This is a genomic window from Variovorax sp. SRS16, assembly GCF_901827165.1.
Taxonomy (GTDB): Bacteria; Pseudomonadota; Gammaproteobacteria; order Burkholderiales; family Burkholderiaceae_C; genus Variovorax.
In genome coordinates, this window is sequence record NZ_LR594666.1 from 2574892 (window position 1) to 2684185 (window position 109294).

The 109294-nt window shown below is 65.3% G+C and carries 115 protein-coding genes, 2 tRNA genes and 2 pseudogenes (1 of these 119 cut by a window edge); 62 read left to right on the forward strand and 57 right to left on the reverse strand.

The window, feature by feature from the left end:
• Window positions 1-20, forward strand: the 3' portion of a protein-coding gene (locus E5P2_RS12445) for a tetratricopeptide repeat protein (protein WP_162567474.1). It extends 1891 nt beyond the left edge of the window; only the last 20 of its 1911 coding nucleotides appear in the window; its start codon lies off the left edge, out of view; the stop codon is at window positions 18-20.
• Here E5P2_RS12445 and E5P2_RS12450 read toward each other — a convergent pair.
• From E5P2_RS12450 to lexA, 4 genes are all read right to left on the reverse strand, one after another.
• On the reverse strand, window positions 10-1170 hold the full coding sequence (locus E5P2_RS12450; protein ID WP_443083515.1) for an MFS transporter: 1161 nt from the start codon (window positions 1168-1170) through the stop codon (window positions 10-12). The genes E5P2_RS12445 and E5P2_RS12450 overlap by 11 nt on opposite strands.
• 11 nt (window positions 1171-1181) lie before the next feature.
• On the reverse strand, window positions 1182-2189 hold the full coding sequence (locus tag E5P2_RS12455; RefSeq protein WP_162567476.1) for a D-2-hydroxyacid dehydrogenase family protein: 1008 nt from the start codon (window positions 2187-2189) through the stop codon (window positions 1182-1184).
• Between the two features lie 149 nt (window positions 2190-2338).
• Complete coding sequence (locus tag E5P2_RS12460; RefSeq protein ID WP_162567477.1) at window positions 2339-2683, reverse strand: hypothetical protein; 345 nt, start codon at window positions 2681-2683, stop codon at window positions 2339-2341.
• 141 nt (window positions 2684-2824) lie between these two features.
• Entirely contained in the window at window positions 2825-3499 is a 675-nt protein-coding gene (lexA, locus tag E5P2_RS12465; protein WP_093107767.1) for a transcriptional repressor LexA, read from the reverse strand.
• Between the two features lie 73 nt (window positions 3500-3572).
• On the opposite strand from lexA, the gene E5P2_RS12470 reads away from it, so the two are divergent.
• A complete protein-coding gene (locus E5P2_RS12470) occupies window positions 3573-4571 on the forward strand; it encodes an asparaginase (RefSeq protein WP_162567478.1) in 999 nt (332 codons plus the stop codon).
• A 31-nt stretch (window positions 4572-4602) separates the two neighbouring features.
• On the opposite strand, the gene adk is transcribed toward E5P2_RS12470, so the two are convergent.
• The 6 genes from adk to E5P2_RS12500 form a co-directional block, all read right to left on the reverse strand.
• Window positions 4603-5259, reverse strand: coding sequence for an adenylate kinase (adk, locus tag E5P2_RS12475; RefSeq protein ID WP_162567479.1), 657 nt, complete (start codon window positions 5257-5259; stop codon window positions 4603-4605).
• Window positions 5260-5386: 127 nt separating this feature from the next.
• Window positions 5387-6154 (reverse strand): 3-deoxy-manno-octulosonate cytidylyltransferase, encoded by a 768-nt coding sequence (gene kdsB / locus E5P2_RS12480; RefSeq protein ID WP_162567480.1) that lies wholly within the window; start codon window positions 6152-6154, stop codon window positions 5387-5389.
• An 18-nt stretch (window positions 6155-6172) separates the two neighbouring features.
• Window positions 6173-6355 carry a Trm112 family protein gene (locus E5P2_RS12485; RefSeq protein ID WP_093107755.1) on the reverse strand — a complete coding sequence of 61 codons (183 nt, stop codon included), beginning with the start codon at window positions 6353-6355 and terminating at the stop codon, window positions 6173-6175.
• A complete protein-coding gene (gene lpxK, locus E5P2_RS12490; protein WP_162567481.1) occupies window positions 6336-7322 on the reverse strand; it encodes a tetraacyldisaccharide 4'-kinase in 987 nt (328 codons plus the stop codon). The genes E5P2_RS12485 and lpxK overlap by 20 nt, the downstream gene beginning before the upstream one ends.
• Window positions 7323-7324: 2 nt before the next feature.
• Window positions 7325-7750, reverse strand: a complete 426-nt coding sequence (locus tag E5P2_RS12495) for an ExbD/TolR family protein (RefSeq protein ID WP_162570466.1) — start codon at window positions 7748-7750, stop codon at window positions 7325-7327.
• Window positions 7751-7752: 2 nt separating this feature from the next.
• Window positions 7753-8385, reverse strand: coding sequence for a MotA/TolQ/ExbB proton channel family protein (locus E5P2_RS12500; RefSeq protein ID WP_162567482.1), 633 nt, complete (start codon window positions 8383-8385; stop codon window positions 7753-7755).
• Window positions 8386-8697: 312 nt separating this feature from the next.
• Between E5P2_RS12500 and xseA the strand changes: the two genes are divergently transcribed.
• Window positions 8698-10011 (forward strand): exodeoxyribonuclease VII large subunit, encoded by a 1314-nt coding sequence (gene xseA, locus E5P2_RS12505; protein WP_162567483.1) that lies wholly within the window; start codon window positions 8698-8700, stop codon window positions 10009-10011.
• Between the two features lie 47 nt (window positions 10012-10058).
• Entirely contained in the window at window positions 10059-10640 is a 582-nt protein-coding gene (locus E5P2_RS12510) for a superoxide dismutase (protein ID WP_162567484.1), read from the forward strand.
• A gap of 60 nt (window positions 10641-10700) precedes the next feature.
• On the opposite strand, the gene E5P2_RS12515 is transcribed toward E5P2_RS12510, so the two are convergent.
• Window positions 10701-11153 carry a DUF192 domain-containing protein gene (locus E5P2_RS12515; protein ID WP_162567485.1) on the reverse strand — a complete coding sequence of 151 codons (453 nt, stop codon included), beginning with the start codon at window positions 11151-11153 and terminating at the stop codon, window positions 10701-10703.
• 172 nt (window positions 11154-11325) lie between these two features.
• Window positions 11326-11640, reverse strand: coding sequence for a cell envelope biogenesis protein TolA (locus tag E5P2_RS12520; protein ID WP_162567486.1), 315 nt, complete (start codon window positions 11638-11640; stop codon window positions 11326-11328).
• 192 nt (window positions 11641-11832) lie between these two features.
• Between E5P2_RS12520 and icd the strand changes: the two genes are divergently transcribed.
• From icd to E5P2_RS12590, 14 genes are all read left to right on the forward strand, one after another.
• Window positions 11833-13092, forward strand: a complete 1260-nt coding sequence (gene icd, locus E5P2_RS12525) for an NADP-dependent isocitrate dehydrogenase (RefSeq protein WP_162567487.1) — start codon at window positions 11833-11835, stop codon at window positions 13090-13092.
• A 252-nt stretch (window positions 13093-13344) separates the two neighbouring features.
• Complete coding sequence (gene clpS / locus E5P2_RS12530; RefSeq protein WP_162567488.1) at window positions 13345-13704, forward strand: ATP-dependent Clp protease adapter ClpS; 360 nt, start codon at window positions 13345-13347, stop codon at window positions 13702-13704.
• Window positions 13705-13758: 54 nt separating this feature from the next.
• Complete coding sequence (gene clpA, locus E5P2_RS12535; RefSeq protein WP_162567489.1) at window positions 13759-16080, forward strand: ATP-dependent Clp protease ATP-binding subunit ClpA; 2322 nt, start codon at window positions 13759-13761, stop codon at window positions 16078-16080.
• A gap of 164 nt (window positions 16081-16244) precedes the next feature.
• A complete protein-coding gene (gene cls, locus E5P2_RS12540) occupies window positions 16245-17702 on the forward strand; it encodes a cardiolipin synthase (protein WP_162567490.1) in 1458 nt (485 codons plus the stop codon).
• Window position 17703: 1 nt separating this feature from the next.
• Window positions 17704-19146 (forward strand): exodeoxyribonuclease I, encoded by a 1443-nt coding sequence (sbcB, locus tag E5P2_RS12545; protein ID WP_162567491.1) that lies wholly within the window; start codon window positions 17704-17706, stop codon window positions 19144-19146.
• 21 nt (window positions 19147-19167) lie between these two features.
• Window positions 19168-19572 carry a DUF3224 domain-containing protein gene (locus E5P2_RS12550; RefSeq protein ID WP_162567492.1) on the forward strand — a complete coding sequence of 135 codons (405 nt, stop codon included), beginning with the start codon at window positions 19168-19170 and terminating at the stop codon, window positions 19570-19572.
• A 36-nt stretch (window positions 19573-19608) separates the two neighbouring features.
• Window positions 19609-19905, forward strand: coding sequence for a putative quinol monooxygenase (locus E5P2_RS12555; RefSeq protein ID WP_162567493.1), 297 nt, complete (start codon window positions 19609-19611; stop codon window positions 19903-19905).
• A gap of 4 nt (window positions 19906-19909) precedes the next feature.
• Window positions 19910-20428, forward strand: coding sequence for a GNAT family N-acetyltransferase (locus E5P2_RS12560; RefSeq protein ID WP_162567494.1), 519 nt, complete (start codon window positions 19910-19912; stop codon window positions 20426-20428).
• A 96-nt stretch (window positions 20429-20524) separates the two neighbouring features.
• Complete coding sequence (locus E5P2_RS12565) at window positions 20525-22009, forward strand: efflux transporter outer membrane subunit (protein WP_162567495.1); 1485 nt, start codon at window positions 20525-20527, stop codon at window positions 22007-22009.
• 5 nt (window positions 22010-22014) lie between these two features.
• Complete coding sequence (locus E5P2_RS12570; RefSeq protein ID WP_162567496.1) at window positions 22015-23202, forward strand: efflux RND transporter periplasmic adaptor subunit; 1188 nt, start codon at window positions 22015-22017, stop codon at window positions 23200-23202.
• Window positions 23199-26378 carry an efflux RND transporter permease subunit gene (locus E5P2_RS12575; RefSeq protein WP_162567497.1) on the forward strand — a complete coding sequence of 1060 codons (3180 nt, stop codon included), beginning with the start codon at window positions 23199-23201 and terminating at the stop codon, window positions 26376-26378. The genes E5P2_RS12570 and E5P2_RS12575 overlap by 4 nt, the downstream gene beginning before the upstream one ends.
• Window positions 26375-27061, forward strand: coding sequence for a heavy metal response regulator transcription factor (locus tag E5P2_RS12580; RefSeq protein WP_162567498.1), 687 nt, complete (start codon window positions 26375-26377; stop codon window positions 27059-27061). Before E5P2_RS12575 ends, E5P2_RS12580 begins: the two co-directional genes overlap by 4 nt.
• Window positions 27058-28425 (forward strand): heavy metal sensor histidine kinase, encoded by a 1368-nt coding sequence (locus E5P2_RS12585; RefSeq protein WP_162567499.1) that lies wholly within the window; start codon window positions 27058-27060, stop codon window positions 28423-28425. Before E5P2_RS12580 ends, E5P2_RS12585 begins: the two co-directional genes overlap by 4 nt.
• A gap of 57 nt (window positions 28426-28482) precedes the next feature.
• A complete protein-coding gene (locus tag E5P2_RS12590) occupies window positions 28483-29343 on the forward strand; it encodes an NAD-dependent protein deacetylase (protein WP_232080675.1) in 861 nt (286 codons plus the stop codon).
• Between the two features lie 42 nt (window positions 29344-29385).
• Here the strand turns inward: E5P2_RS12590 and E5P2_RS12595 are convergent, their stop codons facing one another.
• Entirely contained in the window at window positions 29386-29652 is a 267-nt protein-coding gene (locus E5P2_RS12595; protein WP_162567501.1) for a hypothetical protein, read from the reverse strand.
• 295 nt (window positions 29653-29947) lie between these two features.
• Here E5P2_RS12595 and E5P2_RS12600 point away from each other — a divergent pair, with 295 nt between their 5' ends.
• From E5P2_RS12600 to E5P2_RS12620, 5 genes and pseudogenes are all read left to right on the forward strand, one after another.
• Window positions 29948-30535 (forward strand): cytochrome b, encoded by a 588-nt coding sequence (locus E5P2_RS12600; RefSeq protein ID WP_232080676.1) that lies wholly within the window; start codon window positions 29948-29950, stop codon window positions 30533-30535.
• On the forward strand, window positions 30532-31098 hold the full coding sequence (locus E5P2_RS12605; RefSeq protein WP_162567503.1) for a YceI family protein: 567 nt from the start codon (window positions 30532-30534) through the stop codon (window positions 31096-31098). The genes E5P2_RS12600 and E5P2_RS12605 overlap by 4 nt, the downstream gene beginning before the upstream one ends.
• Window positions 31095-31943, forward strand: coding sequence for a YceI family protein (locus tag E5P2_RS12610; protein ID WP_232080677.1), 849 nt, complete (start codon window positions 31095-31097; stop codon window positions 31941-31943). The genes E5P2_RS12605 and E5P2_RS12610 overlap by 4 nt, the downstream gene beginning before the upstream one ends.
• Complete coding sequence (locus E5P2_RS12615; protein WP_232080678.1) at window positions 31940-32518, forward strand: SRPBCC family protein; 579 nt, start codon at window positions 31940-31942, stop codon at window positions 32516-32518. Before E5P2_RS12610 ends, E5P2_RS12615 begins: the two co-directional genes overlap by 4 nt.
• Window positions 32519-32571: 53 nt before the next feature.
• Window positions 32572-33380: pseudogene (locus E5P2_RS12620) on the forward strand (IS5 family transposase); the annotation flags it as partial.
• Window positions 33381-33706: 326 nt separating this feature from the next.
• Here E5P2_RS12620 and E5P2_RS12625 read toward each other — a convergent pair.
• The gene (locus tag E5P2_RS12625; protein ID WP_162567504.1) at window positions 33707-34279 is read right to left on the reverse strand and encodes a hypothetical protein; all 573 of its coding nucleotides are present in this window, start codon (window positions 34277-34279) and stop codon (window positions 33707-33709) included.
• A gap of 326 nt (window positions 34280-34605) precedes the next feature.
• On the opposite strand from E5P2_RS12625, the gene E5P2_RS12630 reads away from it, so the two are divergent.
• From E5P2_RS12630 to E5P2_RS12650, 5 genes are all read left to right on the forward strand, one after another.
• Entirely contained in the window at window positions 34606-35244 is a 639-nt protein-coding gene (locus tag E5P2_RS12630; RefSeq protein ID WP_162567505.1) for a response regulator transcription factor, read from the forward strand.
• Between the two features lies 1 nt (window position 35245).
• Window positions 35246-36133 carry a CPBP family intramembrane glutamic endopeptidase gene (locus E5P2_RS12635; protein ID WP_162567506.1) on the forward strand — a complete coding sequence of 296 codons (888 nt, stop codon included), beginning with the start codon at window positions 35246-35248 and terminating at the stop codon, window positions 36131-36133.
• A complete protein-coding gene (locus E5P2_RS12640; RefSeq protein WP_162567507.1) occupies window positions 36130-38250 on the forward strand; it encodes a TonB-dependent receptor plug domain-containing protein in 2121 nt (706 codons plus the stop codon). The genes E5P2_RS12635 and E5P2_RS12640 overlap by 4 nt, the downstream gene beginning before the upstream one ends.
• 112 nt (window positions 38251-38362) lie before the next feature.
• Entirely contained in the window at window positions 38363-39166 is an 804-nt protein-coding gene (locus E5P2_RS12645) for a hypothetical protein (RefSeq protein WP_162567508.1), read from the forward strand.
• Window positions 39163-40692, forward strand: a complete 1530-nt coding sequence (locus tag E5P2_RS12650) for an ATP-binding protein (RefSeq protein ID WP_162567509.1) — start codon at window positions 39163-39165, stop codon at window positions 40690-40692. Before E5P2_RS12645 ends, E5P2_RS12650 begins: the two co-directional genes overlap by 4 nt.
• Here the strand turns inward: E5P2_RS12650 and E5P2_RS12655 are convergent.
• The 9 genes from E5P2_RS12655 to E5P2_RS12695 all read right to left on the reverse strand — a co-directional run bounded on the left by E5P2_RS12655 (window position 40661) and on the right by E5P2_RS12695 (window position 49513).
• Window positions 40661-41953, reverse strand: a complete 1293-nt coding sequence (locus E5P2_RS12655; protein ID WP_162567510.1) for an amidohydrolase family protein — start codon at window positions 41951-41953, stop codon at window positions 40661-40663. The genes E5P2_RS12650 and E5P2_RS12655 overlap by 32 nt on opposite strands.
• A 34-nt stretch (window positions 41954-41987) precedes the next feature.
• Complete coding sequence (locus E5P2_RS12660; protein WP_162567511.1) at window positions 41988-42902, reverse strand: LysR family transcriptional regulator; 915 nt, start codon at window positions 42900-42902, stop codon at window positions 41988-41990.
• Between the two features lie 33 nt (window positions 42903-42935).
• Window positions 42936-43274, reverse strand: coding sequence for a ferredoxin (fdxA, locus tag E5P2_RS12665; RefSeq protein WP_162567512.1), 339 nt, complete (start codon window positions 43272-43274; stop codon window positions 42936-42938).
• Between the two features lie 186 nt (window positions 43275-43460).
• Window positions 43461-44234 (reverse strand): enoyl-CoA hydratase-related protein, encoded by a 774-nt coding sequence (locus E5P2_RS12670; RefSeq protein WP_162567513.1) that lies wholly within the window; start codon window positions 44232-44234, stop codon window positions 43461-43463.
• A complete protein-coding gene (locus E5P2_RS12675; RefSeq protein WP_162567514.1) occupies window positions 44231-45403 on the reverse strand; it encodes a CaiB/BaiF CoA transferase family protein in 1173 nt (390 codons plus the stop codon). The genes E5P2_RS12670 and E5P2_RS12675 overlap by 4 nt, the downstream gene beginning before the upstream one ends.
• Window positions 45400-46785 carry an FAD-dependent oxidoreductase gene (locus E5P2_RS12680; RefSeq protein ID WP_162567515.1) on the reverse strand — a complete coding sequence of 462 codons (1386 nt, stop codon included), beginning with the start codon at window positions 46783-46785 and terminating at the stop codon, window positions 45400-45402. The genes E5P2_RS12675 and E5P2_RS12680 overlap by 4 nt, the downstream gene beginning before the upstream one ends.
• A 49-nt stretch (window positions 46786-46834) precedes the next feature.
• Window positions 46835-47677, reverse strand: coding sequence for an ABC transporter permease (locus E5P2_RS12685; RefSeq protein ID WP_162567516.1), 843 nt, complete (start codon window positions 47675-47677; stop codon window positions 46835-46837).
• A 12-nt stretch (window positions 47678-47689) separates the two neighbouring features.
• Window positions 47690-48475, reverse strand: coding sequence for an ABC transporter ATP-binding protein (locus tag E5P2_RS12690; protein ID WP_162567517.1), 786 nt, complete (start codon window positions 48473-48475; stop codon window positions 47690-47692).
• A 6-nt stretch (window positions 48476-48481) separates the two neighbouring features.
• Window positions 48482-49513 (reverse strand): ABC transporter substrate-binding protein, encoded by a 1032-nt coding sequence (locus tag E5P2_RS12695; RefSeq protein ID WP_162567518.1) that lies wholly within the window; start codon window positions 49511-49513, stop codon window positions 48482-48484.
• Between the two features lie 304 nt (window positions 49514-49817).
• On the opposite strand from E5P2_RS12695, the gene E5P2_RS12700 reads away from it, so the two are divergent.
• Window positions 49818-51644 carry an EAL domain-containing protein gene (locus E5P2_RS12700; RefSeq protein WP_162567519.1) on the forward strand — a complete coding sequence of 609 codons (1827 nt, stop codon included), beginning with the start codon at window positions 49818-49820 and terminating at the stop codon, window positions 51642-51644.
• Between the two features lie 3 nt (window positions 51645-51647).
• On the opposite strand, the gene upp is transcribed toward E5P2_RS12700, so the two are convergent.
• The 4 genes from upp to E5P2_RS12720 form a co-directional block, all read right to left on the reverse strand.
• Window positions 51648-52277, reverse strand: a complete 630-nt coding sequence (gene upp / locus E5P2_RS12705; RefSeq protein WP_162567520.1) for a uracil phosphoribosyltransferase — start codon at window positions 52275-52277, stop codon at window positions 51648-51650.
• A gap of 9 nt (window positions 52278-52286) precedes the next feature.
• Window positions 52287-53696: a DUF1688 family protein gene (locus tag E5P2_RS12710; RefSeq protein ID WP_162567521.1), complete on the reverse strand. Its 1410-nt coding sequence runs from the start codon at window positions 53694-53696 to the stop codon at window positions 52287-52289.
• Window positions 53693-54979, reverse strand: coding sequence for a GTP cyclohydrolase II (locus E5P2_RS12715; protein WP_162567522.1), 1287 nt, complete (start codon window positions 54977-54979; stop codon window positions 53693-53695). The genes E5P2_RS12710 and E5P2_RS12715 overlap by 4 nt, the downstream gene beginning before the upstream one ends.
• 113 nt (window positions 54980-55092) lie before the next feature.
• Complete coding sequence (locus E5P2_RS12720) at window positions 55093-56613, reverse strand: helicase HerA-like domain-containing protein (RefSeq protein WP_162567523.1); 1521 nt, start codon at window positions 56611-56613, stop codon at window positions 55093-55095.
• Between the two features lie 101 nt (window positions 56614-56714).
• Here E5P2_RS12720 and E5P2_RS12725 point away from each other — a divergent pair, with 101 nt between their 5' ends.
• From E5P2_RS12725 to fabG, 10 genes are read left to right on the forward strand one after another with little or no spacing between them, the layout of a single operon-like run.
• On the forward strand, window positions 56715-57026 hold the full coding sequence (locus E5P2_RS12725) for a phosphopantetheine-binding protein (protein ID WP_162567524.1): 312 nt from the start codon (window positions 56715-56717) through the stop codon (window positions 57024-57026).
• 18 nt (window positions 57027-57044) lie between these two features.
• Window positions 57045-57668 (forward strand): hypothetical protein, encoded by a 624-nt coding sequence (locus E5P2_RS12730; protein WP_232080679.1) that lies wholly within the window; start codon window positions 57045-57047, stop codon window positions 57666-57668.
• Window positions 57669-57685: 17 nt separating this feature from the next.
• Window positions 57686-59389, forward strand: a complete 1704-nt coding sequence (locus E5P2_RS12735; RefSeq protein ID WP_162567526.1) for an AMP-binding protein — start codon at window positions 57686-57688, stop codon at window positions 59387-59389.
• A complete protein-coding gene (locus tag E5P2_RS12740) occupies window positions 59386-60366 on the forward strand; it encodes an acyl-CoA synthetase (protein WP_162567527.1) in 981 nt (326 codons plus the stop codon). Before E5P2_RS12735 ends, E5P2_RS12740 begins: the two co-directional genes overlap by 4 nt.
• The gene (locus tag E5P2_RS12745) at window positions 60338-60967 is read left to right on the forward strand and encodes a LolA-related protein (RefSeq protein ID WP_162567528.1); all 630 of its coding nucleotides are present in this window, start codon (window positions 60338-60340) and stop codon (window positions 60965-60967) included. Before E5P2_RS12740 ends, E5P2_RS12745 begins: the two co-directional genes overlap by 29 nt.
• Window positions 60967-63345: an MMPL family transporter gene (locus E5P2_RS12750; RefSeq protein WP_162567529.1), complete on the forward strand. Its 2379-nt coding sequence runs from the start codon at window positions 60967-60969 to the stop codon at window positions 63343-63345. Before E5P2_RS12745 ends, E5P2_RS12750 begins: the two co-directional genes overlap by 1 nt.
• Window positions 63345-64184 carry a polysaccharide deacetylase family protein gene (locus E5P2_RS12755; RefSeq protein WP_162567530.1) on the forward strand — a complete coding sequence of 280 codons (840 nt, stop codon included), beginning with the start codon at window positions 63345-63347 and terminating at the stop codon, window positions 64182-64184. Before E5P2_RS12750 ends, E5P2_RS12755 begins: the two co-directional genes overlap by 1 nt.
• Entirely contained in the window at window positions 64181-64930 is a 750-nt protein-coding gene (locus E5P2_RS12760; RefSeq protein WP_162567531.1) for a class I SAM-dependent methyltransferase, read from the forward strand. Before E5P2_RS12755 ends, E5P2_RS12760 begins: the two co-directional genes overlap by 4 nt.
• Window positions 64927-65394 (forward strand): hydroxymyristoyl-ACP dehydratase, encoded by a 468-nt coding sequence (locus tag E5P2_RS12765; RefSeq protein ID WP_162567532.1) that lies wholly within the window; start codon window positions 64927-64929, stop codon window positions 65392-65394. The genes E5P2_RS12760 and E5P2_RS12765 overlap by 4 nt, the downstream gene beginning before the upstream one ends.
• Window positions 65395-65452: 58 nt before the next feature.
• Window positions 65453-66184, forward strand: a complete 732-nt coding sequence (gene fabG / locus E5P2_RS12770) for a 3-oxoacyl-ACP reductase FabG (RefSeq protein WP_162567533.1) — start codon at window positions 65453-65455, stop codon at window positions 66182-66184.
• Window positions 66185-66190: 6 nt separating this feature from the next.
• Here the strand turns inward: fabG and E5P2_RS12775 are convergent, their stop codons facing one another.
• From E5P2_RS12775 to E5P2_RS12790, 4 genes are read right to left on the reverse strand one after another with little or no spacing between them, the layout of a single operon-like run.
• Window positions 66191-66967, reverse strand: coding sequence for a glycosyltransferase family 2 protein (locus tag E5P2_RS12775; RefSeq protein WP_162567534.1), 777 nt, complete (start codon window positions 66965-66967; stop codon window positions 66191-66193).
• On the reverse strand, window positions 66934-67731 hold the full coding sequence (locus tag E5P2_RS12780; protein ID WP_162567535.1) for a lysophospholipid acyltransferase family protein: 798 nt from the start codon (window positions 67729-67731) through the stop codon (window positions 66934-66936). Before E5P2_RS12780 ends, E5P2_RS12775 begins: the two co-directional genes overlap by 34 nt.
• Before the next feature lie 15 nt (window positions 67732-67746).
• Window positions 67747-68778, reverse strand: a complete 1032-nt coding sequence (locus E5P2_RS12785; protein WP_162567536.1) for a chorismate transformation enzyme, FkbO/Hyg5 family — start codon at window positions 68776-68778, stop codon at window positions 67747-67749.
• The gene (locus E5P2_RS12790) at window positions 68775-70130 is read right to left on the reverse strand and encodes an NAD(P)/FAD-dependent oxidoreductase (RefSeq protein ID WP_162567537.1); all 1356 of its coding nucleotides are present in this window, start codon (window positions 70128-70130) and stop codon (window positions 68775-68777) included. The genes E5P2_RS12785 and E5P2_RS12790 overlap by 4 nt, the downstream gene beginning before the upstream one ends.
• Before the next feature lie 176 nt (window positions 70131-70306).
• Between E5P2_RS12790 and E5P2_RS12795 the strand changes: the two genes are divergently transcribed.
• The 8 genes from E5P2_RS12795 (at window position 70307) to rng (ending at window position 77301) form a co-directional block, all read left to right on the forward strand.
• Window positions 70307-71032, forward strand: a complete 726-nt coding sequence (locus tag E5P2_RS12795; RefSeq protein WP_162567538.1) for a YebC/PmpR family DNA-binding transcriptional regulator — start codon at window positions 70307-70309, stop codon at window positions 71030-71032.
• Window positions 71033-71054: 22 nt separating this feature from the next.
• A complete protein-coding gene (purD, locus tag E5P2_RS12800; protein WP_162567539.1) occupies window positions 71055-72365 on the forward strand; it encodes a phosphoribosylamine--glycine ligase in 1311 nt (436 codons plus the stop codon).
• Complete coding sequence (gene hemF, locus E5P2_RS12805; RefSeq protein WP_174262665.1) at window positions 72365-73279, forward strand: oxygen-dependent coproporphyrinogen oxidase; 915 nt, start codon at window positions 72365-72367, stop codon at window positions 73277-73279. Before purD ends, hemF begins: the two co-directional genes overlap by 1 nt.
• On the forward strand, window positions 73270-73917 hold the full coding sequence (gene nadD, locus E5P2_RS12810) for a nicotinate-nucleotide adenylyltransferase (protein WP_162567540.1): 648 nt from the start codon (window positions 73270-73272) through the stop codon (window positions 73915-73917). The genes hemF and nadD overlap by 10 nt, the downstream gene beginning before the upstream one ends.
• Window positions 73917-74570 carry a ribosome silencing factor gene (gene rsfS, locus E5P2_RS12815; protein ID WP_162567541.1) on the forward strand — a complete coding sequence of 218 codons (654 nt, stop codon included), beginning with the start codon at window positions 73917-73919 and terminating at the stop codon, window positions 74568-74570. Before nadD ends, rsfS begins: the two co-directional genes overlap by 1 nt.
• Window positions 74567-75034, forward strand: a complete 468-nt coding sequence (rlmH, locus tag E5P2_RS12820; RefSeq protein ID WP_162567542.1) for a 23S rRNA (pseudouridine(1915)-N(3))-methyltransferase RlmH — start codon at window positions 74567-74569, stop codon at window positions 75032-75034. The genes rsfS and rlmH overlap by 4 nt, the downstream gene beginning before the upstream one ends.
• A complete protein-coding gene (locus tag E5P2_RS12825) occupies window positions 75031-75636 on the forward strand; it encodes a Maf family protein (protein WP_162567543.1) in 606 nt (201 codons plus the stop codon). Before rlmH ends, E5P2_RS12825 begins: the two co-directional genes overlap by 4 nt.
• Window positions 75637-75771: 135 nt before the next feature.
• Complete coding sequence (gene rng / locus E5P2_RS12830; RefSeq protein WP_162567544.1) at window positions 75772-77301, forward strand: ribonuclease G; 1530 nt, start codon at window positions 75772-75774, stop codon at window positions 77299-77301.
• 120 nt (window positions 77302-77421) lie between these two features.
• On the opposite strand, the gene msbA is transcribed toward rng, so the two are convergent.
• Entirely contained in the window at window positions 77422-79206 is a 1785-nt protein-coding gene (msbA, locus tag E5P2_RS12835; RefSeq protein WP_162567545.1) for a lipid A export permease/ATP-binding protein MsbA, read from the reverse strand.
• Between the two features lie 138 nt (window positions 79207-79344).
• Between msbA and tolB the strand changes: the two genes are divergently transcribed.
• The 6 genes from tolB (at window position 79345) to E5P2_RS12865 (ending at window position 83330) form a co-directional block, all read left to right on the forward strand.
• Window positions 79345-80661: a Tol-Pal system beta propeller repeat protein TolB gene (tolB, locus tag E5P2_RS12840; protein ID WP_232080680.1), complete on the forward strand. Its 1317-nt coding sequence runs from the start codon at window positions 79345-79347 to the stop codon at window positions 80659-80661.
• A 19-nt stretch (window positions 80662-80680) separates the two neighbouring features.
• Window positions 80681-81199 (forward strand): peptidoglycan-associated lipoprotein Pal, encoded by a 519-nt coding sequence (pal, locus tag E5P2_RS12845; RefSeq protein ID WP_162567546.1) that lies wholly within the window; start codon window positions 80681-80683, stop codon window positions 81197-81199.
• Window positions 81196-81948 (forward strand): tol-pal system protein YbgF, encoded by a 753-nt coding sequence (gene ybgF / locus E5P2_RS12850; protein WP_162567547.1) that lies wholly within the window; start codon window positions 81196-81198, stop codon window positions 81946-81948. The genes pal and ybgF overlap by 4 nt, the downstream gene beginning before the upstream one ends.
• Window positions 81949-81963: 15 nt before the next feature.
• On the forward strand, window positions 81964-82776 hold the full coding sequence (locus tag E5P2_RS12855) for a tRNA threonylcarbamoyladenosine dehydratase (protein ID WP_162567548.1): 813 nt from the start codon (window positions 81964-81966) through the stop codon (window positions 82774-82776).
• Window positions 82777-82830: 54 nt separating this feature from the next.
• A tRNA-Lys gene (locus E5P2_RS12860) sits at window positions 82831-82906 on the forward strand.
• Between the two features lie 187 nt (window positions 82907-83093).
• Window positions 83094-83330, forward strand: coding sequence for a hypothetical protein (locus E5P2_RS12865; protein WP_162567549.1), 237 nt, complete (start codon window positions 83094-83096; stop codon window positions 83328-83330).
• Window positions 83331-83445: 115 nt separating this feature from the next.
• On the opposite strand, the gene E5P2_RS12870 is transcribed toward E5P2_RS12865, so the two are convergent.
• The 18 genes from E5P2_RS12870 to E5P2_RS12950 all read right to left on the reverse strand — a co-directional run bounded on the left by E5P2_RS12870 (window position 83446) and on the right by E5P2_RS12950 (window position 98118).
• Window positions 83446-83712, reverse strand: a complete 267-nt coding sequence (locus E5P2_RS12870; RefSeq protein ID WP_162570471.1) for a DUF4236 domain-containing protein — start codon at window positions 83710-83712, stop codon at window positions 83446-83448.
• Window positions 83713-84039: 327 nt separating this feature from the next.
• Window positions 84040-84294 carry a hypothetical protein gene (locus tag E5P2_RS12875; RefSeq protein ID WP_162567550.1) on the reverse strand — a complete coding sequence of 85 codons (255 nt, stop codon included), beginning with the start codon at window positions 84292-84294 and terminating at the stop codon, window positions 84040-84042.
• 349 nt (window positions 84295-84643) lie between these two features.
• Complete coding sequence (locus E5P2_RS12880) at window positions 84644-84874, reverse strand: hypothetical protein (protein ID WP_162567551.1); 231 nt, start codon at window positions 84872-84874, stop codon at window positions 84644-84646.
• Window positions 84875-84876: 2 nt separating this feature from the next.
• Window positions 84877-85002: a hypothetical protein gene (locus tag E5P2_RS38140; protein WP_269475675.1), complete on the reverse strand. Its 126-nt coding sequence runs from the start codon at window positions 85000-85002 to the stop codon at window positions 84877-84879.
• A gap of 139 nt (window positions 85003-85141) precedes the next feature.
• Window positions 85142-85795: a hypothetical protein gene (locus tag E5P2_RS12885; RefSeq protein WP_162567552.1), complete on the reverse strand. Its 654-nt coding sequence runs from the start codon at window positions 85793-85795 to the stop codon at window positions 85142-85144.
• 184 nt (window positions 85796-85979) lie between these two features.
• Complete coding sequence (locus tag E5P2_RS12890; RefSeq protein WP_162567553.1) at window positions 85980-89273, reverse strand: glycoside hydrolase family 73 protein; 3294 nt, start codon at window positions 89271-89273, stop codon at window positions 85980-85982.
• Window position 89274: 1 nt separating this feature from the next.
• Complete coding sequence (locus E5P2_RS12895) at window positions 89275-90816, reverse strand: hypothetical protein (protein WP_162567554.1); 1542 nt, start codon at window positions 90814-90816, stop codon at window positions 89275-89277.
• A 188-nt stretch (window positions 90817-91004) separates the two neighbouring features.
• On the reverse strand, window positions 91005-91295 hold the full coding sequence (locus E5P2_RS12900; RefSeq protein ID WP_162567555.1) for a hypothetical protein: 291 nt from the start codon (window positions 91293-91295) through the stop codon (window positions 91005-91007).
• Complete coding sequence (locus tag E5P2_RS12905; protein WP_162567556.1) at window positions 91292-91738, reverse strand: hypothetical protein; 447 nt, start codon at window positions 91736-91738, stop codon at window positions 91292-91294. The genes E5P2_RS12900 and E5P2_RS12905 overlap by 4 nt, the downstream gene beginning before the upstream one ends.
• Window positions 91735-93249 carry a YfjI family protein gene (locus tag E5P2_RS12910; protein WP_162567557.1) on the reverse strand — a complete coding sequence of 505 codons (1515 nt, stop codon included), beginning with the start codon at window positions 93247-93249 and terminating at the stop codon, window positions 91735-91737. Before E5P2_RS12910 ends, E5P2_RS12905 begins: the two co-directional genes overlap by 4 nt.
• Before the next feature lie 8 nt (window positions 93250-93257).
• A complete protein-coding gene (locus tag E5P2_RS12915; protein WP_162567558.1) occupies window positions 93258-94199 on the reverse strand; it encodes a toprim domain-containing protein in 942 nt (313 codons plus the stop codon).
• Window positions 94196-94384 (reverse strand): hypothetical protein, encoded by a 189-nt coding sequence (locus E5P2_RS12920; protein WP_162567559.1) that lies wholly within the window; start codon window positions 94382-94384, stop codon window positions 94196-94198. The genes E5P2_RS12915 and E5P2_RS12920 overlap by 4 nt, the downstream gene beginning before the upstream one ends.
• A gap of 289 nt (window positions 94385-94673) precedes the next feature.
• Window positions 94674-95189: a helix-turn-helix domain-containing protein gene (locus tag E5P2_RS12925; RefSeq protein ID WP_162567560.1), complete on the reverse strand. Its 516-nt coding sequence runs from the start codon at window positions 95187-95189 to the stop codon at window positions 94674-94676.
• Window positions 95186-95428, reverse strand: coding sequence for a hypothetical protein (locus E5P2_RS12930; RefSeq protein WP_162567561.1), 243 nt, complete (start codon window positions 95426-95428; stop codon window positions 95186-95188). Before E5P2_RS12930 ends, E5P2_RS12925 begins: the two co-directional genes overlap by 4 nt.
• A 313-nt stretch (window positions 95429-95741) precedes the next feature.
• On the reverse strand, window positions 95742-96305 hold the full coding sequence (locus E5P2_RS12935; protein WP_232080681.1) for a hypothetical protein: 564 nt from the start codon (window positions 96303-96305) through the stop codon (window positions 95742-95744).
• 335 nt (window positions 96306-96640) lie between these two features.
• On the reverse strand, window positions 96641-97015 hold the full coding sequence (locus E5P2_RS12940) for a hypothetical protein (protein ID WP_162567563.1): 375 nt from the start codon (window positions 97013-97015) through the stop codon (window positions 96641-96643).
• Window positions 97008-97802, reverse strand: a complete 795-nt coding sequence (locus E5P2_RS12945) for a hypothetical protein (RefSeq protein WP_162567564.1) — start codon at window positions 97800-97802, stop codon at window positions 97008-97010. Before E5P2_RS12945 ends, E5P2_RS12940 begins: the two co-directional genes overlap by 8 nt.
• A 127-nt stretch (window positions 97803-97929) precedes the next feature.
• The gene (locus E5P2_RS12950; protein ID WP_162567565.1) at window positions 97930-98118 is read right to left on the reverse strand and encodes a hypothetical protein; all 189 of its coding nucleotides are present in this window, start codon (window positions 98116-98118) and stop codon (window positions 97930-97932) included.
• Window positions 98119-98769: 651 nt separating this feature from the next.
• Between E5P2_RS12950 and E5P2_RS12955 the strand changes: the two genes are divergently transcribed.
• From E5P2_RS12955 to E5P2_RS12965, 3 genes are all read left to right on the forward strand, one after another.
• Complete coding sequence (locus E5P2_RS12955) at window positions 98770-99096, forward strand: hypothetical protein (protein ID WP_162567566.1); 327 nt, start codon at window positions 98770-98772, stop codon at window positions 99094-99096.
• Between the two features lie 478 nt (window positions 99097-99574).
• Window positions 99575-99805 carry a type II toxin-antitoxin system HicB family antitoxin gene (locus E5P2_RS12960; protein ID WP_162567567.1) on the forward strand — a complete coding sequence of 77 codons (231 nt, stop codon included), beginning with the start codon at window positions 99575-99577 and terminating at the stop codon, window positions 99803-99805.
• Entirely contained in the window at window positions 99802-99993 is a 192-nt protein-coding gene (locus E5P2_RS12965; protein WP_162567568.1) for a type II toxin-antitoxin system HicA family toxin, read from the forward strand. Before E5P2_RS12960 ends, E5P2_RS12965 begins: the two co-directional genes overlap by 4 nt.
• A gap of 34 nt (window positions 99994-100027) precedes the next feature.
• Here the strand turns inward: E5P2_RS12965 and E5P2_RS12970 are convergent, their stop codons facing one another.
• Entirely contained in the window at window positions 100028-100327 is a 300-nt protein-coding gene (locus E5P2_RS12970) for a hypothetical protein (RefSeq protein WP_162567569.1), read from the reverse strand.
• Window positions 100328-100472: 145 nt separating this feature from the next.
• Here E5P2_RS12970 and E5P2_RS12975 point away from each other — a divergent pair, with 145 nt between their 5' ends.
• Complete coding sequence (locus E5P2_RS12975) at window positions 100473-100730, forward strand: hypothetical protein (protein ID WP_162567570.1); 258 nt, start codon at window positions 100473-100475, stop codon at window positions 100728-100730.
• A gap of 16 nt (window positions 100731-100746) precedes the next feature.
• On the opposite strand, the gene E5P2_RS12980 is transcribed toward E5P2_RS12975, so the two are convergent.
• On the reverse strand, window positions 100747-100980 hold the full coding sequence (locus E5P2_RS12980) for a hypothetical protein (protein WP_162567571.1): 234 nt from the start codon (window positions 100978-100980) through the stop codon (window positions 100747-100749).
• Window positions 100981-101090: 110 nt separating this feature from the next.
• On the opposite strand from E5P2_RS12980, the gene E5P2_RS12985 reads away from it, so the two are divergent.
• Window positions 101091-101270, forward strand: a complete 180-nt coding sequence (locus E5P2_RS12985; protein ID WP_162570472.1) for a DUF3606 domain-containing protein — start codon at window positions 101091-101093, stop codon at window positions 101268-101270.
• A gap of 289 nt (window positions 101271-101559) precedes the next feature.
• Here E5P2_RS12985 and E5P2_RS12990 read toward each other — a convergent pair whose 3' ends face one another.
• Window positions 101560-101835: a hypothetical protein gene (locus tag E5P2_RS12990; protein ID WP_162567572.1), complete on the reverse strand. Its 276-nt coding sequence runs from the start codon at window positions 101833-101835 to the stop codon at window positions 101560-101562.
• 198 nt (window positions 101836-102033) lie between these two features.
• Here E5P2_RS12990 and E5P2_RS12995 point away from each other — a divergent pair, with 198 nt between their 5' ends.
• Window positions 102034-103584: a recombinase family protein gene (locus E5P2_RS12995; protein WP_232080682.1), complete on the forward strand. Its 1551-nt coding sequence runs from the start codon at window positions 102034-102036 to the stop codon at window positions 103582-103584.
• A gap of 227 nt (window positions 103585-103811) precedes the next feature.
• On the opposite strand, the gene E5P2_RS38145 is transcribed toward E5P2_RS12995, so the two are convergent.
• Window positions 103812-103946: a DUF3606 domain-containing protein gene (locus E5P2_RS38145; RefSeq protein ID WP_162570473.1), complete on the reverse strand. Its 135-nt coding sequence runs from the start codon at window positions 103944-103946 to the stop codon at window positions 103812-103814.
• A 551-nt stretch (window positions 103947-104497) separates the two neighbouring features.
• Here E5P2_RS38145 and E5P2_RS13005 point away from each other — a divergent pair.
• Both E5P2_RS13005 and E5P2_RS13010 read left to right on the forward strand, forming a co-directional pair.
• Window positions 104498-104935 (forward strand): Hsp20/alpha crystallin family protein, encoded by a 438-nt coding sequence (locus tag E5P2_RS13005; RefSeq protein ID WP_162567574.1) that lies wholly within the window; start codon window positions 104498-104500, stop codon window positions 104933-104935.
• Between the two features lie 18 nt (window positions 104936-104953).
• Window positions 104954-105358: an Hsp20/alpha crystallin family protein gene (locus E5P2_RS13010; RefSeq protein ID WP_162567575.1), complete on the forward strand. Its 405-nt coding sequence runs from the start codon at window positions 104954-104956 to the stop codon at window positions 105356-105358.
• A 1239-nt stretch (window positions 105359-106597) separates the two neighbouring features.
• Here the strand turns inward: E5P2_RS13010 and E5P2_RS13020 are convergent.
• Window positions 106598-107041 (reverse strand): hypothetical protein, encoded by a 444-nt coding sequence (locus E5P2_RS13020; RefSeq protein ID WP_162567577.1) that lies wholly within the window; start codon window positions 107039-107041, stop codon window positions 106598-106600.
• A gap of 67 nt (window positions 107042-107108) precedes the next feature.
• Entirely contained in the window at window positions 107109-108530 is a 1422-nt protein-coding gene (locus tag E5P2_RS13025) for a tyrosine-type recombinase/integrase (protein ID WP_162567578.1), read from the reverse strand.
• 98 nt (window positions 108531-108628) lie between these two features.
• Between E5P2_RS13025 and E5P2_RS13030 the strand changes: the two genes are divergently transcribed.
• Window positions 108629-108738 (forward strand) — tRNA-Lys (locus E5P2_RS13030).
• A gap of 149 nt (window positions 108739-108887) precedes the next feature.
• Here the strand turns inward: E5P2_RS13030 and E5P2_RS13035 are convergent.
• Window positions 108888-109160 (reverse strand): annotated as a pseudogene (locus E5P2_RS13035) (site-specific integrase); the annotation flags it as partial.
• Between the last annotated feature and the right edge of the window lie 134 nt (window positions 109161-109294).

The following is a 109294-nucleotide window of genomic DNA, read 5'->3' on the forward strand; positions in this document are numbered from 1 at the left end:
CGCGGCCCGTCAAACGCTGAGCGCTGCACCGCGCGCCAGCTGTGCGCGGTCCACCGCCACGCTGAGCGCCAGCGCCAACAGCATCGTCACGAGGCCGACCCAGCTCATCCAGCTGGCGGCCTCATGGGCCAGCAGCCAGCCGCCCGCGGCGGCGCCGACGGCCTGCCCCACGTAGATGCCGGAACTGTTCAGCGCGACCGAGCCCGGCGCCAGGACCGGCGCGAGCGAAACCAGTCGCGCCTGCTGCGCCGAATTGGCCGCGAAGCAGCCCAAGCCCCAGGGCACCAGGATCAACGCCAGCCATCCGAGCGTGATTCCGAGCGGCCACAGAAGCAGGCTCACGCCGATCAGCACCGTGGTGATCAACACCATGCGCGACGCGCCGATGCGGTCGATGTAACGGCTCACCAGCACGTTGCCCGCGAGACCGCAGATGCCGAACCAGCCCCAGACGAGGCCCAGTTCGCTTGCGTTCGCGCCCAGGGTCTGCCGGAGAACGGGCGCGAAATAGCTGAACAGGACAAATTGCCCTGCACCTTGCAGGGCAGTGACGGACACGACGCCCATCAGCAAGGGATTCCTGAGCACGCGTCCCCAGGCCTCGCGCGACAACGCGGCGGGGCGGATGCCGGCCGGAAGCCGGGACCAGATCCCGTATGCGCTCAGCACGGAAAGAAACGCGATCGCCGCGAAGGCCGTCCGCCACCCGAAGTGGCCGCCGATGACCGCGCCGATCGGCAAGCCCAGCACCGAGGCCACGGACCAACCCAGAAAGACGAAGGTGACGGCACGGCCTCGCTGTTCGGCGGGCACCAGCATGCCGATACACGCGGCCGCTTGCGCGGTGAAGATGGCAGGCGCGACGACCGTGAGCATGCGCACCGCCAGCAGGCCGCCGAAGTTGGGCATCAGCATGGCGAGTAAATGCCCTGCGGCATACCACAGCATCGTGCAGCTCAGCAGGATGCGGCGGTCCCACCCCGCGACCACGGCAGCCAGCAGGGGTGCGCCCAGGCACATCACGATCGCTGCTGCGGTGATCAGCTGGCCGGCGGTCGCGGGGCTGACCTCCAGCGAGGTGCTGAGTTCATTGAGCGTGCCGGGCACCACCATCACGCCCGTGCCGATCACGAAGTTACCCGCCAGCAGCGCCCACGATGCAGCCGGCAATGCGGGCTGCTTCAACGACGGACCTGCAGCGCGCCGGGATTGACGATGTTGGTGGGGTTGCCCTTGATGAAGCTGACGACGTTGTCGAAGGCCTGGCCGAAGTACATCTCGTAGCTGTCCTGCTCGACGTAGCCGATGTGCGGCGTGCAGATGCAGTTCTCCAGCCGCAGCAGCGCGTGGCCTTGCAGCGGCGGTTCGCTCTCGAACACATCGATCGCCGCCAGTCCGGGCCGGCCGCGATTGAGCGCGGCGAGCAGGGCATCCTGTTCGACCAGTTCCGCCCGCGAGGTGTTGACGAAGAGTGCGGTCGGCTTCATGCGCGACAGATCTTCCAGCGTCACCAGCCCGCGCGTGTCGTCCGTCAGGCGCAGATGGATCGACAGCACGTCGGCAGCCATGAAGAAGGCGTCCCGGTTGGGGGCCACCTGCAGGCCGTCGGACCTCGCCTTGGCGCAGCTTTCTTCGCGGCCCCAAATCACCACCTGCATCCCGAAGGCCTGTCCGTAGCGGGCGACCAATTGGCCGATGCGGCCGTAGCCCCAGATGCAGAGGGTCTTGCCCTTCAGCACCGAGCCGAGCCCGAAGTTGGGCGGCATCGAGGCCGACTTGAGGCCCGACTGCTGCCACGCGCCGTGCTTGAGGTTGCTGATGTACTGCGGCAGGCGGCGCATCGCGGCCATGATGAGCGCCCAGGTGAGCTCTGCAGGTGCCAACGGCGAACCCGTGCCTTCGGCCACCGCAATGCCTTGCTCGGTGCAGGCGTGCACATCGATGTGTGCGCCGACGCGCCCTGTCTGCGAGATCAGCTTGAGCTTGGGCAGCTTCTCGATCAGCTGACGGGACACCTGGGTGCGTTCGCGGTTCAGCACGATCACGTCGGCGTCCTTGAGCCGGATCGAGAGCTGTCCGATGCCCTTGACCGTATTGGTATAGACCTTGGCTGCGTACGCATCGAGCTTGGCGGCGCAGCGCAACTTGCGCACCGCGTCCTGATAGTCGTCGAGGATCACAATGTTCATGGCGTGCCATTGTGCCTCGCGTTGCCAACGCGCCGTGTCGGCGCGTGGCTGGACACGGTTCGGCCGGATGCGCGTGCGGCTAGGTCATCGCCTCGGCGAACGCCCGCGGCGCGGGTCTGGAACCTGCGCCGGCGACAGGCCGCTCCGTGTCAATGCAGTCCGGCTGCTCGTGGTGTTGCGTCCGCGGCCTCCAGGGCGGCCAGCCGATCGAGCTCGGCGCAGACGTCGACCATGCGGCCGGAAATCAACACGCGACTGGCACGCCGGCCGGATTGCTGGGCGTCGACCGTGCGCACGACGCGCAAGGGACGCATCGGCGCTGGCACTTCGGCCTGCGCGGCTGCGCCGGGGTGCACCGCGCAGCTGGGCCGAACACTCACGTACCGCAGGCCAGCCGAAGCGGTGCGGCGCGATCGACGAGCCGGCATCCAGCGGCTCGCCAGCGATTGCAGTGGCGTGAAAAAATCAGCAATGCTGAGAAGAGCGATTCCCATGTGAACTCCAGAAAATCAGAGGTTGAACACAGGCAGGATTGCTTTCATCGGCTTCGACAGGGTGATGGCCTTCGCCATACGCCCGCCACCTGTCGCGGCCGGGATCTTCATGCATGCGGCTGCATGCGATGACTGCCGCAGCTACATCAGCATCGTGTTGCGGATCAGGCCGACTGCAAGGCCTTCAATTTCGAAGGGCTCGCCGGGCTGAACCACGATGGTGGGGTAATCGGGATTTTCCGCATGCAGTTCGATGACCTGCTTATTGCGCTTGAGGCGCTTGACCGTCACCTCATCGCCCAGCCGTGCCACCACGATCTGCCCGTTGCGGGCTTCCTTGGTGGCCTGGACGGCAAGCAGATCGCCGTCCATGATGCCGGCGTCGCGCATGGACATGCCGCGCACCTTGAGGAGGTAGTCGGGCTGGCGCTGGAACAGCGTGTTTTCCACGTAATAGGTTTGATCGACGTGTTCTTGCGCAAGGATGGGCGAGCCTGCGGCCACACGGCCGATCAGCGGCAGCGCCAACTGGGCCATGCCGGGGAGGGACAGGGAGAACTGGTTGTTGCGGGATTCGTTGAGGGAGCGCAGCGCATCGCCCTTGAGGCGGATGCCGCGCGAAGTGCCACTCACGAGTTCGATGACACCCTTGCGGGCCAGCGCTTGAAGATGCTCTTCGGCTGCATTGGCCGACTTGAAGCCGAGCTCGGCGGCAATCTCGGCGCGAGTGGGCGGAGCGCCGGTGCGCGCGATGGCACTCTGGATGAGGTCGAGGATCTGCTGCTGACGGGCGGTAAGCTTGACGGCAAACTGCATGAATGACTCCTTGCGGCACTGGCTGAATATCCAGTACCTGTATTTTTAACCAGTTTCAGAAAGTTGGCAAGCCATGGCCCAGGACATTCGAGACGGCCGGCGCCGCGTGATCGTGTTGGGGACGGGCGGCACCATCGCCGGAAGGGCGGCGGCGCCCGGTGACAACATCGGCTATGCCGCCGGCCAGGTGGGCGTGTCGGATCTGCTGAGCGGCATCGAGGCGCCGGACGGAATTTCATTGTTGGCGGAGCAGGTCGCGCAGATCGACAGCAAGGACATGACGTCGGTGGTCTGGCGCGAGCTCGCCCTGCGCTGCGCTCACTGGCTCGCCGCGCCCGACGTGGCGGGCATCGTCATCACGCATGGCACCGACACGCTGGAAGAGACGGCGTTCTTCCTGCAATCGGTGCTATTGCCGCACAAGCCCGTGGTTCTGACCTGCGCGATGCGGCCGGCCACCGCCCTGGCACCCGACGGACCGCAGAACATGCGCGATGCCCTCGTGGTCGCTGCGATGCCAGGTGCACACGGCGTCGTGGCCGTGTGTGCAGGGACCGTGCACAGCGCGTTCGATGTGCGCAAGGTCCACACCTATCGGCTCGATGCATTCGATTCCGGTGACGCGGGCCCGTTGGGCTATGTCGAGGAAGGCCTTGTGCGGCTCCACAGAAGCTGGCCCGGCGCGGCCGCCGATGTCGCCTCAGGCCTGTTCGAACGGATGATCGAAGCGCGGACATGGCCTCGGGTCGAGATCCTGGTGAGCCACGCAGAGGCGCGCGGGAGCATCGTCGATTCACTGCTCCAGGAGCGTCGGCTCGGTGCGGCAGAGCCGGTACAAGGCCTGGTGTTCGCGGCCACCGGCAACGGCACGCTTCACCATGCGCTCGAAGAGGCAGCGCTTCGGGCGCAATCCGCCGGTGTGGCCGTGGTGCGTGCGACGCGATGCGCGCAGGGGCGCATCCTGCCGAAAGCCGGCGAAGCGGAATCGATACCCAGCGCCGGCGCCTTGACGCCGGTGAAGGCGCGCATCGCCCTCATGCTGGAACTCCTGGGCAGCCCATCGACCGCCTGAGAGAACCGGAATGTTCGCGCGAAGGGGCCGATCAGCTGCTCAACGCCGTGAGCGCGCGCTGAGTGATCTCATCGACCGTGCCCACACCGCTGATGGCGCGGTACTTCGGCGCCGCAGCCGGCTCGGCCTTGGCCCATGCCGCGTAATAGTCGACCAGGGGACGCGTCTGCTGGCTATAGACCTCGAGGCGCTTGCGCACGGTGGCTTCCTTGTCGTCCTCGCGCTGGACCAGGTCATCGCCCGTCAGGTCGTCCTTGCCCTCGGTCTTCGGCGGGTTGAACTTGACGTGGTAGATGCGTCCCGAGGCCGGATGCGAGCGGCGACCGCTCATGCGCTCGACGATGTCTGCGAAAGGCACGTCGATCTCGAGCACATAGTCGAGGTTGACCTGCGCCGCGCGCATGGCTTCGGCCTGCGGAATGGTGCGAGGAAAGCCGTCGAAGAGAAAACCGTTCGCGCAATCCGGCAGTGCGAGACGTTCCTTGACGAGGTTGATGATCAGATCGTCGCTCACAAGTGCGCCGGATGCCATGACGGCCTGCGCCTGCAGGCCGAGCGCGGTGCCCGCCTTGACCGCGGCTCGCAGCATGTCCCCGGTGGAGATCTGGGGGATGCCATATTTCTGGCAAATGAAGGCGGCCTGCGTGCCTTTGCCTGCCCCGGGGGCGCCCAACAAAATCAGTCTCATGGTGTCCTCGGACGGTTCTTTGAATTCTGTCGCGCCATGCACACTCGCCACGTGAGCGGCGCAGGGCGGAGTTGGATCGAGGATAGCATGCGTCCCGCGGCCGAATCGCGGACCAGGGCGAGGCTGGCTACGCGGCCGACAGCAGGGCGCGCACGCGGGCCAGGTCTTCCGGCGTATCGATGCCCGGCCCTGGCGCATGGTCGCTGACATGCACCGCGATGCGGTGCCCGTGCCACAGTGCGCGCAGCTGTTCCAGCGCTTCGGTGCCCTCGATCGGTGCCGGCGGCAGATCCGGAAACCGGCGCACGAACCCGGCGCGGTAGCCATAGATGCCGATATGACGCAGCGCTTGCGGTGCACGCGGCAATGTGGTCGGGCCTTTCCCAGCAAAGCCGTCGCGCCACCATGGGATCGGCGCGCGACTGAAGTAAAGCGCGTTGCCCTGCGCATCGAGCACGGTTTTCACGACATTCGGATTCACGAAATCGTCGACCGAGTCGATCACGTGTGCTGCCGTGCTCATCGCCGCATCGGGATGCGAGTCCAGAGTGTGGGCGACGGCATCGATGAGCGCCGGATCAATCAGTGGCTCGTCGCCCTGCACGTTGACGACGATCGCATCGTCCGCGAGGCCGAGCAGGGTGCAGGCCTCGGCGAGGCGATCGCTGCCGCTGGGATGGTCGGTGCGGGTGAGCAGGGCTTGCACGCCATGGGCCTCGCAAGCGGCAACGATGCGCGCATCGTCCGCGGCCACCACGACGCTGCGTGCGGCAGACTGATGCGCGCGTTGCGCAACGCGAACCACCATCGGCAGGCCGGCAATGTCGGCCAGCGGCTTGTCCGGCAAGCGCGTCGACGCCAGCCTGGCAGGGATGAGAACGGTGAACGAAACCACGCTTTGCCGCGGCCCGGCTCAAAGGCCCAATTCTTCGTCGGAAAGGGTGCGTGCTTCCGTCTCGAGCAGCACGGGGATGCCGTCGCGCACCGGATAAGCGAGGCGTGCGCTGCGCGAGGCAAGCTCCTGCTTCTCTGCATTCCAGGTCAGCGGGCCCTTGGTCACGGGGCAGACGAGCAGTTCAAGCAGCTTGGTGTCCATCGAGGGATGATAGCTTCGCATCGAGCGCGGCGAAAAAGGCCGGCGCGGGTTCGAACACCAGAGGGATGGTCAAGGCTGCAGGGGCCGTTCGCCACAGTTTCACGGCGTCCTTTTCCGTGCAGATCAGCGTGTGGCTGCCGTCGTTGGGCGGGGGCGTCCAGTCATGAAAATCGTCGTGATCGGGCAATGCGATGCATTGCGCCAGGCTCAGACCGGCCTCGCGAAGCATCTGGAAGAACGCGTCGGGCTTTGCGATCGCGGCGACGGCGATCAGGTGCCGTCCGCTCAACGAGGACAGCGCAATGGCCGTGCCGTCGCTTTGCAGCGCATGGTCGGCCAGCATGCGGCGGGCGCCGAATCCGGCAAATGCCGGGTGGCGCCCGGTATGAAGGATCAGGTCGCAGGGGCGCGGCCAGCGCTCGCGCAAGGGGCCGGCCGGAAGCAGCCAGCCATTGCCGGTGCCGCGATCGTCGAAGACGCAGATCTCGACGTCGCGCGCCAGCGCCCAATGCTGCAGGCCGTCGTCGCTCACGATGACCTGGATCGCAGGATGGCGCGCAAGCAGGGCGCGGGCTGCTGCCGCACGCTGCCGGGCGACGAAAACCGGCGCATGGGTCGAGCGGCGGATCAGCGCGGGTTCGTCGCCGACCTCGTCAGGATCGCTGTCGTCGAACACCTCGCGGCAGTCGTCGGTCGACCGGCCGTAGCCGCGCGACACCACACCGGCCGTGATGCCGCGTGCATTCAGGTGCCGCAAGATCGCCATCACCACCGGCGTCTTGCCCGAGCCGCCCGCGACGACGTTGCCGACCACGATCACCGGCACGCCGATCCGTTCGACGGGCCGTATCCCGAAGCGATAGAGCGCCCGCCGGCAGCCGGCCAGCGCGCCGTAGAGGAGGGACAACGGCCAGAGCAGCCGCGCGATCAAGCCGCGTTGCAGCCAGGCTTGCTGCAGCCAGGCCAAGGCTAGCGTCCCGCTTGCGCGGCTGTCTGCGTGGCGAAGGTGATGCGCATGAGGCCCGCGCGGCGCGCGCCTTCCATCACCGTGATCACCGACTGGTGCGAAGCGCTGGCATCGGCGCTGATGATCACGACGTTGTCCTTGGCTTCGTCCGCTGCGGCACCGAGCGCTGACGCCACGGTTTCGATGCTGCGGTCCGGCAGGATCGTCTTGTTGACCGAATAGCGCCCGTCGGCCGAGACCGCGACGATCACTTCCTTCGGGTAGTCGTGCTGCGCCTCGGCATCGGCCACCGGCAGGCGAATCTGCATCTCCGTGAACTTGCTGTAGGTGGTCGACAGCATCAGGAAGATCAGGATGACCAGCAGCACGTCGATGAACGGGATCAGGTTGATCTCGGGTTCATCGCGCGAGCCATGGCGAAAATGCATTCTCATCGGCGCAGGGCGTTCAGGTGCCGCGCGAAGCGCTCGCCGGCGAGTTCCAGGTTCAGCAGGTACTCGTCGACGCGGCTGCGGAAATAGCGCCAGAAGATCAGCGACGGGATCGCGATGATCAATCCGAAGGCCGTGTTGTAGAGCGCGACGGAAATGCCGTGTGCCAGCTGCGCCGGATTGCCGGAGCTCACCGCGCCGTTGGCCGGTGACTGGGAGCCGAAGATCTCAATCATTCCGATCACTGTGCCCAGCAAGCCGAGCAGAGGTGCGGCCGATGCGATGGTTGCCAATGCCGGCAGGTAGCGCTCGAGCCGGTGCGCGACCATGCGCCCGGCGGCCTCCATCGCCGCACGCAGGTCGTCCTCGGTCGAGAGCGGATTGGCGTTCATGGCGCGAAAGCCGGCGGCCAGCACTTCGCCGAGCCCCGAGTTCCGTTCGAGCTTGGTCACGACGTCGGGACCTGGAATGGCGGCGCGCGATACCGTGATGGCTTCATCGAGCAATTTCGGAGGCAGGACTTTGGAGGTTTTCAGGTTTGTGAATCTCTCGATGACCAGCGCCAGGGCGATCACCGAACAGGCGAGCAGCGGCCAGATGGGCCAACCCGCAGCAACTATGATGGAAAACAAAAAAATCCTCCGTCCTGGTGGACTGCAAATGCGCGGCGATTATCCACCGAGCCGGTCCAGCCTTCGCCCTGTATTCGCTGTAGGCGTTGCCGCACAGTTTCTGTGGATAACTTTGTGGCTAACAAGCCGAGCAACTCATTTAGACCCGCATGCCCTGGGCCTTCCATTGAATCGATCGAATTTTGAGCACCGCTTTTCCCAATGAAATCAATGTTTTGCACGGAAAGCCGTGCATGTGGTGCCGGTTCGGTCCGTGCCGAGGACGAGCGCTCGTCGGCTGTGGACGACTGCTGATCTGTAACAGGGCTGCCCATGGGTGAACGCGAGCCCTATCCGGCATCGACGGCCCGGGTATGGGCGGTTGGCGCCCTGTGCCGCGCCGTTGCGGATGCGCTCGATGCGCGCTTCAATCCGGTGGCGGTAAGGGGTGAGATCTCGGGCTTTTCCCGTGCGGCCAGCGGGCATTGCTATTTCTCGCTGAAGGATGCGTCCGGTCAGCTGCGGTGCGCCATGTTCCGGCGCGCTGCCGGCTTGCTCGATTTCTCGCCGCGCGACGGTGACCAGGTCGAGGTCCGCGGCCGGTTGGCGGTCTACGAGCCGCGCGGCGATCTGCAACTGGTGGTCGAGAGCCTGCGCCGCGCGGGGCAGGGCGCGCTGTTCGAGCAATTCCTGCAGCGCAAGGCCAAGCTGGAATCCGAAGGGTTGTTCGATACGGCGCGCAAACGACCGCTGCCTGCCATGCCGGGCGCGATCGGCGTCGTCACGTCCCTGGGGGCGGCCGCGCTGCACGACGTCGTGACCGCATTGCGCCGCCGCGTGCCGCATATTCCGGTGGTGATCGCGCCGGCGGCCGTCCAGGGTGCGAACGCGCCGGCGGAACTCGTTCGGTCGCTGCAGTCGCTGTATGACCTGCAGCCGGCCGTCGAGGTGATCCTCCTGGTGCGCGGCGGGGGATCGATCGAGGATCTCTGGGCCTTCAATGACGAGATGCTGGCCCGCGCGATCGTCCAGAGTCCGGTGCCCGTGATCAGCGGCGTCGGCCATGAGACGGACTTCACCATTGCCGATTTCTGCGCCGACCTGCGTGCCCCGACGCCCACGGCCGCCGCCGAACTCGTCGCGGCCCCGCGCGAGCTCTGGCTGGGTGCGCTGGAATTGCTCGAAGAGCGCCTGACCGAAGCGCTGTCCGCTCGGGTGGACGCGCTGAACCAGCGCCTCGACCTGGCGGCCAGCCGGCTCGGCCGTCCTTCGGCATTGGCGGCGCGGCAGCAGCTGCGCCTGGCGCATCAGGCGCAGCGATTGCACTACGCGGTTCTGTCCAGAGTGCAGCGCCTGGCGCAGTCCCGGCAGTCGCTGGAGGCCGAGTTGCCACGCAGGGTCGGGGACGTCCTGACCCGGCATCACGAGCGGCTCGATCGGGCGGCACTTCGACTGCAGCTGCTGGATCCTGCATTGGTCTTGCAGCGCGGCTACGCGTGGCTGACGGACGCGGCGGGTCACGCGATCACGAGCGTGGCTCGGCTTGCGCCCGGCGACGAGGTCAGCGCGCGTCTGGCCGACGGTGCTGTCGATCTGACGGTGCTGAGAACAGGGACAACGGGAAAGCATCCGACGCCAGCCGCCTAATTCCTTTCTAGAATCCTTCATCCCACAACCAACCCGAGAGATACAACATGGAACACGTTCTTCCTCCTCTGCCCTATCCGATGGACGCGCTGGCGCCCGAGTATTCGAAGGAAACCCTGGAGTACCACTACGGGAAGCACCACAACGCCTATGTCGTGAACCTGAACAACCTGCAGAAGGGCACGGAGTTCGAGAAGATGACACTCGAAGAGATCGTCAAGAAGTCCAGCGGCGGCATCTACAACAACGCGGCCCAGATCTGGAATCACACTTTCTTCTGGAATTGCATGAAGCCTGCGGGCGGCGGCGAACCCACCGGCGCGCTGGCCAAGGCCATCGACGCCAAGTGGGGCAGCTATGCGGCCTTCAAGGAGGCGTTCGTCAAATCCGCGGTGGGCAACTTCGGCTCGGGCTGGACCTGGCTGGTCAAGAAGGGTGACGGGACGGTGGACATCGTCAACACCGGCGCGGCCGGTACGCCGCTGACCACGGCCGACAAGGCGCTGCTGACGGTGGACGTCTGGGAACACGCCTACTACATCGACTACCGCAACCTGCGTCCCAAGTTCGTCGAGACTTTCCTTGCCAAGCTGGTGAACTGGGATTTCGTGGCGAAGAACTTCGGCTGATCCGATTCAGCCCGAAAGAAAGCCGACTCGTGGGTCGGCTTTTTTCATGGGGCGTGGCGTTCAGTGCCTGTTCGCGAACAACACGCCGCCGAGCTTCGCGCCCTTCTTGATGTTCTTGTGGGCGAACCAACCCTGGTTCATCTCGAGGACGAAACGCACCGGCTCCTCGGAGCAGTGCGAGTTTTCGGTCATCGGCTGCATGTCGGCCAGGTTCACGATGCGACCGTCGTCGGCCACGAAGGCCGCAGTCAGCGGGAGGATCGTGTTCCGCATCCAGAAACACTGCGTGGCCGGTTGCTCGAACACGAAGATCATGCCTTCGAACTGCGGCATTTCCTTGCGGAACATCAGACCGATCTCGCGTTGTTCGGGCGTCTGCGCGACCTGTGCGTCGATCTGGTACATGCCGACCGACAACTTCGTGCGCTGAAGGTCCATCTGCGGTTCCTGGGCATGCGCAAATGCCGTCGACAGGACCGAGAACACAAGGAGGCTAAGAATTCGTCGCAGCATGGTGGACTTTCTGGCGGACACCGTAAACAACAATGCCCGCTGTTGCGGGCACGACCAAATTTGCGTGTGAAGCTTACCTTGTCTTCGACGCCGGCGTCATGCGAAGGCCTGGGCCGCGTAGGCGAAAAAAAAGCGTTCCGCAGAACGCTTTTTCGTCAGCAGCGTGGGGCGCTTACTGGGGCGTGCCACCTTGCGTGCTGCGGCGCTTGAGGCTGCCGTCCTTGTTGCGGCGGCGGGTATCGCGCGTCGATGCGCGCTTTTCGCCGGCAACGGCAGCCTTGTCGGCACCGACGGCACCGCCTTCGGGCGTCTTGACTTCGTCGCCGCCTTGCGCCTTGACGCCGGGGGCCTTCGATTCCACCTTGGCCTGGGCCTTCACTTGCGGCTTGGTGTTCAACTGGGGCTGGGCTTCTTGCGAGGTGCTGCCTTGGGCATATGCGCCAGCCGCGAACAGGCCGGCGATCATGACTGCGAGAACTTTGCTCATTACGGATTCCTCTGTGGAGATGGATTGAAAACGCCTCCCGGCCAGCAGAAGGTCAGCCAACAACGAGACCAGGATGGGCTCGGTTGACAGAATCTTCGGGCTCCTCCGGTTGCGTCTAAAATTCTAAAGCTATTCAGCCATCTGAAAACAAAGTGCTTTTCGGCCCTTAAATCCACCCAGAGTTCCGTTCTCATGCCCAGCTATCAGCACATCAAGGTTCCGACCGAAGGCCAGAAGATCACGGTCAATGCCGACAATTCACTCAATGTGCCTGACCAGCCAATCATTCCGTTCATCGAGGGCGATGGCACCGGCCTGGATATCACGCCGGTCATGCTCAAGGTGGTCGACGCGGCGGTCTCCAAGGCCTACGGCGGCAAGAAGAAGATCCACTGGATGGAGGTCTTTGCCGGCGAAAAGTCGACCAAGGTCTATGGTCCCGATGTCTGGCTGCCCGAAGAGACGCTGCACGCGGTGCGCGACTATGTGGTGTCGATCAAGGGGCCCTTGACCACCCCGGTCGGTGGCGGCATCCGTTCGCTGAACGTGGCGCTGCGCCAGGAACTCGACTTGTATGTCTGCCTGCGCCCGATCCAGTATTTCGAGGGTGTGCCCAGCCCGGTCAAGGAACCGCACAAGACCAACATGGTGATCTTCCGCGAGAACTCGGAAGACATCTATGCCGGCATCGAGTTCGAGGCCGAGAGCGACAAGGCCAAGAAGCTCATCAAGATCCTGCAGGACGAATTCGGCGTCAAGAAGATTCGCTTCCCGAACACCTCGGGCATCGGCATCAAGCCGGTGTCGCGCGAAGGCACCGAGCGCCTCGTGCGCAAGGCGATCCAGTACGCGATCGACAACGACAAGCCCAGCGTGACGATCGTGCACAAGGGCAACATCATGAAGTTCACCGAGGGCGGCTTCCGCGACTGGGCCTATGGCCTGGCGGCCAAGGAATTCGGTGCCGAACTGGTCGACGGTGGTCCCTGGATGAAGTTCAAGAACCCCAGGACGGGCAAGGAAATCACCATCAAGGACTCAATCGCCGACGCGTTCCTGCAACAGATCCTGCTGCGGCCTGCCGAATACTCGGTCGTCGCCACGCTCAACCTCAACGGCGACTACATTTCCGACGCGCTGGCCGCGCAGGTCGGTGGCATCGGCATCGCGCCCGGGGCGAACCTCAGCGACACCGTCGCGATGTTCGAGGCCACGCACGGCACGGCGCCCAAGTACGCCGGCAAGGACTACGTCAACCCCGGCTCCGAAATCCTCTCGGCCGAGATGATGCTGCGTCACATGGGCTGGAAGGAAGCGGCCGACCTGGTTATCAGCTCGATCGAGAAATCCATCGCCAGCAAGAAGGTCACCTACGACTTCGCGCGCCTGATGGAGGGCGCCACGCAGGTCAGCTGCTCGGGTTTTGGCCAGGTCATGATCGACAACATGTGAGGCCCGTCCGGCGCCCACCGGATGCCCCGCGTCAGCCCCAGTGCCTTGCAGGCGCTGGGGTTTTTTGTTTTCGTGCGACATTGACTTCGGCGCCGAGAGAACTGGCTCGGCGCCACCGCAGCCGGCCCGGCCGCCGCGAAGGTTTTGCGCCAGCGCGGCAGAGTTCACGCTGCGGTCACTTGATTGTCGCCAGGACGCCACCATTTTTCGAGGGTCCGGCACCGCGCCCGCACGCTCTATAGAATCATTTTTATGGCAACCAGAATCCCTTCGACCCCACCCACGCCGCCGGCCCAGAAGCCAGCGCGGGACGACGGTGACTCGGTCGTGCTCGAACGGCGACCGCAGAAGACGGCCCCGCCCCAGATGTACCAGGTGGTGATGCTGAACGACGACTACACGCCGATGGAGTTCGTGATCGTCGTCATCCAGGAGTTCTTCAACAAGGACCGGGAAACAGCCACCCAGATCATGCTCAAGATCCATTTGGACGGCCGCGGCGTTTGCGGGGTCTATTCCCGCGACATGGCGGCCACCAAGGTCAATCAGGTGATGGAGGCGGCGCACCAGGCCGGGCATCCGTTGCAGTGCGTCAGTGAACCGGTTGAATAAAGCGCGCTCCAACCCATCTGAGAAATTATTTACAGCAAGGCAAAAGGAAATCACATGATTGCCCAGGAACTGGAAGTCAGCTTGCACATGGCTTTTGTCGAAGCCAGGCAGCAGCGCCACGAGTTCATCACCGTCGAGCACCTGCTGCTCGCTTTGCTGGACAACCCGAGTGCCGCGGAGGTTCTGCGCGCCTGCTCGGCCAATGTCGACGACCTGCGGGCGTCGCTCACCAACTTCATCAAGGACAACACGCCGCAGGTGGCAGGCACCGACGATGTGGACACCCAGCCCACGCTGGGATTCCAGCGCGTGATCCAGCGCGCCATCATGCACGTGCAGTCCACCGGCAACGGCAAGAAGGAAGTCACCGGCGCCAACGTGCTGGTCGCGATCTTCGGTGAAAAGGACTCGCACGCGGTCTACTACCTGCATCAGCAGGGCGTCACGCGCCTCGACGTGGTGAACTTCATCGCCCACGGCATCAAGAAGAGCGATCCGCCCGAAGCAGCCAAGGGCAGCAGCGAATCGTCGTCGGGCGAGGGCGAGGAGGGCGGCGGCGAGAAGAACGAGAAGTCGTCTCCGCTCGAGCAGTTCACGCAGAACCTCAACCAGCTCGCCAAGGAAGGCAAGATCGACCCGCTGATCGGCCGCGAGTACGAGGTCGAGCGCGTGATCCAGATCCTGTGCCGCCGGCGCAAGAACAACCCGCTGCTGGTGGGCGAAGCCGGCGTCGGCAAGACCGCGATCGCCGAGGGCCTGGCCTGGCGCATCACGCAGAACGACGTGCCCGAGATCCTTGCCGAATCGCACGTGTACTCGCTCGACATGGGCGCATTGCTGGCGGGCACCAAGTACCGCGGCGATTTCGAGCAGCGGCTCAAGGGCGTGCTCAAGTCGCTCAAGGACAAGCCCAACGCGATCCTGTTCATCGACGAGATCCACACCCTGATCGGTGCCGGTGCGGCTTCGGGCGGCACGCTCGACGCGTCCAACCTGCTCAAGCCGGCGCTGTCCAGCGGCCAGCTCAAGTGCATCGGCGCGACCACCTTCACCGAATACCGCGGCATCTTCGAAAAGGATGCGGCCCTGTCGCGTCGCTTCCAGAAGGTCGACGTGGTCGAGCCTACCGTCCAGGAGACGGTCGACATCCTCAAGGGCCTGAAGTCGCGCTTCGAGGAACACCATGGCGTCAAGTACGGCGTGGCGGCCCTGCAGGCCGCGGCCGAGCTGAGCGCCAAGTACATCAATGACCGTCATCTGCCCGACAAGGCGATCGACGTCATCGATGAGGCGGGCGCCGCCCAGCGCATCCTGCCGGCCAACAAGCGCAAGAAGACCATCAGCAAGACCGAAGTCGAGGAAATCGTCGCCAAGATCGCGCGCATTCCCCCGGCCAACGTGTCCAACGACGACCGCGGCAAGCTGCAGAACATCGAGCGCGACCTCAAGAGCGTGGTGTTCGGCCAGGACAAGGCGCTCGAAGTGCTGGCCTCGGCCGTCAAGATGGCGCGCTCGGGCCTCGGCCGCGAGGACAAGCCGATCGGCTCCTTCCTGTTCAGCGGCCCGACGGGCGTCGGCAAGACCGAAGCGGCCAAGCAACTCGCCTACATCATGGGCATCGAGCTGATCCGCTTCGACATGTCCGAATACATGGAGCGCCATGCGGTGAGCCGGCTGATCGGCGCGCCTCCCGGCTACGTCGGTTTCGACCAGGGCGGCCTCTTGACCGAGGCGATCACCAAGAAGCCGCACGCGGTGCTCCTGCTCGACGAAATCGAGAAGGCGCACCCGGACATCTTCAACGTGCTGCTGCAGGTCATGGACCATGGCACCCTGACGGACAACAACGGACGCAAGGCCGACTTCCGCAACGTCATCATCGTGATGACGACCAACGCGGGTGCGGAGACCATGAACAAGGCGACCATCGGCTTCACCAACCCGCGCCAGGCGGGCGACGAGATGGCCGACATCAAGCGCCTGTTCACGCCTGAGTTCCGCAACCGGCTGGACGCGACCGTGAGCTTCAAGTCGCTCGACGAGCAGATCATCCTGCGCGTGGTGGACAAGTTCCTGCTGCAGCTCGAAACGCAGCTCGCCGAGAAGAAGGTCGATGTCACCTTCACCGATACGTTGCGCAAGCACCTGGCCAAGAAGGGCTTCGATCCGCTGATGGGTGCACGACCGATGCAGCGCCTGATCCAGGACACGATCCGGCGCGCGCTGGCTGACGAGCTGCTGTTTGGAAGGCTGCAGGAGGGGGGCCGGTTGACGGTCGACCTCGACGACAAGGAAGAAGTGCAGCTCGACATCCAGCCGCTCTCGAAGAAGGAAGGGCGGGCCAAGCCCGAGGCCGAGGAGGCCGAGGCACGGTAGCTTGCTCGCCCCCAGGCTCGCGCACTTCGTGTCGCTCTCCACCCCCTACCGGGGGCAACACCGGCGGACCGGCTGAGCCGGATCCGCGGTGTTCCTGGCAAGGGCAGAAAGGCCGGTAGCATTCGCTGCCGGCTTTTTTTTGGCCGCCTCACGGTCGTTCTGCCTTGATCCTCCCTGTCCTCAGTCCCGAATGGAAAACTGGCCTCTCCCTGGCCTGGAGCGGCTATATCGCTGTGCTCTCGGTCTGGATCGTGATGCAGAAGCGGGCGCCGGTGTCGACGATGAGCTGGATCCTGTCGCTGGCGCTGCTGCCGCTGGCCGGCTTCGTCATCTACTATTTTCTCGGCCCCCAGCGGCTGAAGAAGCAGCGGCTCAAGCGGCTGCGCAGTCGTGCCAATGCGCAGGCGCCGGCCGATGTGGCGATGTTGCGGGAGGCGGGAGAGCGGGCGCCCGCGGCGCTGCGCCACCTGGCAGCGCTCGGCGTCGCGGCCTGCGGGCTGCCCGTTTCGAGCGCGACGAAGGCCGAGCTGCTTTCGGGCGGTGCGCGCACCTTCGACGCGATCTTCGAGGCCGTTCGCGCCGCACGCGATCACGTGCATCTCGAGTACTACATCTTCGAGCCGGACAAGATCGGCACCGCCTTGCGCGACCTGCTGATCGAGCGCGCGGGGCAGGGCGTCACGGTGCGCCTGCTGCTCGACGCGCTCGGCTCCAAGCGGATCGGTCGCAAGTTCATGGCGCCGATGCGCGCGGCCGGCATCCACGTCGGGCTCTTTCACGACACGCGCATCGGCCGGCGCCTGCGGCCGGTGACCAACTACCGCACCCACCGCAAGATCGTCGTCTGCGACGGCCGCGTCGGCTTCACCGGCGGCGTCAACGTCACCGACGAGGAAGACGCGCGGACCTGCGCGGACGCCTACCACGACGTCCACCTGCGCATCGAGGGCAGTGCGGTGCGATGGCTGCAGACCACCTTTCTCGAGGACTGGACCTATGCGACCGGCGAGGCGCCGGGGCAGATGAACACCAGCATCGAGCAGTTGATGCCGCGCTTGCCGGCCGAGGAAAGCGCGGGTGACATCCCGGTGCAGATCGTCACCAGCGGGCCGGACAGCTCGCTCGAAGCCATCCACCGCATGCACGTGGCGGCCATCCATTCGGCATCCGAGCGCGCGTGGCTCACGACGCCGTACTTCGTGCCGGGCGAGCCGGCGCTGATGGCGCTCACCAGCGCCGCGCTGCGCGGCGTCGACGTGCGGGTGCTGGTCCCGCGACGCAGCGATTCGCTGATCGTGAGCGCCGCGGCCCGCTCCTATTACGATGAACTCATCGGTGTCGGTGCCAAGGTCTACGAATACAAGGCGCGCATGCTGCATTCCAAGACGCTGGTGGTCGACGACAACTGCGCGATGATCGGCACGGCCAATTTCGACAACCGCAGCTTCCGGCTCAACTTCGAGGTCTCGGCCGTGATCTACGGCCCGGCCCTCGCCAGGCCGCTGGCCGCGCAGTTCGAGACCGACCTCCACAGCGCGGCGCCGGTGCGCAGCCACCGGCCGCAGCGCTTCGTGCGCCAGCTCGGCGATGCGATGGCCCGATTGTTTTCTCCTCTGCTCTGACATGCCCGCTCAAACCTTCCTCTGGCACGACTACGAAACCTTCGGCGCCGTGCCGCGCCGGGACCGGCCCGCCCAGTTCGCCGCCATCCGCACCGACGCGCAGCTCAACGAGATCGGCGAACCGCTGATGGTCTATTGCCGGCCCGCGCCCGACTACCTGCCGAGCCCGGAGGCCTGCCTGATCACCGGCATCACACCGCAGCTGTGCCTCGAACGCGGGATTGCCGAGCATGCGTTCGCAGCGCAGATCGAACAGGCCTTCTCTCAGCCCGGCACCATCGGCGTCGGCTACAACACGATCCGCTTCGACGACGAGGTCACGCGCTTCCTGTTCTGGCGCAACCTCATCGACCCCTATGCGCGCGAATGGCAGAACGAATGCGGGCGCTGGGATCTGCTCGACGTCGTGCGGCTCACCTACGCGCTGCGCCCCGACGGCATCGAATGGCCGAAGAAGGCCGACGGCAGCCAGAGCTTCAAGCTCGAAGACCTGGCGCGCGCCAACGGGCTCCTGCACGAATCGGCCCACGATGCGTTGTCGGACGTTCGCGCCACCATCGCGCTGGCGCGGCTGATCCGCGACCGGCAGCCGAAGCTGTTCGACTTTGCCTTCTCGCTGCATCGCAAGGATCGCGTCGCCACGGAACTCGGCCTGCCGGCGACACGGGAAACGGCGCGGCCCTTTCTTCACGTCTCCGGCATGTTTCCCGCCGAACGCGGCTGCCTCGGGGTGATGTGGCCGCTCGCGAGCCATCCCACCAACAAGAACGAGCTGCTGGCCTGGGACCTCGCGCACGATCCCAACGAGCTGCGCGACCTCGACGTGGCGACGCTGCGCCTGCGCCTGTTCACGCGCAATGCCGACCTGCCCGAAGGCGTCGTGCGGCTGCCCGTCAAGGGCGTGCACCTCAACAAGTCGCCGATGGTGGTGGGCAATCTCAAGACCCTCGCGCCCGCGATGGCCGAGCGCTGGGGCATCGACCTGGAGGCCGCCATGCGCCACGCCGCCGCCGCCGCGAACCTGCCCGACATGAGCGCGATCTGGCCGCAGGTGTACGAGCGGCCGCGCGAGGCGGCGCCGGATGTCGACGAGGACCTCTATGGCGGCTTCATCGGCAATGCCGACCGGCGGCGGCTCGTGCAGCTGCGCGGTCTCTCGCCCGCGCAACTCGCGCAGGCGCGCACCGGCTTCGACGATGCCCGCCTCGAGGAGCTGCTGTTCCGCTACCGCGCGCGCAACTTCGCCGAGACGCTGAATGCCGACGAGGCCGAGCGCTGGGACGCCCATCGCGCCGCGCGGCTGCTCGAAGGCGAGGGCGGCGCGCGCAATGTCGATGCGTTGTTCGCCGAGATCGATGTACTGGCCGAGACCGCAGACGAACGCGGCGAGGAAATCCTCGGCGCGCTGTACGAATATGCCGAGGCGATCGCGCCCGCGGTCTGATCATTCCTCCAGGAGGTCCCGATGACGAAGCATGCAACAGGCACTTTCGAAGTCCAGATGAAAGCGCAATCGCAGGACGAGCAGGCGGGCGGCGCAACGCTCGCCAGGATGTCGCTCGACAAGCAGTTCAGCGGCGACCTCGATGGCACCGGCAAGGGCGAGATGCTCAGCGCGCGCACGCCCACGCAAGGTTCCGCCGGCTATGTCGCGATCGAACGCGTGACCGCCACACTCCACGGCCGCGCGGGCAGCTTCGCGCTTCAGCACAGCGGCACAATGACGCGCGGTGAGCCGCAGCTGTCCATCACCGTGGTGCCGGATTCGGGCAGCGGCCAGCTCGCCGGCCTGAGCGGCGCGCTGGCCATCCGGATCGCCGACGGCAAGCATTTCTACGATTTCGCGTACACCTTGCCCGAAGGGACGTGAGCCGATCTTTTCAACCGAGGCCGACAGGAGGTGTCCATGATTCTGGTGACTGGCAGCATCCTTGCCCGGGCCGACAGCGTCGATGAAGCCCTGGCCCTGAGCCTCGAGCACGTGCGCCGCTCGCGCACCGAGCCGGGCTGCATCTCGCACGCCGTGCACCGCGACGCGGAAGACCCGTTGCGGCTGGTCTTCGTCGAGCAATGGGCCGACCACGCGGCGCTGTTGGCGCACTTCGCCGTACCGTCCTCGCGTGCCTTCGCCAGGGCCGCCGGCGCGCTCGCGGCCGAGCCGCCGACGCTGCAGATCTACGACGCCCAGGCGGTGGCGTTGTGACGCCATGACCATTCGCCGCCTCGCCCCTGCGGATGCACCGGCCTACCGGGCCCTGATGCTCGAGGCCTACGAGCGGCATCCCGATGCGTTCACGTCCAGCGCCAGTGAACGCGCGGTGCTGCCGCTGTCATGGTGGGAAGCGCGGCTCGATCCTTCGCCCGGCGCAGCGCAGATCGTCCTCGGCGCGTTCCATGCCGCCCGGCTCGCGGGCGCTGCAGGCCTGTCCTTCGAATCGCGCGAGAAGTCGCGCCACAAGGCGAACCTGTTCGGCATGTACGTGGCGCCGGCAGCCCGGCAGAGCGGCCTCGGGCGACGGCTGGTGCAGGCCGTGCTCGACCATGCCGCCGCGCGCGAAGGCGTCCGGCTGGTCCAGCTCACCGTGACGGAGGGCAACGCTGCGGCACAGGCGCTCTACGAGCAATGCGGCTTCAGCATCTTCGGCGTCGAGCCCTGTGCCATGGCGCTCGACGGCGTTTTCCTGGCGAAAGTCCACATGTGGCGCGCGCTGACCGCCGGGGCGTGAAATATGTGACGCACCGCACACCCGGGCCGCGGCGCTGACAGCAATGTCATCTGACCGACAGGTTGTTGTCCTCGCGCGCGCTCTAGAGTGACCAGCATGCCCGGATTGCATCGTCCTGAATTCTTGTCGCGCCTGCTGTGCCTTGCACTGGCCGCGTCGCTCACGGCCTGCGCGGTGGGGCCGGACTATCAACGCCCCGCGCCACCCGAAGGCGCAGCCGCCCCGAGCTACAACGAAGGCGGCAACTGGAAGGCGGCCACCCCCTCCAGCGTGGACCCGACCCAGCCTTGGTGGACGGCTTTCGGCGATCCGCGGCTCGATGCCCTGGTCGCCGAAGCCAATGCCGCCAATCAGGACATTCGCATCGCCGAAGCCCAGTACCGCGAAGCCCAGGCGCTGGTGCAGAACGCGCAGGCGGCCTGGTACCCGACGGTCGGCGTGAATGTCGCGGGCAGCCGCGCGCGCAGCCGCAGCGCGCCCGGTCCCACCACGCTCGGCAACGGCCATGCGTGGTCGCTGAACGCCGCCTGGGAGCCCGATCTCTGGGGCCGTGTGCGGCGCGCGGTCGAGGGCGCGAGCGACACGGCCCAGGCCAGCGAAGCGGACCTCGCTGCGGCACATCTCACGGTGCAAGCCGCGGTGGTCAACGATTACATCCAGCTGCGCGTCGCCGATGCCCAGCAGAAGCTCTACGAACGCACGCTGGAGGCTTACCGCAAGTCGCTGCAGATCACGCAAAGCCAGTATCGCGCCGGCATCGTGACCCGCGGTGACGTGGCCCTGGCCAACACCACACTGCAGGACGCGCAGGCGCAGGCCATCGACACCGACCTCACGCGGCGGCAGCTCGAGCATGCGATCGCGGTGCTGCTCGGCAAGACGCCCTCGCAGTTCTCGCTGCCGCCGGATGCGCTGGCGCTGCGGCTGCCGCAGGTGCCGGTTGGCGTGCCGTCGGAGCTGCTGGAACGCCGGCCGGACATCGCCGGCGCCGAGCGCCGCGCCGCCTCGGCCAATGCCGGCATCGGCTTCGCGCAATCGGCCTCCTATCCGACGCTCGCGCTGACCGCCAGCGGCGGCTTCAGCGGTGCCGGGCTCGTCAGCTGGGCCGCCGCGCCCGACAAGGTCTGGGCCCTGGGTGCCGCCGTCGCCGGCACGCTGTTCGACGGCGGCCAGCGCAGCGCCCAGGTGGCGCAGGCGCGCGCCGCCTTCGACGCCTCGGCCGCCCAGTACCGCAAGACCGTGCTGGCCGGCTTCCAGGAAGTCGAGGACAACCTGGCGGCGCTCGACCTCCTGGCACGGGAGCGCGAAGCCCAGGATCAGGCCGTGAGCTCGGCGCGCGATGCCGAACGCGTGTCGCTCAGCCAGTACCGCGCCGGCACGACCACGTACCTGAGCGTGGTCACCGCCCAGGCGCTCGCATTGACCAATGAACGCTCGTCCCTCGAGCTGCAGGGGCGGCAGTTTGCCGCCAGCGTCGCCCTGGTCAAGGCGGTGGGCGGCGGCTGGAACGCCGACCAGCTGCAGACGCGCGACGCCGCCAGCCCGCAGGCAACCGACAAGACGGCTTCGGCCGGGAAGTGAAGAGCATGGAGTCCCCCGCATCGTCCCCCCGCCAGCGCTCGCGCCGGCTTTCCACCGTCGTCATGTTGATCGCGGTGATCCTGATCGCGTTCGGCGCCTGGCGCTGGTTTTCGAAGCCGGCCCCGCGGCCCTCCGCCGGTCCGCCGCCGGTGCCGGTCAGTACCGCGCTCGTGAAGAGCGAGACCGTGCCGATCGCCGCCACCGGCGTGGGCTCGGTGATGACCGTGGCATCCGTCACCGTGCGCCCACGCATCGACGGTCAGCTCGACAGCGTCGACTTCCGCGAAGGGCAGGACGTGAAGGCCGGCCAGGTATTGGCGCGCATCGACCCGCGCACCTACCAGGCCCAGCTCGAACAGGTGGTCGCGCAGAAGGCCAAGGACGAAGCGACGCTCGCCAACGCGCGCGCCGACCTCAAGCGCTACAGCGACCTCATCAAGGAAGACGCCACCAGCCAGCAGACGCTCGACACCCAGCGCGCGCTGGTCAACCAGCTGCAGGCGGCCCTCAAGAGCGATGACGCGCAGATCCACTTCGCCAAGGTACAGCTCGACTTCACCACCATCTCGGCACCGATCGGCGGCCGCATCGGCGCGCGCCTGGTCGATCCCGGCAACATCGTGCATGCGGCCGATGCCAACGGGCTGCTGGTGATCAACCAGATCGACCCGATCGCGGTCCAGTTCACCTTGCCGGAAGACAGCTTCCAGGCCGTCAACAATGCGCTGCGCAGCAGCAAGGAGCCGCTGCAGGTGCAGGCGATCGACCGCTCCACCCGCGAGGTGCTGGCCAGCGGCAAGCTGGTGCTGCTGAACAACCAGATCGACACCACCACCGGCACCATCGCCTTGAAGGGGCAGTTCCCCAACGCCGAGCACAAGCTGTGGCCCGGGCAGTCGGTCGATGCCCGCATCGTGCTCGGCGAGCGCGTCAATGCGCTGACCGTGCCATCGGCGGTCGTGCAGCGCAGCGAGGAGGGCTATTTCGCCTACGTGGTGGGTGCGGATGACAAGGTCCGCGTGCAGCCGATCAAGGTGACCGACACCACCGACGGCAAGTCCACGATCGCCAGTGGCCTGGCCGCGGGCGAGCGCGTCGTGGTCGACGGTCAGTACCGCCTCACGCCCGGCGCGCGCGTCACCGAGACGCGCCCTGCGGCCGCGCAGGCCGTCGCATCGGGAGCGAAGCCTTGAGCATTTCCGCCGCCTTCATCAAGCGCCCGATCGGCACCTCGCTGCTGGCGCTGGCGGTGCTGCTGGTCGGCCTGGTCGCGTGGCCGCTGCTGCCCGTCGCACCGCTGCCGCAGGTCGACTTCCCGACCATCCAGGTAACCGGCCGATTGCCGGGCGCCAGTCCGGAGACCATGGCGGCCAACGTGGCGCAGCCGCTGGAGCGGCAGTTCTCGCTGATCCCGGGGCTGACCCAGATGACCTCGACCAGCTCGCTGGGCCTGTCGCAGATCACGCTCCAGTTCGAACTCGACCGCAACATCGACGGCGCCGCGCTCGACGTGCAGACGGCCATCAACGCGGCCACCGGCCAGTTGCCGAAAAACCTGCCGAGCCCGCCGAGCTTTCGCAAGATCAACCCGGCCGACTCGGCGGTGCTGATCCTTGGCGTGCAGTCCAAGGTGCTGCCGCTGATCCAGGTCAACGACTACGCCGACAACGTGCTGGCGCAGCAGATCTCGCGCATCGACGGCGTCGGGCTGGTCAACATCTTCGGCTCGCAGAAGCCCGCGGTGCGCATCCAGGCCGACCCGGCCAAGCTCAAGGCGCTGGGCCTGAGCCTGGAAGACGTTCGCGGCGTGATCGCCAACACCACCGTGAGCGCACCCACCGGCACGGTCGACGGCGACACCCAGGCCTTCAACGTCTACACCAACGACCAGCTGCTCAAGGCCGCGCCGTGGAACGACATGGTGCTGGCCTGGCGCAACGGCGCACCAGTGCGCGTGCGCGACATCGGCATCGCGCTCGACGGGCCCGAGAACGCCAAGATCGCGGCCTGGGGCTTCGCCGGCGCCGCCGCGCCCGCCGACAATAACATCACCGATGGCCGCTCCATCATGCTGGCGATCACCAAGATGCCGGGCGCCAACGTGATCGAGACGGTGGACCGCATCAACGCCGCGCTGCCCAAGCTCGAGGCCTCGATTCCGCCGAGCGTGACGGTCAACCAGCTGATCGACCGCACGCAGACCATCCGCGCCTCGGTCAAGGACGTCGAGTTCACGCTCCTGCTGTCGATCGCGCTGGTGGTCGGGGTGATCTTCGTCTTCCTGCGCAACGCCACGGTCACCGCCATTCCGAGCGTGACCGTTCCGCTCGCACTGCTGGGCACCGCGGCCGTGATGTATGTCGTGGGCTACAGCCTGGACAACCTCTCGCTGATGGCGCTGACCATCGCGGTCGGCTTCGTGGTGGACGATGCGATCGTGATGCTCGAGAACATCTACCGCCACGTCGAAGCAGGGATGAAACCGCTGGACGCGGCGCTGCAGGGCGCGTCCGAGATCGGCTTCACCATCATCTCGATCTCGGTGTCGCTGATCGCGGTGTTCATTCCGCTCCTGCTCATGGGCGGCATCGTCGGGCGGCTGTTCCGCGAGTTCGCCGTGACCGTGACGCTGACCATCGTGGTGTCGGTGCTGATCTCGCTGACGCTGACGCCGATGCTGTGCGCGAAATTCCTCAAGCTGCATGCGGGCGGCAAGGACGGCGAGCAGCACGGCAAGCTGTTCCAGCTGTTCGAGCGCGGCTTCGATGCCATGCTGAGCGGCTACAAGCGCGGGCTCACGGTCGTGCTGCGCCATCCCTTCATCACGCTCATGACCTTCCTGGCGACGGTGACGGCCACGGTGGTGCTCTTCGTCATCATTCCCAAGGGCTTCTTCCCGCAGCAGGACACCGGCTTCATCTTCGGTTCGGCCGCCGCCGCGCAGGATTCGTCCTCGGAGGTGATGCACGGCCGCATGCTGAAGCTGGCCGACATCATCCGCAAGGACCCGGACGTCAGCACCTTCGGCATGCAGGCCGGCGCCAGCACCTTCAATTCCGGCAACTTCTTCATCGGCCTCAAGCCGCTCGACGCAGGCCGCAAGTCGACGGCCGACGAGGTGATCACGCGGCTGCGCCCGCAGCTGACCAAGGTGGCTGGCATCACCCTGTACATGCAGGCCGGGCAGGACATCAACGTCGGCGGACGGCTGTCGCGCACCCAGTACCAGTACACGGTCACCGACTCCGACCTCGATGAACTCAACGACTGGGCGCCTCGGCTCGAGCAGCGCTTCCGCACGCTGAACGAGCTCACCGACGTCACGTCCGACCAGCAGAACGCCGCGCCCACCGCCAAGGTGACGATCGACCGCGAGCGCGCCTCCAGTTACGGCATCACGCCGGCGCTGATCGACGCGACGATCTACGATGCGATCGGCCAGCGCCAGGTGGCGCAGTACTTCACGCAGCTCAACAGCTACAACGTGGTGCTCGAGATCACGCCCGCGCTGCAGAAGGATCCCAAGCTGTTCGACAAGCTCTATCTCACTTCGCCGATCAACGGCCAGCAGATCCCGCTGTCGACCTTCGTCAAGATCGACACCAGCAAGATGGGCTACCTGGCGATCAACCACCAGGGCCAGTTCCCGGGCATCACGATCTCGTTCAACCTCAAGCCCGGCTTCTCGCTCGGCCAGGCGGTGAACGCGATCACCGCGGCGCAGAACGAGATGGGCGTTCCGCCCACGCTGAGCGGCACCTTCCAGGGCACGGCGCAGGCCTTCGGCGATTCGCTGCGCACGCAGCCCTACCTGATCGCCGCCGCGCTGGTCTCGGTCTACATCGTGCTGGGCCTGCTCTACGAGAGCTACATCCATCCGCTCACCATCCTGTCCACGCTGCCGTCGGCCGGCGTGGGTGCGCTGCTGATCCTGATGGCGGGCGGGTACGATCTGACCGTGATCGCGCTGATCGGGATCATCCTATTGATCGGGATCGTCAAGAAGAACGGGATCATGATGGTCGACTTCGCGCTCCATGCCGAGCGCGACAAGGGCATGTCGCCGCGTGACGCCATCTTCGAAGCCTGCCTGCTGCGTTTCCGACCGATCATGATGACCACCATGTGTGCACTGCTGAGCGGCCTGCCGCTGATGCTCGGCCACGGCGCCGGCTCCGAGCTGCGGCGACCGCTGGGCTATGCGATGGTGGGCGGGCTGATCCTGTCGCAGATGCTGACCCTCTTCACCACGCCGGTGATCTACCTCTACCTCGACCGCGCGCACCACTGGTACGTGCGGCGCAAGGCGGCGCGGCAGCAGCAGCAACACAGGCCGCCGGAAGCGGCGGTGGGAGTGCCCGCCGAATGAAGGTGCTGATCGTCGAAGACGAACGCAAGACGGCCGACTACCTCTACCAGGGCCTGACGGAGCAGGGCTGCGCGGTCGATCTCGCCTTCGACGGCATCGACGGCCAGCACATGGCGTTGCACTTCGACTTCGACGTCATCGTGCTCGACGTGATGCTGCCGGGCCTCGACGGTTTCTCGGTGCTCAAGTCGCTGCGCAGCGTCAAGAACACGCCGGTCATCATGCTGACCGCGCGCGACGGCGTGGAAGACCGCGTGCGCGGCCTGCAGGACGGCGCCGACGACTACCTCGTCAAGCCCTTTTCCTTCCTCGAGCTGCTGGCGCGGCTGCAGGCGCTGACGCGGCGTGGCCGCAGCCACGAGTCGACGCTGCTGCGCGTCGGCGGCCTGCGCATCGACCTGCTCGGGCGCAAGGCGATACGCGAAGGCCAGCGCATCGATCTGACGGCCAAGGAGTTCGCGCTGCTGGCGGTGCTGGCGCGCCGCCAGGGGGAGATCCTCTCCAAGACGGTGATCGCCGAGCTGGTGTGGGACATGAACTTTGACAGCAACACCAACGTGGTCGAAGTGGCCATCAAGCGCCTGCGCGCCAAGATCGACGCACCATTCAGTCAGAACCTGCTGCACACCATCCGCGGCATGGGCTATGTGCTGGAGGACCGCAGCGCCGAAGACAAGCCATGAAGAACTCGATCGCGATCCGGCTGGCTCTGATGTTCGCGGCCGCGGCGCTGATGGGCTTCGCGCTGGTCGGCGGCGCGCTGCACCATGTGCTGTCGCGCGAACTGGCGCGCCATCAGCAGGAGCAGATCGACGCGCGCCTGGAGGACATGTCGTACATGCTGCAGCATGGGCGTGCCACGAACCTCGGCGAGCGCATCCAGGAAAAGCTCGAGACCCTGAGCGCCGCGGACACGCGCACCCGCTCCTGGATGTGGAGCGCGGACCCTGCGTACCGCTATGGCGACGACATGCCGCAGGTTGCGGACACCGGCAAGCAGGGCAGCATGGAAGTCCCGGTCGGCGCGCCGCCGCATCGCGTGCGCATGCGCGTGCGTGCCGAGACGATGCCTGCCACCGAGTTGCGTCCGGAGGTGCGCTTCATGGCCGGCGTCGACCTCGAGCCCTTCAGCAACACCGTGCGCACCTTCGAGACGGCGCTCGCGCTGCTGACGCTCGCCGGCACCGCGCTGGCGGCCGGCCTGGGCTACTGGATCGCGCGCATCGGGCTGCAGCCGGTCCAGCGCCTGTCGGCCGACGCCCAGCGCGTCGGTCCCGACAACCGCGCGCAGCGCCTGCAGCTGCCAGCCCTGCCGCACGAGCTGGCCGATCTCGGCGGCTCCTTCAATGCGGCGCTCGACCGGCTCGACGCGGCCTATCGGCAACTCGAAACCTTCAACGACGACGTCGCGCATGAGTTGCGCACGCCGCTGGCCAACCTGATCGGCCAGACCCAGGTGGCGCTCGCGCGCCAGCGCAACGCGGCCGAGCTGCAGGAAGTCCTGCAGTCGAACCTGGAGGAGCTGGAGCGCTTGCGCGCCATCGTCGCCGACATGCTGTTCCTGGCCCGCGCGGAACAGGGCGTGCGGGCCCACGGGCTGGTGGCTTCGTCGATCGCGCAGGAAGTCGGCAAGACCGTCGAGTTCCTGGACCTGCTGCTCGACGAGGCCGGCATGACGGTGCAGGTCGAGGGCGACGCGGTGGCGCCGATCGAGACCTCGCTGTTCCGCCGCGCGCTGACCAACCTGCTGCAGAACGCGATCCAGCATTCGCGGCCCGGCGCCAGCGTGCTGGTGCGCATCGGCGCGCACGACCGCGCGGCCGAGGTGAGCTTTTCCAACCCCAGCGCGCCGATCAGCCATGAGCAGTTGCCGCGCCTGTTCGACCGCTTCTACCGCGTCGACACCTCGCGCCGCAACAGCGGCGAGAACCACGGCCTCGGCCTGTCGATCGTCAAGGCCGTGGCGGTGATGCACCACGGCAACGTGTTCGCGCGCTCGAAGGACGGCATGACGACCGTCGGCTTCAGCGTGGCCATGGACGCCTGACAGGTCTTCCGGGCTCGCGAGCGGCGCTTGCGCGGCACGCCGCGTATGCTTGCCTGCATGGACCCACGTTCCGCGCTCGCCGACTTCGCGGCACGCCACCGCCGGCTCTTCGTGCTGACGGGTGCCGGCTGCAGCACCGACTCCGGCATCCCCGACTACCGCGATCGCAACGGCGACTGGAAGCGCCCTTCGCCGGTCACCTACCAGGCCTTCATGGGCGAAGCGGCCACGCGCCGCCGCTACTGGGCGCGCAGCCTGCTCGGCTGGCCGACCATGGGCCGTGCGCGGCCCGGCGAAGCGCATCGCGCGCTGGCACGGCTGGAGGCGGCGGGGCGCATCGGCCGGCTGCTGACGCAGAACGTCGATGGCCTGCACCGCGCTGCCGGCAGCCGGGACGTGATCGATCTGCATGGCCGCATCGACACCGTGCGCTGCATGGGCTGCGAGACCCGCAGCCCGCGCGCGGCGCTCCAGGCCGAGCTGCTGCGCCGCAACCCCGACTGGGCCGCGCTGCAGGCGCGTGCCGCGCCCGATGGCGATGCCGATCTCGACGGCCGCGACTTCTCGTGCTTCGACGTGCCGGCCTGTCCGCGCTGCGGCGGCGTGCTCAAGCCCGACGTCGTGTTCTTCGGCGAAAGCGTGCCGAGGGACCGCGTCGCGGCGGCCCACGCGGGCCTGGCCGCGGCCGACGCGGTGCTGGTGGCCGGCTCGTCGCTGATGGTGTATTCGGGCTTCCGTTTCGTCCAGGCCGCGGTGGCGACGGGCAAGCCGGTCGCCGCGGTGAACCTGGGCCGCACGCGGGCCGACGCGTTGCTGACGCTCAAGATCGAACGTCCGGTCGGCGAGGCGCTGACCGAGCTGTCGGCGCAGCTCGAAGCTGCGCCGGTCGAAGCCGGGGTCAGCGTTCGTCAGCCTTGAGAACGGTCTCGCCTTCGAGCGCGCCCATGTCGCGGATGTTGTTCAGGCCTGCTCGAACACCACGTACCCTGCCATCTTCATGAGCGCGTCGCGCTTGTCCGGCGGCGACAAGAGCCACGACAGCCTGATCCAGCTGCGCAGCAGCAGCGGCAGCGGCCGGTTCAGACGCCGTGCCTCGATCGGGATGTAGCGGGTCTGCTGCGGCTTCCGGCCGCGCGCCGCGAAGAAACGGTCGTAGTCCTCGGGCCGGAAGCGCCATGGCGCGTTCTGCATGCCGCGCCGGATCGCGGGCCGATCGCGAAAGCGCATCACCTGCGGCGAAAAGTAATCGACGATCCAGTGGCGGAAGACGGGCCGCGCGCAGGTCGTCGGCCAGCGTCGCGGCTTCCTCCACCGACAGATAGGGCACCACGCCCTCGGTCAGCACCAGCACGCGGCGTGCGCGCGATGCGGTCCGGCGGAATCAGCGGGTCGGACAAGGCGCGACTCCTCGGCAAGTGACAAAGGACGCGGCATCTGCCCCGCCGGTGCGATGGCCGGCGGGGCAGGGCCGCGCATTTTTGCACGCGCCGACGGCCAAGCTGCGACACTCCACGCGATGCGAGTGAACTTTCCATGGGCCAGGGCCGGTGGGTGCGCCTCCCGACGCGCCGATGCGCCGTGGGGCGCGGTGGCCAAGTGCTTTCACTGGCTCGTCGCGGCGCTGATCTTCGTGCAGTTCGCACTGGGCTGGCTGGCGGCGAGCTGGCGGCTCTCGCCCACCAAACTCGATCTCTTCATCTGGCACAAGTCGACGGGCATGCTGATCCTGGCCTTGGTCGTGCTGCGCCTGCTGTGGCGGCTGGTCACGCCGACACCCGCACTGCCCGCCGACACCCCGGCCTGGGAGCGCGCCGCGGCGCGCGCGAGCCACGTGCTGCTGTACCTGCTGATGATCGCCATGCCGTTGAGCGGCTGGGTCATCAACGCCGCGGCCGGCGTGCCCTTTCGCATCTTCCGGCTCATCCCGTTGCCCGCGATCGCGGCGCCGGACAAGCAGACCGCGGACCTCGCGGCCGTCGTGCACTTCTCGCTGTTCGTCGCGCTGGCCGGGTTGCTCGTGCTGCACATCGGCGCTGCGCTGCGCCATCACTTCGTCAAGCATGACGACGTGCTGCGCCGGATGCTGCCGGCAAGAGGTGTTTCGAGATGAAGAAGTTCGCCGCGCTGGCGCTCGTGCCGGCCCTTGTCTTCGTGAATGCAGCGTGCGCCGCCGACTGGAAGATGGATCCGTCCGGCAGCAAGCTCGAGTTCACCGCCAGCTTCGAGAAGACGCCGGCGCCGGGCGTCTTCAAGGACTTCGACGTGCGCCTGGGCTTCGATCCGGACAAGCCTGCCGGCGGCCATCTGGACGTCACGATCCGGGTGGCGAGCGCGGACATGGCGAGCGCCGACATCAACAAGGCGATCGCCGGCGCCGAGTGGTTCGACTTCGCGCGCCATCAGCAGGCCGAGTTTCATGCGACCGACATCCGGCGTGCGCAGACGGGCGGGCCCACCGATCGCTATGTCGCGCGCGGCACGCTGGCACTGAAGGGCGTGCAGCAGACGGTCGAGGTGCCGTTCAGCTTCCATGCCGCAGCCGATGGCGCGACGATGGACGGTGAGTTCAGCGTGAAGCGCGGGCCCTTCGGCATCGGCACCGGCGAGTGGACGGCGACCGATGTGATCGGTGCCGACGTGGCCGTCAAATTCCACGTGCGGCTGAAAAGATGAAGCTCACCCTCGGCCTCGCCCACTTCGTGTGGCTCTGCACCCCCTTGCAGGGGGCAACACCGGTGGACCGGCAGAGCCGGATCCGCAGTGTTGCCCGCATGGGTTTGCGGCGCGTGCAGCTTGCAGTGGCTTTCGCTGCGCTCATTGCCGGGTGCGCGCAGCCGGCGCGCGAGACAGCGCCTGTCGCGGCGCCCGCGGCGCAGCAGGTGCCGAAGGATTTTCCCGCCGATACCTACGCGCGGGCCGCGGCGCAGGGCCAACCCGTCTACCGCGTCGACCCTGCGGCCTCGCTGGTGTCGATCACGGTGCGGCGCAGCGGTTCGCTCGCGCGACTCGGGCACGACCACATCGTTGCCAGTCATGACGCGCAGGGCTATGTGGCGCAAGAAGCAGGGCGTGCGGACCTGTACGTTCCGTTGGACACGCTCGCGGTCGACGAGCCCGCGCTGCGCGCCGAGGCCGGCCTGGACACGCAGCCCACCGAGACCGACATCGCCGGCACGCGCGCCAACATGCTCGACAAAGTGCTCCAGACGCAGCAGTTCCCGTTCGCTCAGATCCATGTGAGCGGACTCGCACGGGCGTCGACGGGCGTGCGGCTGAACGTCGCGATCACGCTGCATGGCGTGACCCGCAGCTTCGAGATTCCGGCGCAGATGACGACCGGCCGCGACGCGCTGAGCGTGGCCGGTGCGCTCGAATTCAACCAGTCCGATTTCGGCATCCAGCCTTTCTCGATCCTCGGCGGCGCGATCCAGGTACAGGACCGCCTGAGCCTGCGCTTCAGCATTCGCGCACGCAGCGTCGACAGCCAGGCCTTGGTGGTGCCCGGGAAGCTGTCGTGAGCGCACGCGCGGGCATGGCGGCGCTGATCCTGGCGTGCGCGCTCTGTGCCCATGTGGCCGCGCTGGCGCAGCAGCTCAACATCGAGACCTCCGGCCGCGACGGTGCGATCACCGTGACGGCCTCCGCCGACATGCAGGTCGACACGCGCACCGCGTGGGGCGTCATTTCCGACTACGACCATCTGGCCGAATTCGTCCCCGACATGCACAGCTCGCGCGTGGTCCAGCGCGACGGCGACAAGCTGGTCGTCGAGCAGACGGGCGAATTCGGCTTCCTCTTCTTCCAGCAACCCGTCGAGGTCCGGCTGGCGGTGATCGAGTCGCCGCGAGAGCGCATCGTCGCGCGCGCGGTCGGCGGCAACCTGCGGGAGATGGAGGGCCGCTACACGCTGCAGGACCTGCCGAGCGGCGAAGTGCGGCTGTCCTATTCAGGCCGCCTGGTCCCCGACTTCGCCGTGCCGCCGGTGATCGGCAAGATGGTGGTGCGCCGCGAGCTGGGCAGGCAGTTCGCGGCGGTGGTGAAGGAGATCATGCGCCGGGATGCGCTGGAGAGGGGGGCGGCGCAGAAGCGTTAGGGAAACGCTGATCAATAGTTCGCGGCGGGCACGGCCCGTGCCTGTACATCGAGATGAATCAACGCAGTTTTGCCAGTGTCGAGTACGCGATGAAGAAGAAGCGCACGCGGCGCGGAAGTTCTTGGCCGACATGGAGCGCTCGTGCCGTGGGCGCGCTTGATCGGCGTGATCGAGCAGCTATACCCCACGAGCGGTCGCGTCGGCCGTTGGCCGATCGGCGTGCCAAAGATGCTGCGAATGTATTGTTTGCAGCAGTGGTACGGCGTGGCCGACGAGGCCCTGGAGGACGCTCTATACGACAGCCAGGCGCTGCGCGACTTCGTGGGCATCGACCATCATCGCCGCGCCGAGTTCGACCAAGAATGAGGGCAACGCGCGCGACCCCGAGATGCATCAGACCAAGAAGGGCAACGCCTGGCACTTTGGCATGAAGGCGCACATCGGGGTGGATGCCCAGTCGGGCCTGGTGCATTCGGTGGTCGCGACGGCGGCCAACGTCAACGACGTGACGCAAGCCGGCGCGCTACTGCACGGCGAGGAGACCGTGGCCTTCGGAGATGCGGGTTATCGGGGTGTCGACAAACGCGCAGAGGCGCAGGGCCCGAAGTGGCATGTCGCGATGCAGCCGGGCAAGCGCCGGCAACTGGACCCGGCGCGCAAGTGGGCGCGGCTGCTCGAGAAGGCCGAACAGTTGAAGGCGAGCATCCGGACCAAGGTCGAGCACCCGTTCCACGTGATCAAGAACCTGTTCCGTCACCGCAAGACCCGCTACAAGGGACTGGCCAAGAACGAGGCGCAACTATTCAGCCTATTCGGTCTGGCCAATCTCATCACCGCCAAGAGGTCGCTGTTGGCCGCCCATACCCGAGGTGCGACTTGGTCGCGCAAAGTGACCTCGACAGAGGCGCCAAGCGCCCTGCACAGCGGCTGTGCAGACCGCACAACGCCGGCTTCGCGATGCCATCGTGTCGCGTTCGAATCAATCCGGGCCGTGGTGCTCATTGAGCAGCGAATCTCTAGCGCTTGTTGTCAACAAAGAGACCGACAAAGCGCGCGCTGCCGGTCGCCAGACTCATCACACCACTCGGTCTAAGGCTTCGGCAGTCGTCGCGCTGTACGCGTATCCCGCCGCTGTTGGCTAGAGCAGGGTGATTGCTCAGATCGACTGACCAACACAGACTTCCTGAATCATCGCCGATGGGTCGGTGATGGTGGGCCTGTCACTGCGGCCGTCTGCCAGGGAGTGCAGGATGCGCGGCCATACCGAGCCGGTGACGGGCGAGGTCGGAGCTTCTCGAGCAGCGCCTCCTTGACTTCATCGAGTTGCTGCGCAAAGACGTCATAGGTATCGCTGCTTGTTCCGAGCCGCTCCGCGGCGGCCCGAAGGATGCGGCCGAAGATCTCTTCGATGGCTGCGCACTCCGGGTCATGGAAATGCGCCGTGGCTGTGACGCCGTCGTAGCTGATCCGCATCTGCACGCCGCTCAGCCGGTTCTCGCTTGCGCGCCGCCGCAGGTTGTCGTTGGCCGAGATGTCGACGTCGGCCAGTCGGTGGACGATCACGCTTCTTTCATCCACTCTCTGCACCAGATAGCAGCCGCTCGAGATCACAGGCCCCGTGTAGCTGCCGTTCTCGCGCGGCGTGTTGAGCTCGATGCCGGCACCCCAGTGCGCCTGGGCGTCCTGTCGCAGGGTGTACGGCAGCTGACTGACCTCATGCAGACGGCGTCTGAGGCCGTTCTGCGTGCGCGCCTCATGCACGCGCGACGCGTCCTTCTTTGAGTCCACTTCATCCTCCCTTTTTATTGCCAATAAGTAGCAATAAGAATGCCGTACATAGATATCTCGGACGCCATGATATAGCAATTGGTGCGACATCCACAAGCTATTTGAGCGTTCACTACGTCAGTCAAATTGAAGCCATATATGACCTGAATTTTGCTATTTAGAAAAATAATTACTTATGATTTGCAACGATACAGAGTGCAAGCAGATGTCAAAATTCAGGAAGCCAGTCTCGGGCAGAAAAACAGCCAGTACTTCATGCGCGACCGCGGCTTCATCAATTGGCTTTGACGAATACACATATGACGAAGATCCGAGTTTTGATTGCAGACGATCACCCCTTGATCATTGAAGGTCTGACCACCGTCCTGTCGCGCCACGACATTGATGTAATAGCCACGGCAACATCTGCGGAGGAAGTTGCGGAAAGCTACGCGGCCACTTCACCGGATGTGGCAGTGCTCGATGTGCGCTTCGGCGGAAAAATATCCGGCCTCGATGTCGCAAGAGAAATTCTGGATTCAGCACCTCAAGCGCGTGTACTGCTCTACAGCCAGTTCGACCAAGTGGAACTTCTCAGAGAGGCCTACCGAATTGGCACCTTGGGCTTCGTGACCAAAAGCACCGCGCCGAATGTCTTAGCCGACGCAATTCGACAAGTCCAAGCAGGCAAGACCTTTTTCCTGCCCGAGATCGCGGAGCGTCTTGCCTTGGCCGGTGTCCGCGGCGACGAATCGCCCGCGAACAAGCTGGATGCCCGCGAGTTCGAAGTCTTCCGTCGGATGGCTACAGGTCAAACCAATGCAGAGATTGCCGAAGCAATGGCGCTCTCATCAAAGACCATCAGCACGACCAGCCAGTCCATCAAAGACAAATTGGATGTCTCGCGCCCGGCCGACATCACCTTGCTCGCGGTCAGGCACCAACTGATCCATCCGTGAGATGCTCGCGCCTCATCTTTTATTGGCGTTGGCCATCGCGGCCGTGTGGCTGCCACCAGTTCCTCTTCTCGGGCGTGCTCGCATCCCGCCCTGGGTAGCGCTGTTTCTGGCTGCGCTTTCGCTTGCCGCCTGCGACGGCATCGTCACCACGACTGCATGGCTTGCCGTCGGCCTCCTGATTGCTCTGCTGACCGGCGCTTCCGCAGCGTCGAGAACGGACCACCCCGTCATCAAGGCCGTTTTCGAGACTGCATCCATCGTGATGCTGTTCGGCTTTGCGATACAACTCTTCCCCGGCTTCGTCGGAACGACCGTGATCAGTACTGTCCGGCTCAGCGCTGATGCAGTGCCGATGCGATTGATCGCTCGCTTCGACGTCGGCATGGCAGCGCTCCTTCTGTTGGTGCTCTACTGCACGCGGATCACTTCACTGATCGAGCTGCGCGTCGTTGCTTTGCCGACCTCGGTCGTTGCCGTCCTCACGACCGTTGCTGTCGTCAGCGCGGCACTGATTGCCGGATATATACGCTTCGAACCGAAGTGGCCATCGTTTGCACTCGCGTATCTTGGCAAGACCTTGCTCCTCACCGCGGTCGTGGAGGAGGCCTTTTTCTGCGGTGTCCTGCAAGAACGGTTGGCGCGGTCATCGTTCTTCAACGCCAGTCGCTTCCGAAGCGCAATGCCTGTTGTCATTTCAGCGGCGCTTTTTGGCCTCGCACACCTGCCAGGAGGCTGGACACTGGCGGCATTGGCGTCGCTCGCCGGGTTTGGCTATGCGTTGGCCTACGCCCTGACGGAAAGGATCGAAGCACCTATCGCCGTCCACTTTCTAGTCAACGCAACACACTTCATCGCCTTCACGTACCCCCAACTTGCTGTCACACAATGAAGAGTCATGTCCTTGCCTTGGTGAGCGCCTTGCTCGCGAGCGCGGCCCACAGTTCCGAAATCGCTGCCACGGACATTGAAGCGCCTGGCGACAATGTGACCGCCATCATCACGCCGACACGCTTGAAGCAACCGCTGCAGGATGTGCCGGCAAGCGTTACCGTCATCTCTGCCGAGATGTTGCGCCGCTACGCGATCACCAATGTGCCAGATGCCCTGCGCCTCGTGCCGGGAATGGCGGTCACCCGGAATACCGGGAGTAGCTACACCATCAACTACCACGGAACGAACTCTCGCAGCGGGCGGCGGATGAACGTGTTGATCGATGGAATCTCCGTGTACCAACCGGGCCTCTCGGAAATCGACTGGGCGCAACTGCCCATCGCCATCGAGGACATTGAACGCATCGAGGTCACGCGCTCCCCCAACTCGGCCACCTATGGACCGAATTCGATGCTGGCGACAATCAACATCATCACGAAGGATTCCAGCGACACCCCCACGGGCCAAGCCAGTATGGGGTCAGGATCGAATCGCCAGCGGCATGTCTATGGCCGGGTTTCCGGAACATTCGGAGACACAACGGCCTACCTGTCGATGAGCAGGGATAGCGACACAGGCTACAGCACCATAAGCAACGCCCCAGGGCCGCACGACAGCACAGCCGTGAGCCGGCTTCTGCTTCGATCGAAAACCGCGATCGATGCGGCCACGACGCTGACCCTGCAGGCCGCCTATTCAGCAGGAACGAGCGAGGTGCCGTTGACAAGCACCTACGAGGAATTCCCCGACAAGGATCTGCGCAACTACAGTCTCGGGGCGACATTGACGAAACGACTTTCGGACAGGCATGAGTTGCAGGTACGTGCTTCGTATGCGCAGTTCAGCACCACACAGGAGTGGGCGACCTGCTTTCCCAAGGCGACCTACCTGCCGCAGCTCTTCGACCTGTACACGCTCAACCCCAGCTACGCCAACACGCTGCTCACCGGCCGCATTCCCAGCGGCGGGACGCCGCTGGACAACGCGCAGGCCCTGCAGGCAGCACAATCCATACGTGCACTCGGCTCGACCGCGCTCCAACCCTTCTGCGGCGTGACGAATGCGAATGTCCGGCAGTCGCGAAGCGAATTCGAACTCCAGGACACCTACGTCGCCTCGGGCCAGCTGCGGATCATCGCCGGTGGCGGCGGGAGAGTGCAGAAGGCTGACAGCCAGACCTATCTCGGCGGCTCCGTGTCCGACACGCTCTTCTACGGCTTCGCCACAGCCGAGTACAAGCCGTCGGTCGATTGGACCATCAACCTCGGGGGCTACGTTGAAGACGATCGACTATCGGCAACAACCTTCGCACCGCGTGCTGCGCTGAACTACCACGTCAGCCCAAATCAAACGCTGCGCTTCGTTGTCTCGAAAGGCATCAGAACGCCCGACATCATGGAGCAGCGCGGAGACATCTCCTACACACTGAAGCCCTACGTCGTTTCGCCCGGGCTGTCGAGTACGCCTCGCTTCTATCAGAACTCTCAATCCGTTGGCAGCTTGGAGGCCGAGAGAATCGTGTCGCGAGAAATTGGCTACATGCTCAATCTTCCTGAACGCGGATTGATGCTGGATGTGAAGGCATTCAGCGATCAGTTGCGTGACCTCATTTCACAACCCGTCACTGTCACGAGTTTCCGGCCGAACAATGACAACTCAGTCAACATTTCTGGCATTGAGGCGAAGCTCAACTACAAGTTTTCGCCTGATCTATCGGGCTTTGCTAACTACGCCTATTTGCGCAACCAGGGAGCAACTGACCCCATCGAAGCGGGGCAGTATTCACGCAACAGCGGCGCCATCGGACTCTCTCGCGACCTCGCCGGTGGACTTCAGTTGACCAGCGCCTACTACGGAGCGTCAGGGAACAGCTTGGGCCTCAACGAATACGGCCGGCTGGACCTCATTCTCACGAAGACCTTCTTTGCCGCGCAGCACAAGATCGAGGGCAGGATCCGTCTCAGCCGATTGAACAATCCCACGACGAGCTACTACCGCGGGACTGGTTTTTCTTTGGGTAGCAGCTCCTACGGCGACAGGCTACAGGCGTACGCCGACATCCGATTGTTCTTCTGACGCGATGACCGAGGGCTCTCTTCGAATCTCGCGGCGTGCAGCCCTATCGCTTGTCGGGGGAACGTTTCTCGCTCTTTCGATACCAGCTTCGCGAGCAGAGGTTCGGGCGATCGTGGAGTCGGCGTCCAATGCCACCTCACCAATTCTTGACGCGCTCAAGCAGCGGTTTCCAGGCATTCCGGCCGGTCCGGGAGCTTCCCTGCCCGCATCACGTCCATCGAATGCCATATACCTTGCGATCGGTCCGGCAGCGTTGCGGGCTGCGCTGGTGGCTCGCGTCACGGAACCACTTCTTGCTCTATTCGCGTCGCGGCAGTCTTTCGAAGCTGTGCTGAAGGAAGCGCAGAAATATTCAGGCATGAAGGTATCGGCTATCTACGCCGAGGCATCGCCTGACGCCCAATTCGAACTCATCGCAGCGATCTATCAGCGCCGCGTGTCAGTCGGCGTCATGTTGAGCGAGTTCGGTGCGTCCCTTGCGTCCACACTTGAGCGAGCGGCAGAAAAATCCAGGCTCGATTTGCTCTTGTATCGCGTTGAACGCTCAGGCAATGTTGTTCGGGCGCTTGCAGCACTCTCGGACGCGGCGGCGGTCCTTGCAATTCCTGATCCCGCCATCTTTTCTTCGGACAACCTGCGAGGGATCCTTGAATCCACGTATCGACGCGGCCAGGCTGTCATCGGTTTTACTCCTGCTCTCGTCAACGCCGGCATCCTTGCAACGGCCTACGCCACGGTCGAGGACGTGCTTGACCAGTTGCCGCAGATCCTTTCGGAATTCGAACAGGGGCGAATCCCGGAGCCTCGGTATCCGTCCTACTGGCGTGTCTCCATCAATGAGTCCGTGGCGAGAAGCCTCAATCTCGTACTTTCCGACGAGGTCAAAGCTCTCGCCCGAAAGAAAGGCCGGTCATGAAGCCGATCCGACGCTTGGACCGCGGCTTGAGCATGGCCACGGTCTTGCTCGTGGTCGCAATCGCTCCGACCGTCGTGATGCTCACTGCCATCAGCTTGGCCCTCTACGTCTCGCGTTCGAACGAGATCCGTTCCGATCTTGCAGAACGTGGGGCACTGACAACTGCTGCGCTTGCTGAGACCAGCACTTATGGCGTGGTCTCAGGCAACGTCGAGGCTTTGCGCGGCATCATGCAAGGCCTTCTCACGGCGGATCGCAGCATTGCTCGCGCGGAAGTGCTGGATGACCAGCGCCGCCCGTTGGCCACGGCCGAATCGTCTAACCCGCGCTCCACTGCTCCGATTTCCTTCGAGCGTCCGATCCGAGCGCACACGATGGCGGTCGACGTGTTCGCCGACCTGAACAACCCTCACTTGTCGCTGCCTGCAGCGCCAAGCGCTGCAGGCAGCGAGGGCCGCATCTTGGGCTACGCCAGGATTTCCATGTCGCTGGAGTCACTTGTCGAGGCCAAGTGGCGATACCTTCGCCTCACTTCGCTCGTGCTGCTTGTGGCCGCTGTCGTCGGCCTGCTTTTTGCCTTGACCTTGATTCATCGCCTCCACAAGCCGCTCGCATCGGTTGTCGATGCGCTTCGACACATCCGCAATGGGAAATACGAGATATCCGTTGGGCTTTCGGCCAAGGGTGAAATGGGAGAGCTTCAAGACACCGTCGTGGAGGTTGCGCAGGCGCTGCGTGCAACAACTTCCGGCCTCGAGGCGACGGTCGCGCAACGAACCATTCAATTGCGTGAAGCCGTCGATCTGGCAAACCGCTCGAATAAAGAGAAGCGCGAATTGATCGTTGAAAGCAATCGTCGTCTCGAGGAGGAGCGTCGCCGAATCGCTCTTGAGATTCATGACAGCATGAATTCCGCGTTGATCGTGGTACGCCTCAAGGCTCAGCATATCGAGCACCTCGCGGCCATCGGCGTTCTGAGCGAAGGTGCGAAAGACATCCGCCAGTGTGCGAAGGATATCGCCGGCAGCGTGGAAGTGCTGTATGCCTCAGCGCGAGCTATCGCCAAGCAGCTGCGCCCCGAGGTCATTGACATGCTCGGCTTGCTCGGAGCGCTGGCCGAGCTGATCCGCAGCTATGACGAAATCCATCCCGATTGCCGATTCGTGCTCGCCGCGCCGCGCGCGCTCCCAGAGCTGCACGGCGACGATGCAATCACCGCTTACCGGCTGGTGCAGGAATCTCTGTCGAATGTCGTCAAACATTCAAATGCGACCTCGGTGCATGTCGACGTGAAGTGGCAAGCTCATCGTTCGGCTATCGTCATGAAGATCATCGACAACGGTGTTGGATTCGACCCAGACGCATCGCCCGAAGGAGGACTTGGGTTGATCGGTATGCGTGAACGCGTGCTGGGCGTCGGCGGCACCATGGATCTTCAGGCGGCCAAAGGCAGCGGCACGAGCGTCACGTTCGTTGTACCGACTCGGATGGTCTTTATGAAGTTGCGCCACCGCGCCTCGGCATGAAGGCAGTCTCGCCCGGGCGCCCATCGAGATGCAGCGCCGCCGTTGCGCCGGGCGTTTCCGACACCAACCGGCCACGGCGAAACACCTTGAGCCGCGTCGCCCGCAGCCGGATCGCCTCGACCGGGTCGCGCGCCTGCAGCAGCACGAAGCTCGCGTTGCAGCCGGCTTCGAGCCCATAGCCTTCGAGGTGCATCAGCTTCGCGGCGTTGGTGGTGACGGCATCGAAGCACTGGCGGATGCCGTCCTGGCTGGTCATCTGCGCGACGTGCAGGCCCATGTGCGCGACCTCCAGCATGTCGGCCGAGCCCATGCCGTACCACGGGTCCATCACGCAATCGTGGCCGAAGGCGACGTTGACGCCGTGCGCCATCAGCTCGGGCACGCGCGTCATGCCGCGGCGCTTGGGGTAGCTGTCGTGCCGGCCTTGCAGCGTGATGTTGATCAGGGGATTGGCGATCACGCTCACGCCGCTTTCGGCGATCAAGGGCATAAGCTTGCTCGCGTAGTAGTTGTCCATCGAATGCATCGAGGTGCAGTGCGAACCCGTGACGCGGCCCTGCAGGCCGAGTCGCTGCGCCTCGAAGGCCAGTGTCTCGATGTGGCGAGACAGCGGATCGTCCGATTCGTCGCAGTGCATGTCGACCGGCAGGCCGCGTTCGGCCGCGAGCTCGCACAGCAGTTTCACGCTGGCGGCGCCGTCGGCCATCGTGCGTTCGAAATGCGGAATGCCGCCGACCACGTCCACGCCCTTGTCGAGCGCGCGCTTCAGGTTGTCGACGCCGCCGGGCGTTCGCAGCACGCCGTCCTGCGGGAACGCGACCAGCTGCAAGTCGAGGTAGGGCGCCACGCGGCGGCGGACTTCGAGCAGCGCATCGACCGCGAGCAGGCTGGGGTCGCTGGTGTCGACGTGGCTGCGGATCGCCAGCAGGCCGCGGGCCACGGCCCAGTCGCAGTAGGCCAGTGCGCGCTCGATCAGCGCCTCGGCCGTGAGCAGCGGCTTGAGCTCGCCCCACAGCGCGATGCCTTCGAGCAGCGTGCCGCTCCGGTTGACGCGGGGCATGCCGTGGCTGAGCGTGGCATCCATGTGGAAGTGCGGGTCGACGAAATGCGGCGCGACGAGCAGGCCCTGCGCATCGAGCTTCTCGTGCGCTGGCGCGTCCAGCCCGGGCGTGACTTCGGCGATGCGGCCGTCCTGCACCGCGATCGAGATGCCGGTGCGGCCATCGGGCAGGCTGGCGTGGGTGACGAGAAGATCGAGCATGAAAGCGATTCTGCCGCCGTCGCTGGGTTCGGGCTCAGACCGCCGCGGCGGCGGCCTCGACCTGCTTGAGGCGGCGGGCCATGCGGCCGATGAAGTTCTGCGTCACCGCGGGCAGGTCGCGATGGGCGGGCACCACGATGCCGACCTTGAGGTCGCGCAGCGCGGGCAGCTCGAAAGGCCGCCACACCAGCTCGCCGCGGCCGAGTTCGCCAATGAAGGCGGTCTTCGAGAAGAAGGAGATGCCGAGCCGGGCCATGAGCAGCCGCTTGACCGTCGGCGTCCAGTTGCAGGTGGCGGTGAATTCGAGCTGATCCCAGAAGTCGCCGAACTCCGGGCACATCGAGCTGCTGATCGGCGGCTGGCCGAGCGAGCGCAGGAAGGGCTGGCCCACGCATTCGGCCAGGCTGATGGATTCGCGCGTGGCCAGCGGATGGCCGGGCGGCATCATCACGCCCAGCGGCAGGTTCACCGTCGCGGCGGTCTTGACGCCGGGCGGCAGGCGGCTGACGAAAGTCACGGCGGCATCGGCCTGGCCCGACAGCACCATCGCGGGCGCATCCATCGGCGCGACCGAGGTGAGGGTGTAGGTGACGGCGGGGAAGAGCTCGGCGAACTCCTCGACCGCCGCGGGCAGCACGTCCTCGAACATCGAATCCATCGCCACGATCTTGATGTGGCCGGTGTGCTCGCCCTTGAGCGCATGCAGGTCGGCGCGCGTGACCTGGAAGTCGTGCAGCGTCTCCTGCACATGCTTGAGCAGGCGTTCGCCGGCGGTGTTGAGGCGCATGCCGCCGGGCAGGCGATCGAACAGTTCGAGGCCGAGTTCCTCCTCGAGCTTGAGGATCTGCCGGTTGACCGCGCTGGAGGCGACGAACAGGTTCTCCGAGGCCTTGCGGACCGAGCCGCAACGGGCCACTTCCAGGAAATACTTCAGAACGCTGGCGTGCATGGCGCGGAGTCTCCGGTGAGCCGCTGCACGTGATCAAGGCGGTGTTCGAGCGACCGGCCAGGCAACGACCACCGGATGATCGCAGACCCGCTTCGCCGCGTCGCAGGCGCCGCCCGGCGCGCCGAGGCCGGACACCTGCGGCTCGAAGAATTCCTTGTTGATCGCGAGGAAGTTCGCCTGGTCGGACGGCAGCCGGCGGTCCTCGTAAATCGCCTGCACCGGACAGGCCGATATGCAGACGCCGCAGTCGATGCATTCGTCCGGATGGATGTAGAGCGTGCGTTCGCCCTCGTAGATGCAGTCGACCGGGCAGCACAGCACGCAGGCGCCGTCCTTGACGTCGATGCAGGCGGAGCCGATGACGTGGGTCATGGGAGCAACCGGGCCCGTGGCGCGCGGTGGGATGGCTTGGGCTTGTTCCCTCTCCCTCTGGGAGAGGGCAGGGTGAGGGGATGGGTCTTAGCATCGTTGCGACCCGGTCCATCGCCCGGTGCCCTCACCCCAGCCCTCTCCCAGAGGGAGAGGGAGCAAGTCATCGGCAGCGCATGCATGGGTCGACTACCGTCCCAGCCACTGCGGCTTGCGCTTCTGCTGGAACGCCAGTACGCCTTCGTCGGCGTCCTGCGATTGCAGTGCCGCCATGACGGCCGGCAGCCGCACGGCCTGCGCGTCGGTGGGCGAGAGCGTCGAGGTGCGGCGCACCACCTGCTTGATGGCGCGCAGCGACAGGGGCGCGCAGGCCAGGATCTGATCGACCCAGCGCTGAACGGCCGCGTCGAGCTCGGCGCGCGGGACCACTTCGTTGACGAGACCGAGTTCGAGCGCACGCCGCGCGCTCACGCGCTGGCCCGTGAACAGAATCCCCATGGCTTGGCGAAACGGGATCTGCCGCTGCAACAGCGTCATGCCGCCGTCCAGCGGCATCCGGCCTACCAGCGGCTCCGGCAGGCCGAAGCTCGCCTCTTCGCAGGCCACGACGATGTCGCAGCCCAGCACCATCTCGAAGCCGCCGCCGAGCGCGAGGCCGTTGACGCGCGCGATCACCGGCACGTCCAGCGTCTCGCGCAGCGCGATGCCACCGAAGCCACCTTCGCGCGCGGCCGCCCAGTACTCGACGCCCTTGACCGAGGGGTTCTTGAGGTCGGCACCGGCGCAGAAGGCGCGCTCGCCTTCGCCGCTCAGCACCACCACGCGCACGTCGTCGCGCTGCTCGATGTCCTTCCAGATGCGCTGCAGTTCGGCCTCGGTCGCGAGGTCCACCGCATTCATCACCGCGGGCCGGTCGATGGTGACGCGGGCGACGTGCGCCTCGACGGCGTAGCGCACCGTCATGCCGCAGCTCCCGCCAGCAGCGCCCGCGCCTGCGCGAGCACCTCCTGCGTGTGCTCGCCGAGCCGGGGCGGCTCGCGGTGGATGCCGGTGGCTGCGCCCGACATCCGGATCGGGCTGGCGACAAAGCGCAGGGCACGCCCGTCGGCCGCTGCGCCCTCGAGGATCATCTCGTTGTGCAACGTCTGCGGATCGACCAGCGCCTCGCGCATGTCGCGCACCGGCGCCGACAGCAGGTCCTGCGCTTCGAGCCGCGCCAGCCAGTGGTCGCGCGTGTCGCTGGCGAAGCGGCTGCGAAGGATGCCGTGCAGCTCCGCCTTGTGAGCGAACTGCTGTTCGAGGTTGGAGAAGCGCGCTTCCTGCGACAGGTCGGGCAGGTCGAGTGCCGCGCAGATGTCGCGCAGCGGATTGGCCTTGAAGGCGCCGACCAGCACCAGCGGCCCGGTGGTGGTCTGGAACACGCCCGACAGCGGCATCGCGGCCCAGTTCACTTCCGAGTCGGCCATCATGATCATGGCCGCTTCCTGCATCTGCATCGCCAGCATGGAGTTGTAGAGCGACACCGCGATCTTCTGGCCTTCGCCCGTGCGCTCGCGCTGCAGCAGCGCGAACAGGATGCCCTGCACCAGGTGCATGCCCGCGGTGTAGTCGGCCAGCGCGGTCGGGTAGATCGACACCGGGATGTCGTCGTCGGCGCGGCGCGCCATCACGCCCGTCATGGCCTGGGCCAGCACGTCCTGGCCGCCCTTGTGCGCATAGGGGCCGGTCTCGCCGAAGCCGGTGCCGATCGCGTAGACGATGCGCGGGTTCAACTGCCGGCATTCCTCGTAGCTCAGGCCGAGTCGCTCCATGACACCCGCGCGGAAGTTGCTCACCACCACGTCGGCGTCGGCGATCAGCGCCTTCACGAGGTCCATCTGCGCCGCGTCGCGCAGGTCGATCTCGACGCTGCGCTTGTTGCGGTTCAGGCTGCAGAAGATCGGGTTGTCGTGCCCGGCCACCGGCGCGAAGGTCGAGCGGCTGAGGTCGCCCGCGCCCTTGCGCTCGATCTTGATCACGTCGGCGCCGTGGTCGGCCAGCATCTGCGTGCAGACCGGGCCCATCATCACCTGCGTGAAGTCGATCACGCGGACGCCGGCGAGCGGCAGCTTCGTGGTGTCATGGGTGTTCATGCCGTGACCTCGCGTTGCGCGGCCAATGCCAGCGGCGGCACATCCGCGTTGGGTCCGCCCTGGTCGCCCGGATCGGCGCCCTGCGCACGCAGCGTGCGCTGCAACGCGGCGACGTCGACATCGCGCACCGCGACACCGGCATCGAGCGCCAGCGCGGCGGCCACGCCCGCGGCCTCGCCCATCGCCATGCAGGGTGGGATCTCGCGCGAGATCTTCTGCGCCGCCGACGTGGCGGAATAGTGGCGGCCGGCGACCAGCAGGTTGTCGACGCTGCGCGGCACCAGCGTGCGGTAGGGGTAGTAGTAGTCGCGGCCGCGCGCGATGCTGTCGGCGAAGCGCGCGCGATGCATCACGTCGTCCTTGGTCATCACGTACTCGCCTTCGAGCAGTCGTGTCTGGCGCACGCCGGTCTGCGGCGCGAGGTCGACCACGAAGCAGTTGCGAAAGCCCGGCAGCCTGGCGCGGATCACGCTCACCGCCTCGTGGATCGCCTTGCGGCCGTTGACCTCGGCGCGCGTGAGATCGTCGACCTTGAGCCCGTCCAGCCCCGGCATGTGCGGGCAGTTGCACCAGACCACGCCAGGCAGCGGCGTCTTCAGCCACCACTGCGCCCAGCTGCCGCCGAGCAGGCGCTTGATCTCGCGGTCGATCTCCTCGAAGGCGGCGGGCTCTTCGCGTTCGAAGCGCTCGGCCTCGTCGGTGTCGACGCCGCCGAGGCGGAACACGGTGGTCATGATGTAGCTGCCGCCGACGTGCGGCGCGCCGGCCGAGGCGGCCACGTCGAGGTCGCCGGTGGTGTCGATCACCACGCCGCCGAGGATCGCCTCGCGTCCCTGTTTGGTGTCGCAGATCACGCCCTTCACCTTGCCGTCCTCCACCAGCGTGCGCGAGAACCACGAATGCAGCCGCAGCTCGATGCCGAGCTCCTTGACCTTCTCCATCGAGACCCGCTTCCACGCGTCGGGATCGAAGGCGGCGGCGAAGCAGATCGGGTGCGGCTTCTCCTTGCTGTGGAAATCGAAGGTGCCCCAGCGCAGCCACTTGTCGATGCTGGCCGGTGCGCTGCCCCATTCATGGCTCTTCGGAAAGGCCGCGAGGCCGAGCGCCGCCATGCGGTCGATCATCTCCATGCAGGTGCCGCGCACCGAGATCTCGCGCAGGTGGCTGTCCCACATGTCGTCGAGCACCAGCACCATGCCGCCCGAGGCCAGGCCGCCGAGATGGTTGTAGCGCTCCAGCAGCGTGACGCGGGCACCGTTGCGTGCGGCGCCGTAGGCCGCCGCAAGGCCGGCCGGGCCGCCGCCCACCACCACCACGTCGGCTTCGGCCGCCACGCGCACGTCGTGCGCGGGCTCCTGAATCCAGTCTCCGATTCGGCTCATGACCAACTCCTTTGCATCTCTCGTTCGCGATTGCTGGACCCCAGCGGCCTCAATGCGCGTCTTCCGGTTGCCAGCGGATGATCCAGCGCTCCGCCAGGACGACGAGCAGGAAGAAGAATCCCGAGAGGCTGGCGCTCATCAGGATCGCTGCATAGAGCAGCGCCGAATCGAAATTGAAGGTGGCCTGGATGATCATGGCGCCGACGCCGACATTGGCACCGACCCATTCGCCGACCACCGCGCCGATCACCGCCATCGAGGCCGCGATGCGCAGCGCCGAGAACAGGAAGGGCAGGGCGTTGAACAGGCGCAGGCGAAAGAAGATCTCGGTCTTGCTGGCCGACAGCACGCGCATCAATTCCATCGCCTGCGGATTGACCGATTCCAGCCCGCGCACCGTGTTCACCAGCGTCGGGAAGAAGCACACCAGCGCCGCGATCGTGATCTTGGGCTCCATGTCGTTGCCCATGATCAGCACCAGGATCGGCGCCTTGGCGACCACCGGGATCGCGTTGAACATCAGCACCACCGGAAAGAAGATCTCCTGCAGCGTCTTGTTGTGCACGAAGACGGTCGCGATCAGGATCGCCGCGAGGTTGCCGAGCAGGAAGCCGCCGCCCGCTTCGATGGCGGTCGGGATCAGGTTGCTCAGCAGCACGTCGCGCTTGGTCCAGAGCGTGTCCACCACCACCCAGGGCGAGGGCGCGACGAAGGGCTTGACGCCGAACCAGACGACGATGGCCCACCAGCCGAGGATCAGGCCGACGATGCCCAGCGCCGGCAGGATGCGGCTGCGCCACAGGCGGCGACGCCGCTGCACCGCCCAGGCGGCGTATTCCGGATCGGCGGCCGGCGCGGTCGATGGAACCGGATGAAGGGCTGTGGCGCTCATGGTCGATTCCTCTCAGCAGGTTTCCAGCAGCCGGCGCAGCCGCGCGGTCAGTTGCACGAAGGCCGGCGTGTCGCGCATGTCGAGCGTGCGCTCGTCGGGCAGCTCGACCGGCACGATCTCGCGCACGCGGCCCGGATTGGCCGCCATCATCAGCACGCGCTGGCCGAGGAAGGCTGCCTCATGAATGCTGTGGGTGACGAACAGGATCGTGACGCCGGTTTCTTTCCACACGCGCAGCAGTTCCTCGTTGAGCCGGTCGCGCGTGATCTCGTCGAGCGCGCCGAAGGGCTCGTCCATCAGCAGGATCTTCGGGTCGCAGACCAGCGCGCGCGCGATCGACACGCGCTGGCGCTGGCCGCCCGACATCTCGTGCGGATAGGCGTTGGCGCGGTCCTTCAGGCCGACCAGCTCCAGCAGCTCCTGCGGCGTGCGCCGGCCCTTGCGTGCGGCGCCGCCGCCGACCTGCAGCGGCAGTTGGACGTTCTCGAGCGCAGTGCGCCACGGCAGCAGCGCGGCATCCTGGAACACGAAGCCGATGTCGCGATGGCCGCGTGCCACCTCGGGCGCGACCGACAGCACACTGAGCTTGCCGCGGCTCGCCGGCTGCAGGTCCGCCACCACGCGCAGGAAGGTCGACTTGCCGCAGCCCGACGGGCCCAGCAGCGTGAGGAATTCGCCGTGCCTCACCTCGAGGTCGAGGGACTGCAGGGCGACCACGTCGCGGCGCTCGGTGAAGAAGCGCACGCCGATGTCGCGCGCCGCGATCGCGGGCGCATCGGTGTTCAGCACGGCGGCCATCGCGCGTCAGGCCTTCGCCGTACGGGCAGCGGCGGTGGTCTTGAGGATGTCCATCGTCATGACGTCCTCCAGCTTCGGCGTCTTGGCGGTGAACTGCTTGAGCTGCGAATACAGCGAGATCTGGTCCTGCCAGATCGCCGGATCCATGGTGCCCCATCCTTGCGTCCTGGTGGTGTCGGTGAAGGCGTAGGCGAGCATCACGTCCAGCGCCTCGCGTTCGTCGGCGCGCACCAGGTTCGGGTATTCCTTGATCAGCAGATCGACCGACTGGTCGCGGTTGGCCTGCGCGTAGTGCCAGCCCTTGGCCGTGGCGCGCACGAAGCCGGCGATCGCCTTGCCGTTCTTCTTCAGCGTGTCGGGCGTGGCGTAGTAGGGCAGGGCATAGAGCTTGACGCCCGAATCCCACAGGCTCAGATCGACGCGATCCTTGCCGAGCACCTTGAGCGCGGTGGTGTTGGTGAGCCAGCCGGTCACCACGTCGACCTGGCCGTTCAGGAGCGGCGACATGTCGGCGCCGATGGGGATGATGTTGACGTCCTTCTCGGGGATGTCGTTCTTGGCCAGCAGCGCGCGCAGCAGCACCACGCCGGTGGACTGGATGCCGACCTTCTTGCCCACGAAGTCGGCCGGCTTGCGCACCGGTTTCTTCTCGAGCGAGAAGAAGCAGTAGGGATGGCGCTGGGCGCCGATCGCAAAGCACTGGATCGGCAAGCCCTGCGACACGGCGAGCATGATCGAGGGGCTGGACGACACCTGCCCGACTTCCTGCCGGCCCGCCGCCACGACCGCCACGCCATCGACGTTCGGACCGCCGGGAATGATGCTGAAGTCGACACCCTCCTGCTCGTAGTAGCCCAGGCGCTTGGCCACCACCTCGCCGATCTGGTTGCCGCCGGCGATCCAGCCGAGCTGCATCTTGATCTCGGCCTTGTCGGCCGCCAGCGCATCCACGGAGATCAGGCCGCCGAGCGCCAGTCCACCGGTGGCCAGCGAGGCCTTGAGCAGCTGCCGGCGATGCATGTTCGATGAAGCTTCCATGGAGACTCCTCTTTGAAGATTGCGAAAAAGACCGTGCGGCTGAGCAACGCGGAACGCAAAGAGGCGCGCATGTCAGGGCTGTGACGGATGCTAGGCATCTGGTCCTGCTGCACAAAGAATCTTTTTTCGCGATGGCCGCTGCCGAAATTCGCTCGGGCAGGACGAGCGTGCCGCCGCGAGCCTGGCGCGCAGGGCACCGCAACGGCGGCGGGCTTCGTGAGGGATGTCACGCCGCGGGCATCGAAGCGCGCGCGCGTCATGCGGCCGACGCGCGACCTTCCTATGCTGCCGGAGGATTTCCAGAATGCATCACCCCACCATGAACCCCGCAGACGCGGCCGTCGCTGCCCCGCGCCGGCCACGCCCGAGCGCCGACGGCCCCTTGCAACGCCTGATGGACGGCGGCGGCCTGTACCCGGTCTTCCAGCCGCTGCTGGACCTGCGCAAGGGTTCCGTGTATGGCCATGAAGCACTGATCCGCGGCCCGGCCGACGGGCCCTTCCACATGCCGGCCGAACTGCTGCAGCTGGCGGCGCGCGAATCGATGTCCAGGGAGTTCGAACTGCGCTGCGTCGACGTCACGCTGCACGCCTGGGGTCGCCTGGGCCAGCCCGGGCTGCTGTTCGTGAACCTGAGCGCCGACGGCCTCGTGCATGCCATGACCGGCACGCCCTCGTGCCTGCTGGAGCGCATGCTGGCGACCTCGCAGGTCTCGGCGCGCACGTTGGTGATCGAGCTCACCGAACGCGAACGCAGCAGCGACATCCGCGTGCTGCAGCAGGCGGTGAAAGGCCTGCATGCGATCGGCGCGCTGCTGGCGCTGGATGATTTCGGCGACGGCCATTCCAGCCTGCGCCTGTGGGCCGAACTGAAGCCCGACTTCGTCAAGATCGACAAGTTCTTCACCCACGCCATTGCCAGCCACACCGAGAACTTCGAGATGGTGCGCGCCATCCGCGGCATCAGCGAGGCCTTCGGCACCCGGCTCGTGGCCGAAGGCATCGAGACCGCGGACGACCTGCGCGTGCTGCGCGACCTCGACGTCGCCTACGGCCAGGGCTACCTGCTGGGCCGCCCGCAGAAGGCGCCGGTGACGGCCGCACCGGACGTGGTGATGGGCGTCGTCAAGGACAAGCGCATCGCCGTGATGCCGGGCGTGAGGCAGCTGGCCCGGGTCGGCGTGCTGCGCGGCCTGCCGATCATCCGGGCGCCCGACATCGGCCCGCAGACCACCAACGACGCGGTGTCGGCGCTGTTCCAGCGGCGCACCGACCTGCATGCGGTGGCCGTGGTCGACCAGGGCAAGCCGGTGGCGCTGATCAACCGGCAGAGTTTCATGGACCACTACGCGCGGCTCTATTTCCGCGAGGTGCACGGACGCCGGCCTGCCGTGGACTATGCCAACCGCACGCCGCGGGTGGTCGAGCTCGACGACGATGTCGAGGAGCTGATCGGCATCCTGACCTCGCAGGACCAGCGCTACCTGAGCGACGGCTTCATCATTGCCGAGAACGGCCGCTACCTGGGCCTGGGAACCGGCGACCAGCTGGTGCGTGCGGTCACCGAGACACGCATCGAGTCGGCGCGGCACGCCAATCCGCTGACCTTCCTGCCGGGCAACGTGCCGATCAGCATGCACATCGAGCGCCTGCTGGCCAGCGGCGCCGACTTCGTGGCGTGCTATGCGGACCTGGACAACTTCAAGCCCTTCAACGACCACTACGGCTACTGGCTCGGCGACGAGATGCTGCGCGCGGTGGCGCGGCTCCTGAGCGCGCGCTGCGACGAGCGCCGCGATTTCGTCGGCCATGTCGGCGGCGACGATTTCATCGTCCTGTTCCAGAGCCGCGACTGGGAGCAGCGCTGCCGCCTGATCATCGAGGACTTCGCGCGCGAGGCGGCGGACTTCTACGACGAGCCGGCGCGCGCGGCCGGCGGCATCGAGGCCGAGGACCGCCACGGCACCGCGCGGCTGTTCTCCTTCGCCGCCCTCTCCATCGGCGCGGTGCGCGTCACGCCGGGTCTGTGCCGGCGGGTCGAGGAAGTGGCGAACGAAGCGGCGATCGCCAAGCACGAGGCCAAGCTCGCGCCTTCGGGCCTCGCGGTGCGCACCGCGACGGCGGCCGCCTGACGGCTACTTGGTGCCGAAGATGCGGTCGCCGGCGTCGCCGAGGCCGGGCAGGATGTAGCCGTGGCTGTCGAGTTCGCGGTCGATCGCGGCGGTGTAGATCGGCACGTCGGGATGCGCGGCCTGCAAGGTCCTGATGCCTTCGGGGCAGGTCAGCAGGCACACGAACTTGATCGACTTCGGATTGAGTTCCTTCAGTCGTTCGACCGCCGCCACCGCCGAGTTGCCGGTGGCCAGCATCGGGTCGACCACGACGGCATCGCGCTCTTCCATGCCGCCCGGCATCTTGAAGTAGTACTCGACTGCGGTCAGCGTCTTGGGATCGCGGTACAGGCCGATGTGACCCACGCGCGCGCCGGGCACCACGCTGAGCATGCCGTCGAGGATGCCGGTGCCGGCGCGCAGGATCGACACCAGCACCAGCTTCTTGCCGTCGATCACCTTGGCGGTCATGGTCTCGAGCGGTGTCTCGACCTCGAGGTCTTGCATCGGCATGTCGCGCGTGACCTCGTAGGCCATCAGCATGCTGATCTCGTTGAGCAGGCGGCGGAAGCTGTTGGTGCTGGCTTCCTTGCGGCGCATCAGCGTGAGCTTGTGCTGGACCAGCGGATGGTCGATGAGGTGGACGTTGTTCATGGGTGGAGTCTAAAAGACGGTGCCGTCGCTCTCGATGCGCAGCGGCGGCGCGCCGTTGCGCAGGCGCTGTGCGAGCGTGCGGCCCGCGGCCCAGGTGCCGCCTTCCAGCACGCGGGCCAGCGGCAGTTCCTCGTCGCTGCGGCCGAGCACCTTGCGCACCCGCGGCGCGAGTTCGTCGAGCAGGGCGACGGTGAGGGCGCGCCATTCGACGATGAATTCGTCGCTCACCTTCCAGGTCCGCTCCAGCAAGGCCGCATTCTTCGGCACGATCATGCCGCTGTCGATCAGCAGGCCGCCGTTGCGGTATTCGGGCAGGGCGGTCAGCGCGTCGACGTGGCGGACCTTGACGCCGGCCCATTCGAAGGGCTCGAGCAGCGAATAGGCGAGCCACTGCGACAGCTTGTGGAAGGGCATCCAGCCGTTGGTCAGTCCGGGCCCTGTGACGGCGCTGTGGCGCCAGCAGTCGCCGAGCGCGAGCGCGGGATCGCCCGAGCCGATCGCGCCGGCCGTGTCGCTGCCGTCGGCCGCGATGCTGTCGATCGCATTGGCCATCGGCCAGATGCGCGAGAGCGATTCGAGCAGCAGCGACAGGATCTCGTGCGCGGAGATCTCGGCGGTCGGCGGCGCGGCGGGGCCATAGGGGCCGACCAGCGCATCGAACAGGCCGCCGGGACGGCCATCGTCGCCGAAGGTCTCGGGCTGCTCGTGCATCGCTTCGCCGAGGCGGCGCAGCAGGGTGGCACGGCCCGCAAGCCCGACCAGCGGATTGGCGGTGCTGGCCTGGAAGGCATCGCCCAGCCGGTCGGTTACCAGCGCACGCAGGCCGGCCGCATCGGCCTGCAGCGGCTGGTCGGGGTCGGACGAGAACAGGCCGTTCGTGAAGGCATGGAAGCTCGCGACGCCCAGGCCTTCGGAGCGCGTGAAGCGCTGGCCGGTGGACGCTTCGACATAGAGCCAGTCGGGCCCGGCGCCGGCATCGAGCAGCACGCTCACCAGCACCAGGTCGATGTGGGTGCGGGCGCGCTGGCGCAGGTCGGCGCGGCCCAGCAGCTTGTCGAGTTCCGCGAGGCGGTTCACGCCGCCGGCCTCGAAATGGCGCCAGCGGCTGTGATACGGGATCGGGTTCCAGGGATAGCGGTCGCGCGTCACCTCGGACACGGTGCGGGCCGTGTCCTCCATCGCGTTGTCGTCGCCGATGGTGAACCACTGCGATTCGCCGCGGCGCGCGCGCGCCAGCAGGGCCGCCGCGCGCTCGCGGATCGCGACGGTGGTGCGCAGCACGGCCGCGGCGCCCGCGGGTTGGCGGGTGTCGTCGCGCAGCTCGACCAGCGGGTCGACGTGGCCGTGCGCATCGGCGCTGCGCACGGCCGCATTGGCGGTCGGCCGGTCGGGGTCCAGTCCGTAGTTGTCCTTGCTCATTCGCTCAGTCCTCGGCCCTTGGCCTTCTTCAGTTCCTCGGCGTCCGGCACCGCGCCGGGCGTGAAATAGCCGGCCGCCATCTTGGCGTCCATCTCGACGCGCGCGTCGGCCGGGATCAGTTCGTCGGGGATGTTGACGCGCGTGCCGATCTCGATGCCCGAGCCCGTGATGGCGTCGAACTTCATGTTGCTCATCGACACCAGCCGGTGGATCTTGCGGATGCCGAGCCAGTGGAACACGTCGGGCATCAGCTCCTGGAAGCGCATGTCCTGCACGCCGGCCACGCACTCGGTGCGCGCGAAATACTGGTCGGCGGTGTCGCCGCCGATCTGGCGCTTGCGTGCGTTGTAGACCAGGAACTTGGTGACCTCGCCGAGCGCGCGGCCTTCCTTGCGCGAATAGGCGATCAGGCCGACGCCGCCGCGCTGCGCGCCCTGGATGCATTCCTCGATCGCGTGGGTGAGATAGGGCCGGCAGGTGCAGATGTCGGAGCCGAAGACGTCCGAGCCATTGCATTCGTCATGGATGCGGGCCGTGAGCTCGACCTCCGGGTTGGCGAGGTCGCGCGGGTTGCCGAAGATGTAGAGCGTCTGGCCACCGATCGGTGGAAGAAACACCTCGAGGTCGGAGCGCGTGACGAGCTCGGGGTACATGCCGCCGGTTTCCTCGAACAGCACGCGGCGCAGGTCGGTTTCGGAGCAGCCGAAGCGCTTGGCAACCGCGGGCAGGAACCACACCGGCTCGATCGCCGCCTTGGTGACCATCGCCGCGCCGCCGGCGGTGAGGAACTTGCCGTCGGCCTTGAGGCGGCCGCTTTGCAGCGCCTCGATCACCTCGGGCAGGATCACGTGCGCCTTGGTGATGGCGATCGTGGGCCGGATGTCGTAGCCGGCCGCGAGCTCGGCCGAGAACACGTCGGCCACCAAGGCGCCCCAGGGATCGAGCGACACGATGCGGCCGGGCTCGCTCCATTGCGGATAGGGGCCGATCACGTCGGTCGGCGAGGTGTTGGTGAGGTCGGCCTTGTGCTTCGGATCGAGCGCGCCCGAAGCCACGGCCAGGGCGCGGTACACGCTGTAGGAGCCGCTGTGCGTGCCGATCACGTTGCGGTGCGCGCGCTTGGTGGTGGTGCCGACGACCGGTCCGCGCTCGGTCGCGGTGGCCGCGCCCCAGTGGATCGGCAGGGCGCCGAAGCCGCCTGCGTGCGAGGTCAGGCGAATGTGGCGCGGCGACGCGGCGGACCCCGGTGGAGGATTGAGCGACGGGGCATCGACGGATGGCATGGCGTTCTCCAAAAACACACTTTAGAGCATGACGACGATCGTCGTCACGGCTCGCGTCGCGAAGCGGAGATGCGCACACCGATCCGGCGACCCGGCCTGTATCGGTTCTGAAGCTAGCGTCGCGTCTTGGCGCCGAAGATCCCGCCCAGCACGCCACGCAGGATCTCGCGGCCGACGGTGGTGCCCATGGTGCGCACGGCGGACTTCGCCATCGTCTGCGCAAGCCCGTCGTGCTTGCCGCCACGCGGACCGGTCGAGCCGAACAGGATCTCGTTGAGGCTGCCCATCACGCCGCCGCCCGAGGCTTGCGTGGCCGGCGCACCCGCAGGGCCTGCAGCCACGGGCGCATCGGGCGCGGAATCGGCGCGGCCCTTCAGTTTTTCGTAGGCCGACTCGCGGTCCACCGTCTTTTCGTACACACCGGCCACCAGCGAGTTCGCCATCAGCGCCTGCCGCTGCTCGGGCGTGATCGGGCCGATGCGGCTGCCGGGCGGCAGCACATAGACGCGCTCGGTCACGGTCGGCCGGCCCTTGTCGTCCAGGAAGCTCGCCAGTGCCTCGCCGACGGCCAGCTCGGTGATCGCGGCCTCGATGTCCAGGCCCGGCTTCTGCCGCATGGTGGTCGCCGTGGCCTTCACCGCCTTCTGGTCGCGCGGCGTGAAGGCGCGCAGCGCGTGCTGCACGCGGTTGCCCAGCTGGGCCAGCACCGAGTCGGGAATGTCGAGCGGGTTCTGTGTGACGAAGAACACGCCCACGCCCTTGGAGCGCACCAGCCGCACCACGAGCTCGATGCGCTCGACCAGCGCCTTGGGCGCCTCGTTGAACAGCAGGTGGGCCTCGTCGAAGAAGAACACCAGCTTGGGCTGCTCGGGGTCGCCGATCTCGGGCAGTTGCTCGAACAGCTCGGACAGCAGCCACAAGAGGAAGGTCGCGTAGAGGCGCGGCGAGCTCATCAGCTTGTCGGCCGCCAGGATGTTCACGACGCCCTTGCCGCCGACGGTCTGCATGAAGTCGGCGATGTTGAGCATCGGCTCGCCGAAGAACTTGTCGCCGCCCTGGCTCTCGATCTGCAGCAGGCCGCGCTGGATCGCGCCCACGCTGGCGGCGCTGACGTTGCCGTACTGGGTGGTGAACTGGCCGGCGTTCTCGCCGACGTGCTGCAGCATCGCGCGCAGGTCCTTGAGATCGAGCAGCAGCAGGCCGTTGTCGTCGGCGATCTTGAAGACGATGTTCAGCACGCCGGCCTGGGTGTCGTTGAGGTTGAGCATGCGGCCCAGCAGCAGCGGGCCCATGTCCGAGATCGTGGCCCGCACCGGATGGCCCTGTTCGCCGAACACGTCCCACAGCGTGACCGGGCAGGCGAGGGCGGCGGGTTGCTCGAGCCCGCGTTCCTTCAGCGTGGCGGCCATCCTGTCGCCGATGCTGCCCTGCTGGCTGATGCCGGTCAGGTCGCCCTTGACGTCGGCCATGAACACGGGCACGCCGATGCCGGAGAGCTTCTCGGCGATGGTCTGAAGGGTGACGGTCTTGCCCGTGCCGGTCGCACCGGTGATCAGGCCGTGCCGGTTGGCAAGGCCCGGCAGCAGGCTGCATTCGGTGGTGTCGTGGCGGGCGATCAGCAAGGGCTCGGCCATTGGGGGCTTCCGTTCGTTGGTACGAAGAGCAGTCTATCGAAGCCGGCCTCCTATAATTCCGGACCGTGCGATAGTTCCCGAAAAAGTTCCCGGAGTTTGCCTTGTCATCGAGTGCCCAGTCCCCCCTTTCCGCCGTTGGCGACGCGTCCGAACAATCCCCTCTCGAGAACGAGCTGGCCGTGCTGCTGGTCGAGTCGCTCAATCTCGAGGTCGCACCTTCGGACATCGTGCCCACGGCGCCGCTCTATGGCGAAGGGCTCGGGCTCGACTCGATCGACATCCTCGAAGTCGCACTCGAGGTGTCGCGCAAATACGGCTTCCAGCTGCGCTCCGACGATGAGCGCAATCAGCAAATCTTCGAGTCGCTGCGCAGTCTTGCGACGCACGTCGCGCAGAATCGCGGCGCTTCCTGATCCATGTCTCGATGGCGCATGGCGCTCCTGCTGATCGCGGGGGTGAGCTATGCCGGCGTTTCCCAATGGATGATGCTCTACCACCCGGCCGCACCCTGGGCCGTGGTGGTGCTGCTCGGGCCGCTGTGGCTCACCGCATGGGGCATCGTCGCCAGCCGCTTCGGTGCCTGGGGCATGGGGCTGGGCGCTGTGGCCGGACTGGTTGCGTTCGCCTTCGTGCTGCACGGCGGCATCGGTGATCCCAACCTGCTCTACATGCTGCAGCACGTGAGCATCAATGTGCTGTTGTGCGGCTGGTTCGGCGCGTCGCTGCGCGGCGACGGCCTGTCCCTCATCGGCCAGTTCGCCGCGCGCGTGCATCCGATGTCGCCGGCCATGTGCACCTACACCGGCAACGTGACGCGTGTCTGGACGCTGTACTTCGCGCTGATGGCCGTGGCCTCGGTCGCGGTCTATGCGAGCCTGTCCTTCGCTGCCTGGTCGGTGCTGGCCAACCTGCTGACGCCGCTGTGCATCGTCGGTCTTTTCGTGGGCGAGCATCTGCTGCGCTATCGCCTGCATCCCGAATTCGAGCGCACGCGCATGATCGATGCCGTGCGCGCCTTCTATGGCGAGCCGGCCGATCCCGCCGCGCGCCGTTGAACGACGAGCTTCCGACGTTGAGCCAATCTTCTCTCTTGCCGCTGCTCGCGAGCCGCGATCTCGACCAGCCGCTGGCCTGGCGCCATGGCGTGCCGGTGAGTGCGCGCGAGTTCCTCGCCGACGTGGCGCGCTTCGCACCCACGCTGCCTGCGGGCGGTCCGGCCGTCAATCTCTGCGGCGATCGCTATGCCTTCGCCGTCAGTCTGGGCGCCGCGCTGGTGCGCGGACTGACCAGCCTGCTGCCGCCCGATGCGCGCCCCGACACGCTGGCCCGCCTGTGCGACGCCGGCGGCCGGACTTTTGCCATTGCCGACGCCGCCAACACCGAGACGCCCGGCATGCCGCGCGTGCTGTTCGAGGCGCAGCCCGCTGCCGTGGCTTCACCCGATCAGCCCGTGCCTGCGATCGACGCCGGCCTGCATGCGGTGAGCCTGCTGACCTCGGGCTCGACCGGCACGCCGCAGCCGCATGCCAAGACCTGGCAGACGCTGGTCGGCGACGTGGCTGCCGCGGTCGATCGCCTGTCCGGCATGCTCGGGCGATCTTCGCTGGCCGGGCTGACGCTGGTCGCGACGGTGCCGGTGCAGCACAGCTACGGACTCGAGTCCTCGGCCTTGCTGGCCATGCTGGGCGGCGCCGCATTCGACAGCGGTCGGCCCTTCTTTCCGGCCGACGTGGCGCGCACGCTCGCCTCGGTGCCGCAGCCGCGCGCGCTGGTGACCACGCCCTTCCACCTGAAGACGCTGCTGCTGGCCGGCATCGCGCTGCCGCCGGTGGACCTGATCCTGTCGGCCACGGCGCCGCTCTCGCCGCAACTCGCGGCGCAGGCGGAGCAGGCGATGGGCGGTGCGCTGATCGAGATCTACGGCAGCACCGAGTCCGGCCAGGTCGCGACGCGGCGGCCGACCCAGAGCGAAATCTGGGAAACCTTCGGCGAGATCCGCGTGCATGCCGAGCGCGACGACAAGGGCGCCGAGCGCTTCGTCTTCGAGGGCGACTTCATTCCCGAACCGACGCCGATGGCCGACGTGCTGGAGCTGCTCGATGCGCGCCGCTTCCGCTTGTTCGGCCGTGCCAACGACCTGATCCACGTCGCCGGGCGGCGCAGTTCGCTGGGCTACCTCAACCACCATCTCAACAGCATTCCCGGCGTCGTCGACGGGGCGTTCTGGCTGCCCGACGATGTGACCGACGGCGTGGTGCGACCGGTCGCCTTCGTGGTGGCGCCGACGCTCGATGCGCACGCGATCATCGCGGCGCTGCGCGAGCGCCTGGAGGCGGTGTTCGTGCCGCGCCGCGTGGTGCAGGTCGCGGCGTTTCCGCGCGAGGGCACGGGCAAGCTCACGGCGCGCTCGCTGCGCGAGTTCGCACTGGCCCAACTGGCCTCGGACGGCACGCCGGTGCAGATCACGCGCGACGTGCCGCAGGACCATCCGGCTTTCGCCGGCCACTTTCCGGGCCAGCCGCTCCTGCCTGGCGCGCTGCTGCTGTCCGAGGTGCTGGAGGCGATCCGCGGCGTTCCCGCGCTGGCGGCCCGCATCGGCGCGCAGCCGACGCTGGCCGCGGCCAAGTTCCTCGCGCCCGTGCGCCCGGGCAGCGCGCTCGTGATCGATCTCGTCCCGGAAACGGGCGCCTCGCGCGGGCTGCGCTTCGAGGTCCGCTGCGACGGCGTGGTCGCTGCCAGCGGGCGCTGGACGCCGGCGGCGAGCGCGCCGGCATGAGCGGACCGCCACCCGAGGCCGGCGGCACCAAGTCGCGCCAGGCCGAATGGTCGCGCACGCCCGAGCGCAGCAACATGCTGGCGCTGCGCGTGATCTGCTGGATCGCCATCCAGTGCGGTCGCCCGCTCGCGCGGGGGGTGCTGCACCTGATCAGCGTGTACTTCCTGCTGTTCTCGCCGACGCCGCGCCGTCACATCAAGCGCTACCTGTTTCGTGCGATCGGGCCGAATGCGGGATGGAGCGACGGCTACAAGCTGCTTCACGCCTTCGCATCGACGGTGCTGGACCGCATCTATTTCCTGCGCGGCCGCATGGACCTGTTCGACGTCAAGGTCCAGGGCAACGTGCCGGTCGAGGCCGAAGCGCAGGCGGGCCGGGGCGCCTTCCTGCTCGGTGCGCACGTCGGCAGCTTCGAGGCGCTCGGCGCCTGCAAGCACCAGAGCGGCTGTCCCGAGGATCTTCGGCTCGCGATGCTGATGTACCCGGACAACGCGCAGCAGATCAACGCGGTGCTCAATGCGATCGCGCTGCCCGAACTGCGGCCGCACGTGATCGCGCTGGGCCGGCCGCATTCGATGCTGGCGCTGCGCGACTGGCTCGATACCGGCGGCCTCGCAGGCCTGCTGGCGGACCGCACGTTGTCCGGCCCCGAGGAAGCGGGCCAGCAACGCGGCAGCAGCATCGCGCTGCCTTTTCTCGGCGCGCCGGCGCTCTTCAACGATGGCCCGTTCCGGCTCGCCGCGCTGCTGCGGCGCAAGGTCTTCTTCATGGCCGGGCTCTATGCCGGCGGCGCCCGTTACGATGTGCTCTTCGAGCCGCTGGCCGATTTCAGCGAGCGCATCACCAACCCCGAGGAACGGGAGCGGCGCATCCGCGCCGCGCTCGAAAGCTACGTGACGCGGCTCGAGGCGCTGTGCCGTGCCTACCCCTACAACTGGTTCAACTTCCATGATTTCTGGCTCGAAGATTCGGTTTGACCGCTGGTGCCGAGGCCTGCTGATCGTGCTGGCGTTCTCCGCCTCGTCGGCCTGGGCCTTCGATCTGCCCGAGCTGATGGGCCTGCTGGCACAGCAGAAGAAGGGCGAGGCGCGCTTCACCGAACAGCGCTTCGTGCACGGCCTCGAAGGCCCGCTCGATGCCAGCGGCGTGTTGAGCTTCACCGCGCCCGACAAGCTGACCCGGCGCACGCTGACGCCGCGGCCTGAAACGATGAGCGTCGACGGCAACACGCTGACGCTGTCGCGTGGTGGCCGCACCCGCACGCTCACGCTCGACAGCATGCCCGAACTGCTCGGCCTGGTGGAAGCCATGCGCGGCACGCTGAGCGGCAACACGCAGAGCCTGCAGCGCTATTTCCGCAGCACGGTCGCGGGTTCCAGCGACCATTGGACGCTCTCGCTGACGCCGATCGACGAGCGGCTGGCCGCCCAGGTGCGCATGCTGGTTCTCAGCGGACGCGGCGGCGAGGTGCTCGGGGTCGAGATGGTGTTCATCGGCGGCGACCGCTCGGTGATGACCATCACGCCCGAACGCAGCGCCGGCACGCCGGCCACGGCGCCTTCGCGTTCGCCGCCGTGATGACGCGCGGCGCTGCACCCAGCCGGCGGCATGTCGCGCTGGCGCTCGGCATCTGGCTCCTGATGCTGCTGGTCGGCATCACGCTGATCGCGCGCACCCATTTCAGCGCCGACCTGTCGGCCTTCCTGCCCGAGAGCCCCGACGCGCGGCAGCGCGTGCTGATCGAGCAACTGCAAAGCGGCATCGCGTCGCGCACGATCTTCATCGGCATCGAAGGCGGCAAGGATGCGGCGCAGCGCGCGGTGGTGTCCCGTGCGGTGGCGGCATCGATGCGCGAGAGCCGGCTTTTCGACCAGGTCCAGAACGGCGACACCAGCGAATGGAAGTCGGCCGGCACCTGGGTCTTCGACCACCGGTTCCGCCTCTCGTCGGACGTCACGCCCGAACGCTTCACCGCCGCGGGATTGCGCGATGGCATCGTCGATGCGCTGTCGATGCTCGGCACGCCGGCCGGCAACGCGCTCAAGCCGCTGCTGGAGCGCGACCCCATCGGCGAGACGCAGCGCATCGCCGAGGCGCTGATCCCGGCGAGCTCGCCGCGCAGCGAGGAGGGCGTGTGGGTGTCGCGCAGTGCGCCGCGCGCGCTGATCCTGGCGACCACACGCGCCGCCGGCAGCGACCTCGATGCGGTCGCGGCGGCGATCGCGCGCATTCAGGGCGCCTTCGATGCCGCGACGCACGACATGGCCGGCACGGGACCGCGGCTGGAACTCAGCGGCGCACCGGTGTTCTCGGTCCAGAGCCGCGACCAGATCAAGAGCGAGGCGATCCACCTGGCCATCGTCGGCGGCATCGTGATGGGTGCCTTGCTGCTGCTGGCCTTCGCATCGCCGCGCGCCTTGGTGATCGCGCTGCTGCCGGTGGCCACCGGCGTGGTCGCGGGCACGGCCACCGTCAGCGTGGTGTTCGGCGGCGTGCACGGCCTCACCATGGGCTTCGGCAGCACGCTGATCGGCGAGACCGTCGACTACGCGATCTACTACCTGATCCAGGCGCGCGGCGCGGCGGTGCCGGGCACCGGGTGGCAACGCTGGCGCGACATCCATTGGCCGACGGTGCGGCTCGGCCTGCTGACCTCGGTGTGTGGTTTTGCCGCGCTCGTTTTCTCGGGCTTTCCGGGACTCGCGCAACTGGGGGTGTTCTCGCTCGCCGGGCTGATCGCCGCCGCGCTGGTGGCGCGCTACGTGCTGCCCGTGCTTGCGCCCGATGGCGCGACCGGCATGGGCATGCGCGGGCAGATGGCGCGGGTCGCCGGCGTGCTGGTGCGCAACCTGCCGCGATTGCGTTGGGTGTTCGTCGGCCTTGGCGTCGCGGCGCTCGCGCTGGTGCTCTGGCAGGGCGGGGATCTGTGGCGCGCCAATCTCGGCGCGATGAGCCCGGTGCCCAAGGCCGCGCAGGAACTCGATGCCGAGCTGCGCGGCGACATCGGCGCCAGCGACGGCGGCACGCTGATCGTGATCCACGGCGCGGACGTGCAATCGACCCTGCGCAGCACCGAGGCCGCCGGTGCGCGCCTCGAAGCGCTGGTCGACAAGGGCGACCTCGCCGGCTACGAAACCGTCTCGCGCCTCTTGCCGAGCGAGGCGGCGCAGGCCGCGCGCATCGCGAGCCTGCCGGATGCCGCGACCTTGCGCACGCGCTTGGCCGAAGCGACGCAGGGCCTGCCGTTGCCGGCCTCTCGCCTCGAACCCTTCATTGCCGATGTCGAGGCCGCCAAGGCCCAGCCCATGATCGAGCGCGCCGACCTGCAGGACAGCCCGCTCGAGGCCGTGATCAACGCGCTGATGTTCGAGCGCCAGGCCGGCGGCTGGTCGACGCTGATCGCGCTGCACCCCGGCACCAGCTTCGATGCGGCGCGCCTCGCGGCGGCACTCGACGGCATGGCCGATGTGCAGGTGGTGAATGTCGGCGACGAGCTCGCGAGCCTCTACAAGCGCTACCTGCACGAGGCTTTCGTGCAGGTCATGCTGGGCGCGCTCGCCGTGGTCGTGTTGCTGGGCCTCTACCTGCGTTCCGGGCGCCGGCTGCTGGCGGTGTGCCAGCCGCTGGTGGTCGCGGTGGTGCTGACGCTCGGCGGCATGGCGGCGCTGCAGGTGCCGCTCGGGATCCTGCACCTGGTGGGCCTGCTGCTGATCGTCGCCGTCGGCTCCAACTACGCGCTCTTCTTCGACCAGCTGCGCGAGACCGGCCGCGCCGACGAAGACACGCTGGCGTCATTGATGCTGGCCAATCTCACGACCGTGGTGTCCTTTGGCCTGATCGCGATATCGAACATTCCGGCACTGTCGTCGATCGGACGCGTGGTCGCGCCCGGCGCGTTGCTGGCGCTGCTGCTGTCGGCCGCCTTTGCGCGCGCACCGGCCCCGCCACGGCGCTGATGGGAAAATCCGCCGTCATGTCGTCCATCGCTTCCGCCCCCGAATCCTGGCCCTGGCCGCCGATCGTGCGCGCCAGTGTGGGCTGGCATCTGCTGGCCGTCGGCGCAGCGGTGTTCGTGCCGGGCGCGGCGCCGTGGGCCATCGGCGCGATCGTGCTCAACCATGTGCTGATCACCGCGGCCGGCCTCACGCCGCGCAGCAGCCTGCTGGGGCCGAACGTCACGCGCTTGCCGAAGGCCGCGGCCGACCGGCGCGAGATCGCGCTGACGATCGACGACGGCCCCGACCCCGAGGTCACGCCGCAGGTGCTGGACCTGCTCGATGCGCACGGCCAGCGCGCCACCTTCTTCTGCATCGCCGACTGCGTGCTCGCGCACCCGGCGCTGGCGCGCGAGATCGTCGCGCGCGGCCACAGCATCCAGAACCACACGGCACAGCATCGCCACAATTTTTCCTTCCTCGGGCCGCGCGGCTTCGCGGCCGAGATCTCGCGCGCGCAGCAGGTGCTCGAAGAGACCACCGGTCAGCGTCCGGACTGCTTTCGCGCGCCTGCGGGCCTGCGCAATCCTTTTCTCGCGCCGGTGCTGCATCGGCTGGGGCTCTCGCTGGTGAGCTGGACGCGCCGCGGCTTCGACACGCGCGAGCGCGATGCGGCCACCGTGCTGGCCCGCCTCACGCGCGGCCTCGCGGCCGGCGACATCCTGCTGCTGCACGACGGCCATGCGGCGCGCACCGCGGCCGGGAGGCCCGTGGTGCTCGAAGTGCTGCCGCCGCTGCTGGCGCGCATCCGTGCCGATGGGCTGCGTGCCGTCACCTTGCCGGAAGCGCTGGCCGCATGAACGCACGAGTGTCGACCGACGCCGCGTGGCGTCAATTGCACGAGGCCGCCACTGCGCCGTACAAGAAGGCCGGCAAGTTCGCGTGGCATTTCGCGCGCGGCAAGCTCGGTCGCGATCCGGTGTTCCGCGGACTGGTCGAGCGCGGGCTGATCGGCGAAGGCCGCAGCCGGGTGGTGGACATCGGCTGCGGCCAGGGCCTGTTCGCCAGCCTTCTGTCGGCCATGGGTGCGATGCAGTCGCAGCCGGGCCGCTGGCCGGCCTCCTGGTGCGTCACGGCGACGCCGGCCGACTACACCGGCATCGAACTGATGCCGAAGGACGTGGCGCGTGCCGAGGCCTCGGTGGGGCATCTGCAACCGGCGCCGCGCTTTCTCTGTGCCGACATGTGCACCGCTGCCTTGCCCGCGACCGATCTGGTGGTGATCCTCGATGTGCTGCACTACGTCGACCTCGAGGCGCAGGAAGGCGTGCTGCGCCGCGTGCGCGACGCGCTGCAGCCCGGCGGCCGCCTGCTGCTGCGCATCGGCGATGCGGCCGACCGGCGTGCCTTCGCGATCAGCCAGTACGTCGACCGCACCGTGACGCGCGTGCGCGGCCATCGGGTCTCGCCGACCTGGGGCCGGCCGCTGAAGGACTGGATGGCGCTGCTGCAGCGCCTTGGCTTTTCCGTGCAGAGCCTGCCGATGAGCGAAGGCACGCCCTTCGCCAACGTGCTGCTTGTGGCCGATCTCAAGGAATTTTCATGACCGTCCCCCAGACGCTCGATCGGGCCGGCATCGCACAACGCATTCCCCACAGCGGCACCATGTGCCTGCTCGAACGACTCGAGTCGTGGGATGCGCAGGCCATTCACTGCACCACCACCACCCATGCGCATGCCGAGAATCCCTTGCGCACCGCCGGCGGTCTGCTCGCGCCGAACGCGATCGAGTACGCGGCGCAGGCGATGGCGCTGCATGGCGGCCTGCTGGCGGCGGAGGGCAGCGAGCCTTCGGCCGGCTTTCTCGCCAGCGCGCGCAACGTGCGGCTGGCGGTCGAGCGCCTCGACGACGTGGCCGGCGCGCTGCATGTGCATGCGCTGCGCATGTCCGGCGACGTCAACCAGATCCTCTATGAATTCGCAGTGAGGGACGCGCAAGGCCGGGCGCTGGCCGAAGGCCGTGCGGTGGTCGTCCTCAACACGCCGCTGGCCGGCAAGGAAAACCCATGAGCGCCGCCCGGCCGCCCGAAGGCGCTCGCACCGCAGCCCGCAGGGCGGAGGTTCTCTCATGACTCTCACAGGAAAACGCGCCCTCGTCACCGGCGCCAGCGGCGCGCTCGGCTCGGCCATCGCCCAACGTCTGGCGCGCGACGGCGCCACCGTGCTGCTGCATGCCAACTCGCGGCCCGAAGCGGTCGGGCAACTGGCCGCCGCCATCGTCGCCGCCGGCGGCAAGGCCGAATGCGTGGTGTTCGATCTGCGCAGCGACGATGCGGCGCGCGCCGCCTGCGAGCGCATGCTCGAGGGCGGGCCGGTGCAGGTCATCGTCAACAACGCGGGCGTGCACGACGACGCGGTGCTGCCGGGCATGAAGCCCGAGCAGTGGCACAAGGTGATCGACGTCTCGCTCAACGGCTTCTTCCGCGTCACGCAGCCCTTGCTGCTGCCGATGCTGCGCACGCGCTGGGGGCGCATCCTCAACATCTCGTCGGTGGCGGCACTGGCCGGCAACCGCGGGCAGGTCAACTATGCGGCCGCCAAGGGCGCGCTCAACAGCGCGACCAAGGCGCTGTCGCTCGAAGTGGCGGCGCGCGGCGTGACGGTCAACGCGATCGCGCCGGGCATCATCGCCTCGCCGATGGCCGACGGCGCTTTCGACGCCGCGATGATCAATCAACTGGTGCCGGTCAAACGCGCAGGCACGCCCGAGGAAGTGGCGTCGCTGGCCAGCTTCCTGGCCAGCGACGAAGCGGCCTACATCACGGGCCAGATCATCTCGATCAACGGCGGAATGATCTGAGCCTGCTCAGGGCTGGAAGGGCGGCCGTCGACGCAGCCTGCGGCGCACGAGCGAAGGCAGCCGCACGATGAACTCCAGAAAGAGCCTGCCGTGCATCCAGCTCAGCAGCAGGTTGTCGCGCACGTAGCGGAAGTGCGAGACGCCGCCCTCGGCGGCCGTGAGGTACTTGACCGGCGCATCGATGTTGACCGGCTTCACGCCGCGCCAGGCGAGGCGGACCACGGCCTCGGTGTCGAAGTCGAAGCGCCGCATCCAGGGTTCCCGCGCCATGATGGCGATCAACGCCGCGACCGGGTACACGCGAAAGCCGTAGAGCGAATCGCCGATGCCCGCGAACAGCGTCTCGACCTGGGTCCAGCCGTTGGAGACGCGCCGGCCGCGCACACGCAGCAGCGGTGCGCTGGCATCGAACACGGGACGGCCGAGGACCATGGTGTCGGGCCGGGCCTGCGAGGCCTGCATGAAGGTCGGAATCAGATCGGCCGGATGCTGGCCGTCGGAATCCATCGTCAGGGCGTGCGTGAAGCCGGCCTCTGCAGCCGCGCGCAGGCCGTGCAGTACCGCAGCGCCCTTGCCCTGGTTGGTCGGCAGCAGCCACGCGCGCAGGCCGGGGTCGGAGGCCGCCATCTGCTGCAGGCGCTCGCCGGTGCCGTCGGTGCTGCCGTCGACCACCACCCACACGGGATTCCACTGCGCACGCGCCGCACGGACCGTGGAGAACAACTGCTCACCCGTGTTGTAGCTGGGAATCAGGACAAGGTGGGTGCGCGAGGCGTCTGGCATGCGGGCTGCGCCTCGGGGGCGCGCTGTTCCGAGGGATGGCGGAAGTACTGTTCGATCTGGCGCAGCAGCAGGTCGCTGTCGTGCGAAGGCGCGAAGCGCTGGCCGAGCCGCAGCGTGAAGACGATCGGCAGCGGCGGCACGCGCCACAGCGGCCAGCCCTTGGCGAGGTAGGGCGATTCGGTATCGATGAAGACGGTCTGGATCGGCGCCTGCGCCAGCTTGGCGATCAGCGTGACGCCGGGGCGAAACGCATTGAGCGGCGGCGTGACGGTGCGCGTGCCCTCGGGGAAGATCACGAGCTGGCCGCCGTTCTTGAGGTCGGCCACGGCGAGCCGCACCATGGTGCGCGCCGAGTCGTTGCAGATGTACCGCGCCAGCCGCGCGCCGGCACCGAGGAAGACGTTGCGCATCAGGTCGGCCTTCATGATGCAGGCACTGCGCGGCAGGCGCGCCACCAGCAGCAGCGCATCGAGCATCGTCGGGTGGTTGGCCACCAGGATCAGGCCCTGTTCGTCGCGCAGGGCGTCCAGGCAGCCGGCGTCGATGCGCATCATGCCGGTGACCGAGGCGGCGGCCCAGAAGAAACGGTAGGCACGCGCGATGACGCTGCGGCCGAGCGCACGGCCAGTGGCCGCCGGCAGCACCGGATAGAGCAGCATCGCGATCAGGTTCCAGACCAGCGAGATGCTGCCCAGGCCCAGCAGCAGGGCATAGAGCGGCAGGGCCAGCGGAACCGAGAGCGCCCAGCGAAGCTGCGGATTCATCGCGTGCCGGCGCATTCAGGGGCGCAACGCGCCGTCGGTGACCGCGTGGGCCTCGATCTCCACCAGCAGGTCCTGGCGGCAGATGTCGGCCTCCAGATAGACGGCGTGGCTCACGGTGTGAGACGCCGTGCCCAGCGTTTCCTCGAGCACCTGGCGCACCATCGGCGCCTGGTCGACATGGCGCACGTACACCACGCAGTCCAGGCGCGAAAGATCGAAGCGGGTGGTGGCGCGCGCATTCGCCGCCTCGATCACCGCGGCCAGGTTGCGCAGTGTTTCCTGGGTCTGGGTGCGGACATCGCCGATGTGCACCGTCTCGTGCCCGACGATGCTCGCCGTGCCCGAGATGAAGAGCGCCACGTCGCCGCCGCCGATCTCCGCCAGTGCGGCGCGCGAGAAGGTCGGCGAACGCGGGCCGTAGGTCGGCGGATAGCGGTAGGCCGAGACCTGCCGCGGATTCTCGACCGGCAGCGGCGCGACGCGCCCGGCCAGGAAGCGGATGCACAGCGCGCCCTGCCGGATGCCGAGCGCACAGGCGGCAGGCGCGCCTTCGAACGCGGCCTGGCCGGCGTCGATGAAGGCCTGCTGCCGGCCCAGGTTGAACTGCCGGTAGCGTTCCATGCCGCCGCCGTCGCCGTTGATCTGCGGCAGGTAGTTCCACACACGCAGCAGGTGCGCGCAACCGGTCTGCGCCAGAGCCTCGAACAGGTCGTGGTAGGCGCGCTGCGCCAGCACGGCCAGGCCTTCCTTCTCGACCGCTTCGTCCAGGTCGATGGCGCCGAGCATCCAGTGGCCGTCGCAGCGCCAGCGCACGACGCCGGTGGTGCCCGACTCGATGTGCTCGCTGGCATGCCAGACATCGGCCATCGCGCCCGCCTGCGACAGCACGCGCGCGTTGACGGTAGGCATCCATGCGAGATCGTCGGGCGTTCCGTAGCCGAGCGCGCCGAAGGGCGAACGGCCGTCCGCGGCCAGGGCCAGACTGTCGGGCAGCGACAGCCGCTCGACGCGCAGGGGAGGGGCCCCGAGGGGATCGCGCGCGGTCACTGGGCCTCGACGATGTTTTCGCCGGCGAGCGGCCCGAGGTCGCGGATGTTGCGACGGCGTCTTTGCCAGGCATCCCAGCTTCGTCTCGCATTGCCCGCGGAGACGGCGAAGTAGATCAGCTTGAGAATGCGCAGCGAGCGCCAGATCGGCGTCTTGCCGTGGATGTCGCCGGCCAGCAGCGACATGAGTGCCTCGCCGACGCGAAACGGATTGGATGGGGTCATGAAGAACTCTCGCATGGTCGGATTGGTGACGCGGACGATGAACCACGTGAACTCGCGCGGGCCCTTGCGCATGTAGCGCTCGAAGCGGCGCCGCACGGCCGCGGCCTGGCGCGGCCGGTCGAGTGCGGCACCGACCACCTCCACGCCTTCGAAGGCGTTGTGCATTGCCAGATAGACGCCGGAAGAAAAAACGGGATCGACGAAGGTGAAGGCGTCGCCCAGCATCAGGTAGCGCTCGCCGCTGCAATGGCTGCTGGTGTAGGAGTAGTTGCCGGTGGCGTAGGCGGCATCGTCGACCAGCGTGGCGTTCTTCAGTCGCTCGGCCAGCGGCGCGCACATCGCGATGGTGTCGGCAAAGAAATCCTTCAGCGGCTTGCTGCGCGACTTGAGGTAGTAGGGCCAGCACACGGCGCCGATGCTGGTGGTTCCGTCGGCCAGCGGGATGTACCAGAACCAGCCATGGTCGAACCAGAAGATGGTGATGTTGCCTTCGAGCTTGCCCGGTGCCCGCTCGGCGTTGGTGAAGTGGCCGAAGAGGGCGGAGCTGTTGTGCTTGCGGTTCTTCTCCTTGGCCTTGAACTTGTTGGCGAGGAAGGTGTCGCGGCCCGAAGCGTCGATGACGAAGCCGGCGCGCCAGCTGCGCTTGGCGCCGTCGTCCAGCACCGTCTGGATGGTGGCGCCGTCGGCATCGAAACTGACGTCGCGAACGCGGCAGCCTTCGATCGTGTGCGCGCCCTGTGCTGCCGCGTTGCGAAAGAGGATCTCGTCCATCTCGGAGCGCCGGACCTGCCATGCGTAGGGCATGGTCTTGTCCCAGGCCTCGGAGAATTCGAGCCGGGTGATGAAGTCGTGATCGGGCGAGACGAACTCGACGCCCCATTTGGGCATGCCGATGCGTTCGAGCTGGTCGCGCACGCCGAGCTTGTCGAACAGCGCGACGTTGGCGGGAAGCAGCGATTCGCCGATGTGAAAGCGCGGGTGGTGCGCCTTCTCGACCATCACGACCTTGCGGCCCTGGCGGGCGAGCAGCGCGGCCGCCGTCGAGCCGCCCGGGCCGCCGCCGATCACGAACACGTCGCAGGTGTCCTGCGCGATCGCTGCGGCTTCGTTCGTCGTTGTGGTGTTCATGCGCGAGGGCTTCAAAGGGTTCCGGATAGATGCCCCGTCCGGGCCATGGTGCATCAGCGTGGACGATTATCCCCAAAAGGCATCGACGGCCCTGTAGGCATGCGCCGGGCGTTGTACGTGGCGGACAGTAAACTCGCTTCCTGCTTCGAAAACACAAGATAGCGAGATAGAAAGCCATGGCCGGACACAGCAAATGGGCGAACATTCAGCACCGGAAAGGCCGGCAGGACGAGAAGCGCGGCAAGCTCTGGACCCGCGCCATCCGTGAAATCATGGTGGCCGCGCGCACCGGCGGCGGCGACCTGAGCGCCAATCCGCGCCTGCGGCTGGCGGTCGAGAAGGCCAAGGCGGTCAATCTGCCGGCCGACACCGTCAAGCGCAACATCGACAAGGCCACCGGCAACCTCGAAGGCGTCAACTACGAGGAAATCCGCTATGAAGGCTACGGCATCGGCGGCGCCGCCATCATCGTCGACACCATGACCGACAACCGCGTGCGCACCGTCGCCGAGGTGCGCCATGCCTTTTCCAAGCACGGCGGCAACATGGGCACCGAAGGCTCGGTCGCCTTCCAGTTCAAGCATTGCGGCCAGTTCGTGTTCGCGCCCGGCACGAGCGAAGACAAGGTGATGGAAGTCGCGCTCGAGGCCGGCGCCGAGGATGTCGTCACCGACGACGAAGGCGCGATCGAGGTGCTGACGGCCGTCGGCGACTTCGAGGCGGTCAAGAACGCGCTCGAGGCCGCGGGCCTGAAGCCCGAGCTGGCCGAGGTCACGATGCGGGCCGAGAACACCATCGACCTGGCCGGCGACGAAGCCGCCAGGATGCAGAAGCTGCTCGACGTGCTGGAAGACCTGGACGACGTCCAGGAGATCTACCACAACGCCGCGCTGTCCGAATGACACAACCCATGAAAGCCTGCGCATGAAGGTACTGGTGATCGGGGGCGGTGGCCGCGAGCACGCGCTGGCGTGGCGGCTGGCGCAGGCCGAACGGGTCAGCAAGGTCTACGTGGCGCCCGGCAACGGCGGCACGCGCACCGATTCGCGCTACGAATGCATCGACCTGGCCGAGCCCGCCGCCCTGCGGGCCTGGGCCGCGAAGGAAAAGATCGCGCTGACCGTGGTCGGCCCCGAGGCGCCGCTGGCCGCCGGCGTGGTCGACGAGTTCCGCGCCAACGGGCTGCGCATCTTCGGGCCGACCAAGGCGGCGGCGCAGCTCGAAAGCTCCAAGGCCTTCTCGAAGGCCTTCATGAAGCGCCATCGCATTCCGACGGCCGAGTACGAGGCCTTCACCGATGCCGCGGCCGCGCACGCCTACGTCGACGCCCGGGGCGCTCCGATCGTCGTCAAGGCCGACGGCCTGGCGGCGGGCAAGGGCGTGGTGGTCGCCATGACGGTCCAGGAGGCGCACGAGGCGATCGACTTCATGCTGGTCGACAACAAGTTCGGCGTCTCGCACAACGAGGGCGAGGACGGCAAGGCGTCGCCGCGCGTCGTCATCGAGGAGTTCCTTGCGGGCGAAGAGGCCAGCTTCATCGTGCTGTGCGACGGCCGCAACGTGACCGCGCTGGCCACCAGCCAGGACCACAAGCGCCTGCAGGACGACGACCAGGGGCCGAACACCGGCGGCATGGGTGCCTATTCGCCGGCGCCGGTGGTGACCGCGGAGGTCCATGCGCGCGCCATGCGCGAGATCATCCTGCCGACGATCCGCGGCATGGAGAAGGACGGCATTCCCTACACGGGCTTCCTCTACGCCGGCCTGATGATCGATGCCGCCGGCCACCCGAAGACGCTCGAATTCAACTGCCGCATGGGCGATCCCGAGACGCAGCCGATCATGATGCGGCTGAAGTCCGATCTGTTCGAGGTGTTCTGGCATGCGACCGACGGCACGCTGGACCAGGTCGAACTCGACTGGGACCGCCGCGTCGCGCTCGGCGTGGTGATGGCGGCGCACGGCTATCCGCTCGCGCCGCGCAAGGGCGATCGCATCGGCGGCATTCCGCCCGAAGCGCCCGATGCCGTGGTGTTCCATGCGGGGACCACGATCGACGGCAAGGAGCTGCGCACCAGCGGCGGCCGCGTGCTCTGCGTGACCGTGCTGGCCGACAGCGTCAAGCAGGCGCAGCAGCGCGCCTATGCGGTGGCGGCGCGCATCCAGTTCGACGGCGCGCAATACCGCAAGGACATCGGGCACCGCGCCGTCCACGCGCGCGGCGCGCACAGCTGATGCCCTCGCAGCCGGAAGCGGTCGGCGACTACCTGCGCGGGCTGCAGCAGCGCATCGTGGCGGCGCTCGAGGCGGCGGACGGCACGACCTGCGTGCGCGATGCCTGGCACAAGGAACCGGGCGAGCCCTTGCAGGGCAGCGGCCTGACCTGCATCCTCGAGGATGGCCCGCTGTTCGAACGCGCGGGCTGCGGCTTCTCGCAGGTGCGCGGGCCGAAGCTGCCGCCCTCGGCGACGCAGCACCGGCCCGAGCTCGCCGGCGCGCCCTTCGAGGCGATGGGTGTCTCGCTGGTGTTCCATCCGCGCAATCCCTATGTGCCGACCGTGCACATGAACGTGCGCATGATTGCCGCGCTGCCGGTCGACGCGCCGCCGGTGTGCTGGTTCGGCGGCGGCATGGACCTCACGCCGTACTACGGCTTCGAGGACGACGCGGTGCATTTCCATCGCAGCTGCCGCGATGCGCTCGCGCCCTTTGGCGACGACAAATATCCGCGCTTCAAGAAGTGGTGCGACGAGTATTTCTTCCTGAAGCATCGCAACGAGCAGCGCGGCATCGGCGGCATCTTCTTCGACGATTTCGCCGAGCTGGAATTCGCTCGGAGTTTTGCCATGCTGCGCTCGGTCGGCGACGCCTTGCTGCCGGCCTATCTGCCGATCATGGAGCGGCGCCGCGACACGCCCTACGGCGAGCGCGAGCGGGCCTTCCAGCTTTATCGTCGCGGGCGCTATGTCGAGTTCAATCTGGTGTGGGACCGCGGCACCCATTTCGGCCTGCAGTCGGGTGGTCGCACCGAATCGATCCTGTTGTCGATGCCGCCGCTCGCGAGCTGGGCCTATCGCCAACAGCCCGCGCCGGGCAGTGCGGAGGCCGCCCTCTACGAGCACTTCATCGTGCGGCGCGAATGGCTGTGACGGGCGCGCCCCCCGCCGATGCGCGGCAGGCGCTGCGCATCGGGGTGTTCGGCGGCGCCTTCGATCCGCCGCACGACGCGCACCGGGCCCTGGCCGAGGCGGCGCTGGCGCAGTTGGCACTGGCCGAACTGCGCATCTTTCCGACCGGCCAGGCCTGGCACAAGCAGCATGCATTGAGCGCTGCCGAGCATCGGCTCGCAATGACGCAGCTGGCCTTTGCCGGCCTCGCGAACACGGTGATCGATGCCCGCGAGATCCGGCGCGCGGGGCCGTCCTACACCCTCGACACCCTGCGCGAACTGCGGCAGGAACAGCCGGCGGCGCAACTGGTGCTGATCATGGGCGCCGACCAGGCGACGGCCCTTCCCAGCTGGCATGGCTGGCGGGACATCTTGTCGATCGCTATCGTTTCTGTAGCGTATCGCGCAACAGCCGCGGGCTTTGCCGATCGATTTGACCCTAGAATCCTGCCTGACCCGCCAGCCACCGCGCGCTTCGAGCCCCTCGAGCTTCCCGCGATGGACGTCAGCGCGACCGAGATCCGGACACGCGTTGCGCACGGCGAAGATATTTCCAGCTTGGTTCCTGCGGCGGTTGCACGCTATATTGACCGACATCACCTCTACCACTCCGCCTGATGACCACTGAAGCCGCCGCCAAGAAAGACACCCAGAAACTCCAGAGAGCCATCGTCGATGGGCTGGAAGACGTCAAGGCGCAGGACATCCAGGTTTTCGATACCGAGCATCTCTCGCCGCTCTTCGAGCGCGTGATCGTCGCCTCCGGCACATCCAACCGTCAGACCAAGGCGCTCGCCGCCAGCGTTCGCGATGCGGTGCGCGACGCCGGCTTCGGCAAGCCCCGCGTCGAGGGAGAGGCCAATGGCGAATGGATCATCGTGGACTGCGGCGCGGCGGTCGCGCACATCATGCAGCCGGCGATCCGGCAGTACTACCACCTCGAGGAAATCTGGGGCGACAAGCCGGTGCGTTCCAAGCTCGGTGCCTCCAAGCCCGCAGCGCCTCCGGTCCTGAAGCTGGTCGAGAACAAGCCGGCGTCGGCAAAGACCACCTCCCTGCGCCGCACCAGCGCAGCCAAGACGGCGATCCGCGCCGCGGAGCAGGCGGCCAAGCCGAAAGTCGTGGCGAAGAAGCCCGCGACCAAACCGGTGCTGAAGAAAGTCATCGTGAACAAGGCGCCCGCGAAAAAGGCCGCAACGGCCGTCGCCTCGAGGAAGGCCGCTCCCACGGCCAGGAAAGCCACGCGCAAGACCCCCTCGCCGAAGTCATGAAGCTGCTGGTGGTCGCAGTCGGGCAGCGCATGCCCGACTGGGCACAGACTGCCTGGGACGACTACGCCAAGCGCTTCCCACCCGAACTCAAGCTCGAACTGCGCGCGGTCAAGACCGAGCCGCGCGGCTCCAAGACGATCGAGACGCTGCATGCCGCCGAGCGCGCTCGCATCGAAGCGTCGATCGCCAAGGGCATGCGCGTCGTGGCGCTGGACGAGCGCGGCACCGCACTCACCACCAAGGCGCTCGCGGCCCGTCTGCAGGCATGGCAAGGCGGGGGCGATGACGTCGCACTCGTGATCGGCGGCCCCGATGGGCTCGATCCCGCCTTCAAGGCCGCGGCGCACGAGCGCATCCGGCTGTCCGATCTGACGCTGCCGCATGCGATGGCGCGGGTGTTGCTGGTCGAGCAGTTGTACCGGGCGTGGTCGGTCAATGCGGGCCATCCGTACCACCGCGAATGAAGGTCGGCTTCATCTACCTGGCGTCGCAGAGTCCGCGCCGTGCACAGTTGCTGACGCAGCTGGGGGTTCGCCACGAACTGCTGCTGGCCGCGCCCGACGAAGACGCGGAAGCGCTGGAGGCGGTGATGAAGAGCGAAGCGCCCACGACCTATGTGCAGCGTGTCACGGCCCTCAAGCTCGATGCGGCGGTGGCGCGGCATCGGCGCCTGGGCCTGCCCCCGGCGCCCATTCTCTGCGCCGACACCACCGTCGCGCTGGGCCGTACGATTCTCGGCAAGCCCGAGCACGCGCGCGATGCGCAGCGCATGCTGGCGTTGCTCGCCGGTCGCACGCACCGCGTGCTGACTGCGGTCGCAGTGCAGCACGGCCAGCGCAGGCACGCCGCGCTCAGCGTGTCGCGTGTGCATTTCGCCGCCGTCGGTGCAGCGCGCATCGCCGACTACGTGGCAAGCGGCGAACCGTTGGGCAAGGCCGGTGCCTATGCGATCCAGGGACGCGCCGCGGCCTTCGTCGAGCACATCAGCGGCTCGCATTCGGGCATCATGGGCCTGCCGATGTTCGAGACAGCGCAATTGCTGCGCAAAGTCGGCTTCACTCTCTGAGACCATGACAAGCGCCTTGCCACCACTCCATGCCAAGGCCTCCGCGGGTCCGGCTCCGCCGGCCCGCCGGTGGCGACCCCCGGTAGGGGGGTGGGCGAAGCGACACGAAGTCCGCGCAGCCTGGGGGGCGAGCCAATGACTCAAGACATCCTGATCAACTGGTCGCCGCAGGAGACTCGCGTCGCGCTGGTCGAGCAAGGGGCCGTCCAGGAGTTGCACGTAGAGCGCACGCTCGAGCGCGGCCTGGTCGGCAACGTCTATCTCGGCAAGGTCTCGCGCGTGCTGCCGGGCATGCAGTCGGCCTTCATCGACATCGGACTGGACCGCACCGCCTTCCTGCACGTGGCCGACATCGTGACGCCCTTCACGCCAGGCTCGCGGCCGAGCAGCGTGCAGCCCGAACGCGATCACCGCAACGCGAGCGCCATGGTGCCGATCGAGAAGCAGGTGTTCGAAGGTCAGTCGCTGCTGGTGCAGGTGATCAAGGATCCGATCGGCACCAAGGGCGCGCGGCTGTCGACCCAGATCAGCATCGCCGGACGGTTGCTGGTGTTCCTGCCGCAGGACAACCATGTCGGCGTCTCGCAGAAGATCCCGCCCGACCTGCGCGATGCGCTGCGCGCGCGGATGCAGACGCTGATCGAGGCCGCTGCCGTTGCCGAGAGCGGCGGTGTGCTGCCGGTCAGCACGGGCGGCTTCATCCTGCGCACCAATGGCGAGGATTCGAGCGACGCCGAACTGACCGAGGACATCGCCTACCTGCGCAAGACCTGGTCGCGCATCCGCGAGCTGTCGATGCGCATGCCGGCGATGTCGCTGCTGCACCAGGACCTGAGCCTGCTGCAGCGCGTGCTGCGCGACATGACGAGCGAAGACACGCAGACCATCCGCATCGACTCGCGCGAGCAGTTCGATGCGCTGCTCAAGTTCGGCCTCGAGTTCATGCCGCAGGCGGCCGGCAAGCTGCAGCTCTACAAGGGCGAGCGGCCGATCTTTGACCTCTATGCGATCGACGAGGAGATCGCGAAGGCGCTCGGCCGGCGGGTCGATCTGAAGTCGGGCGGCTACCTGGTCGTCGACCAGACGGAAGCGCTGACCACGGTCGACGTGAACACCGGCGGCTTCGTGGGCGCGCGCAATTTCGACGACACGATCTTCAAGACCAACCTCGAGGCGGCCCAGGCCATCGCGCGCCAGCTGCGGCTGCGCAACCTGGGCGGGATCATCATCGTCGACTTCATCGACATGGCGCGCGACGACCATCGCGAGCAGGTGCTGGCCGAGTTCCGCAAGCAGCTCGCGCGCGACCGGGTCAAGACCACGGCGGGCGGCTTCTCGCAGCTGGGCCTGGTCGAGATGACGCGCAAGCGCACGCGCGAATCGCTGGCTCACATGCTGTGCGAGCCCTGCGCCGCCTGCAAGGGCCAGGGCATCGTGAAGACCGCGCGCAGCGTGGCCTACGACGTGCTGCGCGAGATCCTGCGCGAGGCGCGGCAGTTCACGCCGCGCGAGTTCCGCATCGTGTCCTCGCCGCAGGTGATCGAGCTGTTTCTCGACGAGGAGAGCCAGCATCTTGCGGGCCTGAGCGATTTCATCGGCAAGCCCATTTCGCTGCAGGCGGAGCCTGCGATGGGCCAGGGCCAATACGACATCGTGCTTCTCTAGCTCGCCCCCAGGCTGCGCGCACTTCGTGTCGCTTCGCCAACCCCCTGCCGGGGGCAACACCTGCGGCCCGGCAAAGCCGGTTCCGCGGTGTTTCGCGAAGGGGCAGGGCGCCAGCGTGTTTCAGAGCGTGGCTGTCTGGCCCGCGGGAGTCTTCTTGATCGCATTGGTCTGCAGCCGCGCATAGAGCCCGTCCAGCGCCATCAGCTGCGCATGGCTGCCTTGCTCGGCGATGCGGCCGTGTTCCATCACGACGATGCGGTCGGCATGCTGGATGGTCGACAGCCGATGCGCGACGATCAGCGTGGTGCGGCCTTGCATCAGCCGCTGGAGGGCGTCCTGCACGAGCCGCTCGGATTCGGTGTCGAGCGCCGACGTGGCCTCGTCGAGCAGCAGGATCGGCGCGTCCTTGTAGAGCGCCCGCGCGATCGCGAGCCGCTGGCGCTGGCCGCCCGAGAGCTGGGTGGCGTTGTGGCCCAGCACGGTGTCCATGCCCTGCGGCAGGCTGTCGACATGCCCGGTCAGGTTGGCCGCTGCGATGCATTCCAGCACGCGTTGCCGCTCGATCGATGCGCCGAGCGCGACGTTGGCGGCCAGCGTGTCGTTGAGCATCACCACGTCCTGGCTGACCATCGCGAATTGCGCGCGCAGGCTTCGCAGCTGCCATTCGGCGGTCTCGTGGCCGTCCAGCAGCACCTGGCCGGCGCTCGGCAGCACGAAGCGCGGCAGCAGGTTGACCAGCGTGGTCTTGCCCGAGCCGGAAGGTCCGACGAAGGCCACCACCTCGCCGGGCTCGATGGCGAGGCTGACGCCGTCGAGCGCGCGTGCCTCGTCGTCGCCGCGGTAGTTGACCCGCACGTCGCGCAGCTCGATGTGACCCTCGGCGCGAGGCAGCTCGAAGCGGCCTTGCGGCTCCGAGGCGACGCTGTCGATCAAGGCGAGCCCGCGCTCGAGCGCCGCCAGGCCGCGCGTGATCGGATTGGCCATGTCGGCGAGCCGGCGGATCGGCGCGATCAGCATCAGCATCGCGGTGATGTAGGCGACGAAGCCGCCCACCGTCAGGCCCTGCTCGCCGCTTTGCCAGAGCGCGATCATCACCACCACCGACAGCGCGACCGCGGCCAGCAGTTGCGTGAGCGGCGTCATCGCGGCCGATGCGATGGTCGACTTCACCGCGAGCCGATTCAGACTGTGGCTCAGGCGCTCGAAGCGGGCGGTCTGGCCGGCTTCGGCGTTGTGCAGACGCACCATGCGATGGGCCAGCACATTCTCCTCGACCACATAGGCGAGCTCGTCGGTGGCCTGCTGGCCGAGGCGGGTGAGGTGGTAGAGGCGTTTGGACAGCACCTTCATGATCCAGGCCACGCCGGGCACGAGCACGCCGACGATCAGCGTGAGCTTCCAGTTCAGATAGAGCAGGTAGGCGAGCAGCGCGATCAGCGTGAAGCCATCGCGCGAAACGCCCAGCAGCGCCTGCACCAGCAGCATCGCGCCGGTCTGGACTTCGTAGACCACGGTGTTCGACAGCGCGCTGGCCGATTGCCGCGAGAACAGCGCGAGTTCGGCCGCCAGCAGGCGCTCGAAGAGCACGCGGCGCAGCCGCTGCATGCCTTCGTTGGCGATGCGCGCCAGCGCGTACTGCGAGACGAACTGCGCGAGACCGCGCACCGCGAACAGCAGGATGATGGCTGCCGGCACGGTCCAGAGCGCAAGCTGTCCGCGCGAGAAGCCACGGTCCAGCAGTGGCTTCAGCAGCGCGGGCATCAGGGGTTCGGTCAGCGCGGCCAGCATCGCGGAGACGATGCCGATCACCCACCAGCGACGCGAGCCGCCGAACCAGGACATGAGTCGCGCGAGTCGGCGCTTCAGAGGGGGGCGCGCGATCTCGGCGGCGGGGGAAGGCTGCATGGCGGCGGATTCTACGGTCGCGCCTGTAGGACCAAGCCGGTTTCCTCTACGTCTTGTGACGCTGCATCCATTGCAATGTGTACCATGGAGCCCCGTCCGGCTTTGGAAACTTAATCGCCGGAAACTTCTCCGAACTGCATGAACAAGCCGTTGCAAGACATCTCCCCAACCCCTTCTTCATCGTTCCTGGCCCGTCGCACCCTGATTGCGGCTCTTGTTGCCTCTCCCGCGTTTCCGGTCCTTGCCCAGTTCCGGGTGGAGGTTTCCGGCGTGGGGCTGACGCAGTTGCCGATCGCGCTGGTTCCGTTCAAGGGGCAGGATGCGTCGCCGCAAAAGATCTCCGCCATCATCCAGGCCGACCTCGAACGCAGCGGGCAGTTTCGCGGCGTCGATGCGTCCGGGCAGGATCTGGACGAGGCCTCCCATCCCGATCTGAGCCTGTGGCGCCAGCGCACGGCCGACTCGCTGGTCGTGGGCAGCGTCAAGCGATTGGCCGATGGCCGCTACGAGGTGCTCTTCCGGCTGTGGGACGTGGTCCGCGGGCAGGACCTCGGTGGCCAGAGCTACACCGTGCCGCAAGGGGACCTGCGCCTGGCCTCGCATCGCATCGCGGACTACGTGTACGAAAAGCTGACCGGAGAAAAGGGCATCTTCTCGACCCGCATCGCCTACGTCACGAAGAACGGCGCGCGCTACAACCTCTGGGTCGCCGACGCCGACGGCGAGAACGCGCAGGCCGCGCTGGCCAGTCCGGAGCCGATCATCTCGCCGCGCTGGTCTTCCAACGGCACGCAGCTGGCCTATGTGTCCTTCGAGTCGCGCAAGCCGGTGGTGTACGTGCACAACGTCTCCAGCGGCCAGCGTCGCCTGGTGGCCAACTTCCGCGGCTCCAACAGCGCGCCGGCCTGGGCACCGGACGGCAGCACGCTGGCGGTCACGCTGAGCCGCGACGGCGGGTCGCAGCTCTACACGATCTCCTCGAACGGTGGCGAACCGCGCCGGCTCACGCAGAGCAACAGCATCGACACCGAGCCGTTCTATTCGGCCGACGGCGGCACGATCTACTTCGTGAGCGACCGCGGCGGCGCACCGCAGATCTACAAGATGGGCGCCGGCGGCGGCAATCCGACGCGCGTGACCTTTTCCGGCACCTACAACATTTCTCCTGCGATCAGCGGCGACGGCCGGTGGTTGGCCTACATCTCTCGCATTGGCGGTGCCTTCAAACTCCAGGTGATGGAACTGGCGACCGGAAATGTCCAATCGATCACCGACACCTCGGCCGACGAGCGGCCGAGTTTTGCCCCCAACAGCAAGCTGATCGTCTATGCCACGCGCCTGCAAGGCCGCGAGGCATTGATGACCACCACGCTCGACGGAAAAATAAAAGCTCGACTGGCAGGACAGGCGGGAGACATCCGGGAACCGGACTGGGGTCCGTTTCTAAAGCAATGATTCACATGAGGAGTTCGAAATGTTAAGACGTACGATTTATTCGCTGGCCATCGTGGCGCTGATTGCCGGTTGCTCGTCCGGCACCAAGCTGAACGACACGCCGGTGGTCGACCGCAATGGCGGCATGGGCGGTGCGGGCGGCGCAGCCAGCGGTGTGGCGCCGGTGACCATCGACCCGAACGCCGGCACGGCGCAAGGTCCGGTCGGCGTCGCGCGGATCATCTATTTCGACTTCGACAGCTACACCATCAAGCCCGAGTTCCAGCAGCTCATCGATGCGCATGCACGCTTCCTGAAGGCCAACCCGCAGCGCCATGTGTCCATCGAAGGGCACACCGACGAGCGCGGCGGCCGCGAATACAACCTGGCGCTCGGCCAGAAGCGTTCCGAAGCGGTGCGTCGGGCCTTGGACCTGCTCGGCGTCTCCGACAACCAGGTCGAGGCCGTGAGCTTCGGCAAGGAAAAACCGGCAGTGCAAGGTACGGGTGAAGAAGTGTGGGCGCAGAACCGCCGCGCCGAGATCTCCTACCGGCAATGACGCAGCGCGCCTCCTTGCGAGGCGCGGCCGTTGCCGCTGCCTTGCTTTGCGCTTCGCTGGGCGCGCACGCCGCGCTTTTCGAGGACGACGAGGCTCGCAAGGCGATCCTCGATCTGCGCCAGCGCGTCGAAGCCATGCGCCAGCAGAGCGAGCAACGCCAGACCGACGACAACGCGCAGTTGCGGCGCAGCCTGCTCGATCTGCAGAACCAGATCGAGCAGATGCGCGGCGACATGCAGCGCATGACCGGGCAGAACGAGCAGCTCACGCGCAGCATCACCGAGCTGCAGCAGAACCAGACCGCGATCGGCGACAAGCTCAAGCAGAACGAGCCGACCAAGGTGTCGGTGGACGGCCGCGAATTCACCGCCGATCCCAAGGAAAAAGCCGACTTCGATGCGGCGCTCGGCGTGTTTCGCGGCGGCCAGTTCGCGCAGGCGCAGACCGCGTTCGCCGACTTCGTGAAGCGCTATCCGCAAAGCGGCTACAACGCCTCGGCCCTGTTCTGGCTCGGCAATGCGCAATACGCCACCCGCAACTACAACGAGGCGATCGCCAATTTCAGGTCGATGCTGTCCCTCGCGCCCGACCATGCGAAGGCGCCAGAGGCCGTGCTGTCGATCGCGAATTGCCAGATCGAGCTGAAGGACACGCGCGCGGCGCGGCGCACGCTGGAAGATCTGGTCAAGGCCTATCCCCAGTCGGAAGCCGCGCAGGCCGGGCGAGAGCGCCTCTCCCGACTCCGGTAGCGCCGGGCGCGCAGCGTGTCGAGCACCCTGTCTCCCATCGTCCAGGCGGACGATGCCGATCTGGCCCGTCGCTTCGGCGGGCTGGAGCGCCTTTACGGCGTGGCAGGAGCGGCCCGTCTGCGCAATGCCCACGTGCTTGTCGCCGGCATCGGCGGTGTCGGCTCATGGGCGGTCGAGGCGCTCGCACGCAGCGCGGTCGGCAGCTTGACGCTGATCGATCTCGACCACATTGCCGAATCCAACATCAATCGCCAGATCCACGCGCTCGACACCACCGTGGGCCAGGCCAAGGTCGAAGTGATGCGCGAGCGCATTGCCCATATCAATCCGGCGTGCAAGGTTCTTGCGATCGACGAATTCGTCGAGCCCGGCAACTGGGCGGCGCTGCTGGCAAACGCAGAGGCAGCCCACGGACCGGTGAGCGCCGTCATCGATGCCTGCGACCAGGTGCGCGCCAAGCTCGCGATGGCCGCATGGGCACGTGAATCGGGCACGGCTTTCGTCACGGCCGGCGCGGCCGGCGGAAAGCGGCTGGCGCACAAGGTCGACATCGATGACCTCGCGCTGGTCACCCACGATCCGCTGCTGGCGCAACTGCGCCAGCGCCTGCGCAAGATGCACGGTGCGCCGCGCGAGGGACGCAAGATCGGCGTGAGCTGCGTCTTCAGCCGCGAGAGCGTCGCACCCCCGGATGCCTCGTGTGCCATGGAAGGCGATGGTTCGCTCAATTGCCATGGCTATGGTTCGGTGGTGAGCGTCACGGCCACCTTCGGCCAGTGCGCTGCCGGCTGGGTCATGGACCGGCTGGCTCGCGGCACCACGCTATAATTTCAGGCTTTGCCGGATTCGTCCGCTCAAGGCAGAGTCGATGAAATCGAGAGTGGGACGTTAGCTCAGTTGGTAGAGCAGCGGACTTTTAATCCGTTGGTCACAAGTTCGAATCTTGTACGTCCTACCATCCGCTAAGCCGCATGGTTATTGAAGATCCTGCTATCAGTTTGGTAGCGGGATTTTTTATTTCCATCCTCGATTTTGCGGCCATGTAGCCATCATGTAGCCATCAGCACATGGTTTCGTACCTTGAGCTGGTTTGCTTGTTTCCCGTTCGACTTAGACAATCCAAGGGGTCAACAAACGGAGAGAGCATGCTGAACGGTCTTGGTCGCCTCAGTGCGGCAATCTGGGGTTTCGTGGGCCTGTGGGTGTTCTGGTTGCTCGCCAGTGTCTGCTTTAGCGCCAAGCAAGCAGCAGGCGAGAACTTGAAGGGCGCGCTTGTCCTCGTTTCGGCGATGGCGATCGTCTACGGATTGCACCGAGTTACTTGCTGGGTCATGGGCGGCTTCGCACAGCCCAAGGGCGCCGCCGTTCAGCACGGCCGTTGATCAACTCGAAAGGGAGTTTTTCAGGTTCAGAGCGGAGCAGGTGAAGCCAGGAAAAGACCATGCGGAGCGTTCCGCGCGCGCGAGGTCGTGCCGCGCCTAGGTCGCCGCATGCGGGTTACCGGCGTCCGAAGAGACCGCTTAACAGCCCGTACCAGAACATGCGAAGCGCACTGGGCGCCTTCGGCTTGGCTGGGTCAGCGTGACGATGAACGGTGACGTATGACAGCCCATTGCCGGGCAAACTGGTTGTGACGCGCGTCTTGCCACGACCAATGTTCACCGTGGCTCCCTTGCCGCCGATAGACGTGCTTATCCCGCTCTTGCTCAGGTTCAACCGAACGCCAGGCAGGATCTTGATGCGCCTGTTAAGTCTGAAACCCATGTCTTTCAAGCGCGAATGTATCCAGCAGCGCCGGAACTACGTGCGAGGGTCATTGACAGATGTTTCGCCATTCATATTCACCCGTCTGTGGATTCTGAACCTGCATCTGTTGGCAGTTGGTCGTTCCTAGTGGTGGGAGGCTGAGTGACGGCAATGGTTGGAGCGCCAATGGTGCCATCGGGCAAATTTGCGCTGAACAGATCGGAGCGATGTCAAGTGAGCTTGAGCAAAGAGCGACAGATTGACCATTGACGCATTGGCAGGCGCAAGCGGCATTGGCACCTCCACCAATCAGCAAGCCAACTGCCGCGATCCATGCGCTGCGTATCACTTCGTACCCGCTTTCCCGGTGTATGGATTGACGTTGCCTCGCGTCGAGTAGTTGTCGCTCTTGGTGCTGTTCGGGTTTGTCGCACGGGCCGGCGCAACATACGTACCGTTGCTCTTCGTATATCCGTGGATCGAGTGACTAGAACTGCTCGATCCGGTCCCGTAGCTCGCGCTATGCGAGCCGCCGCCTCTAGCGAATGCGCCCGCAGCAATCAAGCAAAAGCATGCACCGATGACAATCGTCTTCTTCATTTGTAAGTCTCCTCGCCCACAATCGGGCCGCCGTAGTTTGCGCTCTTGCAGCCTCATCCGGAGTGCCGTCGTTTGAGTGACTGCCAACTAGTTGGCAGATCAGGCACGCGCAGGCGTCCAAAATCTGAAAGAGGGGCACTATGGAGCCGACAAAACCGACAAAAGCCACTCAAATCTAGAAAAGGGCCGGGATAGGCACTGACAAAAGGGGCCAAAAGGGTATCCACAGGGCTTCAAACACGCTCAGGCGCTTTAACAACGACGGGTTGAGGGGGCGGTAGCTTCGGTCGTTCTGCGGGCTTGTTGCCCGACATTGGCGGCCGAGGTGGAGCGCGCCGGGAGATTGCAGTCATGCGAAGAACGCTTGCCCGCACACTTGCCGGTAGGTCTGCCCCATAGCCTTGAGTTGGGCTTCGGTGAGGGCCAACGGTGGACCATCGTTCTCCATCTCGTCGGCCAGACACAAAAGCGGGATCTTCTTCGGCGTGGGAACCTGCTGCATCAGCAAAGCGCAGCACGTCACCAACGCCGAGACCTTGGCCTCTAGCTCCTCAAGGCGCTGCTCCGAGGTCTGCTGCATGCTCAGCGCGGCTTCTTCTTGGTGTCCTTTTTTGGCGGCACGCTTGCCATTTTCTTCTGTGCATTGCGAAGCATGATCGCAAGCAAGCCGGGCGTCGCCGGGGTGTTGCGCTGCGCGGGTCTATACATTTCTCAACTCCTTGGTAAATCGAAGGGATCAGCCCTTCACTGTGAGAAAGCCTCAACGGCTTCTCTTTGCTCCCGTAACGCTCCATTGGCCGCCTTGACCAATTCGCGGACGATCTTCCAATGCGCACCGGAGTAGGCATTACGAGACACCTTGAACTTTCCTTGCGCGCTTCGAGGGCCGGTGGACTTCTCCCACGGTTGCCAGCTCCGGATCAGCTCGGCCTGTCGGGCGCGTCGCTCCGGTGTCCATCCATTCGCCATTTCTATTCTCCAAAAGTTTGTTTTGATCACTTTCTTTTTCCCCCGCCTGCGCGGGAACGCCGTTGTTGATCTGCTGCTGGCCGCTGTTGATGTTGCTGACATTCTTGGCATAGACAACCTGACGCGGAAACTTCAGATCGACCAGGGCTTGAATCGTCGAGCGGCTTTGCGCCTGCGCCTTGAACGACAGGCCAAGGAACGCCTCGAAGTGACGTTGTAGGCTCTGCTCCCTTGCGCGGTGGGCCAAGTTGGTCGAGAGCGTTTGCAGCGCGATAGCCTGACCGACGAGCATCCCTTCGAGGTCCGACAGGTCGCCACCCTTCACCGCTTGCGTGATGCGCCTTACCTCAGTGATGGTCGAATTGATGTCGCTATCGCTTCGGATGTGCCCTTGATACTGCTGCAAGGCCATCGCAGCATTCAATGCGGGATCGACCATCGAGCGGCCTACCGTCTGCCCTTCGGTTTCAGGTTTCCCCTCAGCTCCGATCCGTTGGTCGAGACGGAGGACTAGTTCGGCCGGTTTCGTCATTTGTCACCTTTCGGCGGTCTACGCCCTTCGTGCGCTACACCGCAGTTCGGAATCTCTCTAAGATCCCTCACCATGGAAATCTTTGGCATCACATTCACGGCATACATGTTCTGGAAGCTCGTCGCTCTGGCTGTGTTGGCTGGCGTGGTGAATTTCATCTATTCGTTCAGGACGGGCCGCAACCTCAGTGACGACCTGGAGCAGCTACAGCAACAGGAGCGGAGCGCAAAAGCCCAAGCGATGCGGGAGAGAGCAGGCCCATAGGCTGCTGCTGCATCCGGACGAGGTATTCGCTCAGCGCCTTGTCCATCTCGCCAGGGTCGGCCAACAGGCTTCCCATCAGGCTTACCTTGCCTTTGAGTGCCGTTGCTCGCAGCGTGTCGAGCATGGGACCAGTGAGACGGCCGACGACCGGCAGACGGTGCGCGAAGGCCTTCATCGCTGGATGATCGAGCATCCCGAGACCTAGAGCGCTCTGCACGTTCTGAGCGGTGTTCGAGCCATTCGCCATTCCCAGGCTTGCCGCGCTGTCTGCCCGTGCGAGATCGCTTCCAACGCCGTAGATCTGTGCCCGTTCGGCATCCGACATCAGGCCGTCCAGGGCACCGGTTCGAGCAGCAACCCAGTTCGCATACTTGGCGTTCGTGAGATTGCCGAATCGGTTGGTCTGGTTCGCAGCATCCGTGATCGCGTAGTTCTTGAGCGCCGCTTCGGTCTGCGGGTCGGCGATCTTGCGAAATGCCGCGATGTCGGCCGACTGTGATCCGCGAGGGTTGAAGAACTTCGGCGCCAACTCGGCACCTTGCGCAGCCGGGAGACCATCCCCACCGCGTTGGAAGATCGAGGTCTGCGGGCCGGTGTGGAAGCGGTCCATCTTGTCCGCATGGAGCTTCACCGCGTCTTGCCAGGCCTGCACGATGTCAGTGGGGAAGTATTCGCCTTGTGCCCCCTTGCCGGCTGCGACTTGACGTGTGCGCTCATCCAGGGCCGCAATCATCTGACGCAGCGCAGCAGCTTCCTTGTTCGACCCTTTGGCGGATGCTTGGTCCGCGGCCTCCCCGAGAGACGAACGCATGTTCTGCATCTCGCGGAAGGCAACCGGCTTCGGGATCACGGTAGCTCCAGGAGCTTCACCCATCGAAGCCTCGGCACCGGCCCGCGTGCTGCGCGTGAGGTCTGCCGTGTTCGAGATGACCTTTTCGCCGGCTGCATGGTCCCGCAGAGCATTGAGCAGAGTAACGGGATCATCCTCAGGGATGAAACCTTGGGCATGCATCGCCGATGCCAAGGTATCGAGCGACTGACCCCGCCCGTTCTGCATGACGCGACCAAGACCGGATTGGCGAAGGTCGGCCAGCTCACCGGCCATCCCGCGAGAGGAAACCGTACCGGTGTTGATACCGCCCAGGTTCTGAAGCGCCTGAACGATATTTTGCGGCTGCGATCGAGCACCAGGCGCGACAGTGGCCGTGATCGGGGGGAGGGTCTCCGTCCCGATCCTGTTCGCCTCTGCAAGAGCCGCGTCTACCTTTCCCCCGGTGCCGAACGTGCCATCACCAAGGAACTTGTTCTTGGCCGCCTGCATCTGATCGATCGGGAGATTGAAGCGCGTTTCGTTGAAGGGGTCTACAGCGTCAAACGCAGCGTTGACTTGCTTGGAAGCCTGAGCTTCTGCCGGTCGCACAGCGGAGGTAAGGCCATTGCCAAAGTTTTCTGCTGCTTGCTGCACGGTTCCACTGACCGGGGACACCCGATCGAGCGTTGCGAGGCGTGCCGCATCTTGTGCCGTCTCGCGGTTGAGAATGGCGGTATCGCCGCTGTTGCGAAGCGTCCGCTGAAGTTGGCTGATCCCAGGGTTTTGCAGGATCTGCGGGACGGTTGGCCCCTCTCCAACGATGTTCGGCCCTTGCTGTGCGATCGCAGCCTTTACCGCAGCAATCTCTTCCGGGGTCTTGTAACCGCCAGCATTCAAGATGGCTTGAGCCGCTCGAACCTCATCGGGCGTCATCATGCTTCGAGCGACATTCCCGGCCGCCCCCAGAACCTTGCCGGCACCAGCCACAACCGGGCCAGTCGCAGCCCCGACGACACCGCCAGCATTCGCCGCTGCTGGATCGACCACGCCGGCACTTGTGTAGCCGTTGATCCCACCGCCGAGCGAGCGCAGGCCGAGATTTCCAGCTTGACCAAACAACGTCGAAGGCGTCAGGCCGGTCCTAAATCCACCGGTAGTGATTGAATCGCCCAGGGCGTTGAGAACAGGCGCAGCCCGAGACAGCATCGGCAGCGTAGACAGCCCTTTGACGCCAGCACCGAGAACACCGCCAAGCGGTGCGGTCGCTGCGATGTTTCCACCCACACGGCCAACAGCGAATGGGAGGGAATCGTTTTCCTTATCGTATGCGTCGAGGCCAGCCTTGCGCTGGGCGTTCTGCAATTCCGATGGACTTTGCGGAGCCTGACCCGTCACGAGGCTGGAAAGGTTCGCGGGCGGTCGAATACCGGGATTGCCAGTAAAAACGCCAAGCGGATCGCCGTTCGCCGCCAGGCCGGTCATCAAGTCACTGCCTAGCTTTGTCCCCCGGTTGATGATCGTATTCCCGACATCTGCGAATCCGCTTGCCAAGCCCTTGACCGCATCCCGGGCCATGCCAGGATTCACTGCCGCATTGACCAAGAAGCCGACAGGCGTTGCGTTCGAGAGCGCACCTACTGCCGTGCCGAGCATCGAGCCTTGATCCTGCACGGGCTGACGTGCAGCGGCCGAAGCAGGGGCGGCAGCGGGCGCGGGCGCTTGCCTGAACTGCGCTACCAGGGCATCCATCGGATCTGCTGATTGGGTCGCTTGCTGGGCCTGTTGTGGCTGCTGCTTGTACTGGCTCACCAAGTCAGAAAGCTCCGGGGAGAGATCGCTTTGCATGTTGGTCCTGTTGCTGACGGTCCCCGCATTGGCGGACGGGAAAAGGGAACTTGCCGCGTTGCCGACGGCGTTCATCACCGGACCAGGTGCTGAACCAACCATGCGCGTTGCTTGGACGATCTTGTCCGCATAGCGCGGATCCTCTGCGTAACCTTTGAGGCCGGCAGCGAAGGCAGCAGGATCCGTTCCTGCACCCAGCGCGCCGGGATACTTGCGAGCGATCAGGCTTGCATAGTCATCAGCGAACGCGCTTGGAGTGGGATAGGTGCGGTACTTTTCTCGGCTCCCCGTCATGTTGTCGGTCGCTACCGTTCCACCACCAGAGAAGTCTTTGATGTTGCCAAGGTTGTTGGTCCCTGGAATGATCGACTTGCCCCAGCCGGTTTCTAGGCCGAGCTGACCAAGGATGATTTTCGGATCGACACCGAGCTTTCCGCCGATCTGTTCCGCGATGGGGGAATAGGTGGAAATGAAATCTGCCGGTGCATTGACGCGCGGGACGCTGGCCGGGATACCGGCAGAGCTGCCGAGCGAATCTAGGACGCTCATCAGCTCCATGTCAGTTTCCCTTCTTCCACTGCTGGAGCACCGGGTCATTCCAGACGGAATACCCAACTTGCCGCCACGCGCGATCGACGGCGGTTAGGTCGCCCTTCTTCTGAGCCAGGGGCAGGGCGCTTTCATAGAACTTCGCTTTGGCAAGATCGGCATTCGTCTTAGCCTGCGCGAAGTCGAGAATGAACTGATTGGCTTCGGGCGTGTTCTTGAGCGATGCGAAGGTTTGCCCGGCGCGCTGTGCATCCCCTTCGGTCTGCGTGCCTTTCTGGGCGATCAGCGAAGTTTGCAGCCGGTCCATTGCGATCGACTGGAATTTCTGCGCATTGGCCGCGTAGAGCTGGGCACTTGCAGGAGCCATGCCCAAGCCAGTAAGAACATTCGCAGCCGCCGCCTTTTGTTCCGTACCCCAGCCGGTGGACATGTCGGTATTGCGAATGGCCTGAATGCTGTTCTGAAGATCGAGCGCACTCTTGCCGGACTCCTGCACCGGGTTGAGCATGTTCTTTACCCAGTTGTCATTGAGAGCGATCGAAGACTGCTGCGTGATGGGATTCCGAGACGCCATGTAGCCACCGGGCGAAGCACCCGCGACGCCGCCAGCGCCGACGCCAGGACCTAGGCCGCCCATCGCTCCGGCATAGCCAGAAGCCACCCCAGCACCCCCGAGCGCGATCTGAGCGCGCGGCGTGTAGTAGGTATTTCCGTCGGCGCCGACGGTTGGTTGCGTGTCCAGTTGAGCCTGAGTAAGTTGGCGCGAGCGATCGGTGGCAATGTCGAATGGCATCTTTGCTTGAGCGACGGCACCGGCTTCTGTGCCCTTGATGTTGGCATTCGCGCGCGCGTAGCCGTTCAACGGCGTAACGTTGCCGCTTCCATCGAAACCCATCCCCACGTCTACCTTTGGCATGTAGCGAACAGCGCCGGTCGTCGGATCGCGGTAGTAGTTGCCGGCTTCCTGCTTCACGCCGTCGTTCTGATATTTGTACATGTTGAACAAGTCAGTAGCGTTCTTCTGTCCGAGAACGCTAAGCCCGGCCAGGTCGTTCAACGAAAAAGGAAAGCCACCCGATGCGCTCGGCCCGGCAGTACCCGGCCCTTGCATTGGGATCTGTCCTTGCCCAGAAGGACTACCCTGCGCGGGCTGGCTGGTCATCAAAAATGGATTGACGCCAAGAGACAACTGAGACGCCCCGGCGCCGACAGGCGTGCTCATCGAGCCGCCGATAGAGGGGGATGCTCCAGAGGTTGGACTACCGAAGCCAGAGCCGTTGCCGCCAAGTCGAGAGAGCACGAAATTATTTAGCGCGGTGTCGCGCTGCATTTGCAGTTGCCGAGCCTGCGACTGTGAAGTCGCATCGCCAATCTGCGCCTGCAAGTATTTGCGCTTTAGGTCGTCGGTGGCCTGACTATCGACGCTTTGCATTGCTCCGGCGATACGCTGACCGAAACCGCTCTTGTTTGGATCAGTCGTCGGTCCACCGGCAGCAAGCAGGCCGATCCCAAGCTGTGCATCAGGTTGTTGCAGAAAGTCAAGAATCCCCATAGCGGTCTTTCATTGTGCGGATTGGCGAGACTCGGCCCGCCAGGGTTGTCGGGACGATCGGGAATCTCAATGAACGAGATGGCGGGCGTCCTAGGAATCGCATCCCTGCACGATAGGAAATTCTTGGCGCTAGATCGATGACGCAATATGTCGTTCGATGCCGCTTTGATGCCGGCAAGATCTCGGCATCAAAGTTCGCGTCGTTCTTCGACCCACATCGCCAAGTCCATAAGTCGATAACTCACGCGCGATCCATTGACAGGACGATGGTAGAAAACCGGGCCTTGACCAGCTTGACGTAGGTTCTTGAGGGAGTTTGCGTTGGTGTACCCAATCAAAGAAGCCGCGTCTCTCTCGCTCACCCGCATATCCGCACTCATGATGATCTGACGTTCAGTCGCAGCTTCACGAATCATCGCCATGGTGCTTTCGATAAGCCTTTGGCGTTCTTCAGTGGATCGTTCGTGGTACTGCCTCATGTCGCCACCTCAAAGGCTGGGCACCGTTGCAGAAGCCTCACCAGGGGCGCCACAGCCCTTCCAGCGCCTGCCGCTGCCGGCACCGAGCAGACCATGCCACGTTGCAGCTTGGAGCACTCCAGGCAGATGCGGCGGTCATCTCCTTCGCGGTCGCGCAGCACCAGCTTGTCGGCCAGGGCCTCGGCATCGTCATGGCGGAAGCCGCGCCGATCAAAGATCGCAATCCGCGTCTGCATGCGGTCGATCTCGGCGCCGGTCATAGCGTCGGAATGCGGCCAGCACCAGCGGTCGGGGTCAAACTCAGGATCGTTCACCGAAGCCTCGAAATTCGCCACGGGCGCCACTTCGGCACTGACAAAAGGGGCCAAAAGGACTATTGTCGGTTTTGTCGGTTCGATGCTGGGGCTCATCTCAGTTTTTCTGAGCCGATCGAGCCATTTCATGACGCGCTCCAGAGACGCGGATTCACCTCGAATCGCTCGCTGGGTCGGCCGCCCGTTTGAACGACATCCAGCCGCAACCATTCGTAGTCAGCGAGCAGCTCCGCAGCCTTGCGCACGGCCTCAGTCGATCCCAGGCCAGCCCAGCACTTACGCACCACCTCGCGCGGCGTGAAGGACTCGCCAAGGGCCTTGCTGCGGATTTTGGTCAGGAGAGCCTTCGCCGCACCCGTCTCAGGCATCACGGCTGCGCTATAGAGCCGCTCTGCGTGCGTGCGGAGATAGTCGCTCCAAGCCAGCGACCGCAGGAGATGCGTGGCAGCAATCACACCAGCTGTCGGCGAATCGATCATGGCGAATACCAGCGCGAGAGCCGGGATCAGCTTGCGGTACTTAGACAAGTGAGCGACGAGGGCAGGGTGCAACGTCCCCCCGCGCACTTCCGGCTCAAACTGTTCTCGCCATTCGTTGAAGATGGCTTGCGCCTCATCGTCGAAGCGCCACACCGTAGGCTCGTCGGGTGTCTCGATGGCTGCCAGGCGGTCGAACACATCCCCAGCCTTCTGCTTAGCCGGCGTGTCGGGCCACTGGTCCACGTTCTTGAAATTCCCATCCGTGTCGGGCCAGACCGTCAGGCCGAAACGCTGGAGTAAACCGTCATCCCCAGCACCACCGGAAACGGCATCCCGAACATAGCTTTGGATGCGACCAGGTTGGATGCCGCCGAGCATCGCGAGACACACGCGCTCGATGCGCACAGTACCCCGCCCGATGCGATCGAAGGTGTACGACTGGTTCCCGTCATACCCTTGCAGGTAGAACGCGCGCGCTCCTTCCTGTCCTTCGCGATCCATGCTCTTGAGCAAACCGTGGATCTCATCCCGATAGGCCATGAAGCCCCACGGGTTGACGCTCATAAACTCGCCCAGCTTTTCTACCGTGGCATCGTTGACGATAAAGCGACGCTCAGCAGGAGATGCGGGCAGATCCATGGGCTTGAGCAGCTCGCGCGCCTTGGCAGGATCCTTTACCGCAATCCCCTTTGCCTCCCTGCTGTTCGCTTCGTTCTGTAGCTCCGCTACCTTGACATCCAGATCCCACGATTCCCGCTCAGCCTCAAACGCTTCTCGAGCTTTTGCCTCCAGCCGGTTCAGCGGTCGCAGTGTTTCGCTCAGTGCCGGCGACTTCATCACACCAGGGTTGCCGATGATCAGGCCCCAAAGGTTCGGGACGACTTGCCAATCATCCTTGGCCTTCGGCTGCACTACAGCGCGAGCACCGATCAGGCTTGAGATGGCCGTGACTGCACCAACTGCCGGGAAGTCGATCGGGCATTGCATCCGGTGAGCGATGTCCACCACCCAGGCGCGGATTTCTTCCGGCAACAGTTCAGGATCGAACGCCATCACGGGCGGCAGCGTGTCGGGCAGTTCGGCGGGAATGCCCCAGCCTTCAAGAGAGGGCTTCGCCGCGTCGATCGAGGTACGCACGATAGACGCCAGATCGGGAGACATGGACGTATTCATGCTGCACCGCCAATCTTCACCTTGCCGGCGAGCCGAACAAGATCGTTGTAGTCGGAATCACGCGGGCCACGGGGTAGACCCGTGAAGTCGGGAAGGGCAACGCTTCCGCCGACCGCGGCAGCAGCCACGCGAGCAGCAGCCAGCCCAGGATTGCCCGGCGTTTGATGATCGTCATCAGCGGCGACGATGATGGACAAGCAGGGATACTTCGCGCGCAGAGCACGGGCTACAGGGTCGAGGTTGCCGCTGTTGAACGCGACAGCTACGCCGTCGCCGGTTGCTTCGTGCACAGTGGCGCAGGTTGCGTAGCCCTCCCCAATGATCAAGCGCCCGCTGGGCCGTCCTATCGAGTGATAGCAGGCCTTGACCTTGCCACCAGCGAGAAAGAGCTTCTCGCCGTCGATCGTGATGCCTTGCAGACTCCAGAGCTTGCCCGTGGTGTCGCGCATCGGCACGTAAAGCACGTTCTGAAGCGTGAGGAGCTCGCCTGTGTCGTGGTCCCACTTCTGCCACTGGCCGACGCGCAGACCATGCGCCTTTACTGCCTTGGCCTTGAGGTAAGGATGCCCAACAGCAGGGATACCGGCAGCCCAAATGCCGTTGGCCTTCACCGATGCACCGGCATTGCGCTTGGCCGTCTCTGCATCCCGCATACGCTGGGCCGCCCGAACACGTTCCCGCATGGCTTCGCGCTCGGCTGGCGTCAGTTCGTCGTCGGACTTGACCGACCATGTGCAATCGATGCCCATATCCCACGAGCCGAAGCGCCCGGACGGGTTGCCGTCGCTGAAGAACACAAGCCAACTGTTCTTCGTGCCGCCGCGCTTGCCGGTGCCGTTGAATCGGTAGATGACGCCTTCCGGGATGTCACCAGCCGATGGCGGATTGATGCCCGCCGCAGCGATGGCGGCGCAGAATGATTCTCTTGAATCTGTCATTTCGTTCCCTGAATGTGGTTGAGCAGCTGGCGGGCGTCGTCGAGGTCATGGATGGGCTTCATCCAGCCCCAGCGGATCGCGAAGTAGGGCGCCTGCGTCTCACCAGGCTTTGCGCGGATGAGCGCATGGCCGGCCAGCGCGTACTCGGCGGCGATGGTTGCGAATCGCTTGTCTTCGTCGTTCATCGCTCCCCCTTGCAGACGTTGGCAAAGCACGGCGATGCGAAGAACGCGGTGGCTACATCGACCCAGGGGCGAGGCGCATAGAAAACGCTCGGGGCGGCGTGCGCGACAAGTCGAGAGCCGCTCATGCGCGGGCCGGCCGCGCTCGGAGCACCGCAACCATCACAGACGCGCACGAAAGGTCGCAGCGGGCTATAGCAGCCGTCGCAGCGGGTATCCGGTAGAGGTACATCGTCTTGATGGCGCGACGCCGAGCCAGCCGCAGTAAATGCGGCAACACGGATCCAGGACATCAGACGCTCCCTGCAACTGGAGGTTGAGTGATCCCAATGACGCGCGCCGATTCCCAGGAGCGCAGCAGGTTGAGCGCTTGGGCCGCCTTTTCTGGATGCCTCATGCAATCGACGCCCGTCCACGGCGTATATGTCACCGCAGCCTCGGCCTTTTTGCGCGGCTTACGCTTGAGGAGCGGAATCGGAGTCCAGTCACTGGCAGGTTGTGCGAGGCTGTACAGCGCTTGACGGCGAAGCCGCCCGTCCGCACTGACCGCTGTCACCATCGTTGTCTTGATGTCTAGCCCCATCGCGCGCAGTTCGAATACGCGGCTATTTGCCATCCAACAACCACGGTCGCGCAGTTCGGTCGTGAGCTTTGGACTGACGCAAAGCGCCTTGACGATGACATCGTGTTGCTCCTTGCGTGTGAGCTGGAGCAATGGCGACTTCGCGTCTTGAGAAGTAGAATCGAGGCCTTCCGAGCCCGTTCCTAAATCCCCTTGTGTCTGAAAAGATGCTTGGGGATTTTTCATTGCTGAATCCCCTTAGCCTTGTCGATCAGGCGGGCCAACTCGAAGAAATCGACCACCGTGTGGTGGTAATGCTCGCCGAACGCTTGCCGGCGCTCGATGGTGGTCAGCTTGAAACCTTTTGCCAAAGCCTGCGCTCGCTGGGCACGGCGTTGCGCTTCGTCCCAGGGAATCGAGGTTTCGCCCCAGGTCACCATATGGTCGCCCCACTTGGGGGCTAGGGTCAGAACTTGGGCGCTCATGCTGCACCCCCGTTCATAAGCCTTCTAATGTCCTCTGTTTTCCACCCTAATCTGCCGTGCAACCGCACAGGGGTAATAGGACCATTTCCGAGGCACGCCCAGCCCCGGAGCGTTTGCGGGCGGCGCAGCAACAGGTGTGCGGCTACGTCGGTCGGCACCAATGTACGGTGTTCTTCCTCCAACGTGGGGAATGGAATCTTAGATTGCATCTCTGCATCTCCGGCGCCTCTCGGCGTTAGGTTTAAAGGCCATCACGTTATTGCGATGGTTTGTCGGTCAGGGTTGATTTGGTTTCTGACCGATGGAGCGAAGATTAATCTCGTAGAGGATGCCGCCAAATATCCAAGGTGACCCCTGCGCTTTTTTGTGCTTTTTTCTTCGGCGCCTGTTTTGACATCTCGTTTGTGAGCGCTCGAACCGCTTTGGGATCAGGATTGCGGTCCCCCTCGCGGCGAAGGAGCTGCACAGCCGCTGCAATTTTCGAAATTGGTCGGCCTAGGCTTGCCGAATCTGCTTGAATCGTGAGCGCCAGCGCAGCCCGCGTGCGGTTCCGACCGCTGCCCTTGGGGCGGCCCCGTTGGCGCGGTCCAGAGGCCAACAGCGATTCAAACAACCCCGCCGCAATCTCGTCTCGTCCCTGACCCTCCGGTTTCCGCGAGAGCTTTTCTCGGAATCGATCGATTTCCTTGCGCGCATTCTCGATTTCGGTAACTAGGTCGTGCCCGAGCAGTTCCAGATCAGTCGCGTAGTCGCGCCAATTCTCCAGCGACCACTCGCTGCGCGGGGCATGCATCCAATCTGGTGCGAGCAAGCCGGGGGTCGGCGGCCAAACCGGCAGGTCAGGCCCAAAGCCTAGATTAGCTTTGAAGTAGATCATCGCACTCCCTAAAGTGCAGCCCTCGAATAGAAAAAGGTCGGCGCGGGTCGGTCGAGGGAAACCGATTTTCAACAGCAACGTCTAGCGCCTTCCAAAACAGAGCATATGGGGAAAACTTCTATTCGCCTCCTATCGCCAAGCGCAGCGCGCGAGCCAGCATAGTGACGAAACCGAAGGCTCCGAGCACGGACCAAAAAAAGGGCAGGCCGCAGGCAAGACTGCCGCCGTCCTTGGGCGCAACAACCGAGAAAGCTGCCAGCAAGGCCAAAAGGGCTATCGCGACCCAGGCGAGCGCGGAACGACCTTTTCGCGGGTAGTGGTAGCGAGCATGCGGCCTATTCACGCCACTCTCCCAGTTCCTTGGCAACCTCTACCAGAACGGCCCGGCCAGTGTCTTTGTCCTCTATGAAGACGCCGCCAGCCCTCCACCTGTACTTCTTGCCATCTGTGGGTGTGGTGACAAGTACCATGCCGGTAATTTCCCCCTCTTGGATTTGTTGCCAGAGGTCCATTACCGCTTTCGCCATACTGTTTTGCCATTTCCTCAGCGCTTCGCCACGATCGTAGTTGTAGCGCTTGGTCCCGGTGAACTTGAGCACATTGCCAGAGACACGCGTACGCCCCCGGCGTCGGCCCGTCGTCAATGCAACCCTCGGGAATGACAGGACGTTAGATGGTGCGATGTCCTTCGCAACGGCGGGCTTAGCCATGCTGCACCGCCTCGCCCTGATCGATCAGGGCCGGCTGCTGGAGTGCTGCGAGCATCCCAACGAATTTGGGATCACCCCGTGCTATGTCGGCTTGCCACTTAGTGGCGATGGTCGCGTGAAGTTTTGCGTTGAAACAAGTCGTGCCGGTTTCCAGAATCTGGATCATCTCGTCGGCCAATTCCGCCAGCTGTGCTTTTGCATCGTCGCAATAGCTGAAGCCGTGCCATTTGCTCCGGCCCGCGCCGTCTCTCACCAGATTCAACAATACCTTGCTGGTTTGCACTACGTCTGCCCGATATGCGGCGTGCGTGGTTACCATCTCAGACAGCGCTTTACGCGAATATCTTGCTTGGACGGCAAGCTGTTCCTTCTGCTGCCGCTCGGCATTCATCGCAGCGATGTCAGCCCTGAGCCACTCTTCGCGACGGCTCGCTTCGTCTTCGGAAAGTCCGAGCACCACGCGAGCACGCCCACGGCCATAAAGCGATATGGCGAAATAATGAAGGTCGCGGGGAACCGCCTTCATGCCTCGGGTGCGCCGTTCGCCGTCGTAGTAGGTCGCCGACTTCGGTGGGTTGCCCGCTTGTCCAGGGCATTGGGCCAATGTCATGACGCCTGCAGCGATCAAATCCTCAATCGCTCCGATATGAACATCCTCACGATATTGCTGCTGCGTATTGATGCGGGCGCGGGCCGCATTCTGTTCCGCTTTTGTGTAGTCTTTCGCACTACTCCGGATGTTGGATTGTGCAGCGCCGCAAACGGGCGCGATAATTTGGGTAGCCATGATGCGAAGTCCTTTGTACGGTGTCGCGTTTTGGTTAGCTGGCCTCGGTGTTCCACCACCTTGGCCGGCGCCTTGAGTGCCTCAGATCCGAATCGCTGCATGCGACTCGACGCCCTGAGGCGCGGCGTTATCCCTTCGGTTCCTTGGCCTTGTCGATCTTCTCGCGCACCCAAGGGGCGCCGCCCAAGCGCTGCAGTTTGTCGCGCTGACGGCCGCTCAGCCTCATGTTCACCGTCACCGACTCCTGGCCGGCCTCGATCGGCTTCCGCCCTTGGCCTCGGCCAGCACCGCCGTGTGTGGTTTTTCCTGCTTTCATTGTTGATATTGTGGCATTAAATCAAATGCTATGAAGGGTAGAAACCCTAGTCGCGCCCGAATGGCAAGTTTGGCGCCTGCTGCAGTACAACCGCGCGCGCCCGCACGCTCGAATGCCACTGGCGGAGTGCATCGAACATACGGAAATCCGCTCGTGTCGCTGGCGATGACGCGCCGGAATACTTGGTGCCCATGAGCGCATCAGGAATTAACACCGGGCAGCAGGCCCGAGGAAAAAGAATCTTGAGACGGATCAGGCACGGCAACGGCTGTTGCTTCTGGTCGCCGCAGGAAGACGCGACATTGCGCGATCTATATCCGTGGATGACCAATCGACACTTGGGTATTTTATTTGGGCTACCAATGCAGACGGTGCTATCGCGAGCCACGCAACTTAAGTTGGCCGGCAGAAAAGTGATAGACGAAAACATGGGTCGATTGCACCCGCTGTGGCAAGAGCATGAGAAGAAATTCATTCGCGACTGTTACAACGCGCTGCCGCTTGCTGATTTGGCAGAAATCATGCATCCGCGTACGGAACGGGCAATTAGCAATAAGGCTCATGAATTAGGAGTGGCGAACGGGGGCGCCGACTATCCCGAAGAAATCATCGAAGCGCAAGCGTTGCAATACAAAATTGTCAGGAAAATGTATGAACGAACCAACCACATCAATCGGCTTGTCCCTCAACGGCGCCAGCGACTTGATCGAAATGATGCGAAGGCAGTACGAAGGAATCTGCGACACGACGAAGCCGCTGGACCTGCCGCGTGAGCGCCTGAAGGTCGAAATCCAGCGCAACGTCATCTCGGTCGTGAAGCTGCAAGTCGAATATGCGGCCATCATGAAGGGCGCGGTCGAGGCACCATTCATCGAAGCCAACGAAAAGCCGAACGACCCGGCACGCAAGGACCCGCTGTTGAGCGGCCCAAGCGCGGATCACCCGTGGCGTGCGCAGGTGCATCGCCTGAAGGGTTGACGTGCCAGAGGTGCCGCAGATGCCAAGCCTGAGCCTGCCAATCCCATCGCAGACGTACTCGGAGCGTGCACGCTTGAAGTTCAAGAACTGGCAGGAGCAGCTGACGGCCACGCCAGCGATGTCCAAACCCTAGAAGTGGCTTGGCCGAAGTGACCTGCATAGGAAACGCCTTGTTCCTATGCATGATTTCTTGGCGTGCATAGAGGTTGTAGCTCGTGAGCCCTGCTTCCATGAACGACAACGTGTCTGTGGTTCACCGGCCTAACTCAAAACCCCCGAATTCGGGGGAATTGAAGATGGCGAACCGTACCGAGGATATGGAACTGAAGCAGCCCTCTGGATACCAAAGGGCTGTAAACGTGCTTTTTTGACGCGTACCAACAACACGCCGCTTCCCACCTACAGACGAGGGATTCTCCGGTAGCGCAAAATTGCCATACCTCGGAAAGTTTCTACCAGTTACAACCAAGGATCAAAAATGCCTGCCGTACACGAAGCCAGAGAGATCGTGGTCAACGTCTACTACAGCCAGGAGGCACGCGGCTTTTGGGCCGAAAGTCCTGATCTGAACGGCTTGGCGGCTTCAGGCGATACCAGGGCCGAGGTTGAGCAGGAAGCCCGGTGGGCGGCCGAGACAATCTACGAGTACCAAGGGCGGGGCGAGCCTCCTAATCTGGTGTTCAGGGACGCGAAGATCTCGGAGGAATGAACTACCGCCGGCAGGTGATCGATCTGTTGGAGACGCATCACTTTAAGAAGCTGCCCGACCGCGGCAAAGGCTCACACGAGGCATGGGTCAAGGGCGCCTATGTGCAAATCGTGCCGCGCAAAGTGGATGATCGGCACTTTGCAAACAGAATTTTGAAGCAGGCTGGGATCGAACACCGTTTTAAGTAGCCGCTGCCCTACCTCATGCGGCGCGCGTTCGGCTTCATAAGGCGACCGGTCTGCACAGCCAAACCTGCCGGTGCTCGCAAAGCTCTTGCCCCTCGGAATGCAGCTCAGTGCCGGCGATCAGCCAGCCGTCGCCCTTGTAGGGCAGCAGCACCGGGTCGAATAACGTCGCCAAGCCACGCATGCGACTCTCGCCGTAGCTATCCCAGAGGTTTGCTACCAGCAGGTTGCGCTTGAAGTTGTTCGTGGCCCGGTCCGCCTCGGTGATCCGCAGGGTGCCACGCAACGGCGCTACCAGTTCCCCACGGCCCAGGCGCCGACTCCGATTGCGCAGCATGACAACTTCGTAAAACACTGGTTAAGCATACAGTAGTCTGCCGACGCCGGCTTCAGATTCGCTTCAGGGTCGTAAGAGGCGCGCACGCCTACAGGGCAGCTAGTTATCCGGGCAAGAAAATCTCCGCTCCGACCCAGGGAGACCCATGCCAGCACACGAACTTGAAAGCATCGACGGGATGATTCGCAAAGCGACACAGATGCGCCAACTTGCGCAAGCCCGGATCGTCGCGGCTTTTCGTGAGCAGTTGGAGGGAAAGAGCTCCGGGCCCACTGACGAGGATTTGCACGCCTTCGCCCGACTGGCGCATGTGGAGGAAGCGCTGCACAGGTCGAGGAGTAGTTTGCCGCTCGGCGCCGACGCGGTGGCGTGGCTCGACGAGCTGGCTCGGCCGCCGTTCTGAGTAGGCCCGTCGGAAGCTACCGCCGGCGCGGCCAGAGGGCAAGGATGGCCGTCAAGGCACCAACAACAGCCGCGGCAACGAGCAGGATCTGGCTGCGTCGCTGCCGAGCAACGCGCGCCCGCACCCGCTCCTCGATGAGGTCGAGAGCTGTGCTGATGGCAGCCTCATCCTCGTCCAAGTGCGCCTGGCGCTCTTCAACAGCCAGCTGCTGCAGGCGTGCGATCTGGGCGGCTCTTTCCTTCGTCTCCATGGCGGGCATTCTGCGCCGCTGGCATCCGTCCTGCATGTGACAGAAGCCGCGTCTGACCTAAAACTGGATGGGAGCCCAGTCTCATGACCTTCCACCAGCAGGAGAAGACCATGCCAGACGATCTCTCGAACCGCGGCGGCCAAGACCGCTCACGCATCAACGTCAACGAGGAGCACGAGGTCCGCTACTGGACTGAGGCTCTCGGCGTTGATGAGGAAACCTTGCGTAAGGCAGTGGCCGAGGCCGGCACCTCGGCCGAGGCGGTCCGCACTTTCCTCGGCAAGCAGTAGGCGCCCGTGGCTGCGGGGGAGCTGCGCCGGATCGCGGTCTATGTCGATGAGCCAGATAAGGGGTGGTTCGCCTGGGTACTGATCGAGCAGTAGGGATTGGGCCACTGGCTGGAGCTCAACGGGGCAGAAGAGTGGGTCGGGAGCTACCAGGAGGCCATGGCGGCCGGGCTGGTCGCGCTGCAGACGCTGGTCGAAGACCTGGCGAAGGGTCCAAGGCAGCAGCGCGCGCCGCCACCACCCCCCAAGCCGCCGGGCGGGTCCGTTCGGTTTCGGGTCGCTGCTGCCATAGCTAGCCTGGCAATCCGTCCAGAGTTTCCAAGGTGGAGCGGAGATCCTGCAGGGCTTGCACCGCGCGCGCGAACTCGGAATGGCTGACGCCCTCGTCTTCAAGGCTCTCAAGCACGAAGGCTTCGAACCGTTCGCCGAGCCGGCCTTCAAGAGCCTCGTGGGACTCAAGCAGCACATTGCCTATCAGGAGTAGCTCGGCCAGGGCACGAGCGGGCTTGCGGTGCTCTTGCTCGAAGGTTCGTCGAAGTGCGGCGACTTCTTGCGGTGTTGCAGGCATGACGGGCTCCGAGTTTCAGAGGCCTAAGTTTCGCTTAAGCGCCACCTCGCACGATCGCGTCACAGTCCCGGCGCTGGTAGAGGATGCTTCGGCAGCCAGCCCTTCGCGGGTAGGTTCCTCGATGCCGGCGACTGTCCTATCCTGGCCTTTCCCGCCAAAAAAGGGCACCATCCGCATCCCGCCTGTTGGGAGTGCGAGATGGCCGCCTCACACAAACCCCCGCTCGACCCGGCAAGGGTTGTTCGAGCTGCCGAGTACGTCCGTATGTCCACGGACCATCAGAAGTACTCGATCCTGAACCAGTCTGCGCTCATCCATGTGTTCGCAGAGACGAACCACATGGAAATCGTCGCAACCTATTCCGACCCGGGCAAGAGCGGCCTCACGCTGCGCAGTCGCCCGGGGCTATCGCGCCTGCTCTCAGACATAGTTGGCGGCAAGGTCGATTTCGAGGTCGTGCTTGTCTACGACGTGAGCCGCTGGGGCCGATTTCAAGACGCCGACGAAAGCGCGCACTACGAATTCCTCTGCCGGAGGGCTGGGATACGGGTGATCTACTGCGCGGAGCAGTTCGGTTCAGATGAACAGCCGCTATCCAGTGTGCTGAAGGCGCTCAAGCGGGCCATGGCGGGCGAGTTCAGCCGGGAGCTGTCCACGAAGACGGCGCTGGGCAAAGCGCGCGTGGCCAGCATGGGATTTCGCACCGGTGGCATTCCCGGCTATGGGCTTCGCCGGAAAGTGGTGTTCGGCAGCGGCAAGCAGGGCGTTTTCCTATCCGACGGCGAACTCAAGAACCTTCAGTCCGATCGTGTCACGCTGGTGCCCGGCCCCGCGGAAGAGATTGCCGTCGTTCACAGGATCTATCGAGACTACGTCTATCTGCGAAAGAGCGAGCGGCAGATTGCCGCCAACCTCAATCAGGAGGGCCTGAGGTTCTCCGGGAGGAATTGGACCCGGTGGTTGGTTGAGAGCATTCTCACGAACGAGAAATACATCGGCGTCAGCGTCAGTGGAAAGACCATCCGACGGCTCACCTCACCCGCCATCTACCTCCCATCGGAAAAGTGGGTCAGGTGCGAAGGCGCGTTCGAGCCATTGGTCAGCCGTGAGCTTTTCGAGGCTGTCGCGTGCGTGAGGCAATTCAACCGGAGAAAGCTGCTCTGCGACGAAGATCTGCTCGAAGGTCTTCGCGGCATCCTCAGGCGAAAAGGGACGCTCTCGATCTCGCTCATTCGACAGGAGCCAGCGATGCCGGCAGTCAGCACGTTTGCGAACCACTTCGGCTCGATCTCCGGCGCCTACGAACGCCTGGGCTTCACCATGCCGACAAGGCGCCGCTTTCACGATCTGGACCGGGCGCTGGTTCAGACGAAGACCGACCACATCGAGCAGTTGCTCCGGTCGTTAAATGAGAGGGGCGTGCGGTGTTCCCTGCATCGCAACGTGATCAGATTCAAAAGCCAACTTGCCATCGAGGTCCTCATGTGCAGGCATCAGGAGCCCATGGCCTACGGCTGCTCGGGTTGGAGAATCGCGCACAGGCGAAACTCCGGAAGCTCCCATGTGCTGGCTCTGCGGATGGCGCTCGGGAATCAGTCCATGCAGGACTTCGTACTCTTGCCCAGATCTGAGATCTCGAACTTGCCCCCGTTCCTTCGAGCCAATCGAGATGAGCACGTAGCTGCATTCAGGCATGCCGACCTCGCGCAGGTTTACGCGGCAATCGTGGAGATTGCGCAGGGCTTCTGAGCGAGCGCAAAAAGCCATTCCCTCATGCAGCATTTAAATGGCTAGGTTCCGCAGGTGCGGCCATAGCTTCAGCGAGCGCCTAGGACAGCAGGTGATGCACGAGCATGCGCCCGACTTGCGCCCTATCTTGGCGGTTACCTGCGGCCCTAGCGGGTGACCGCAAGAGATGCAATCAGGGCGGCAACGCTCACAGCCTACCATTTCAAGAACTGGAGTTTGCCTCAGCTTCATGAGTGGAGGTTTTCGCCCAGGTGCTTGCGGGCGGCTCCCGCCGAATTGCCCACCGCAGTCGCGGCTTTGCGCAACTCTTCCTCGGTACAGCCGAGTGATTCCGTCCAGCTGCGGACTTCTCCGGTGCGAATGGCTCGCTCTCGGCGTCGCTGCTCAGATTCAGGCCTCCGCCAGCGCTCTGTCTCGCGCCGATTGGGCCTCTCTCAGCTCATTCCGTCCTTTCGCCGTTATCGCGAGGACTTGAGCGGCGTGTTTGCCACCGGATAAGGTCACGGGGTCTGCAGGTGCGGGGATGAGTGCGACAACTAATCCAGCCTGCCGAAGGATCCTAACCGCGTCGATGTCTTCAGTCGCGGTGTACGAGACAGGCAGGCGCACTGATGCAATTTTCTTGAGCAAGTCCATCGACATGACAAATCTCCTCTTGCCTTGGAATGACGATTGGCTTCTGAGAACCAACATACCGTCGCTTCGAAAGGCTTCAAGGCTCGGTGGGTTTAAAGATTTTTATCGATGCGACAGGGGCCGATAGCGTCGTCGTCCGCAACGGCACAACCATGGAATCCCCCCTCCACCGAGGCGCTTCTTCGCTCTTGAAATGCCCGCGACGGCTCCTATTTCGCTTGACGGAAGCGCTGGAGACGCTCCGGCGCTCCGTTCAACCTGAAAGGAGGTTTTCGCCATGTACCGATCCCTGTTCCCACGCGACATGTTCGCCGAGATGGATCGCCTGCAACGCGAGATGCAGCAGGCCTTCGATCTGTCCCCCACCATCCGAGGCTTCGGCCGCAACGGATTTCCCGCGCTCAATGTCGGCGGCACGCCGCAGACCGTGGAGATCTACGCGTTCGCGCCGGGCATCGATCCCTCGACGGTGGAGGTGAACCTCGATCGTGGCCTGCTGACCATTGCCGGCGAGCGCAAGAGTCCATTGCCCCAGGCCGACGCCAACGCAGCCATCCACATCAACGAGCGCTTCGAGGGCGCCTTCCGCCGGATGCTCACGCTACCGGAGGATGCGGATCCGGAAGCGGTCGAGGCCAAGTACCGCGATGGCGTGTTGCACATCACAGTCCAGCGCCGCGCCTCCGCTCAGCCGCGGCGCATCACCATCCAGTAATGAGAAGGGAGATCTAACATGACCCAGCATCAATCACCCGCCGTCGCCGCCTCTAAAGAAATTGGCGAACAGCAAGTTTCGCGCTACAGCGAGGCCGCGCTGACGCCGCCCGTGGACGTGGTCGAAGACAGCGGGGGCATCACGCTGTATGCCGACCTTCCCGGGGTGTCACGCGAGAAGCTCGGCCTGCACGTCACGGGCGACACCCTGAAGATCGAAGCTGAGGCAGATATACCGGTGCCGCAGGGACTGCAGTCCAGCCACACGGAAGTGGGCTTGGCGCGTTTCCACCGCGTCTTCACGCTGAGCAAGGAACTTGACACCGGGGAGATCTCGGCGGAGCTGGCCCAGGGCGTGCTGAAGCTACGCATTCCAAAGGCGGAGCACGCGCAGCCGAGGCGCATCAGCGTACAAGCTGCGTGACGCTGCATCGGGGCGTGGCTGGGCCGAACTGCATGGCGCTGCGCAGTTGCGTCGGACAGCGGCCCGGCCACGCCGTTCAAAAACTAAGGTCAAGAAACGCCATGAGTGGAACCGAATGCCTGGCGCGTTTGCGCCGGGAAGCTGAAGCGTTGAGCCCGCGCGCGGCGCGCATTGCACTTGCGCTCTTGCCGGCCGTCGAGCACTTGCCGGACGCGTGGCAAGCGGCGCTACGCAAGAGCTTGACTCGGCGTGCCGAGAGCGTCGCGCCCTTGTCCCCGACTGAGTTCGATGCGATTCGAGTGACTGCAGCGAGTTTGCCGCATTCTTATCCCGAATGGGTCATGACGGATCCGGAGCACCCCGCGGCACGAGCGCTTATCGTAGATGCTTGGCTGGCCGGCAAGCGCTTGCATGCAAGGCAATGACCAGATCAAGGCGGGGAGGCCAGTCCTTGGATGGTGATCTGTTCTGCACGCGCCCGAGACCTTGAAGTGCTCGGCGTCGAGGCTGTCGAAGGCGCCGTTCTGGCAGCGTGGGCGGGTTGTTGAACCACCCGATGGCGACTTCGACCGGCCACGGTCGGCGGTTGCATCGTAGGCGTATCCCTCGATGATCGCCATCGTCTTGCCGTCCGTCTTGCTGTCGCCCAGATCCGCGTACTTGACGCCGAAGGCTTTCACCAACGGGCTTTAGTGCGGGAGCGGAATCTCCCAGCCTTCCTGGGTCAGGGGTCAGAGCTTGGCTTCTACCGTCATTGCGCGATCCTTGACCTTCCAACGATCGCTCCGAAGCTCCAGGCTGGCGGTTCGGCGGCGCGCGTGACCCTTGAGAATCTGCACTGCAGCAGCCGTTTTCTTCGCATTTGTCGAGGGGCAGAGCTTTCCCTAGGCGATACGGAATTTCTTTGCCGGCTTCATGGGCTCGCCGCCAAGCGATCGTTCGGCTTTGCGGCGGCCACCGCTTTACGGCGGCACCGAGTTGCTGAAATCGATCTGCGACTCCTCTTCAGCGCGCGCGCGCCTCGATCTCTTGTCGTGCACTGGACTTCTCGCCGCACCGTGCACCTGATAGCCCGGCAGCGGCTGTGCATAAGAAGTTGGGCGCCTGTAAAGTACAAAGGAGACGATGCCCGCCGCAAGAGCACTGCAGATAGCCGCCCAGTTCGCGTACCCTGGGTAACCAAGAACGAGCATTGCCAACGTCGAAACCAACGCAGCGGCCCCGGCGACAACGAGCGACTTAGCTAGCGGCAGTAAAGATGTGTGGGTAATCATGATAGACATGGATCAGCATGGCGCTGCCAATCGCCAGGCAGGTGAGGCGATTCGACCAGCGACTAAGCACGTCAGTGTTGGGATGCTGCCCGTCAACGTTGTGGATCGTGTTGAAGATTGCGAAGACCAGTGTAGCGACGAGAGCGAAGACAACCTGTAATCCGAAGAGAAGTGATACCTTCATATCGGGTATGAGCGTCTCGGTCATCGACGCCGCGGTGATCGCGGCGGCGTAGAAGCACAGTTGTCCATCAGCGGCAGCCTCAGCCCAAACTTTGGCAATGGGTGGTCTAGGTTGACCATTTGGCGAGGCTGCAATTTTGAAACCGACCATGAAGAAGATCGGAATCATTGGGAAAACAATATTCAGCCCTATCCACCAACTTTGTTGGTTAAGCTCATCCAGCATTGCGCAAACCCTCATTTTTTGCGGGATTCTGCCCTCATTCGTAGAGCATTCAGGATGGCAGAAACCACTAAAGCACGGGTTTCACCCCAGGATCTTTTTGACTGCTTGGCCTTTTGTCGGTTTTGTCAGTGCCCAAGGTGGGCTCTTTTGCTTTTTCAGCCGGCGCTGGAGCGACTGCATCAGGACGTTTGAATGGCACCTTGGCCTGTTCCAACATCCATGCCTCTATGCGCTCGTGGTGGATACGAATGAGATCGAGGGGGCGCACGGTGTAGTGCTTTTCCGCCGTCGCGCTGGGCTTGTGGCCCATGATCTGAGCCACCACACCGGCAGGAATCTCCAACCACTCAGTCAGGCTCTTGAATGATCGGCGCAGCCCGTGCAGCGTCAGCCCCTGAACACCCGCGGTGATGCAAACCGTCTCCATCGCGCTGTTCGGATCGCTCAGGGCCTGATCTTTTTTGCGCGTGCTGGCGAAGACGAATTGATTGATGCGGGGGAGGGCATCCAGCAGGCTCCAGACATACGGAGTAAGCGGGATCTGTCGATCGCCCTCTACCTTGTCGCGGATGGTCATGCCGTTCCACTTCGTATCGGTGTCGGTCCACTTCAGTTCGAGCAGCTCACCACGGCGGGAACCGATCAGCAGCAGCGTTTGCAGGTAGGCTGCGACGGTGGCATTCGGCAGCCCGCGCACCGCTGCAAACCACGCCGGCAATTGCTCTTTCAGGAGCACATCCTTTTTCTGTCCTGCCTTGCCGAAGGCATCGCGGGATTTGCGCGTTTTTGCCGCTCCGGCATCAACGAGAGACTTGTATTCCCGATCCTCTGCGCACCAAGCTAAGAACGCCTTCAGGCACCGCCAGGCGAGCCGGCCATAGGTAGGGCGCTCCTTGCCTTGCTCAACCGCCCAGGCCTCGATAATCGGCGGCGTCAGTTCATCCAGCCTCATGGCAAGCAAGGCGTAGATTGGACCGGGCTTCGTCTTGCCGGTGCCGCGCGTGCCTCTCTTGGCCGGTGTGCCGCCTTCCTTGGCGAGCCGCTTATGGTCTTCGTAGTGCCGAGTACCCCAATGTTCTTTCCGGGCCGCCAGGTAGGCTATCCAGGCCTCTCCAACGGTTGTCTTGGATCTTTCAGCCTCGATGTTGCGCTCGATCTTCGCAGCAGTTTGAATCTTGTCGTGCTCGCGCGGATCTTCGCCGTTGTCGATCAGGACGCGAAAGCGATTCGCCTCCACACGCGCCTGATCGATCTTCCATGCCCGAACATCGCCGATAGTCCTGCGGATGGTCTGTCGATCTAGCTTGGCCTCGAAGACGAACGACTTTGCGCCGTTGGCTGTGACCCGTACACGCAGCCCAGGCGCTTTCAGATCGCGGAGGAATGCCTGAGGCTTACCCAACGGGCACACCAGGCGCTCTATGGACCCGGTAGTGATGTCGATCGCCTTCGTCAGGTCCGGAGCTTGATTTTTCGGCGGTCTTGCCATCACAGGCGCTCCGTGTAGCCACCATGTAGCCAGATTGAGGGAATTTGGAGGAATCTGAATCAACGTTTGACTGTCGATTCATCCAGTGAATCCAATCTAAGGCGTTGATTTTGTTGAATTGTATCAACACTGCCGAATACTCAGGAATGTATTTCTTGTCGGACTTTTAATCCGTTGGTCACAAGTTCGAATCTTGTACGTCCTACCAGAATCTTCAGGTGAATCAAGGAGTTCCATTGATTCATCCGTTGGTTCTTCCTCTCTCGGGACTGTGGTGAGGGGACTTTTGTGGGTGGCCCCATGAATGCGCTCCAGCATATACCAAGCCTCAGCGTGCAGCGCATCGTCCGCGAGGTGCGCATAGCGGGCCGTCATCGCAATCGACGAGTGGCCCAATAGCTTCGAGACCTTGGCAAGCGAGACGCCCGATTGCAGAAGCCGCGAGGCGAACGTGTGGCGCAGCGCGTGAGGTGTCGCACGGTCCCCGCTCAGGTGGTTTGGGTGTCTTTGAATCGCGGCGGTGGCATGGCCCCGGCTCACGTCCTCGCCGTCCCATGTGCGGCCCTGCAGCTTCGGAAAAATCACGGTGTATCCAAGGTCTTCCATGAGTGCCCTGCGGTCCCGAAGCATGCCCAGGGAAAGAGGGCGACGGCGATTTCGATGAGTCGAAGCTTGGCTGGATGAATGAAAGACTGGATCTGGCGAACAAGAGTTTGGCTGAGGGCTGTGGCATCTAGTTTTGTCGCCACGCCGATTGCCGGCAC

Excerpts from the sequence above, each read along its gene's own strand:
- E5P2_RS12885 (WP_162567552.1), bottom strand. The coding sequence starts at position 85,795 with ATGACGAAACCGGCCGAACTAGTCCTCCGTCTCGACCAACGGATCGGA.
- E5P2_RS12570 (WP_162567496.1), top strand. The coding sequence starts at position 22,015 with ATGGAGTCCCCCGCATCGTCCCCCCGCCAGCGCTCGCGCCGGCTTTCC.
- ybgF (WP_162567547.1), top strand. The coding sequence starts at position 81,196 with ATGACGCAGCGCGCCTCCTTGCGAGGCGCGGCCGTTGCCGCTGCCTTG.
- E5P2_RS12905 (WP_162567556.1), bottom strand. The coding sequence starts at position 91,738 with ATGAAATGGCTCGATCGGCTCAGAAAAACTGAGATGAGCCCCAGCATC.
- E5P2_RS12950 (WP_162567565.1), bottom strand. The coding sequence starts at position 98,118 with ATGAAAGCAGGAAAAACCACACACGGCGGTGCTGGCCGAGGCCAAGGG.
- E5P2_RS12910 (WP_162567557.1), bottom strand. The coding sequence starts at position 93,249 with ATGTCTCCCGATCTGGCGTCTATCGTGCGTACCTCGATCGACGCGGCG.
- E5P2_RS12995 (WP_232080682.1), top strand. The coding sequence starts at position 102,034 with ATGGCCGCCTCACACAAACCCCCGCTCGACCCGGCAAGGGTTGTTCGA.
- E5P2_RS12985 (WP_162570472.1), top strand. The coding sequence starts at position 101,091 with ATGCCAGACGATCTCTCGAACCGCGGCGGCCAAGACCGCTCACGCATC.
- E5P2_RS12765 (WP_162567532.1), top strand. The coding sequence starts at position 64,927 with ATGACCGTCCCCCAGACGCTCGATCGGGCCGGCATCGCACAACGCATT.
- E5P2_RS12715 (WP_162567522.1), bottom strand. The coding sequence starts at position 54,979 with ATGCCATCCGTCGATGCCCCGTCGCTCAATCCTCCACCGGGGTCCGCC.
- adk (WP_162567479.1), bottom strand. The coding sequence starts at position 5,259 with ATGAGACTGATTTTGTTGGGCGCCCCCGGGGCAGGCAAAGGCACGCAG.
- E5P2_RS12865 (WP_162567549.1), top strand. The coding sequence starts at position 83,094 with ATGCTGAACGGTCTTGGTCGCCTCAGTGCGGCAATCTGGGGTTTCGTG.
- E5P2_RS12455 (WP_162567476.1), bottom strand. The coding sequence starts at position 2,189 with ATGAACATTGTGATCCTCGACGACTATCAGGACGCGGTGCGCAAGTTG.
- E5P2_RS12470 (WP_162567478.1), top strand. The coding sequence starts at position 3,573 with ATGGCCCAGGACATTCGAGACGGCCGGCGCCGCGTGATCGTGTTGGGG.
- E5P2_RS12870 (WP_162570471.1), bottom strand. The coding sequence starts at position 83,712 with ATGGGTTTCAGACTTAACAGGCGCATCAAGATCCTGCCTGGCGTTCGG.
- E5P2_RS12460 (WP_162567477.1), bottom strand. The coding sequence starts at position 2,683 with ATGGGAATCGCTCTTCTCAGCATTGCTGATTTTTTCACGCCACTGCAA.
- E5P2_RS12685 (WP_162567516.1), bottom strand. The coding sequence starts at position 47,677 with ATGAGCGCCACAGCCCTTCATCCGGTTCCATCGACCGCGCCGGCCGCC.
- E5P2_RS12755 (WP_162567530.1), top strand. The coding sequence starts at position 63,345 with ATGGGAAAATCCGCCGTCATGTCGTCCATCGCTTCCGCCCCCGAATCC.
- E5P2_RS13010 (WP_162567575.1), top strand. The coding sequence starts at position 104,954 with ATGACCCAGCATCAATCACCCGCCGTCGCCGCCTCTAAAGAAATTGGC.
- E5P2_RS12585 (WP_162567499.1), top strand. The coding sequence starts at position 27,058 with ATGAAGAACTCGATCGCGATCCGGCTGGCTCTGATGTTCGCGGCCGCG.
- E5P2_RS12710 (WP_162567521.1), bottom strand. The coding sequence starts at position 53,696 with ATGAGCAAGGACAACTACGGACTGGACCCCGACCGGCCGACCGCCAAT.
- clpS (WP_162567488.1), top strand. The coding sequence starts at position 13,345 with ATGGCAACCAGAATCCCTTCGACCCCACCCACGCCGCCGGCCCAGAAG.
- E5P2_RS12890 (WP_162567553.1), bottom strand. The coding sequence starts at position 89,273 with ATGGAGCTGATGAGCGTCCTAGATTCGCTCGGCAGCTCTGCCGGTATC.
- E5P2_RS12495 (WP_162570466.1), bottom strand. The coding sequence starts at position 7,750 with ATGCATTTTCGCCATGGCTCGCGCGATGAACCCGAGATCAACCTGATC.
- E5P2_RS12880 (WP_162567551.1), bottom strand. The coding sequence starts at position 84,874 with ATGCAGCAGACCTCGGAGCAGCGCCTTGAGGAGCTAGAGGCCAAGGTC.
- E5P2_RS12970 (WP_162567569.1), bottom strand. The coding sequence starts at position 100,327 with ATGCTGCGCAATCGGAGTCGGCGCCTGGGCCGTGGGGAACTGGTAGCG.
- E5P2_RS12795 (WP_162567538.1), top strand. The coding sequence starts at position 70,307 with ATGGCCGGACACAGCAAATGGGCGAACATTCAGCACCGGAAAGGCCGG.
- E5P2_RS12790 (WP_162567537.1), bottom strand. The coding sequence starts at position 70,130 with ATGAACACCACAACGACGAACGAAGCCGCAGCGATCGCGCAGGACACC.
- E5P2_RS12695 (WP_162567518.1), bottom strand. The coding sequence starts at position 49,513 with ATGGAAGCTTCATCGAACATGCATCGCCGGCAGCTGCTCAAGGCCTCG.
- clpA (WP_162567489.1), top strand. The coding sequence starts at position 13,759 with ATGATTGCCCAGGAACTGGAAGTCAGCTTGCACATGGCTTTTGTCGAA.
- E5P2_RS12825 (WP_162567543.1), top strand. The coding sequence starts at position 75,031 with ATGAAGGTCGGCTTCATCTACCTGGCGTCGCAGAGTCCGCGCCGTGCA.
- E5P2_RS12990 (WP_162567572.1), bottom strand. The coding sequence starts at position 101,835 with ATGCCTGCAACACCGCAAGAAGTCGCCGCACTTCGACGAACCTTCGAG.
- sbcB (WP_162567491.1), top strand. The coding sequence starts at position 17,704 with ATGCCCGCTCAAACCTTCCTCTGGCACGACTACGAAACCTTCGGCGCC.
- E5P2_RS12930 (WP_162567561.1), bottom strand. The coding sequence starts at position 95,428 with ATGAGCGCCCAAGTTCTGACCCTAGCCCCCAAGTGGGGCGACCATATG.
- nadD (WP_162567540.1), top strand. The coding sequence starts at position 73,270 with ATGGCTGTGACGGGCGCGCCCCCCGCCGATGCGCGGCAGGCGCTGCGC.
- E5P2_RS12920 (WP_162567559.1), bottom strand. The coding sequence starts at position 94,384 with ATGAACGACGAAGACAAGCGATTCGCAACCATCGCCGCCGAGTACGCG.
- E5P2_RS12680 (WP_162567515.1), bottom strand. The coding sequence starts at position 46,785 with ATGAGCCGAATCGGAGACTGGATTCAGGAGCCCGCGCACGACGTGCGC.
- E5P2_RS12945 (WP_162567564.1), bottom strand. The coding sequence starts at position 97,802 with ATGGCTACCCAAATTATCGCGCCCGTTTGCGGCGCTGCACAATCCAAC.
- E5P2_RS12550 (WP_162567492.1), top strand. The coding sequence starts at position 19,168 with ATGACGAAGCATGCAACAGGCACTTTCGAAGTCCAGATGAAAGCGCAA.
- E5P2_RS12915 (WP_162567558.1), bottom strand. The coding sequence starts at position 94,199 with ATGACAGATTCAAGAGAATCATTCTGCGCCGCCATCGCTGCGGCGGGC.
- E5P2_RS12980 (WP_162567571.1), bottom strand. The coding sequence starts at position 100,980 with ATGGAGACGAAGGAAAGAGCCGCCCAGATCGCACGCCTGCAGCAGCTG.
- E5P2_RS12590 (WP_232080675.1), top strand. The coding sequence starts at position 28,483 with ATGGACCCACGTTCCGCGCTCGCCGACTTCGCGGCACGCCACCGCCGG.
- E5P2_RS12650 (WP_162567509.1), top strand. The coding sequence starts at position 39,163 with ATGAAGCCGATCCGACGCTTGGACCGCGGCTTGAGCATGGCCACGGTC.
- E5P2_RS13025 (WP_162567578.1), bottom strand. The coding sequence starts at position 108,530 with ATGGCAAGACCGCCGAAAAATCAAGCTCCGGACCTGACGAAGGCGATC.
- tolB (WP_232080680.1), top strand. The coding sequence starts at position 79,345 with ATGAACAAGCCGTTGCAAGACATCTCCCCAACCCCTTCTTCATCGTTC.
- upp (WP_162567520.1), bottom strand. The coding sequence starts at position 52,277 with ATGAACAACGTCCACCTCATCGACCATCCGCTGGTCCAGCACAAGCTC.
- E5P2_RS12635 (WP_162567506.1), top strand. The coding sequence starts at position 35,246 with ATGCTCGCGCCTCATCTTTTATTGGCGTTGGCCATCGCGGCCGTGTGG.
- E5P2_RS12515 (WP_162567485.1), bottom strand. The coding sequence starts at position 11,153 with ATGCTGCGACGAATTCTTAGCCTCCTTGTGTTCTCGGTCCTGTCGACG.
- E5P2_RS12485 (WP_093107755.1), bottom strand. The coding sequence starts at position 6,355 with ATGGACACCAAGCTGCTTGAACTGCTCGTCTGCCCCGTGACCAAGGGC.
- fabG (WP_162567533.1), top strand. The coding sequence starts at position 65,453 with ATGACTCTCACAGGAAAACGCGCCCTCGTCACCGGCGCCAGCGGCGCG.
- E5P2_RS12935 (WP_232080681.1), bottom strand. The coding sequence starts at position 96,305 with ATGATCTACTTCAAAGCTAATCTAGGCTTTGGGCCTGACCTGCCGGTT.
- E5P2_RS13020 (WP_162567577.1), bottom strand. The coding sequence starts at position 107,041 with ATGCTGGATGAGCTTAACCAACAAAGTTGGTGGATAGGGCTGAATATT.
- E5P2_RS12895 (WP_162567554.1), bottom strand. The coding sequence starts at position 90,816 with ATGGGGATTCTTGACTTTCTGCAACAACCTGATGCACAGCTTGGGATC.
- E5P2_RS12660 (WP_162567511.1), bottom strand. The coding sequence starts at position 42,902 with ATGCACGCCAGCGTTCTGAAGTATTTCCTGGAAGTGGCCCGTTGCGGC.
- E5P2_RS12730 (WP_232080679.1), top strand. The coding sequence starts at position 57,045 with ATGGCGCTCCTGCTGATCGCGGGGGTGAGCTATGCCGGCGTTTCCCAA.
- E5P2_RS12640 (WP_162567507.1), top strand. The coding sequence starts at position 36,130 with ATGAAGAGTCATGTCCTTGCCTTGGTGAGCGCCTTGCTCGCGAGCGCG.
- rlmH (WP_162567542.1), top strand. The coding sequence starts at position 74,567 with ATGAAGCTGCTGGTGGTCGCAGTCGGGCAGCGCATGCCCGACTGGGCA.
- E5P2_RS12750 (WP_162567529.1), top strand. The coding sequence starts at position 60,967 with ATGACGCGCGGCGCTGCACCCAGCCGGCGGCATGTCGCGCTGGCGCTC.
- E5P2_RS12900 (WP_162567555.1), bottom strand. The coding sequence starts at position 91,295 with ATGAGGCAGTACCACGAACGATCCACTGAAGAACGCCAAAGGCTTATC.
- E5P2_RS12780 (WP_162567535.1), bottom strand. The coding sequence starts at position 67,731 with ATGAATCCGCAGCTTCGCTGGGCGCTCTCGGTTCCGCTGGCCCTGCCG.
- rsfS (WP_162567541.1), top strand. The coding sequence starts at position 73,917 with ATGACCACTGAAGCCGCCGCCAAGAAAGACACCCAGAAACTCCAGAGA.
- E5P2_RS12975 (WP_162567570.1), top strand. The coding sequence starts at position 100,473 with ATGCCAGCACACGAACTTGAAAGCATCGACGGGATGATTCGCAAAGCG.
- E5P2_RS13005 (WP_162567574.1), top strand. The coding sequence starts at position 104,498 with ATGTACCGATCCCTGTTCCCACGCGACATGTTCGCCGAGATGGATCGC.
- fdxA (WP_162567512.1), bottom strand. The coding sequence starts at position 43,274 with ATGACCCACGTCATCGGCTCCGCCTGCATCGACGTCAAGGACGGCGCC.
- purD (WP_162567539.1), top strand. The coding sequence starts at position 71,055 with ATGAAGGTACTGGTGATCGGGGGCGGTGGCCGCGAGCACGCGCTGGCG.
- E5P2_RS12875 (WP_162567550.1), bottom strand. The coding sequence starts at position 84,294 with ATGAAGAAGACGATTGTCATCGGTGCATGCTTTTGCTTGATTGCTGCG.
- E5P2_RS12925 (WP_162567560.1), bottom strand. The coding sequence starts at position 95,189 with ATGAAAAATCCCCAAGCATCTTTTCAGACACAAGGGGATTTAGGAACG.
- E5P2_RS12560 (WP_162567494.1), top strand. The coding sequence starts at position 19,910 with ATGACCATTCGCCGCCTCGCCCCTGCGGATGCACCGGCCTACCGGGCC.
- E5P2_RS12510 (WP_162567484.1), top strand. The coding sequence starts at position 10,059 with ATGGAACACGTTCTTCCTCCTCTGCCCTATCCGATGGACGCGCTGGCG.
- E5P2_RS12555 (WP_162567493.1), top strand. The coding sequence starts at position 19,609 with ATGATTCTGGTGACTGGCAGCATCCTTGCCCGGGCCGACAGCGTCGAT.
- E5P2_RS12670 (WP_162567513.1), bottom strand. The coding sequence starts at position 44,234 with ATGACGGTGCGCTACGCCGTCGAGGCGCACGTCGCCCGCGTCACCATC.
- E5P2_RS12675 (WP_162567514.1), bottom strand. The coding sequence starts at position 45,403 with ATGAACACCCATGACACCACGAAGCTGCCGCTCGCCGGCGTCCGCGTG.
- E5P2_RS12565 (WP_162567495.1), top strand. The coding sequence starts at position 20,525 with ATGCCCGGATTGCATCGTCCTGAATTCTTGTCGCGCCTGCTGTGCCTT.
- E5P2_RS12580 (WP_162567498.1), top strand. The coding sequence starts at position 26,375 with ATGAAGGTGCTGATCGTCGAAGACGAACGCAAGACGGCCGACTACCTC.
- E5P2_RS12700 (WP_162567519.1), top strand. The coding sequence starts at position 49,818 with ATGCATCACCCCACCATGAACCCCGCAGACGCGGCCGTCGCTGCCCCG.
- E5P2_RS38140 (WP_269475675.1), bottom strand. The coding sequence starts at position 85,002 with ATGTATAGACCCGCGCAGCGCAACACCCCGGCGACGCCCGGCTTGCTT.
- E5P2_RS12720 (WP_162567523.1), bottom strand. The coding sequence starts at position 56,613 with ATGGCCGAGCCCTTGCTGATCGCCCGCCACGACACCACCGAATGCAGC.
- E5P2_RS12760 (WP_162567531.1), top strand. The coding sequence starts at position 64,181 with ATGAACGCACGAGTGTCGACCGACGCCGCGTGGCGTCAATTGCACGAG.
- msbA (WP_162567545.1), bottom strand. The coding sequence starts at position 79,206 with ATGCAGCCTTCCCCCGCCGCCGAGATCGCGCGCCCCCCTCTGAAGCGC.
- E5P2_RS12605 (WP_162567503.1), top strand. The coding sequence starts at position 30,532 with ATGAAGAAGTTCGCCGCGCTGGCGCTCGTGCCGGCCCTTGTCTTCGTG.
- E5P2_RS12955 (WP_162567566.1), top strand. The coding sequence starts at position 98,770 with ATGAACGAACCAACCACATCAATCGGCTTGTCCCTCAACGGCGCCAGC.
- E5P2_RS12965 (WP_162567568.1), top strand. The coding sequence starts at position 99,802 with ATGAACTACCGCCGGCAGGTGATCGATCTGTTGGAGACGCATCACTTT.
- E5P2_RS12610 (WP_232080677.1), top strand. The coding sequence starts at position 31,095 with ATGAAGCTCACCCTCGGCCTCGCCCACTTCGTGTGGCTCTGCACCCCC.
- E5P2_RS12740 (WP_162567527.1), top strand. The coding sequence starts at position 59,386 with ATGAGCGGACCGCCACCCGAGGCCGGCGGCACCAAGTCGCGCCAGGCC.
- E5P2_RS12775 (WP_162567534.1), bottom strand. The coding sequence starts at position 66,967 with ATGCCAGACGCCTCGCGCACCCACCTTGTCCTGATTCCCAGCTACAAC.
- E5P2_RS12940 (WP_162567563.1), bottom strand. The coding sequence starts at position 97,015 with ATGGCTAAGCCCGCCGTTGCGAAGGACATCGCACCATCTAACGTCCTG.
- E5P2_RS12630 (WP_162567505.1), top strand. The coding sequence starts at position 34,606 with ATGACGAAGATCCGAGTTTTGATTGCAGACGATCACCCCTTGATCATT.
- xseA (WP_162567483.1), top strand. The coding sequence starts at position 8,698 with ATGGGTGAACGCGAGCCCTATCCGGCATCGACGGCCCGGGTATGGGCG.
- E5P2_RS12655 (WP_162567510.1), bottom strand. The coding sequence starts at position 41,953 with ATGCTCGATCTTCTCGTCACCCACGCCAGCCTGCCCGATGGCCGCACC.
- E5P2_RS12960 (WP_162567567.1), top strand. The coding sequence starts at position 99,575 with ATGCCTGCCGTACACGAAGCCAGAGAGATCGTGGTCAACGTCTACTAC.
- rng (WP_162567544.1), top strand. The coding sequence starts at position 75,772 with ATGACTCAAGACATCCTGATCAACTGGTCGCCGCAGGAGACTCGCGTC.
- pal (WP_162567546.1), top strand. The coding sequence starts at position 80,681 with ATGTTAAGACGTACGATTTATTCGCTGGCCATCGTGGCGCTGATTGCC.
- lexA (WP_093107767.1), bottom strand. The coding sequence starts at position 3,499 with ATGCAGTTTGCCGTCAAGCTTACCGCCCGTCAGCAGCAGATCCTCGAC.
- E5P2_RS12690 (WP_162567517.1), bottom strand. The coding sequence starts at position 48,475 with ATGGCCGCCGTGCTGAACACCGATGCGCCCGCGATCGCGGCGCGCGAC.
- E5P2_RS12520 (WP_162567486.1), bottom strand. The coding sequence starts at position 11,640 with ATGAGCAAAGTTCTCGCAGTCATGATCGCCGGCCTGTTCGCGGCTGGC.
- E5P2_RS12745 (WP_162567528.1), top strand. The coding sequence starts at position 60,338 with ATGATTTCTGGCTCGAAGATTCGGTTTGACCGCTGGTGCCGAGGCCTG.
- E5P2_RS12595 (WP_162567501.1), bottom strand. The coding sequence starts at position 29,652 with ATGCGCTTTCGCGATCGGCCCGCGATCCGGCGCGGCATGCAGAACGCG.
- icd (WP_162567487.1), top strand. The coding sequence starts at position 11,833 with ATGCCCAGCTATCAGCACATCAAGGTTCCGACCGAAGGCCAGAAGATC.
- hemF (WP_174262665.1), top strand. The coding sequence starts at position 72,365 with ATGCCCTCGCAGCCGGAAGCGGTCGGCGACTACCTGCGCGGGCTGCAG.